This window comes from Mesorhizobium sp. B2-9-1 (assembly GCF_006439455.1).
GTDB lineage: Bacteria > Pseudomonadota > Alphaproteobacteria > Rhizobiales > Rhizobiaceae > Mesorhizobium.
Map to the genome: position 1 here is coordinate 281,741 of NZ_VFTP01000003.1, position 115,343 is coordinate 397,083.

The following is a 115,343-nucleotide window of genomic DNA, read 5'->3' on the forward strand; positions in this document are numbered from 1 at the left end:
GCCCCGTATTGCGGGTGAGAAACAGCTCAAAGCGGATGCCCTTGACGGCAGGCGCTTTTGCAAGCTCCTCGGCGCGCAGGCGAAGGTACGATCCATGATCGAAGCTGCGATGGGCGTCCGGCTCGGATGTCGCCTCGATTGGCCAATCCACAAGGTCCGCGGCTTGTGTGTCCAGCCGGCATATCCGCACTCTTTCCACCGGCCGGCTGCAGGAGAGGGCAAGTTCCACCCGCTGGCCGGGCCTTACGCTCCAGGGCGTGGCATAACCGGCAGCGCTCATCGCTCCATGGTCAACCAAGCGGCGCATCGATCGTGCCTCTCAAATCCATGAATGACGGAGCGACTTCGCGGTCTTGGTTCCAGATCGACCGGTTGTCGCGCATGCCCCTCAACCACTACCGCAACCCAGTTGATTTGTATATGCTTGTATAGGTAAGTTCGATCCATTAGGCTCAAGGCGAGATCGTCAAACCAGCCGTGCCAAGGAGGATCGCATGCGCAACGCTCCGCTCTTCGACCTGTCGGGTCGGAAAGCGCTTGTCACCGGCGCAAGCCGCGGCATCGGGCGTTCCATTTCCGAGGCGCTGAGCGCGGCCGGCGCCGATGTCGCCGTCACGGCACGCAGCCTTGCCTCGCTTGGGGAGACGACGGCAGCCATCCGCGCCGCCGGCGGGGTGGCGCATGCCATCGCCCTGGATGTCACCGATGTCGGCCGCTGCAGGGCGGCGACGGCCGAGGCCGCCGGCCTGCTCGGCGGTCTCGATATTCTCGTCAACAATGCCGGGATGGAGGAAGTCCGCCCCTCGCTCGATGTCGACGAGGCACTTTGGGACCGTATCGTCGACACGAACCTCAAAGGCGCATTCTTCTGCGCCCAGGCTGCCGCGCAGCACATGAAGGACGCCGGCCGGCCGGGCGTCATCATCAATCTTTGCTCGCTCACCTCCGAAGTCGGGATTCCGACGGCTGTGCCCTATGGCTCGTCGAAATCGGGTCTGCTCGGCATGACGCGCGCTCTGGCAGCCGAGTGGGCGGATCTGGGGATCAGGGTCAACGCCATCGCCCCCGGCTATTTCAGGACGGCAATGACGGAAGTGTTCTACGGCAATGAGGCATGGCGGCAATCGATGCTCGCCAAGATCCCGCAGCACCGCTTCGGCGACCTGTCGGACCTGCACGGGATCGCTGTATTCCTCGCCTCCGATGCCTCGGCCTATATCACCGGTCAGTCCATCCCGGTCGATGGCGGCTTTCTCGCGTCGATCTGAGTGGCCTCCGATCAGCTATGCTCGAGTTGGCAGGATCCAGAAAATGCTGGCAGCCATTATACGTACATGTATATACTTTTACAGGCTGGCACTACCTGCGGTCCTTGCCCATGTTGCCGGTCTCACGGTCTTCCAGGCGTGTGACCGGCCATCGCCAGCCGCCACCGCGTTCCAGGAGAAGGAGCAGCCATGTCCGATATCAGCTTCCACGACCTGTCGACCCTCGATGCCGACCGGCGGGCCAGCCTGTTGGGGCGCGCCGAAGCCGATCTTTCGGTCTTCGTCGAAAAAGCCCGTCCGATCATCGAGGCGGTTAGGACCGAAGGTGACGCCGCCCTGCTTCGGTTCGCGCGCCAGTTCGACAAGGCCGATATGGCCGATGGCGGGCTCAAAGTCTCGGAAGCGGAGTTCGACGCGGCATTCGACAAGGTCGAGAAGGATGTCGTGGAGAGCATCCGGTTCGGTATCGAGAACATCAGGCATTTCCACGAGGAGCAGCGTCCGGAAACGATGTGGCTGAAGGAAATTCGGCCGGGCGCCTATGCGGGTGACAGATACACCCCGATCGCCTCCGTGGCGCTTTACGTTCCGCGCGGCAAGGGCGCGTTCCCGTCGGTGACGATGATGACCTCGGTTCCGGCTGTGATTGCCGGCGTGCCCCAGATCGCGATCGTGACGCCGCCGACTTCCGATGGGTCCGTCGATGCCGCGACCCTGGTCGCCGCACGCCTCGCCGGCGTCGAGACCGTGTACAAATGCGGTGGCGCCCAGGCGGTCGCCGCCGTCGCCTACGGCACCGAGACGGTGAAGCCCGCCGTCAAGATCGTCGGGCCGGGCAGTCCCTGGGTGGTGGCGGCAAAGAGCCTGCTGTCCTCGGTCATCAACACCGGGCTTCCGGCCGGCCCGTCCGAAGCCATCATCTTTGCCGATGACAGCGTCGATGGCGGCCTTGCCGCGCTGGACCTTTTGATCGAAGCCGAGCACGGGCCGGATTCCTCGGCCTATCTGGTGACGCACAGCCGCAAGGTCGCCGAGGCCGCGCTTGCCGCGCTGCCGCAGCATTGGTCCCGCATGAGCGAACAGCGCGTCGAATTCTCGCGCGCTGTGCTGACCGGAACGCGCGGCGGCATCGTGCTGACCGCGTCCCTTGAAGACAGCTACCGCTTCATCAACGACTATGCCCCGGAGCATCTCGAGATCCTGTCGAGGGAGCCGTTCGCGCATCTCGGGTACATCACCGAAGCGGCCGAGATCCTCATGGGTCCGCATACGCCGGTGACGCTCGCCAACTTTGTCCTCGGGCCCAATGCCGTGTTGCCGACCAGCCGGTGGGCGCGAACGTATGGGCCGCTGGCGGTCACGGATTTCGTCAAGCGCTCGTCAGTCGGTTATGTGACGTCGGCGGCCTATCCGGAACTCGCCCGGCATGCGCGCACGCTCGCCCGCTACGAAGGCTTCAGCTCGCATGAAAATGCGGTGTCGGAAATCCGTAGCCGCTATCTCTCGGTCTGAGGGAAGCGATGACGATGAAGGCCGCGCGACTTTACGGACCCGGCGACTTGCGCGTTGAGGATATCGCCGCCCCGGGCGTCCCCGATGCGGGCTGGGTGAAGCTCAAGGTGGACGCCGCGGGCATCTGCGGTTCCGACCTGCACAATTTCCGCACGGGCCAATGGATAAGCCGCTCGCCTTCGACGGCCGGCCATGAATTGACGGGCACGGTGGTCGCCGTCGGCGAGGGCGTCGACACCATCGCCATTGGCGACCGGGTGGTCGCCGATTCCCGCTTCTGGTGCGGAGAGTGCGCGCAATGCCGTGCCGGCAGGCGCCATCTCTGCACGTCGCTAGGCTTCGTCGGCGAAATATGCGACGGCGGATTTGCCGAACAGGTCGTGCTCCCCGCGCGACTGTTGCATAGCGTCGATGCCGCGCTTGATGCACGGGTGGCGGCAATGGCCGAGCCGCTCGCCGTTGCGCTGCACGCGGTGCGACGTCTGCCGAAAGCAGCGGCCTCGGTGCTTGTTCTCGGCTGCGGGACCATTGGCGGCCTTGCCGCGTTGCTGCTGTCGCGGACGTTCGCGGGCACCGTGCTGATCGCCGACCGCAACCAAGGCCGCTGCGCTCGCGTCGCGCGCGTGACCGGCGCCACGATCGTCGATCTAGACCCGCACGCCATCGCCTCAGCGACTGCGAATACCCCCTTGCTCGCGGCCGTCGAGGCGACAGGCAGCGTCGCCGCGCTCAGTCAGTTGCTGGGTGTTCTCGGCCCGGGCGGTACCATTGCGATGGTCGGCATCTTCCACGGCCGGCTCGACATCGACCCCAACATGCTGGTCGAGCGGGAGATCGCGTTGCTGGGCTGCCACGCCTTCGCCGACGAGCTTCCCGATGCCATCCGGATGCTGGGTGAGCTGAGCGAGCCGCTGATCAGCCTGATCGACCGCGAGATCGGCCTGGATGACGTCCCCGCGGCCTATCGGCGGCTGCTGGAAGGCCAGGGCGACGGCTTGAAAACAATCATCCGAATGCGGCAACCCCTTGAGCATTCCTGATTTCCGATGCTTGCCGGAAAGGACATCTGAAATGAACACTCTGCCCGATACGGCCAGCCCCCTCTACGAGAAGGTCAAGGACTACATCCTGACGAACATCGGAACTGGCCGGTGGAGCAAGGACCGCAAGCTGCCGTCCGAAAATGAATTCGTGGCAGCGCTTGGCGTCTCCAGGATGACGATCCACCGTGCCTTGCGGGAACTGACCTCGGCGGGATTTCTGATCCGGCTGCAGGGCGTGGGAACATTCATCGCGCCGCCGCGGCCGCAATCGGCCCTGATCGAGATCAACAATATCGCGGCCGAGATCCTGGCACGCGGCAACAAGCATCGTTCCGAGGTTCTCGTCCTCGAAAAAATCATGCCGGAAAAGGAGCTTGCGCTGTCCTTCGAGTTCGCCAGGCGCTCGTCGGTCTACCACTCCGTCGTCGTCAATTTCGAGAACGATCTGCCCGTGCAACTGGAAGAGCGCTTCGTCAATCCGAGCCTGATACCCGACTACGACAAGCAGGATTTTTCCAAGACCGCGACCTACGACTATCTGATGCAGAAGACACCGGTGACCGAGGTCGAGCACATCATCTCGGCAATCCCGGCCGATGCCGAGACGGCGCGGCATCTGGGCATCGATGCCGGCAGCTGCTGCCTGCTTCTGCACCGCCGGACGTGGACGGGAGCCATCGTCGCCACCATCAGCAAGCTGACCTATGTCGGCAGCCGCTATTCGCTCGGCAGCCGGTACTCTCCTTCCAAAAACGGCTGATCGCGGCAAGGCGAGCCTTGTTCCGGGCGCAAATCGCGTGACGGACTTCCTGGAGGCGATCGATCGAACGCCTTGCGGCGAACGGATGCGGCTTGATGCCCTGGAAGCCGCGGATTTCGAGCGCTCCAGCTTGTATATGCATGTATGTATTTTCGCCTTGACATTCACCGCCGCTGACGTTGAGTATCCTTGCGCTTCCGTTGAAGCGGCAGGTAAGACGCCGAGCCACAGTGCCGCAAGAGCATAAGCCCGCATTCTCATCCAGGCCGGATATGCAGTTCAAAGAGCGGCGCGATCATAAAGGGGAACAGAGATGATGCGTAACCTAGCAGGACAATTTCGTGCACTCGCCGTGGCCGCCGCCATCGTGTTCGCCCCGGCGGCCTATGCCGCCGACACGGCCATTCCCGCGACGCCTGAAGCGGGAACCTTCAAGATCGGCATCGAGCCATGGCTCGGCTATGGCCAGTGGCACGTCGCCGAGGCCAAGGGCCTGTTCAAGGCAAGCGGGTTGTCGGACGTCCAAATCGTCAACTTCGCGGAAGACAAGGACATCAACGCCGCGCTCGCGAGCGGCCAGCTCGATGCCGCCAACATCGCGACCCATACCGCGATGGGTATGGTTGCGGCGGGCCTGCCGGTGAAAATCGTGCTGCTGCTCGATGTCAGCATGACGGCCGACGCCATGATCGCCGGCAAGGATATTTCCTCCATCGCCGATCTCAAGGGCAAGCAGGTCGCCTTCGAGGAGGGCACGACCAGCGACATCCTACTCAAATACGCCCTTGCCAAGAACGGCCTGTCTATCGCCGATGTGCAGCCGGTGCCGATGCCGGCGGCCGACGCCGGCAGCGCGCTGATTGCCGGACAGGTCCCGGTCGCGGTCACCTACGAACCTTATCTCACTGCCGCCAGGGCGCAGAACAAGGACGTCAAGCTGCTCTTCACCGCCGGCGAGGATCCCGGCCTGATCAGCGACGTGCTTGTGGTGCGCGACGAGGTGATCAAGTCGCGACCCGGCCAGGTGCTTGCCATGATCAAGACCTGGGATGCGGCCCTGAAGAACTACAACGGCGATACCGCTGGCGGCCGCGCCATCATTTCCAAGGCGGTCGGTTCCAGTGTCGAGGACCTCAACACGGCCTTCGACGGCGTGCGCTATTATTCTCTCGCCGAGAACAAGAGCGCTTTGACCGGCGAGTTCTCCACCAAGACATTCGCCGATGTCGAAGCCGCCGCCAAGAATGCCGGGCTGCTCCAGGCCGACGTGACGCCGGAGCAGATGATAGACCCGTCATTCGTCAAGGCCGCGGAATGACGAAGGCCGCGTCGCGGTGGTAGCGCGGATGTCCGAGCAGCGTGCCGCCAAAACGAGCCAGTCCGGCCCCGCGCAAGGACCGGCTGCGCGACCGGTGCCGCGCCGCCGATCCTCCGGAATCGGCGCGCCCATCACGCGGTCGCGTTTCCTGATGATCGCCGTGGCCGTTTTTGCCGGCCTCGGCCTTGCCTGGTGGGCGGCAACAGGCCTGGAGCTGGTGAAGCCCATCTTCCTGCCCTCGCCGGAAAGCGTGGCGGGGCAGCTCGGCAAGCTCTGGAGCGACGGCACGCTGTGGCTGGACCTCAAGGCCTCGATATACCGCATCTCCATCGGCTTCCTGATCGCCTCGGCGCTGGCGATACCGATCGGCGTGCTGATCGGCAGCTTCAGGGTCTGGGAAGCTGCTGTCGAGCCGCTGGTGGATTTCATCCGCTATATGCCGGTGGTCGCCTTCGTGCCGCTTTCGATCCTCTGGTCGGGCACCGGCGACGCCCAAAAGTTCCTGATCATCTTCATCGGCACCTTCTTCCAGCAGGTCCTGATGATCATGGACAATGTGAAGCGGGTTCCGACGGATTTCGTCGGCCTCGGCAGGACGCTCGGCCTGCCGGACCGCAAGATCCTGACGCGCATCGTGGTGCCCAGTGCCCTGCCGGGCATCTGGGACACGCTGCGCATCAGCCTGGGCTGGGCGTGGACCTGGCTCGTGCTGGCTGAGCTCGTCGCGGCGACGTCCGGCCTCGGCTACCGCATCACCGTGTCCCAGCGTTATTTCCAGACGAACACCATCATCGGCTACATCCTGCTCTTGGGCGTGCTCGGTCTCATCACCGACCAGGTGATGAAGGCGCTGGGAAAGGTGCTGTTCCGGCAGGAAGGGCACGCGCAATGAGGTTCGGCCGATGAGCTTGCCCAAACTGCGCATCGAAGGCCTGCACAAGAGCTTTGGCACCGGGGAGCGGCGCACCCAGGTGCTGCGCGACATCAATCTCGATCTTGCCGACAACGAGTTCGTCTCGCTGGTGGGCACGTCGGGTTGCGGCAAGAGCACGCTGCTGTCGATCGTTGCCGGGCTGCAGGATTTCGACGCGGGCGAGCTCGACATCGACGGCTCGCCGATCCTCAAGCCCGGCCTCGACCGCGGCGTCGTCTTCCAATCCTACACGCTGCTGCCTTGGCTGACGGCGCAGCAGAACATAGAATTTGCCCTCAAGGCCGCCGGCTATGATCGCTCGACCTGCCGCAGGATCGCGCGCGAGCATCTCGACCTCGTCAAGCTTCCGCATTGCGCCGATCTCTATCCGTCTGAACTGTCGGGCGGCATGAAGCAGCGCGTCGCCATCGCGCGCGCGCTGTCCTATCGGCCCAAGATGCTGCTCATGGACGAGCCCTTCGGCGCGCTCGACGCCTTGACCAGGCACCAGATGCAGGAGCTGCTGACGCAGATATGGGAGGAGCACCGGCTGACCGTGCTCTTCGTCACCCACGACGTGGAGGAGGCCGTCTACCTGTCCGACCGCATCGTCGTGATGGGGATCGGCCCGGGACGCATCATGCGAACCTTCAACGTCGACATAGAGCGGCCGCGCCGGGAAGAGATCATGGAAAGCGCCGAGTTCATGGACCTGCAGCGCAATGTCCACAAGGCGATCCGCGAAGCTTCAAGACGTCCAGAGATGGCATGAGGCGAGCCAGCCTTGCCGGGCCGCCTGCGGAGTTGCCCCTCTGCGAGTAGTGGCACTGCAAGGGGATTTTGACCGATCGGCTCTGTTTGCGTTGGCAGGTGGCCTGCGTTGGAGATTGGCCGAAACGCCGACCCCGTCGTCATTCCAGGGCGGAGCAGGAGCGAAGCTCCGTCGCGAAGACCCTGGAATCCATGCCGTCACCTTCGCCAAGGCGTGCGGCGGAGCAAAATTCTGCGCCGTGGCGGCGCTCCCAAGTCACGGAATGGATTCTATGGTCTGCGCGCGTCGCTTCGCTCCTTGCTCCGCCATAGAATGACGAGGTTGGGGCGGCTTCAACCAATCTCCGGCGTTTGCGCTGATTTCACGGAAGTGAATGGGGAATCTTGCACCTAGACAAACCGAAACCTTTCAAAATCCCTGTGTCGGGGAACTAACATAATCCTTGTCCGCCAATAGCTTACGAAGCCGTCCGCCAAGGTTGACAAGAGCCCGCGAGCGGCGGTGTCGCAGCTTCCGATTGGGCGGAATACACCAAGCAATTTCCAAGAGCGAAGCAAGCCAAATGACGGGGCGAGCCTTTGCGCGTTCTTAAGCGCTTGCTGGCGTGCGGATAAGATTCGATCTGCACATCGGAACAAATTGGCGCCTACCACGTTTTGGAGCTTGCGGTGAATTGTATACCTAGCCGCGAGGGCGGGACTTCATCTGATCATCAGTTTCTTCACAAACAGGTGGACTGGGGAGTGGCACTGTGAGCGTGCAGGCATCAAGGGCGCAATTAGATCGTCGTCAGATTCTCAATTCCTTAAAGGCCTTCAGGCGAGGCGACTTTTCCATCCGGATCGACAACATCTATGAGGGGATAGATTCCGATATTGCCGATGCCTTCAACCAGATCGTCGAACTCAACGATCAGGTGACGAAAGAGTTTGAGCGGCTGAGCAGGGTCGTCGGCAAGGACGGCAGAATTGGCGAGCGGGGTCATGTCCGCAATGCTACCGGCAGCTGGGAATCAAGCGTCAGGTCGGTCAACGACCTGATCGAAGACATGGTTCAACCGACCGCCGAAGTGGCCCGCGTCATCGGGGCAGTGGCGAAAGGCGACCTATCCCAGACAATGATGGTCGAAATCGACGGCCGCCCGCTGCGCGGGGAGTTCCTGCGCATAGGCAAGATCGTCAACACGATGGTGGGGCAACTGGCTTCCTTTGCCTCCGAAGTGACACGTGTCGCTCGTGAGGTTGGAACGGAGGGAAAGCTCGGCGGACAAGCGCGGGTGAAGGGCGTGGCCGGCACGTGGAAGGACCTGACCGACAACGTCAACGCCATGGCCACCAACCTTACCGGCCAGGTGCGCAACATCGCCGAGGTGACCACTGCGGTGGCGTCAGGCGATTTGTCAAAGAAGATCACCGTCGACGTGAAAGGCGAGATCCTCGAGCTCAAGAACACCATCAACACGATGGTCGATCAGTTGAACTCGTTCGCATCGGAGGTGACGCGCGTCGCGCGTGAGGTCGGCACGGAAGGCAAGCTCGGGGGCCAGGCGCGGGTCGAAGGCGTCGGCGGCACGTGGAAGGACCTCACCGACAATGTGAACTCCATGGCCGAAAATCTGACCGGCCAGGTTCGCAACATCGCCGAGGTCACGACGGCGGTCGCGCTGGGCGATCTCTCCAAGAAGATCACCGTCGACGTGAAGGGGGAGATCCTCGAGCTCAAGAACACCATCAACACGATGGTCGATCAGTTGAACTCGTTCGCATCGGAAGTGACGCGCGTCGCGCGCGAGGTCGGCACCGAGGGCAAGCTCGGCGGCCAGGCCCAGGTTCGCGGCGTCGCCGGCACATGGAAAGACCTGACCGACAACGTCAATTCCATGGCCGAGAACCTCACCGGCCAGGTGCGCAACATTGCCGAGGTCACGACGGCGGTTGCTTCGGGCGACCTGTCGAAAAAGATCACGGTGGCCGTGCAGGGGGAGATACTCGAGCTCAAGGATACCATCAACACGATGGTCGATCAGCTGAACTCCTTCGCTTCCGAAGTCACGCGCGTTGCGCGCGAAGTGGGCACGGAAGGCAAGCTCGGCGGGCAGGCAGAGGTGAGGGGCGTCGGGGGCACCTGGAAAGACCTGACTGACAACGTCAACCTGATGGCGGCCAACCTGACGGGTCAGGTCCGAAACATCGCCGAGGTGACGACAGCCGTCGCCCGCGGCGACCTTTCCAAGAAGATCACCGTGGACGTCAAAGGCGAGATCCTCGAGCTCAAGGACACCGTCAATACGATGGTCGACCAGCTGAACTCTTTCGCCTCCGAAGTCACGCGCGTGGCGCGCGAGGTCGGTTCGGAAGGCAAGCTCGGCGGCCAGGCCCATGTGGAAGGCGTCGGCGGCACGTGGAAAGACCTGACCGACAATGTCAACGCCATGGCCGGCAATCTGACCGTGCAGTTGCGCGACGTGTCCAAAGTCGCAACCGCGATCGCGACCGGCGACCTGACGCAGAAGATCACCGTCGATGCCTTGGGAGAGATCCTGCAGATCAAGGACGTGATCAACACGATGGTTGATCAGCTGAATTCCTTTGCCTCGGAGGTGACGCGCGTGGCGCGCGAGGTCGGTTCGGACGGCAAGCTCGGCGGCCAAGCGCAGGTCAGAGGCGTGGGCGGCACCTGGAAGGACCTGACCGACAATGTGAACGCGATGGCGGCCAACCTGACGGGCCAGGTGCGTAACATCGCGGAAGTGACCACGGCCGTGGCACTCGGCGACCTTTCCAAGAAGATCACCGTGGACGTCAAGGGCGAGATCCTTGAGCTCAAGTCGACCATCAACACCATGGTCGATCAGCTGAACTCGTTCGCCGGCGAGGTGACGCGTGTGGCGCGCGAAGTCGGCACCGAAGGAAAGCTTGGCGGCCAAGCCCAGGTGCGAGGCGTGGCCGGCACATGGAAGGATTTGACCGACAACGTGAACTCCATGGCCGAGAATCTGACCGGCCAGGTTCGCAACATCGCCGAAGTGACGACCGCCGTCGCGCGAGGCGATCTCTCGAAGAAGATCACCGTCGACGTGAAGGGCGAAATCCTCGAGCTCAAGTCGACCATCAACACCATGGTCGACCAGCTGAACTCCTTCGCCGGCGAGGTGACACGCGTCGCACGTGAAGTCGGCACGGAAGGAAAGCTTGGCGGTCAGGCCGAAGTGCGCGGCGTGGCCGGCACCTGGAAGGATCTGACCGACAACGTCAACCTGATGGCCACCAATCTGACCAACCAGGTGCGCGGCATCGCCGACGTCGTGACTGCGGTTGCGCAAGGCAATCTCAGACGCAAGCTGACTGTGGACGCGAAGGGCGAAATCGCCTCCCTCGCGGACACCATCAACGGGATGATCGAAACGCTGGCCACCTTTGCCGACCAGGTGACCAATGTCGCGCGCGAAGTCGGCATCGAAGGCAAGCTTGGAGGCCAGGCACGCGTGCCTGGCGCCGCCGGTCTGTGGCGCGATCTTACGGACAACGTCAATCAGTTGGCGGCCAATCTGACCACGCAGGTCCGCGCAATCGCCGAGGTCTCGACGGCGGTGACGAAGGGCGATCTGACGCGCTCGATCAGCGTCGAGGCTTCCGGCGAGGTCGCCGCGCTCAAGGACAACATCAACGAGATGATCCGCAATCTCAAGGATCAGACGTTGAAAAACGCCGAGCAAGATTGGCTGAAGACAAATCTCGCGCGTTTCTCCCGCATGCTGCAGGGAGAGCGCGATCTCGCCACGGTGTCGCGTCTCATCATGTCCGAGCTCGCTCCGCTCGTGAACGCGCAATACGGCGTCTTCTACGTGACCAATCGGGACGAGGAGGAGTCCTATCTGGAGCTGGCGGCGTCCTATGGCGCCGAGAGCAAGGCGGCAATCAAGCAACGCCTCGATCTGCGTGAGGGCCTTGTCGGACAAAGCGCTGCCGACAAGCGAGCCATTATGCTCGACAATGTTCCGCCGGACTTCTTGCGCGTCACATCGGGCCTTGGCAGCGCCTCGCCGGCCAACGTCATCATTCTACCTGCCTTGTTCGAAGATGAGGTCAAGGCCGTCATCGAGCTCGCGTCCTTCGGCGAGTTCCGCGATACGCACCAATCGTTTCTCAATCAGCTGATGGAATCGGTCGGCATCGTCCTCAACACGATCGCCGCGACGATGCGCACCGAGGGCCTGCTCAAGCAATCGCAACTGCTGACGTCCGAGCTGCAGGCGCGTCAGACCGAACTGACGAAAAAGCAGGAGGAACTGCACGCCACTAATGAGGAACTCCAGGAGAAGGCTCAACTTCTGGAGAATGAGAAGAAACAGGTCGAAAACAAAAATCTCGAAATCGAGATGGCGCGCCGGGCGCTTGAGGAGAAAGCCGAGCAGCTGGCGCTTACCTCCAAGTACAAATCCGAGTTCCTCGCCAACATGAGCCATGAGCTCAGAACTCCGCTCAACTCGCTCCTCATCCTTTCAAATCTGCTTGCTACGAACCAGCAGGGCAACCTCAACGAAAAGCAGGTCGAGTTTGCTCGCACCATCAATTCGGCCGGTACGGACCTTCTCAGCCTGATCAACGACATCCTCGATTTGTCGAAGATCGAGTCCGGCACGGTCTCGATCGACATCAACGATATGCCGGTCGCCCATTTGCGCCAGCATATGGAGCGCACGTTCCGCCAGCTTGCAGCCGACAAGGGTCTGGGCTTTACCATCAATGTCGATCCCGCTCTTCCGGAAACCGTGCGTACGGACGAGAAGCGGTTGCAGCAGATCGTGCTCAACCTGCTGTCGAACGCCTTCAAGTTTACCTCCGAAGGCAAGGTCAGCCTGAATTTCAAGATGGAAAAGGCGGGACGCCGCAACGGCGCCAAGCTGCCCAGGAAAGCGCTTGCGATAGCGGTGACCGACACCGGTATCGGCATCCCGGAAGACAAACAGAAACTGATTTTCGAGGCGTTCCAGCAGGCCGACGGCACGACCAGCCGCAAATATGGAGGAACCGGTCTTGGGCTCTCGATCAGCCGTGAGATCGCCCGTTTGCTCGGCGGTGAGCTAAGAGTTGAAAGCATTCCCGGCAAAGGATCGACGTTTACGCTGGTCATTCCGATCGATGGTCCCAGGGTTGCCGCCGCCAGCCAGCCGGAACTGCTTCCGGCCACCGAGGCAATCGCGACGACAGCGGCGCCCAGCGGTTTGCCGTCGGCGGAATTGATGGACGATCGCGACGCCATATCGGCGCAAGACAGGGTCGTTTTGATCGTCGAGGACGACCCAACCTTTGGCGGTCTGCTGCTGGGCTTGGCACGGTCTGCCGGGTTGAAAGGCGTCCTGTCGACCGCGGGCTCCGGAACCTTGGCACTGGCGCGCAAGCTGGTGCCGGACGCGATCACGCTGGACCTCGGCCTGGCGGACATCGATGGATGGGTGCTCTTCGACCTGCTGCGCCATGATCCGAAGACCGCCGGCATTCCCATTCATGTGATTTCCGGAGCGGAAGACATCGATAGCCTGGCTCGCAAGGGGGCATCGAGCATCTCGACCAAGCCGGTGTCATCCGAGGAACTGGTGAAGGTGTTCCAGGAAATTCATTCGAGGAACCTGCGCGTCCAGCGCCGGGTGCTCCTGGCTGACTCCGATCCCGAGCGCCGCCTTTCCCTTGTCGAGACGATCCGCGACGGCGTCACCTCGGTCACCGCAATCAGCCGCGCGGCAACGGCAGAGGACATCGATCTCGCCTCATACGATGCGGTTGTCCTTGGGCTTGGAAAGTCTGCCAGGGACAATGCGCGGGCCCTCGACGAACTCACCAATCAGTTTTCAGACGGCCTTCCCCCACTTCTGTTTTTTGCCCCTCATTCGGAGGCAGTTGAACAGGTGCTGGCGTTGAATCCCGCTTTGTCCGCAGTACCGCGAGCTGAGAATTTTGCTCAATTGGCTCTCCATGTATCTGCGACGCTTCCGGGAGGACTGCGCGAGGAAAGCGGGGCAGGTGTCGAACGAGCTGACAACAGGTCGAATCTTGCGGGCGCGAAAGTCCTGATCGTCGATGACGATATTCGAAACATCTATTCGCTGACGAGCGTCCTTGAGACCTACGATATCGAAGTCCTTCACGCTGAGCGCGGCCGCGATGGGATAGCGTTGCTGGAGGAGAATGCCGACGTCGACGCAGCCTTGATCGACATCATGATGCCGGAGATGGACGGCTACGAGACGATGAGGAGTATCCGCAACACACCCTCCATCGCGCATATTCCATTGATATCGGTGACAGCAAAGGCGATGAAAGGCGACCGGCAGAAATGCCTGGAAGCCGGGGCTTCCGACTATATTGCCAAGCCTGTCGACCTCGACCTGCTGTTGGCACTGCTGCGGGTCTGGATCGGCCGCTCTCGGGATCGGGTCGAGACATCCCAAAATCTGCTTAGGTCAGTCAACTGACGGGATGCCCGATGCAAAGGCTGTCGCGGATCCGTTCGAAGAAACTGGAGATTGTGCAGTTGGCGGACAATCAGTCAAAGGCACGCATCCTGGCAGTCGATGATGACGAACGAAACCTGTTGGCGATCGAAGAAGTTCTCACTCCACTCGCGGAAGTCGTCGCTGTGCAATCCGGCGAGGAGGCGCTGCGCTGCCTCCTAAAGGAGGACTTCGCCGTTATCTTGCTGGATGTTTTGATGCCGGGCCTCGACGGCTACGAAACAGCCTCGTTGATCCGCCAGCGCGAACAGTCCAGACGAACCCCTCTCATCTTCCTCACGGCCATCAACAAGGAAGATGCGCATATGCTGCGCGGCTACGACGCCGGCGCAGTGGACTATATGTTCAAGCCCTTCGACCCCGCCATGCTGCGATCCAAAGTGGCTGTATTCGTCGAGCTTCACGAAAAGACGCTCGAGATCCAGCGCAATGCGGTCGCAGAACAGGCACTGCTGGCGAAAGCCTTGCAGGCCGAAAAACAAAAGCTCGAGGCCGAACGATCGCTGCGCGGCGCCGAAGAACGGCAGGAGGCCATACTTGGATCCTTGCCCGTCTGTTTTCACGCCAGGGTCGCCGAGCCGCCCTTTGCAGCCCGTTTTGTTTCAAAAGGCGTCGAACGTCTGACGGGATTCCCACCTGAGCGACTGACGTCCGAGCCGTGGTTTGGGCTGAGCCGGGTGCATCCGGAAGATCTATCCAGGGTGCGGGAAGCTTTGCTGGCGGCAAAGGTGACAGGCTCCTACACATGCGAGTTCCGCTGGCAGTGCGCCGATGGCAAATACCGTATCTTTCTCGACCAAGGGATCCTGTCGAAAGGTGTCGACGGACGCCGACCCGAAATCCTCGGCACGTTGCTTGACGTGACCGAGCGGCGTGAACTCGAAAATCAACTTCTTCAGTCACAGCGCCTCGAAGCGGTCGGGAAACTCACCGGAGGGCTGGCACACGATTTCAACAATCTGCTTGCCGCGGTTCTGAGCGGACTGGGATTGCTCGAGAGGCAGCTTACGCTTGACGAGCAAGCAAAGAAGATCGTTGAACTCACTCGCCGCTCCGCGAAGCAAGGCGCCGAACTTGTCAACCGCATGCTTGCCTTTTCGCGGCGTCAGAATCTGAAGCCGACGGCAGTGCGGCTGGCTGCGCTGGAAGATACGATGAATGGCTTGGTGGCTCCCGTGCTCGGCGGCCTGATCCGCTTTGAGTGGGAGGTCGACGACTCCGTTTGGCCCGCGCATGTCGACGTCGTTCAATTGGAGTTGGCGTTGATGAATCTGGTGTTCAACGCGCGTGACGCGATGCCCTCCGGCGGGACAATTGCCGTGCAGGCGCAAAATCGGGTCATCAAAATACCTTCCGAAGACCTGGCAGCCGGAGAGTATGCAGTCCTCACCGTCAAGGACACCGGTGCCGGCATCCCGAAGGAGATTCTGACCAAGGTCGTCGAACCGTTTTTCACGACGAAGCCCGTCGGGAAAGGCACCGGGCTGGGTCTCAGCACGGTATACGGTTTCATGAAGCAATCGGGCGGGGCGCTTCGCATAGACAGCCTCGTCGGGCGCGGAACATCCATGGAGCTGTGGCTGCCGCGTTCAGCGGAGCAGCCATCCGATAATGTGGCAGATCCGGATGGAGAGAGAGTCCTGGTCGAGGCCGCAGGGAAGGCTTTCCCTTCGCTTCTGTTGATTGACGACAGCAGCGGATTGCGGCAGCTAACCGCGGAATCGCTTCGGCAACACGGGTTTACAGTGACATGCGCAGCAGGCGGTGCCGAGGCGCTGGCAATTATTGAAGGGACACCGCATGAGTTCGACGTCATTGTCACCGATTTCGCAATGCCGCTCGTGTCCGGAGTCGAGGTAATCCGCTTCGCGCGCAACCTCCGCTCCGATTGGCCAGCGGTCATGATAACCGGCTATGCCGATGCTGAGGCAATTTCAAACCGCCCATCGGACGTGCCATTGGTCAACAAGCCGTTCCGGGAAAAAGATCTCATCGAGAGCATCTTGCGGGTCAGCGCCTTGAAGGCAGTCGGCGGCCGGCCGACAGCCGGCTCCGGTTAGATCAAGACTTGGCAGTGGCCAACCGGTCTTTCGCGCCAACGGATTGAATCCGAGAACAGCCGCTGACCACCATGCTGCCCGGCGTTGTTGCAACGTTCATTGCAGCCGGACCCTCCTTGTGCCGCAACGTATGGATCGGGAGGGGGAAGCGAACGGCAACCCGCGGAAGACGCCGCTACGAAGGTACGCGCAAGCACCATTGCGGGCACATGAGCCGGAATGTACCAACAGACGCCTGCGCCGTCGCGCGGACGACTCGGCGGTATGAAAATAGACGACGGATCGATTGACGCGAAATTGAACGTACATCAACAGGCAGATCTCTCCACCGATGACTGCAGAGCCCAGCTGGCGCGTATTCTGAGCAGCGCGGACTTTCAGGCAACCGATCGCGAGCGTCGGTTCCTCAGCTATGTCGTGGACGAAACCTTGGCGGGGCGCAGCGATCGCATCAAGGCCTATTCAATAGCGGTGGAGGTATTCGATCGCGGCCCTTCGTTCGACCCGCAGACCGATCCGATCGTGCGCATCGCAGCCAGCCACCTTCGCAGGTCGCTTGAACGCTATTACCTGACAGCCGGTCTGGCCGATCCCATTCTCATTGGCCTTCCCAAGGGAGGATATGTTGCCGCATTCTCATCGCGCGCCAACGTAGCTCCCGGCGCAGATGAACCTGAGCCCGCGATTGTAGGCGAGCCCCCGCAACAACCGCGCCGACTGGACAAGCCTGTTCCCATCGCGGCGATGGCCGTGCTGGCTGCTGCCGCCTTGGCCCTCGTCTTGTGGCTCGGTTCTTCCCGGCTGTCTCCAAGCGAGCCGGAAATCCCGCATTTGCTGGTTGAGTGGTTCGACGACATGAACGGCTCGAGCGCGACTACGGCTTTGGCCCGCGGGCTTACGCAGGAGGTCATAAGTCAGCTCTCCAAATTCAGCGACATCGTCGTGGTCCAGTCGCTCGGCCAGGTGGGTCCGGATGTACGGTACGCGCTGGCGGGAAGCGTGGACATGTCCGCCGGGACCTTTCGGGTTCGGGTTCGCATGCTCAACCGTGCAGATGGATCGGTTCTCTGGGCGCACAGCTACGATGGCTCGACGACAGTTCCCGAACTTCTGAAAATCCAAGCCGATATCGCCGCCAATGTCGCCACGAGCCTGGCACAACCATATGGCGCTCTATTCGAGGCGGATGCCAAGCGTGCCGTTCCCGATGCTCCCGACGACCAGGCTGCCTATTTCTGCACGCTTTCCTATTACTCGTATCGAGCCGGTTTCAACCCTGAGAGCCGCCCCGCTGTCCGTTCCTGTCTCGAAAGCGCCGTGGAGCGATTTCCTCGATACGCGACGGCCTGGGCGCTTCTGTCGTTGATCTACATCGATGAATTCCGGTTCTATTATCCGTTCGAATCCCAGAAATCGGCACCATTGATCGATCGCGCCCTTGCCGCGGCGGATCGCGCCGTGCAGCTGGAGCCAAACAACGTCCGGGCCCTTCAGGCACAGATGATGGCACTTTATTTCAGGGGGGAGACCGAGGCGGCCATCAGAGTGGGGCGCCGCGGCATCATCATCAATCCCAATGACACGGTATTCGTAGGTGAGTACGGGTATCGGCTGGCGTTGTCCGGAAATTGGAAAGAGGGATGCCCGCTGGTCGCGGAAGCGCGAAATCGCAATCCGGGGCCACTCGCCTATTACGAGGTGGCGTTGGCTATCTGCGCTTATTTCAACCGCGACATCGAGCAGGCGGTCATGTGGATCAGAAAAGCGAATGTTCCCGACAATGCGCTCTATCGTGTGATTGCCGCCGCGATTTTTGCCGAAGGGGGCTACGCTGCCGATGCCGAGCGCGAGCGTTCCTGGCTGATGCTCCATGAGCCCGGACTGGTAGCAAATGTTCGACAGGAGGCATTACTGCGGTTCGGCAATTCCGATGATGCCGAAACGTTTCTCGGCTCCCTCAGGAAGGCAGGCCTGATGCCCAACTAACGGCCTTTGCAAGGCCTTTCGCCGATGTTCGATACCGTAAGTTACGTTCCATTGCCGTTGCCCATCCTCAAAGTCGGCTTGGCGGTATGGTTTTGATAAATTTTCCCCGACTACCATCGCGCCAAGGCACGGTGCGAGGCAGCATGCGGCAGGACTCGGCTACCCAATCTTGTGGCTCGCGAGCGTTTCGCGGCGGACGCATGACCAAATGGAAGGGCCAAGCGGCCAGCTACGCCCCACAAGTCGTCGGTTTGTCGGCATTCGTCGTCCATACGATGAAGGGCACGCTTCTGCCGTTGGCGCTCCTTGCAGGGCTTGCGGCGACAACACCGGCTGCGGCAGCCAACCTCTACTGGGACGTCAACAACACATCGCTCAACCGCGGCGGCACCGGCATCTGGGATCTGAGCACGTCAGTCTGGAGCGCCAGCAATGACGGTGTGAGCGGCCCCTACAGTGCCTGGAACAACGGCGCGCTCGACGACGCCTTCTTTGGCGGCACGGCGGGCACCGTCACCCTCGGCGTGCCGATCACCGTCCACAACATGACGTTCGAGGTCAGTGGCTACACCGTAACGGGCAGCACACTCACTCTCGGCGGGGTCAACCCCACGCTTTCGGTCACGACCGGCACCGCGACGATCAGCTCGACGATCAACGGCACGGGCGCAGTGGTCAAGGCCGGCGCGGGAACGCTGACACTGACGGGCAACAACAGCTTCACCGGCGGCCTGACCGTGAACGCCGGCACCTTGTCCCTCACCGGCAACAACAGCTTCGGCAGCAGCCCGGTGATCACCGGCGGGGCCGCGCTCTCGCTGACGGGCACCAACAGCTTCGTGGGCGATATCAACGTCAACGGTTCGTTGACCGCCAGCGGCGCTGCGGCTCTAGGCGATGTCGGCAACAACATCATCATCTCGGGTGGGGCACTGAACATCGGCACGACCGGCGGAAGCCTGACCGGACGCACCGTCACACTCAGCGGCACGGCGGTCAGCCTCTTTGGGGCGGGTATCGGCGGCGCCCATTTCACCGGCACCGGCGGTCTTTCCGTCAATCCCGGAGTGAACCTGACCGACGATACCAACAACTACACCGGTGCAACCAGCTTCGTTGGCGCTGGCACCTCCACCTTCACCTCGATCGGCAATCTGGGTCAGGCCAGTTCCCTAGGAGCGCCCACCACAGTTGCGAACGGCACCATCAGTATATCGAATCCGAGTGGAACTGCCGGAACTCGCATCGCCATCTATGCCGGCGATGGCGATGTATCGAACCGCAATTGGGGTCTATTCTCCAACGGTTATCGTGGCACGGGCCTCAGCAATAGCGGCACTGGCACCCTGACGCTGACAGGCTCAATCTCGGTGGGCAATGCCGGTACCGCCCAGGCGCCTTCCTTCACCGCGGCAACTGCCGACCTGGAACTGCTCGGTGTCATCAGCGGCGGCAGCGCTACATTTAGCGCGAACGCCGGGCAGGTTTTAAGGCTTGGCGATGCCAACACCCTAACGGGCACCGGCATCGTCGGCGCGGGCAAGGTTGTCGCGGCGACCCTGGCGAATACCGGCGTCGCCAGCTCGCTGGGCGCGGGAACTACAACCAGCATTAGCGGCACCTTGAGCTATGTCGGGGCGGGCGCCAGCACCAACCGCAACTGGGTAATCAGCGGCACGCTCAGCAACGACGGCAGCGGCGCGCTGGCGTTGAGCGGAAGCACGACCCTCAGCGGCACCGGCACGCTGGGCGGCAGCTTCACCGGCGCCGACAATGTGGCTTCGGGCGTGATCTCGGGCGCCGGCAACCTGCGCGGCGCAGGTGCTGGAACCTGGGTCGTCTCGGGCGCGAACACCTATACCGGCCAGACCATCGTCGACAGCGGCACGCTGCGCGCGGGATCGGCCACGGCCTTCGCCGGCTCGAAGACGTTCCAGGTCAATGGCGGCACGCTGGATCTCAACGGTTTCGACCAGACGCTGACCACCCTGACCGGCACCGGCGGTACGCTCAACCTTGGCAGCGCGAAGCTGACGATAGACGGGCCGACCGGCACCACCGCAAGCTTCGGTGGCAGCATCTCCGGCAGCGGCGGGCTCAGCAAAACGGGCAACAGCATCCAGACGCTGACCGGCGCCAGCACCTATACCGGCGACACGACCATCGGCGGAGGCACGCTTGCCCTCGACTTCAGCGCGGCCGGCGGTCCGACGAGCAATATCGTCGGCAGCGATTCTACCCTGGTCATGACCGGCGGCACGCTGAAGGTGACCGGTGCCGCGAATGAGGGCGACACGCAGACCTTCGACGGCCTGACGATCACCGCCGGCAACAACACGATCAATGCGGTATCCGGCACCGGCGGCGGCAGCCTGACCGTCAATCTCGGCGCCATCACCCGCACCGGCGGGCTGATGAACTTCAACCTGCCGACCAGCGGCAACATCACCACCAGCAACACGTCGCTCGGCGGCTGGGCCACCGTCAACGGCACCGACTATGCCAAGGTCGTGGGCGGCAACATCCTCGCCTTCACCGACGCCGACTACACCGACAAGGACAATGCCGCCAACTGGCTGGACAACGAGTTCATCACCGATGTGACCGGCTTCTTCGGCACGGTGAGCGGTACCAAGCAGCTTGGCGGCCTGCGCTATACCCAGGCGGTTTCCACCACCGTGACCGTCAGCCCCGGCGAGACGCTGGGCGTGGACGGCACGATCATCGTCGCCCCGACAGTGCTGGGCAACAACCAGCTGATCACCGGCGGCAAGATGACCGGCGCCAATGGCGGCGTGCTGGGGGTCCAGCAGAACAGCACCGGCAATTTCACCATCGCTTCGCAGATCGTCGACAACGGTCCGGGCATGGGGTTCACCAAGGCGGGCACGGGACTGGTCACGCTCACCAACACGGCCAACAGCTATACCGGCGCCACCCGCGTCGTGCAGGGCACGCTGGCGGTGGCCAGCATCGGCAATGGCGGCGCGGCGAGCAGCATCGGCGCGTCCTCGGCGAATTCGTCCAATCTGGTGCTGGAAGGCAGCACGCTGCGCTATACCGGCACGGGCGATACCAGCGACCGCGGTTTTACCTTCGGCAAGTCGGGCGCCATCCTGGGTGCCGGGGTCGAGGTCACCAACGCGAACGCCAATCTCGTCTTTTCAGGTCTCGTCACCAGCGCCGATGGAGCCGACTTCACCAAGAGCGGTGCCGGCACGCTGACGCTCGCCAACTCCAATAACGACTTTACCGGCGCCGTCGCCGTCACCGGCGGCCTGTTGGCGGTAAGCACGCTGCCCAATGGCGGACAGGTCAGCCCGATCGGCCAGAGCAGCAGCGCTCCGGCCAACCTGACGCTGAGCGGCGGCGGCGGATTACGCTATACCGGCGTCACGACCACCACCAATCGCGGCTTCACCCTGGGGACCGGCGGCGGCGTCGTCGATGTCAGTGCGGGCGGCACGACGCTGACGGTCGGCGGCCAGGTGGTGGGCGGCGGCGCCCTGACGAAGAACGGTGCGGGCACTCTGGTCCTGACCGCGGCCAATACCTATACCGGCGGCAATACGGTCAATGCCGGCATCCTGCGCGCGGGCGCCGCGAATGCCCTGGGGAGTGGACCGATGACGCTCGCCAATGTGGCCGGCGCGCAGCTCGATCTCAACAATTTCAACACTGTCATCGGCGCTCTCAATGGCGGCGGTGCCAATGGCGGCAATGTCGCGCTGGGTTCGGCCACGCTGCAGATCAATGGCGGCAACGGCAGCTATTCGGGCACGATCAGCGGCACCGGTGGCATCCTGCGCACGGGCGGCGGCACCCAGACCTTCACCGGCTGCAACAACAGCTATACCGGTGCGACCAACTTGCAAGGCGCGAACATCAGCACCGATTGCATCCGCAACGGAGGCGTGGCCAGCGGCATCGGCGCCTCGAGCAGCGCTGCGACCAATCTGGTCTTCAACAATGCCTCGCTGATCTACACCGGCGGCAGCGTCACCACCGACCGCGGTTTCCAGCTGTCGGCGAATATCGGCGCCATCAATGTGTCCAACGCCGCCACCACCCTGACCTTCACCGGCAATGTCGTCGGCGCCGGCAGCTTCCGCAAGGACGGCCCGGGCACGCTGATCCTGTCCGGCACGAACACATCGACCGGCAACACCCAGGTTTCGGGCGGCGTGCTGCGCGCGGGGGCGACCAACGCCTTTGGTCCGCAGGGACACATGACGCTCGACAACACCGCCGGCGTCGTGCTCGACCTCGCGGGCTTCGACACGGTGGTGACCTCCCTGATCGGCGGCGGCGCCAATGGCGGGAACATCAGCCTGGGCAATGCGACGCTGACGATCAATGGCGTCGACACCCGTTCCTATGCGGGCGCCATCAGCGGCACCGGCGGGCTGATCAAGAACGGCGCCAACATCCAGGCGCTCACCGGCTGCAACAGCAGCTATACCGGCAGCACGGTTATCAATGCCGGGACGCTCCAGGTCACCTGCCTGGCGAACGGCGGCATCAACAGTTCGATCGGCGCCTCGTCTTCCAATCCGGCGAATCTGGTGATCGGCAACGGCGCTACCCTGCAATATGTCGGCGCGGCCACCACGACCGACCGGCAGTTCACGCTGGGCGCGGGCGGCGCCACGCTCGATTCTTCCGGCACCGGCCCCATACAGTTCACCTATGGCGGCCCGGTAACGCTGGCCGGCAACGGCCCGCGCACCTTGACGTTGGCCGGCACCAATACCGGCACCAATATCCTGGCCGCCCGACTGGACGACAATGTCGCCGGCGTCACTTCGCTCGCCAAGACCGGCACCGGCACCTGGCGCCTGACCAATCAGGCCAGCAGCTATACCGGCGCGACCACCATCGGCGGCGGGATACTGATCGTCGACAAGCTGGCTGATGGCGGCATGGCCAGCAGCGTCGGTGCGTCCTCCAACGCGGCCGGCAACCTGGTGATCGGCAAGGATTCGACGCTGCGTTACGTCGGCGCGGGAGACACGACTAACCGTCAGTTCACGCTCGATACCGGTGTAACCTATATCCAGTCTTCGGGAACCGGCGCGCTCGTCTTCGCCAACACCGGGACGGTCGGCCTGACCGGCACCAACGCGACGCGAACGATTGCCCTGGGCGGCACCAACACCGGCCTTAACACGATGGGCGGTGCCATCGGCGACAACGGCACCGGCGCCACGACGCTCGCCAAGAACGACGGCGGCACCTGGGTTCTCACCGGCAACAACACCTATTCGGGCAACACCGTCATCAATGACGGCAATCTGATGATCGGCAATGGCGGCACCACCGGCAATGCCGGTGTCGGCAACGTCATCGTCAATTCGCCAACGTCCACCCTGTCCCTCAATCGCAGCGACACTTTTACGTTCGGCGGCACGCTGAGCGGGCCTGGCACCCTGGCGCAGATCGGCACGGGCACCAGCGTGCTGACATCGCTGAACAATGCGATTGCCAAGACGACCATCAGCGCCGGCACGTTGCAGGTGAATGGCAGCCTGGAAACGCCGACCATCGCCATGACAGGCAGTTCAACCCTGGCCGTCGGCGGCACGGTTCAGGCCGCCGGCCCTACCCAGACCGCCATCACCGGCGATGCCGGCAACAACACCATCAACGTCAACGCCGGCGGCGTTCTCCGGGCGACGGGCGATCTGGACGGCGGCAGCGACACCGTCAATCTGGCCGGCACGCTGAATACAGGCGCCGGGGCGCTCGACCTCGCCGCCGGCAACGACACGCTGGCGCTCCAGGATGGCGGAGCCGTCATTGGAGCAATCAATGCCGGCACCGGCGGCGAAACCGGCGAGGGCGACACGCTGCAGGTGAATACCGTTGCGGGCCGCACCCTCGACGGCAGCAACGTGGCGAGCTTCGAAACCCTGGACAAGCAGGGCTCCGGTACGCTGGTCCTGACCGGCAATCACAGCTACAGCGCCGGCACGACGATCGAGACGGGGGTGCTGCAGGTCGGCTTCGGCACCACCGCCGGCGCGCTCGACACGCCGAGCGTGCTTAACAACGGCAGGCTCGCCTTCAATCTGAACAACAATTACACATTCGGCGGCACGATCTCCGGCACGGGCGGCCTGACCAAGTCCGGCCTCGGCACGACGACGCTGACCGGCAACAACAGCTATGCCGGATCCACCGTCATCACTGCCGGCACGCTGCTCGTCAACGGCGATCAGTCCGCCGCGACGGGCCAGACCACCGCCGGAAATGCCACGACGCTCGGCGGTATCGGCATTATCGGCGGCAACGTCACGATCCAGGCAGGCGGTACGCTCAGCCCTGGCGACGCCGGCAATGCACCTGGCGCGCTCACCATCGGCGGCAACCTCACGCTCAACAACACGTCGGCCGTCAACGTCAATTTCGGCCAGGCGAACGTGCCGGGCGGACCGCTCAACGATCTCATCAATGTCGGCGGCAACCTGACGCTCGACGGCACGCTCAACATCACGCAGACGCCGGGCGGCACCTTCGGGCCGGGCGTCTATCGCATCCTCAACTATGGCGGTTCGCTGACGAATAACGGACTGAACGTCACGTCACCTGATTATTTCGTCCAGACCGCGGTCGCCAACCAGGTCAACCTCGTCAATTCCGCGGGGCTGACGCTCAGCTTTTGGGACGGCAATGCCGGCCCCCATTCCAACGGTGCGGTGGATGGCGGCAGCGGCACCTGGCGGGCGGCCAGCGACCAGAACTGGACCGATGCCAGCGGCACCTTCGCCGCGCCCTTCGCCAACGCCAGCTTCGCCGTCTTCCAGGGTGCCGCCGGGACGGTCACGGTCGACAACACCAACGGGCAGGTGCAGGCGGCGGGCATGCAGTTCGCCACCGGCGGCTATCTGATCCAGGGCGGCGACGTCGCTTTGGTCGGGCCGCAATCGACCATCCGCGTCGGCGACGGCACCGCAGCCGGTGCGGCCTATGTGGCGACAATCACCTCAAACCTCACCGGCAGCAGCCAGCTACTGAAGACGGAGCTCGGCACGCTGGTGCTGTCCGGCACCAACAGCTACAGCAGCGGCACCGCGATCAATGGCGGCACGGTTCAGGTCGCAACCGACAGCAATCTCGGCGACGCGTCCGGCGGCCTTTCGCTGAACGGCGGCACGCTGCACACGTCGGCCGATATCACTTCTGCCCGCGCCGTGACGCTCAATGCCGGCGGCGGTACCTTCGACACCGACAGCGCGACCAGCCTGGCGCTGACCAACGCCGTGAGCGGCGCCGGGACTTTGACCAAGGAAGGCGGCGGCACGCTCGTGCTCAGCGGCGCCAACAGCTACCAGGGCGGCACCGTCATCAATGGCGGCACTGTCGAAATCACGGCCGACAACAATCTCGGCGATGCTGCCGGCAAGGTGACCTTTGACGGCGGCACGCTGCATCAGAGCCTGTCGAGCATTGTAACCGGACGCGATGCCACGCTTCAGGCGGGCGGCGGAACATTCCAGGTCGACAGCGCCCTACAGTGGGAGGGCGCCGTCAACGGAGCAGGGGCGCTCACCAAGACGGGCACCGGGGCGCTGTTCCTCGGCGCCGACAACACCTACGCCGGCGGCACGACGATTGCGAGCGGCACCTTGTTGCTGGGTACCGGAGGCACCACGGGCTCCATCTTGGGCGATGTGGTCGATAACGGCACCCTCAGCTTCAACCGCTCCGACCTCTATACCTTTGACGGCACGATCTCCGGCAGCGGCGGCGTCAGCGAGGACGGCACGGGCAACACCGTGCTCACGGCCGACAACAGCTACGGCGGCACCGCGCTGATCGCCGGGGGTGGCGGGCTCTACATCAATGGCAACCAGGCGGCCGCGACCGGACTGACCGACGTCAATTTCGGCACGCTTGGCGGCAACGGCACCATCGGCGGCGATGTTTTCGTCGACGCGGCCGGCAGGCTGGCCCCCGGTGGCCTGGATTCAACGCCCGGCACGCTCACCATCAACGGCAACCTCGAACTGGCCGACGGCTCGAACCTCGATTACTCGTTCGGCCAGGCCGGCGTGGTTGGCGGCGCCTACAATGACCTCGCGGTCGTGCACGGCAATCTGGCGCTCGACGGCACGATCAACGTGACGGAGGCGCCCGGCGGCAATTTCGGGCCGGGCATCTATCGCGTCATCAGCTTTGACGGAACGCTCAACGACCAGGGTCTCGACTCAACATCGAGCGACTACAGCGTGCAGACCTCGATCGCGCATCAGGTCAATCTCGTAAACACTTCCGGCGTGCTGCTCAACTTCTGGGATGGCGCAGCCGGGCCGAAAGGCGACGGAACGATCAACGGGGGCGACGGCGTCTGGCAGAACTCCGCCGGCAACGACAACTGGACCAACAATGACGGGACGCTCAACGCTCCCTACCAGGATGGCGTCTTCGCCATCTTCGCCGGCGCTGCCGGTACGGTCGATGTCGACGACAGCCTGGGTGACATTCACTCCGCCGGCATGCAGTTTGCGACCGGCGGCTACACGATCCAGGGCGACGGCATCGCGCTCGACGGACCGCAGGCGACTATCCGCGTCGGTGACGGCACGCTGGTCGGCGCCGCCTACACGGCAACCATCGCTTCGAACCTCACCGGCGCCAGCCAACTGGCGAAGACCGACCTCGGCACGCTCGTGCTCGGCGGTGCCAACAGCTACACCGGCGGCACCGCCATCCATGGCGGCACGCTGCAGGTTTCGGCCGACGCCAACCTTGGCGACGCATCCGGCGGCTTGAGCCTGGACGACGGTACGACGCTGAGGACCACTGCGGTATTCAGCTCGACGCGCGGTATTGACCTTACCGTGGGCACCGGCACCTTCCAGACCGATGCGGATCTCACTTTGTCGGGCGTGATCACGGGCGCCGGCGGCCTCAACAAGACCGGCGCCGGCGCGCTGACCCTCACCGGTGCGAACAGCTATGCAGGGTCAACCACAGTCACGGCCGGCGGCCTCTATGTCGATGGCGACAACAGCGCGGTCGCCGGTTCGGTCTCTGTCGGAAGCGGCGCGACCATCGGCGGCAAGGGCTCGATCGGCGGCGATGTCACGGTTGCCGACGGCGCAACCCTGTCGCCGGGTTCGGCCGACGGCACGCCAGGCACGCTGGCGATCGCCGGCAATCTCAATTTGTCTAGCGGCTCGGTCCTCAACTACTCCCTCGGGCAGGCCGACGTCGTCGGCGGGGCGCTCAACGACCTGACCACGATCGGCGGCAATCTGGTGCTCGACGGCATTTTGAACGTCAGCGTCAGCGCTGGCGGCACCTTCGGGCCAGGCGTCTACCGCATCTTCAGCTACAGCGGCACGCTGACCAACAATGGCCTGGTGGTCGGCTCGATCCCGTCATCGGGCTATATCCAGACCTCGATCGATCACCAGGTCAACATCGTCAACACGCAAGGGCTCACCTTCAACTATTGGGATGGCAAGGTCGGCCCCAAGAACAATGGCGCGGTCAATGGCGGTGATGGCGTCTGGGAGGCAGCGGCCGGCAACGACAACTGGACCGATGAGGCAGGAACGGCCAATGCCGGCTTCGCCGACGCATCCTTCGCGATCTTCGCGGGCCACGCGGGAACGGTGACGGTGGACAACGGTCTCGGCCAGGTGACCGCATCGGGCATGCAGTTCATGACCGACGGCTACGTTGTCCAGGGCGACGGGATCGAGCTCACCGGACCGTCGAGCAGCATCGTCGTCGGCGACGGCACGGCGGCGGGCGCGGGGATGACCGCAACGATCGCCTCGGCTCTCTCTGGCGACGTGCAATTGGTGAAGTCGGATCGCGGCACACTGGTCCTGACCGCCATCAACAGCTACACCGGCGGCACCGCGATCAATGGCGGCACGCTCAGGGTCTCGCAGGACGCCAATCTGGGCGATGCCGCCGGCGCGCTCTCCTTCGACGGCGGCACGCTCGACACGACCGGCAGCTTTGCCACCTCACGTGCTGTCAGCGTGATGAGCTCCGGCACCATCTCGACAGCGGCCGCCACGACCTTGACCCTGAACGGGGCTGTGACCGGGTCGGGTGCGTTCACCAAGGCAGGACAGGGAACGCTTGTTCTGACGGCGGCAGGCTCGACCTTCGCCGGACCGACCTCTATCCAGCAGGGCACGCTCGCGGCGCGCGCGGCGGACGCGCTGGGCTCCGGCTCCGCATTCACCGTCGCTTCCGGCGCGACTCTCGATCTCGGCGGCTTCAACCAGGCCGTCGCCTCGCTCAACAACAGCGGCTCGGTCCGTCTCGGCGTCGCGCCCGGCACGACGCTGACCATCAACGGCGACTACACCGGCGCCGGCGGCACCATCTTCCTCAATGCCGCGCTCGATGGCGATACTTCGACCACCGACAAGCTGGTGGTGCACGGCAGCACCTCAGGCACCTCCGTGCTTTCCGTCACCAATGTCGGAGGGGCAGGAGTCCAGACAGTGGAAGGGATCAAGATCGTGGACGTCGATGGCAGCTCGGCGGGTTCGTTCACACTTGCCGGCGACTATGTCTTCCAGGGCGACCAGGCCGTGGTCAGCGGCGCCTATGCCTATCGGCTCTATCAGAACGGCGTGAGCACGCCGGCCGACGGCGACTGGTATCTCCGCTCGGCGTTGATCAACAATCCGCTCTATTCGCCGGCCGTGCCGATCTATGAGGCCTATCCCGGCGTGCTGCAGAGCCTGAACGAGCTCGGCACCCTGCAGCAGCGCGTCGGCAACCGCTCGTGGACTGGAGCAGGCCAGGGCGCCGACGAGATCGGCAGCGTCCCGACCCAGAGCGCCATCTGGGCCCGCATCGAGGCGGCGCATACAAGGCAGAGCCCTGAGAGCGCCACCACCGTCTCGGACTACGACGTGACCACCTGGAAGCTGCAGTCCGGCATCGACGGGCTGCTTTACGAGGATGCCACCGGCGTTCTTCTCGGCGGCCTCACCTTCCACTACGGGACGGCGTCGTCGGACATATCATCGATCTACGGCGTCGGCTCCATCCGGGCCACCGGCTACGGCTTCGGCGGCACGCTGACCTGGTATGGCGACAACGGCTTTTACACCGACGCTCAGGGCGAGGTGACGTGGTATGACAGCGATCTCAAGTCCGCCACGCTGGGCAGCGATCTCGCCAAGGGCAACAACGGATTTGGCTATGCGCTGAGCATCGAAGCCGGCCAGAAGCTTGCGCTGCAGGGAAAATGGACGCTGACGCCGCAGGCTCAGCTCGCCTATTCCTCGGTTCGCTTCAACAGCTTCACCGATCCGTTCGATGCGGCGGTATCGCTGAGCGGCAGCGATGTTCTGATCGGCCGCGCCGGCCTATCGCTGGACTATGAGGATGCCTGGACGGGCGCGCAAGGCAAGATCAGCCGCTCGCACCTTTACGGCATCGCCAACCTCTATTACGATTTCTTGGACGGCAACGACGTGGATGTGTCGGGCACGGCGCTGCATGAGCACGACCAGCCGCTCTGGGGCGGTGTGGGTGTCGGCGGATCGCTCTCCTGGGCGGACGACCGCTACACGGTCTACGGCGAAGCCTTCGCCAAATCGAGCCTGAAAAACTTCGGCGACAGCCGGGCAATCGGCGCAAAGCTCGGCTTCAGCGTGCGCTGGTAGGAGCTGAGCATCGGCAACCGGTCGGAGAATTCCCGGTCTGAGAATTCAGTGAGTGTCTACTGCAGATCATGCCACGATGCCGACATCGGATGACCGCACCCACTGATGCGACTGAGTATTCGAGGGGCGGCTGCTCATCCGTTGCCGGCAGCACTTTGGCCGGCATGTGCCGGGCGAGATGAGCGATGCGTCAGCGCCAGAAATCCAGAACCTCCTCCGCAGCGGCGACTTCGACATGATGCGAATATCGCGTCGTGAACAGCTTGAGTATATTTTCGTAGGCTTCGTCCGATGTGCTGCAGATCGCATCCTCGACCAGGATCGTTCTGTAACCGAAGTCGATCGCTCCGAGCAGCGTCGCCAAGACGCACATGTCGGCCTCGCCACCGCTGACGATGAGCTCGGTCACACCTTCCGCCTGAAGGCTCCGGTGGAGCTCGCCCGTCAGCCAAGGTGAGTAAACGGGCTTATCGAAAACGCGAGCCGGCGGCACGAAATCACGCAGTTCGGGCAGCAGTTCGAGGCTGCCCGGGCCGGCACATTCGATAGTCATCTGCGACCAGCGCTCATAGTATTGACGCCAATGGCCCTGGCCTTCGCCAGGTCTTCTCGCCGTCATGAACCTGGTGAAAATCGTTCGCTCCGGTCTGCCATCGACAAGCGAAAGCACCTTCGGCAGGATGGCGGGCAGCCACTCAACCGCCCATGGCCCAGGCGGCAAGAACATCATCTGCATGTCGACGCAAATGTGGACGGCTCGTGTTGAGATTGGCGTCATCGCGATCCACAACTTCCCTGCCGTGAAAGCTAAGCCTTTGTGTCGCCCAATGCTTGCGCCGTCGGAGCGGTGTCGACGCTCGTTTCGCGGCCGGCCTCGGCGAGGACCGTGTCAGCGAGGTACTCTTTCAAATCGCCGACCTCATCGCTGATTTCTTCCGCGAGGATGCCTTCCCGCTCCGCGTCCGCGATGCAAGCTCTCGCCAGTCTTTCTGCCGCGGCTTCCGGGGATGCTTCGGCGGCCGGTCTAATCGCATGCCCCTCGATCCACTCCTCGACGAAGTGTCCCGGTTTGTTGACGAGGATATCGACCTGGGCTGGGTTGGCTGTAGGCGCAGGAAGAGTGTCGACCTTCATGACTTGAACTCCGGATTTGTGAATCACAAACGCGGACGCTTGAGCAAGGATGCATAGTCTCTGCCCCTCCCGGAGGGCTGTGATCGTAATGTGAAGGAGAGCTGATGGCGCGTTCGTCCGAACGGCAAGAGCATGGCCCGCGCCTTTGTTGGATTGAGCGTAAGCGTAGCGCGGTTGGTTTCACTTACGCTTGCGGTCGAGACGCTTGAGCGATTCGCGCAGTTTGTCAGGAAGCCAGCGGTTTACGTGAAACAAGGGCAAGCTGCGTAGATATCGGCGCATGGTTTCATTCGAGAATTGCCGCCTAAGAAGAGCGGCTGTGGACTTGTTGTCGCGTTTCTCGGCCATGGTTGCAGGTCAAACAGAGGCGGCTTGCTTAATCAAAAACTTGTTCCACAGTCCGTTGTTCCCCCAAGTCACAAACAGTGAAGGGTCCACTGCCGATTTGCGGCCCCTGATTTTTGAAGGGCCATGTGTAGCGATCCCACGGCCTTCTGATGTGGCGCCGCGACGGCCTTGCTCTGCTGCGATGCCTTCTCGCGCAGCCCGCGGAGCGTTGCAGGCAATAGAAGGCGGGAAAATCCCATCGCTGCTCTTACCGATGTGGCGATGCCAAAATGTCGGGACGCGAACTGGCCGACAAAAGTGAAGCTGGTCCAGCCGTCCTCAAAGGTGCTCTACACCGCCGGCCATACAACAACGGCAGGCTAGCTTTCGCTATGCTTCGTCAAAACGACTGCCTTCCTTGGAAGGATCCCGCGACAGCACACGTTCTTCCTCATCGTCGGGCAAGGCTTCGTCGCTCTCCTGATAGGGGTTGTCGTCATCCTCTTCGGGGAGGACGCCTTGTGCTTCGGCATCGTCCTCCGGATCGCCGTTTATGGCGACGCTGCCAGGCGGCACCCGACCATTATCAAGAGCGTCCCAGTCCTGTTGTTCGATGCCGGGAGCTTCGGTTTCATCCCGCCTTGCGGCTCGCTGCTTGTCGCGCGGATCCATTTTCCTGTCTCCAAGATAGGTGCGTTCGTGACGCGGGGCTGTTCTAAAGACAAACCGTTTGAGGGGGTCGGTTGTTCCGGATGGGCGCTGCTACGAGATCTGCTCGAACGTGCATTGTCGCGGCGCTTTTTCGGGCCGCCAGCGAATGAATCGAGTGCCATGCCGGAAACGCTCGCCGGTGACGTGGTCGAAGCGGACTTCCACGACCAGTTCCGGCCGCAACGGCTCCCATTCGCCACTGCGCTCCGTGCTCCACCGGCTCGGCCCACCCGGCGCCTTGCCGGTGAAGCCGGGCCCGCCACGCAGCGCCTCCAACTTCTTCGTGAGCGTGGCTCGTTCCTCGTTGGCGATTGTCGAGGTAAAACCGACATGGTCAAGCAAGCCCCGCTCATTGTAGAGGCCGAGCAATAGCGATCCGACCTGTGATTTGCCGTTCAGATAACGGAAGCCGCCGACCACGCAGTCGGCAGTACGCAGCCGCTTGACCTTGATCATCGCGCGCTCGCCCGGGTGATAAGGATCGTTCAGCCGTTTGGCGACGACGCCGTCGGTAGAGCCATGCCCGGCGCCTTCCAGCCATCGCCTGGCGGTCGCGAAACTCGTGGTGCGGGGCGAGAGCTGAAGAGCGTCGGTGTTTGCTTGCGCGACGAAGTCTTCAATTGCCGTGCGCCTTTGCGTCAATGCGGCTTCGAGCAGCGATTTGCCGCCCGGCGCGACCAGCATATCAAACAGGATCAGTCGCGCCGGCGTTTCCGCGCTCAGCTTGCGAATGCGGCTCTCGGCCGGATGAAGCCGCATCTGCAGGGCGTCGAAGGACGCGGCGCCGCCGATCTCGATGACGATTTCGCCGTCGACCACGAAATCCTTGGCTTCGAGGTTTTGCATCATTGCCGTCAGTTCGGGAAAGTAACGCCCAAGCGGCTTGCCCGACTTCGCCCTGAGATCGACCGCATTGCGATTCTTGAAAGCGAGGCAGCGAAACCCATCCCATTTCGGTTCGAACTGCCAGATGCCTTTGTCCTGCGGCAGTGCTTCGTCGATCCGAGCCTCCATTGGGGATGTATCGAGGGGGAGAGGAAACGCGTCGGTCGCGGCCGCTGCCATCGTCCGCCCTCAGGCGTCGAGGTCGATCAAGGCGATGCCAAGGCCGGGGCGTTTGGTGCGCCGCAGGTGAACGGGCGATTCCGTCACCGTGACTTCGAGCGTAGGCTTGACGATGCCTTCAACAAGGTGGCCGCCGCGCGTCGACCCGTCGCTTAGACCCAGGACGGCATGGATATGCAGGCTCGGTCTGCTGCTGTCGTCGACCGCGATGTCGCCAATGGCGCTCAGAACCTCGCATTGTTGGCCGACCGGGATCTTGCGGTAAGATTTCGAGCCAAAGTCGAACCAGGCGACGGTTGCCTTCTCGAATGCGCCGATCGCGGTCAGCGAGGCGCCGGCAATTCCTTGCTCGCCGGCGAAGTCGGACAGGGCAGCAAATGCTTCCTCGCCTGGATCCAGCACGACCACGAATGTCCTTTGTCCAGACGTCTGCGCGACCAGTTTCGATTTCATATCGGCCCGCCATCAGCGTTGGTGTTGGCCGTAGAACTCGAAGCCGGCATGCATGTTCCCGCATGGTGAACATCTTCGAAGGATCACACTTCTGTGAGGCCTAGGATCCCGCGCGGACTAGGTCGGAACAATGGCCTGCATGAGTGGTTAGGCCCCGATGAGCAGCCAGCCAGGAGCGAGCCATGTCCCAGCCTTCCCTCCCATCCACGCTTGGCCTCAGCCGGCGAAACTTCATGACAGGCACGGTCTCGGCCGCCGCGGCACCATTGCTCGTTTCATCGGCCAAAGCCGAAGCGCCTGCCGCCGCTGGCGCAGAACTTCGCGAGCCAGTGGTGACGTCGATGCGGATCAACAAGCAGGCTTATGAGCTGTCGCTCGACACCAGAACCAGCCTGCTTGACGCGTTGCGAGATCATGTCGGGTTAACCGGCACCAAGAAGGGTTGCGACCATGGACAGTGCGGGGCGTGCACGGTTCTCGTCGACGGCAAACGTGTGCTCTCCTGTCTCAGTTTCGCGGTGATGAATGCCGGCAAGGATGTGACGACCGTCGAGGGGCTGGCATCCAGCGACGGTAAGCTGCATCCGATGCAGCAGGCCTTCATCGACCACGATGCGTTCCAGTGCGGCTACTGCACGCCGGGCCAAATCCTGTCGGCCATTGGTTGCATCAATGAAGGGCACGCAAAATCCGAAGACGACATCCGCGACTATATGAGCGGCAATATCTGCCGTTGCGCCGCCTATCCAAACATTGTCGCTGCCGTCCTGCAGGCACGCGATCAGATGAAGGGAGCCTGATATGCGTCCCTTCGTCTACGAACAGCCGACCGACATCTCCGCGGCCGTCGCGATCGCATCCCGCTTCACGACCGAGGACGACCAGCCGACGCGAGCGAATGCGCAGTTCATCGCCGGGGGCACCAACCTTGCCGATTATATGAAGCTCGGCGTTGCCGAGCCGAACCGGCTGGTCGACCTCAACCGGCTCAAGGATCCAGGCCTCAGGCAAATCCGGGTGACCGACGAGGGCATCCGCTTCGGCGCCCTGGTGCGTATGGGCGAGGCTGCAGATCACGCCGAGCTCAAGCATGGCTATCCCGTTATTGCCGACAGCTTGCGGCTGGCCGCAAGCGGCCAGATCCGCAACATGGCAAGTCTCGCCGGCAATGTCCTGCAACGCACGCGCTGCGAATATTTTCGCGAGACATCCTGGCACTGCAACAAGCGCGTGCCAGGATCGGGCTGCGCTGCGATGGAGGGTTTCAACCGGCAGCATGCGGTGCTGGGCGGCAGCGATGCCTGCATCGCGACCTATCACGGCGACTTTGCCCAGGCGCTGATCGCGCTCGACGCTGTCGTGCGTGCCGAGGGCTCGCGTGGGGCGCGAAAGATACCGCTCGCCAAGCTGCATCGCCAGCCGCGCGATACGCCTGAGATCGAGACCGATCTCGCTGCTGACGAGATCATCACCGCCATAGAAGTGCCGGCTGTGCCATGGGCCCGGCGCTCGCTTTATCTGAAGATCCGAGACCGCGAATCCTACGCGTTCGCGCTGGCTTCGGCGGCCGTTGCGCTCGACCTGGACGGCGACAACGTTCGCGAGGCGCGCATTGCCCTGGGCGGCGTGGCGACCGTGCCCTGGCGCGCCAAAGCGGCGGAGGAAGCCCTGCAAGGAAAGACGCTCGACGAGGCTTCGGCGGGAACGGCGGCGGATGCCGCCTTCGCCGGGGCCGAGCCGCGCCAGCACAACGCATTCAAGATCGAGCTCGGCAAGCGAACGCTGGTGCGCGCGCTGCTCGAAACCCGCGACATGAAGGTGTGACCATGGACACTGCCGCTCCGAGACCGAAAGAGAACCAGGGCCAACCGCTGCCGCGCGTCGATGCACGGCTTAAGGTCACCGGGCAGGCGCACTACCCCGCCGACCTGCCGACCGCCAACATCGCCTACGGCGCGCTGGCCACCAGCAGTATTGCCAAGGGCAAGGTGGCCAAGCTTCATCTCGACGACGCCCGTGCCGTGCCCGGGTTGCTCGACATCGTCACGTATGGCGACATGGACAACGTCGAGAAGCCGAAATTCGGCAATTCCGGCGCCACCTCGATCGGGCCGCTGCATGACCGGACGATCTTCCACGACGGCCAGATCATCGCGCTCGCGGTTGCCGAGACATTCGAGGCGGCCGAAGAGGCGGCGCAGTTGATCCGCGCCGAGTATGATGCGGAGACGCCCACGGCGAGCTTCGACAGTCCGGGCACGGCGACCATTCCCGCCGCCGGCAAGAGTCCCCTGTTCAAGGAAGACGTGAAGGCCGGCGACTTCGATGCCGCCTATAGAGAGGCCGCGGTGAAGATCGACGCGCGCTATTCGACGCCCACGCAGCACCATAATCCGATCGAGCTGTTCTCGACCACCGCCTTCTGGCAGGGCGACCAACTGATCGTCCACGAGCCCTCGCAAAACGTGACCGGCTGGAAGGTCGAGCTTGCCAGGCAATTGAAGATCGATCCCGCAAAGGTGCGCATCGTCAGCCCCTTCATCGGCGGCGCCTTCGGATCCAAGGGACCGATGACGCCGCGCACCGCCATCGTCGCGGTTGCCGCCAGGCGGCTCGGCCGACCGGTGCGTTGCGTGACCAGCCGGATGCAGGCCTTCGGCACCCAGACCTACAGGGCGGAGACAAGGCACCGCATCCGGATCGGCGCCGGCAAGGACGGCCGCATCACTGCCTTCGCGCATGAGGGCTGGGAGGTCACCTCGCGGCCGGACTCCTATGTCGTGGGCGGCACGTCGGCCACCGGCCGCATGTATGGCTATGGCTCGGTGCTGACACATGTCTCGCTGGTGCAAGCGGACCGCAATACTCCCGGCTACATGCGCTCGCCGCCCGAGACCCCTTATGTCTATGCGTTGGAAAACGCCATGGACGAAATGGCGGTGGCGCTTGGCATGGACCCGGTGGAATTCCGCCGGATAAATGAACCGAAAACAGAGCCGATCGGCAAAAAGCCGTTCTCCAGCCGCTCGCTGATCCAGTGCTATGACCAGGCGGCCGAGGCTTTTGGCTGGGCGAAGCGGGACGCGAAAGTAGGAGCGATGCGCGACGGCGACTGGCTGGTCGGCATGGGCTGCGCGACGGCGATCTATCCAACCGCGGTCGCGCCATGCGCGGCGCGGGTGCGCCTGACCGTCGATGGCGATGTGCGGCTGCAATGCGGTTCGCACGAGATCGGAACCGGCGTGCGCACCGTAGCCGGTCAGATGGCGTCGGAACGTCTCGGCGTCAGCATCGATCGGATCAGCGTCGAGATGGGCGACAGCAGCCTGCCTCCCGCTCCTGTCTCGGGGGGCTCGATCTCCACCGCGAGCGTCTGCTCGGCAGTGCTGAAGGCCTGCGATGCCATCCGCGCCAAGCTCTATGCCGGCGCGACCGCCGAGGGCGGTCCGCTGGCGGGCTCTCATAACGAGGAACTCGACCTCGCCGACGGAAAGATCGTGGCCAAGGGCGGCGCTTCGGCAAAGGTCGAAGATGTCCTGAAGACCATGCAGGTTGGAGCAATCGAGGAATACGCCGAGTTCGCGCCCAAGGGTGCGACGCCCGAAGCGCTGAAGAAGCTCTATGCCGGCATGCCGGAATTCCACGGTGGCGAGCAGGATGAGGATTCGGTGAAATACGCCTTCGGCGCCGAGTTCGTCGAAGCCCGCATCAACCGCTACACGAGGGAAATCCGGGTGCCGCGCATCGTCGGCGCGTTCGCGGCCGGGCGCATCATGAACACGCGCACCGCGCGCAGCCAGCTGATGGGCGGCATGATCTGGGGCATCGGCCAGGCGCTGCATGAAGCGACGGAAGTCGACAGCCGCTATGCCCGCTATGTCAACCGCGACCTGCAGGACTATCTCGTGCCGGTGAATGCCGACATCAGGGACCTGCAGGTGATCCTGGTTCCGGAAGTCGACCACGCGGTCAACCCTGCCGGCGTGAAGGGCTTGGGCGAACTGGGCAATGTCGGCACGGCCGCGGCTGTTGCCAGCGCAGTCTACCATGCCACCGGCAAACGCATCCGCGATTTGCCGATCAGGATCGAGCAACTTCTCGTTTGAGGTCTATTCCTTCAATCCGGCCACGCGCTCGAGCAAAGGCCTTTGCAGGAAGGGAACGGCGCCAATCGTCAACATGACGAGGTTCCTGAATGTCTGGACGAAGCTGTTGGTCGACTGCGCCGTGGACAAAATACGTTCGCTCAACTCGATCCAGCGACGCCCTACCGGTCGACGCTCATCCGTGTAGCCCGCAAGCGTGCCGTCGTCGAAACGCCGGGCGAAGCAAGCCGCGTCCTCGATACCGAGATTCATGCCGCGCGCGCCAAGCGGCGAATGGACATGCGCGGCATCGCCGCCCAAGAAGACGCGGGCGGCCTGATAGCGGACCGCCTGCTTTGCCGGAATGTGAAAATGGTCGGTCCGCAGCACCTTCGCTACGCGATAATCGCCAGGCACACGCGCCAACGCATCGGGCGTGTTGGATACCGAGCGAAAGCGATTGTCGCCGACCGGTATGATGAAGCCGACGTCGCCGTCACGATGCAGGAATGCCTGCGCCGCGCCCGGCTCATAAGGCCAGGATGCTATCTCGGCGTCGGTGATGCTCCATTGCCGCCTGTGCGTGTAGCCTTCGAATGCGATGCCCGACAATTTGCGGACCGAGCTGTCGGCGCCGTCGGCCCCAAAGACGATGTCGAAGCTTCGCCTTTCCTCCTCTTCACCGTTTCGCCTGGTCCGAACCTCCATTTTGTCGGCCTGCTGGGTGAGGCCGACCAGCTCAGTGTGCCATTCCACGTCGACGCCGAATGCCGCGACCGTCTCCGCCATGATCTTTTCGGTGTCGCGCTGCGGCAACGACAGCAGGAAATTATAGCGGTGCGGCAGCAGCGAGAAGTCGATTGTGAGGAGTTCACGGGCTTCTGCATGGAAATGCGCATGGCGGACCTTGAGTCCCTCGGCGAGCAGCTTCCTGCTCACCCCCGACGCTTCGAGGACATCGAGGCTGTGCGAACTGATGCCCACGGCTTTGCTGAGCGGCGTGGGCCCATCCTTCTTGTCTATGACGCGGGGACGGGCGCCTCGTCGCGCAAGCTCCAGCGCGGCGGTCAGTCCCGTCGGGCCGGCGCCGACGATGAGGATGGAAGCTTCTTCTCGGGGCACGACCGTGACCTTTCCCAATTGTCTACACGGGTGCGGCACTTGTCGACGATATAATCAGGACGGAACGCTTTGCGCGATGAGAGGTTGCGCGCCGATCAGGCTTTGCGACCATCTGCCTTTAGCGAAAGGACGCTTTTCGCCCGGTCGTGCCTGGAACTGTTTTATCCCACGCCGGTTTGAGTGTGGGCCGACCTGACTGCAACAGGGCAGAGTGACGTTCATGTTTCACCTTGGCGTGTGGATGCTGCCCATGGCGGGCATCCCTCTGATCCTCATTCTGATCTGGATGTATTTCCTCGCCCGGCGCCGAAACCGGCGACCGGCGGAGCGGAAGGATGGTCCGTCACAGCCGACGGGGCAGGGTTGCGACGACTTGGAGCGCTGAAGCCTTTAGCCTAGCTGACCGATCTCCGTCACCCGGCCGGCAACGCATAGGCAATGACTTCGTCGCCGACCTTGGTTTCCATGAAGTGGTGGCCGCCGGGCGCGATGACGACATACTGCCTACCGTCGACCTCATAGGTCATCGGCGTCGTCTGGCCGCCGGCAGGAAGATCGGCCTGCCACACCTCCTTGCCGGTCTTGATGTCGATGGCGCGCAGCTTGTTGTCGGTGGTCGCGGCAATGAAGATCAGGCCGCCGGCCGTCACCAGCGGACCGCCATTGTTCGGCGTCCCGATGGTGAGCGGCAGCATCGAGGGAATGCCGAACGGGCCGTTGTTGTTGGCGCTGCCGAGCGGCTCGTCCCATAGGGTCCGGCCCGTCTTGAGGTCGATGGCGCGGATATGACCATAGGGCGGCTTTGAGCAGAGAAGGCCCGTAGACAGGCGCCAGCCCGCATTGACCGCGATCGCGTATGGCGATCCGGCCTGCGGGTCGCCGATGTCCTTCACCTTTTTCGGACTGCCGCCCTTGTCGATCGGTTTGAAGCCCATCTCGTCCGCCTTCTTGCGCGGAATGAGCTGGTCGTAGTTCGGCATGTCGTTGTAGTTGGCGATCAGCATGCCGCTGTCGGTGTCGACGGCGATGCTGCCCCAGTCCGAGCCGCCATTGTAGCCGGGATATTGGATGAACGGCCGGTCGACCGTCGGCGGCGTGTACTCGCCCTGATAGGAGGCGCGATGGAACTGGATGCGGCAATAGAGCTGATCCAGCGGGCTCATACCCCACATGTCCTTTTCGGTGAGCACGGGCTGGTCGAGATGCGCGTAGCCGGAATAGGGCTGCGTCTTGGAAAGCTTGTCCGGCTCGACCCCGCCCGAGGGCACCTTGCGCTCCTCGACAGGGAAGAGCGGCTTTCCGGTCTTGCGGTCGAGCACGTAGATCTGGCCTTGCTTGCTGGGCACGATGATGGCCGGGACCTTGCCGGTGACGGTCGGGAAATCGACCAGCGTCGGCTGCGAGCCTAAGTCGTAGTCCCAAAGATCGTGATGCACGGTCTGGAAATGCCACACCGGCTTGCCTGTTGTCACATCGACGGCGACGATCGAGGAGTTGTATTGGTTTTCGAAATCCTTGCGGTCGACGCCGTAATAGTCGACTGCGGCATTGCCGAGCGGCAGGTAGACATAGCCGAGCTGCGGATCGGCGGCGGCGACGGTCCACATGTTCGGCGTGCCGCGGAAGTAGGTGTCTCCGGCGGGCGGCGCGCCGGTGCGATCGGGATGGCCCATATCCCAGGCCCAGGCGAGCTTGCCGGTGATGGCGTCATAGCCGCGGATGACGCCTGAGGGCGCATTCTCGGCCTGGCCGTCCTTGACCTGCGCGCCCACCACGGCGATGCCGCGCACGATCGTCGGCGGCGCGGTGATAGAGTACCAGCCGGGCACCGTTTCGCCGATGCCCTGGTTGAGATCGACGCTGCCTTGCTGGCCGAAATCCGAGCAGGGTTTTCCCGTCCTGGCATCGATGGCGATTAGCCGGGCGTCCAGCGTTCCGAAGATGATCCTCGTGGCACAGGCCTGATCGGCATTCGCACCCGGAACCGCGAAATAAGCGACGCTCCGGCAACTCGCGCCGTAGGGTATGGCGTTATCGGGCACTTTTGGGTCGTAGCGCCATTCTTCCTTGCCGTTGCGTGCATCGGCGGAGATGACGATGTCCTTGGCCGAGCAGGCATAGAGATGGCCGCCAACTTCCAACGGCGTGTTCTCTGGCGAATAGAGGTCCTTGGTTGCGCCATTCGGCATGTCGCCGGTGTGGAACGACCAGGCGCGGGTGAGCTTGGAGACATTCGCCGCCGTTATCTGGTTCAGCGGCGAATAGCGCGTCCCCAGTTCCGAGCCGCCATAGACGGGCCAGTCATTGCCGGCCTGGTGGATCGCTGTGTCTTGCGAGGCGGGCGCGCTGGCCGTTGCAGGTGGCGCTGGGGCCGCCGGTGCGGCCGGCTGTGACTGAGCCGCGGCATTGAAGTGGGAAAAGCTGAAGGCGCCTAGGGCAATGAGCGGCAGGAGCAAGCTTGTCGCATAGGCGGCATTCCGGCTGCCTCGGCTGCCCATATCGCGGAACGCCGGAAGGGCAAGCAGGACAAAGACGAGGATGACAGTCGGGGCGAGCACACGCGGCATCAGGGCCCAGCCGTCGAAACCCACCTCCCAATAGGCCCAGGCGAGCGTGGCGAGCCAGGTCAGCACGTATAGCCAGACGCCGGCCATGTTTCCCGCCAACAGCAGGATGCCCGCGAGCAGCAACGCGATGCCGGCCGGCAGATAATACCACGAGCCCCCAAGCGCGACCAACCATGCGCCGCCGCCGCCGATTAGCAGGCCGAGGATGACCAACAGGATGCCGACCAGCGCTCTCCACCAGAAAGCGACACCGCGACGGCGCACAGGGCGATGAGAGTTGTTTGCAGCGGTGTTGGTCATGGCATTTTCCAGCGTGAAACAGATCGTGATATCTGGCGAACGCATGGGAGCGGCCGTGGTTGCGGATTAAATCCGCGACCCGTTTCCGGTTGCAGTCACCATTCTGTGATTCCGCCACGGGTTCGGAACCTTGGCGGCGAAAGCACCGTTAGGTGTCGTCAACTCTGGGTGCCTTCAGCAGAATCGGCGAGGGGATGCCGCAAATCTTCTCGAAACACGCCAATGGCGTTGCGCGCTTTGTCATCTGGGGAAGTTTTGCCGTTCTGCTGATCGCCGCCGCGATCGGGACAATCCTTCCCCGTTCGGACCTGGTTACGGGAGTAGGTGAGCCATTGGCGCAGCCGGTGCCGTTCAGTCACAAGCACCATGTCGGCCAGCTCGGCATCGACTGCCGCTATTGCCACAATGGCGTCGAGACCTCGTCTTCGGCGGGTTTGCCGGCGACCGAAGTTTGCATGACCTGCCATTCGCAGCTTTTCACCAATGCCGACATGCTGGCACCGGTCCGCGCAAGCCTGGCTGGCGGCAAGCCGATCGAATGGCAGCGCGTCAACAGCGTGCCCGATTTCGTCTTCTTCAATCATGCGATCCACATCAACAAAGGTGTCGCCTGCGAGACCTGTCATGGCGAGGTCGACGAGATGCCGCTGACGATGCGGGCGCGCACACTGAGCATGGAGTGGTGCCTCGGCTGCCATCGCAATCCGGAGCCGAATTTACGTCCCCCGCAGGACGTGTTCCTGATGCACTGGCAGCCGCCTGCCGACATCGATGAGATCAGGCGGCAGCTGATCGGCATGCTCGACATCCACCCCGAGACGATGACGGATTGCTATGTCTGCCATCGCTGACAAGCCTGGTTCCGCCATCGACATCGAGGCTCTGCGCAAGCGGCTGGCGCATGGCGGCGAAATATGGCGCAGCCTCGACGAGGTCGCCGGCACCGCCGAATTCCGTCGCTTTGTCGAGGCCGAGTTCCCGGCGATCGCGGAACGCCTGCCGGCGAAGCCGAACCGGCGGACGCTGCTGAAGCTGATGGGCGCCTCGCTGTCGCTTGCCGGGCTGGCCGCCTGCAGCAGGGCGGAAAAAATCGTGCCCTATGTGCGCCAGCCGGAAATCCTGGTCCCAGGCAAGCCTGTCTACTATGCGACGACGCTGTCGAGTGACGGCTTCGGTATCGGCGCCATCGTCGAAAGCCATGAAGGGCGGCCGACCAAGATCGAGGGCAATCCGGATCATCCGGCCTCGCGCGGCGCCGCCGACGCCGTGATGCAGGCAGCCGTGCTGACGCTGTTCGATCCCGACCGTTCACGCGCGCCACTCAAGGATGGCCAGCCGGCATCGTATGGCGATTTCCTGAAGGCAATGGCGGGGCTCGTTTCGCGATGGACGGTATCGCAAGGGCAGGGCGGAGCCTTGCTGGTTGAAGCGACCACCTCGCCGACGCTCGCGGCGCAGCTGGATGCGCTGCGGACACGCTATCCGCGGCTGAAACTCTATCGTCATGATTCGTTGGCGACGCCGGCCGCGGGGGAGGCGTCGCGTGCCCTGTTCGGGTCGGCGCTGACGCCGGTCTATCGCTTTGACCGCGCCGATACGATCGTCAGCCTCGACGCCGATTTCCTCGGCGAAGGACCAGGACGGCTCGCCTATGCGCGCGACTTTGCTGCGCGGCGACGTGTACGCGATCCATCCGACCGGATGAGCCGGCTTTATGCGGTGGAGTCGACGCCGACAATCACTGGGGCCGCCGCCGATCACCGGGTTGCGATCAAGCCAAGCGACGTCGAAGCCGTGGCTGCCGGATTGAACGCGGCGTTGACCGGCCAAACCGGAGCTTCCGGCTCGCCGGTCGACCCGGCGTGGATGGCGGCGCTGGTCGACGACTTGAGCGCGGCGGGCCGCAATGCGCTGGCCATCGCAGGGACGCAGCAGAGCGCCTTCATTCAAGCGGTCGCACTTGCCGCCAATGCGAAGCTTGGCGCGTTTGGCAACACAGTCGAGCTGATCGAGCCGCCGGATGCGCTGCATGTCGATGGCGACCTGGAGGCGATGTGCCAAGCGATTGGCCACGAGGCGATAGACACCGTCGTGGCGCTGGGCGCAAACCCGCTGCACACCGCGCCTGCAGGCCTCGATGTGCGCGAGGCGTTCTCCAGCCTGAAGCTGCTGGTCCATCACGGCCTCTATCGCGACGAGACGGCGTTCCTGGCGCATTGGCATTTATCGGCTGCGCACGAGCTCGAAAGCTGGAGCGACATCCGCGCCCATGACGGCAGCACCTCGCTGGTCCAGCCGCTGATCAAACCGCTTTACGACGGCAAGACCGTACACGAGCTTCTTGCCGCGCTTGGCGGCGAGTTCGAGGCCGATCCGTTTTTGCTTATCCGGCAGCATTGGGCGCAGCTCGATGATGATGCCTGGCGAAAGGCCCTGCGCGACGGAGTCATGGCGGACAGTGCTGCCAAGCCGGTATCCGTCACAGTGCCGCCGGACCTGGCAGGACTGAAGCCGGCAGCAATGGCAGGCAACGGCATCGATGTCCGCTTCGTCGCGGATCCCTGGCTGCGCGATGGGCGTTACGCCAACGCCTCATGGCTGCAGGAACTGCCGCGACCCTTGACGAAGATTGTGTGGGGCAACGCCGCGCTCGTCTCGCCCGCCACCGCCGAGCGACTGAAGGTCGGAAATGGCGAGGTCGTCAATGTCGCTTCCAATGGGGCGGCCATCGATGCACCTGCCTGGATCATGCCCGGTCATCCGGACGAAACGATAACGCTATCCTTCGGCTTCGGGCGAAAGCTAGGTTCCGTTGCTGCGCTATCGCAAGGCTACGACGCCTTCCAATTACGTCGTGGTTCGGAATGGTTTGCCACCGGCGCGGCCATCGCGCCCCGCAAGAACAGCGTGCGCGTCATCACCACGCAGCATCACCAGGCGATGGAAGGCCGAGCCATCGTGCGCCATGCGTCTCTCAATGCATTCCGACAGAACCCGGATTTCGTGCGCATGAATGCGCCGCCGGCGCCAACGGAATCGCTCTATCCCGACTGGCCTTACGATCAGGAAGCCTGGGCGATGGCGATCGACCTCTCGGCCTGCATCGGCTGCATGGCTTGCGTCTCGGCCTGCCAGGCGGAGAACAACATCGCGCCGGTCGGGCCGGAGGAATGCGAGCGCGGCCACGAGATGCACTGGCTGCGGGTCGACCGCTACTATGCCGGACCGGTCGATGCGCCCGACACTTTCTTCCAGCCGGTGCCCTGCATGCATTGCGAGAAGGCGCCGTGCGAAGTGGTGTGCCCGGTCAACGCCACCGTGCACACGCATGACGGGCTGAATGCGCAGGTCTACAACCGCTGCATCGGCACGCGCTACTGCTCGCAGAATTGCCCCTACAAGGTGCGGCGCTTCAACTTCCTCGATCATCAATCCTTCGACAAGGAGGAGGCAGGTCCGGAGCAGGGCGTGCACAATCCGAATGTCAGCGTGCGCTCGCGCGGGGTGATGGAGAAATGCACCTATTGCGTCCAGCGCATCAGCGCCAAGCGCATCCAGGCGCAGATCGAGAACCGCGACATCGCCGATGGCGAAGTGGTCACCGCCTGTCAGCAGGCCTGCCCGACCCAGGCCATCACCTTCGGCGATCGCAACAAGAAAGATGCAAAGGTCGTTCGCGAGAAAAGCGCGCCGCAGAATTACGCGCTGCTGGAGGAGCTGAATACACGGCCGCGCACCACCTATCTCGGCAAGATTTCCAATCCGAACGGCAAGCTTGCCAAGCCGGGCGAGGCGACTGATGGCTGAAGCGAGCGCGAACAGCCCGGCCGTCCTGCGCGGCCGTCACGATTTTCCCGAGATCAGCGGGCGCATCGGTTCGATCGTGCTCAGCGGCCGCCTGCCGCGCCATTTCTGGACTGCGTTCTTGCTCTGCTTCCTGCTGGTTTTGCTGCTGCTCTATTCGATCACCTATCTCATTGCGGTCGGCGTTGGCGGCCTCGGCATCAACATGCCGGTGGTCTGGGGCACGATGATCTCCAATTTCGTCTGGTGGATCGGCATCGGTCACGCCGGCACGCTGATCTCGGCGGTGCTGTTGCTGCTGCGCCAACCCTGGCGCGCCTCGATCAACCGCTTTGCCGAGGCCATGACGCTGTTTGCCGTCGCCATGGCCGGCCTGTTTCCCATCCTGCATCTTGGGCGACCGTGGTTCTTCTACTGGCTGCTGCCGCTGCCCAATGTGCATATGCACTGGCCGCAATGGCGCAGCCCGCTGGTCTGGGACTTCGCGGCGATCGCCACTTACGCGACCGTCTCGCTGCTGTTCTGGTATATGGGGCTGCTGCCCGACCTGGCAGTGCTGCGCGACCGCGCTAGGTCGAGACCGGCGCAGCTCTTCTATGGCATATTGGCGCTCGGCTGGCGCGGCTCGGCCTATCATTGGGCGCGCTACCAGGTCGTCTATTTCCTGCTCGCGGCGCTCGCCACGCCGCTGGTCGTTTCGGTGCATTCGATCGTTTCGCTCGATTTCACCTTCGCGATCACGCCCGGCTATCACTCGACGATCTTCCCGCCCTATTTCGTCGCCGGCGCGCTGCTCTCCGGTTTCGCCATGGTGCTCACCATCGCCATCCCATTGCGGTGGGCCTTCTCGGTCAAGGACCTGATCACGCTCCGGCACATGGACAATGCCGCCAAGTTGATGATCGCCGCCGGCATGGTCGTCGCCTATGGCTATGTCTCGGAAGCGTTCTTCGCCTGGTATTCGGGCGAGCCTTACGAACGCACCATGATGGCGCAGCGCGCGCTGGGTCCCTATGCGCCGCTGTTCTGGATCATGCTGAGCCTGAACTGCGGCGTGCTGCAATTGCTGTGGTTCAGACGCATCCGCCGCAACATGCCGCTGCTGTTCGCGATCGCCGTCGCCATCAATGTCGGCATGTGGATCGAGCGCTACATCATCGTCGTGACGGGGCCGAGCCGCGACTACCTGCCGTCTGACTGGGGCGAGCAGTCGCTGGCCTGGCTGGATTTCGGCATCCTGTTCGGCTCGATCGGCACCTTCTTCGCGCTCGTCTTTCTGTTCATCCGCATCCTGCCGGCGATCACCATCTTCGAGGTCGAGGAACTGGCCGAAGAGGAGGGCAAGATCCGATGAGCCTCTACGGCCTCATGGCGGTGTTTGCCGGTCCCGAAGCGCTCATCGCGGCGGCGCGCGGCATGCGCGAGCGCGGCTATCGGCGCATGGATGCGTTCTCGCCGTTTCCGATGAAGGAACTGGAACGGATATTGGAGATCCCGAAGACGCGCCTGCCCTGGGCCGTGCTCGCCGGCGGCATTGCCGGCGCGGCTCTCGTTTATGCTCTGATCTGGTACTCTGTCGAAATCGATTATCCCATCAATGTCGGCGGCCGGCCGCTGCATTCCTGGCCGCCTTTCGTCATCATCGCCTTCGAGGCCGGCATTCTCGGCGCCGCTTTCGCGGGCTTCCTGGGTGTGCTCGCGGCCAATGGGCTGCCCCGCTATCACCATCCGGTCTTCAACGCCGAGAGCTTCAGCTACACGCGCGGCGGCAAGTTCTATCTGCTGATCGAAGCGGCCGATCCCAAATACCGCAAAGGCGTGACCAGGGGCCAGCTGACGCGGCTCGGCGCCGAGCTGGTCGAGGAGGTCGAGGCGTGAGCCGCCTCGGCCTCACGCTAATGTCGGGTGCGCTGGCCGTGGCCGGCTGCCGGCAGGATATGGAGGACCAGCCGCGCTATGATCCGCTGGAGGCGAGCAACCAGTTCGCCGACGGCATGTCGGCACGGACGCCCGTTACAGGAACGGTGGCGCGCGACGCCGATCTGACGCCGGTGCCGGACAGAATCCCTTATCCGATCACGATCGAGCTGCTGCAGCGCGGACGACAGCGTTTCGACATCTTCTGCTCACCCTGCCACGGCCGCACCGGCGATGGTCACGGCATGATCGTCCAGCGCGGCTTTCCGGCGCCGCCGAGCTACCACCAGGAAGCGCTGCGCAAGGCCTCGGACCGTCACTTCTACGACGTCATCACCAACGGCTACGGCGCCATGTATTCTTATGCGGCCAGGGTGCCGCCGCAGGACCGCTGGGCGATCGTCGCCTATATCCGCGCTCTGCAATATTCGCGCGACGCTCCAGTCGCCGAACTTCCGCAAAGCATGCGCGCGCGGCTCGAAGCGGAGGCCTCGCCATGAGCCGCCTCGAGCAGGGTTTTGCGGTCACAGGTATCGCGGGATTTGTTCTCTGCGGTCTAGGCGCATCGCTCGATGCCAAAGCGATGCTGGGCGCCTGGCTCGCGGCAGCTCTCTTCGCGCTCAGCCTGCCGCTCGGCGCGCTGACCATATTGATGGTGCACGGGCTGACCGGCGGGCGCTGGGGAGAAGCGGTCCGCCAGCCGCTCCGCACCATGACGGCCCTGCTGCCGCTGGCGTTGGTGTCCCTCGTGCCTGTCCTGATAAGGCTCGACCTCGTCTTTCCGTGGGCCGCCGCCGACACAGCGAAGCTGCCGGAGACCGTCCGTGAAAAGCTTGCCTATCTCAACCTGCCGTTCTTCTTGCTGCGCTTTGCGGTTTGCGCGGCGATCTGGCTCGTCCTTACCTGGATAGTGCTCGGCACGACCGAGGCCAATTCGAATGAACTCAACGGCAAGAAATTCGCCCTTGGCCTTGTTCTCCATGCGCTTGCCGTCAGCGTCTTTGCCATCGACTGGATGCTTTCGATCGAGCCGGAATTCACCTCGACCATCTACGCGCTTTGTGAAGCCGCCGCCGAGGTTGTCGGAGCTTTCGCCTTGGCGATCCTGGTGCTGGCGGCAAGGCGGGCGGTGGAGGTCATGCCCGGCGGCGAGGAAGATGTCGCGCTCAGCGAGGATCTTGCCAACATGCTGCTCGGGTTCGTGCTGACCTGGATCTACCTCATGTTCATGCAGTGGGTCGTCGTCTGGGGCGGCGACTTGCCCGACGAAATCCGCTGGTACGGCGTGCGCTCCACGGGCAGCTGGCTTTATCTTCTTTGGCTGCTGATTGCCTTGCACGTCTCGGCTTTCGCAGGCCTGCTCAGCCGAAGGATGAAGCGCAGCCATCGCGGCCTTGTCTGGCTCGCCACTGTCGCCCTGGCCGGCCATTTCATCGACGTTTTCTGGCGAACCCGGCCACCGCTCTTTGCCGGCGGCCCGCTGGTGTTGTGGCATGATGCGGTCGCCTGGATGGGATTGGGCGGGCTGTGGCTCGCGCTGTTCCTTTTCCTGCTCCGCCGGCCAGACAGGATCGTCTGGTGGAAACGGGAGGTCGCCCATGGCTAAGGCGCGCCGTCACCCCGAAACGCGCGATGTCCAGCCGCGGGTGCTGCTCGCCTTCGGCGGCGGGCTGTTGCTGTTCATCGCCTTAGCCGCGATCGGCGTGAAGCTCGTCTTCAACACCGCGCCGACCTGGCTGCAGCTGCCAGCCAACGTCAGTCCGAAAAGCCCTGATCTGCAGACCGCACCAAAGCATGATCTGGCCGCTTTCCGCGCCGAAGAGGATCGCCAGCTCAAGACGCTTGGCTGGGTCGATCGCAATGCCGGCATCGCGCGCATCCCGATCGATGATGCCATGTGGGCGGTGGTCAGCCACGGCCTGCCGGATTGGTCGCGACCGACGGCAGCGGCCACGGAGCCTGATTGCGCCCTGCTCACGGCGGCGGTTCCCCGTGCGCCGCAGGCCCGGAATTGCCAACAGCAGCGTGGGGCAGGGCGATGAAAAGCTTGTTGGCCGCGCTTTGCCTGCTCGTTGCCGGCGCGGCCCTTGCCGCCGAGCGACCGAGCTTCGATCCGAAGCTCGGCGTGCAGCTCAGCCTTGAGCGAGAATTGGTCGATACAAGCGGCCGGAAGCTGACGCTTGGCGAGACGCTCGGCGGGCGTCCGGCGCTTGTCATCTTCGGCTACGATAAATGCCCGAACCTTTGTGGCGTCACCCAGCAGGCCGTCGCGTCCGACCTGAAGAAGACATCGCTTCGCCCTGCAGATTATCGCGCGCTGTTCATCTCGATCAACCCCGATGAGACCTCCGCCGATGCCGCAGCGGCGCGGGATGACATCGCTTCCGCCGCTGGCCCGGCGGGATTGTCCGCCTGGCGTTTTCTGACCAGCAGCGAGAGCGCCGGCGCGGCGCTCGCCAACGAGGCCGGGATCACTTTCGACCGGCGCAAAGACATCGATCAGTTCGTGCATCCGATCGCGGTTATCGCGCTCACACCGTCGGGCCGAATTTCGCAGGTATTGCCGGCGCTGACCTTTACGCCGCGCGATCTTGAGCTTGCACTGGTCGAGGCATCGGCCAACAAACTTGGCTCGATCGCGGATCACATCTTCCTGCTCTGCGCAGGATTCGACAGTTCGAAGGGCCAGTACACGCCAGCTATCTGGGCGGCGCTGAAAGTGGCCGGCCTGGCAACGGTGCTGGGCCTGGGAGCGACGGTGATCTGGCAAATGCGCGGGAGGGCAAGGTGAGCTTCGGCGTTCCCTTCTTCCCACAGGAAGCCTCGTCGGAAGCCGGCCATGTCGATGCGCTGTTCTACACGCTGCTCATTTTCTCAGCCGTGCTCGGGCTGGCGCTCACCGGCCTCGTCGTCGGCTACGCGGTGAAATACCGCGTCGGGTCGCCGGCGGATCGCACCGGACAGCGTTCCCGCAACATATGGCTGGAAACAAGTTGGACCATCGCCAGCCTGATCATTGCCTTCATCTTCTTCGGCTGGGGCGCGACGCTTTTCGTTCGCCGCGATCATCCGCCGGCGGACGCGCTGGAGATCACGGGGCTGGGCAAACAATGGATGTGGGAGTTCAGGCAACCCGGCGGCCAGCGCGAGATCAACGAGTTGCACGTTCCGGTCGGCAAACCGGTTGTCGTGTCGCTTGCCTCGCAGGACGTCATCCACTCCTTCTACGTGCCGGCGTTCCGCATCAAGCAGGACGCGGTGCCTGGACGCACGACCCATATCTGGTTCACTGCCACCGAGCCTGGCCGCTACCACCTGTTCTGCGCCCAATATTGCGGCACTCAGCATTCCGAAATGGGCGGCTGGGTGACCGTGATGGCGCCCGAGCAATATGCCGCGTGGCTGAACAGCCAGGGCGAAGGCGAGACGCTTGCCGCAAGCGGCGAGAAATTGTTTCGTGCGCTTGGCTGCTCCGGCTGCCATGGCGCGAGCAGCAAGGTGAGGGCGCCGTCGCTCGACGGCATCTTCGGCCGGCCGGTGGCGCTCGACAATCAGCAGACGGTGACCGCCGACGAGCGTTACCTGCGCGACTCCATTCTCAACCCGAAGAAGGAAATCGCGGCGGGCTACGAGCCGGTCATGCCGAGCTTCGATGGCCTGATCGATGAAGGCGAGCTGCAGATGCTGCTCGCCTATCTGAAATCGCTTTCGCCACAACCAACGGCTGGAGCCAAGCCATGAGCAACGCGGCGATGCAGGGTACATATCTCGGCGAAGGCAGCGGCCTGCGGGCATGGCTTCTCACCACCGACCATAAGCGCGTCGCATGGCTCTATCTCGTCTCGCTGACGGCGTTCTTCTTCCTGGGCGGCGCGATGGCGGTGCTGATGCGGATCGAGCTGGCGACGCCAGCCGGCGATCTCGTCTCCGACGATGTCTACAACCGGCTGTTCTCGCTGCACGGCATCATCATGGTCTGGTTCTTCCTGGTGCCGTCGATCCCGGCGACCATGGGCAATTTCCTTTTGCCGCTGATGATCGGCGCGCGCGATCTCGCTTTCCCGCGGCTTAACCTCGCCAGCTGGTACGTCTTCATTTTCGGCAGCCTGTTCGCGCTGTTTGCAGTGGCGGCCGGCGGCGTCGATACCGGCTGGACCTTCTACACGCCGCTGTCGACGCTCTATGCCAACGGCTTCGTCTCGACCGCCGCGTTCGGCGTCTTCATCGTCGGCTTCTCGACGATCATGACCGGCATCAACTTCATCGTCAGCGTGCACACGCTGCGCGCGCCGGGGCTCACCTGGTTCCGACTGCCGATTTTCGTCTGGACGCTCTACGCCACCAGCCTGGTGATGGTGCTGGCAACCCCGGTGCTCGCCGCATCGCTGATCCTGATCGTGCTGGAGCGCGTGTTCGGCATCGGCATCTTCAATCCCGATCTCGGCGGCGATCCGCTGCTCTTCCAGCATCTCTTCTGGTTCTACTCGCACCCTGCGGTCTACATCATGATCCTGCCCGGCATGGGTGTGGTGTCGGAGGTGCTGCCCTGTTTCAGCCGCCGGCCGCTGTTCGGCTACAAGGCGGTGGCGATGTCGTCGATGGCGATCGCGGTCTTCGGCTTCCTGGTCTGGGGCCACCACATGTTCGTCAGCGGGCAGTCGGCCTATGCCGGCGTGGTGTTCTCGTTCCTGTCCTTCTGCGTCGCGATCCCGTCGGCGATCAAGGTCTTCAACTGGAGCCTGACGCTGCGCAAGGGCGAGATCAGCTTCGAGACACCGATGCTTTACGCGCTGTTCTTCCTGGCGCTGTTCACCTTCGGCGGGCTGGCGGGGCTGTTCCTTGCGGCGTTGGCGGTCGATGTCCATGTCCACGACACCTACTTCGTCATCGCGCATTTCCACTACATCATGGTCGGCGGCATGGTGACGGCGTACATGGCGGGCCTGCATTTCTGGTGGCCGAAATTGACCGGCCGCATGTATTCGGAAATCGCAGGGCGTATAGCGGCGACCGTCACTTTCGTCGGCTTCAACCTGACCTTCTTTCCGCAATATGTGCTGGGCTTCGACGGCATGCCCCGGCGCTATCATACCTATCCGCCGGAGTTCCAGTTCTGGAACGTATTGTCCTCGGGCGGCGCGGTGGTGCTGGCGATCGGCTATTTGATGCCCTTGTTCTACCTCGGCTGGTCGCTGTTTCGCGGCGCTCGCGCGCCCGACAATCCGTGGAACGCCACCGGGCTCGAATGGCAGACGAGCTCGCCGCCGCCGCCGCATAATTTCGAGACCATGCCGATCGTGACGCGACCGGCCTATGCCTACGACATGAAGGGGCTCGAGCACGAGCGCTTCAGCCCACACCGGGAGGAAGCGGCGCGATGAGCGGTACCGAAAGCATCGCATTCGACACGCCCCAGCGCGAACGGCGCGCCGACAATTTTGCCATGTGGGTGTTCATCGGATCCGAAGCGATGCTGTTCGGCGCGATTTTCCTTGTCTTTCTGGTCGCCCATATCGATTTCGGCCCTGCTTTCGCGGCGGCTTCCAAGCATCTTTCGCTGCCGCTCGGCACCTTCAACACGGCCGTGCTGATCACCAGCAGCTTCACCATGGCGCTGGCGCACAGGTTCACGCTGCAGAGACGTTGGCACGCTACCGTTTGGGCGTTGGCCGCGACCTCGGCGCTGGGTGTCTGCTTCCTGGTTGTGAAGGGGATCGAATACGGCAAGGAGATCAGCGAAGGACTGGCGCCGGTCCTGGACCTGCCGTTCCGCTATGCAGGACCAGATCCCGTCCACGCCCAGCTTTTCTTCGGCCTTTATTTCGCGATGACCTCGCTGCATGCGCTGCACCTGATCGGCGGCATCGTCGTCATCGCCGGCATGATCGCGTTATGGCGGCGATGCAGCCCTGCCAACCGATTGCGCCGGGTGGTTGCCGTCGGCCTCTACTGGCACTTCGTCGACGTCATCTGGGTGTTCATGTTCCCTGTCCTTTACCTGATCAACCGATGAGCGAACTGCGCAAACTCACCTTCGGCTATCTCGGGCTGCTCGCGCTGCTGGCGCTGACGGTGGCTTCCTCCTTCCTCGATCTCGGCGGCTTCAATGTCGCCCTCAACCTGGCGATCGCGGCCGCGAAGGCGGTGCTGATCGCCCTGCTGTTCATGCATCTGACAGGCACCTTGCCGCGGCTCGCCGTCGCGGCAGCCGGGCTTTGGCTCGTCATCCTTTTCGGGCTGACGCTGATCGGGCGATAGGAGAGCGGGATCAATCGCCAGCGGGCACGCCGAATTTGCCCGCCGATGATTGGGACTGAGGTCCTGTCATCAAGGCGCAACAGGCCCAGCATTAACATGTGATCTTGCTCATAGTCTTCGGGCAGCATGATTGCGAATGAGGGACACGTCATTGGAGGTGAGCGATGCCCCTGTCCGCGGCGCTGAATGATGCCGACTTGGAATTCAAGTGCTTGGAATGTGACCATGCCTTCAAAAGGAAAGGGTCGTGGTTCAAGGTGATCTCGACCTTCAAATGTGAGGGCTGCGGAGCTGCGAACCGCATCGGGTATGCCGACAAATTGGCGTTGTTCGAAAAGCACTCAGCACCGTTTGGCTGATCGCAAGCCCGACCGCGAAAGGCGGCTCGACAACTCGCCCGCTGGAGTGGCGTTGGTTGAACCGCCGCGCCTAGTCGACCTCCGGAGAAATCGGCCCGGTATTTTCGTATTCGCTGTTCAATAAGCGAGCGGCCCGGCACGAGAACGGGGGAGCCCACGGGCCGAGCCTGACCGGCGGGGGCACAGACTAGATACAGGGCACCGGCTGATGCTGTTGTAACAGATCTCAATGGAGCCTCCGCCGTGCGAACGAAGGACCACTCTCAATGACACCGCCCCTGAATCACGGCCAAGCAAAGTGCCATACGGATTGTCGCGACTTCTGTAGAGCGGCCCGGCCGCGCTGAGCATCACCCCTGACCCAATTATTGCGTATTGCATGGTGACGGCATCATAACTGTGCGAAAAATTGCAACTTATCCCTCGCTTGAATGAAACATTTGTCGCCGATACCCCGTATGCAAAGGAAGCAGGGGGGTGAAATATGCTGCACGAAGCCAACGGAGACTGCGCGCTAAATCTGAGCGAAGACGAAGCGCGCCTTGCTGAGCGCTACCGCTTTCTTTGCGGCCAGCACGATGGGCTTTCCAAATGCGGCATAGCAGCCTGGGTCGGCGCGCTCGCAGGCGGTGTGTTTATCGTCTCGGCGATATTCTTTGGTGGCGGAGAACAGGGCGATCCTCTCTTCATATTCGGCATTGGCGTATGTTGTCTTCTTGCTGGCGGTGTCCTTTGGTTCCATGGGCGCCAAGCTGAGAAGCGCCGCTGGCAAGAGAAGAGATCAATCGTCCATAAGTTTCGCAGCCGAGGACTCGGCATACAGTTGAACGGCCAAGTTCATCGTCTGTTCGGCTAGCTGTTGAATGGCTTATGCGCAGCAATGAGGATCTGCGTTCTGCACGGCTGGGATACCTTCGGTAAAATGATCGCGGCGGTTGCTACTGCGCCGTGTTGTGCGCTTTGAACGCCAAGCGAAGTTCGAGCGCCTCAGGGCTGGCGCTGCCTAGCTTGGTGTCTCCGTTCTGCGAACCCCAGGCATAGGCAAAGTCGAATACAGGAGCCGGAGAGTAGGTGGCCCAGCGCGCGAATATCTGCTTCGCCTGGTCCGGTGTCGGCAGTACATAGACGTCCGCAGCCGCTCCGGTACGGGTCTTCCAATTGCCGCCGCCGAAGGCCTGGTATACAGGCACAATCCTGTCGAGAGGGATGCCAGCGGCAGCGGCTGCCTCGACCGTTCGATCGATGAAATCCAAATCAAAAGTCTTGCCGCGGACCGGATATGGGTCCAGGCCGAAAAGATCAATCCCCGTGTTGGCGGGATTAAAGGTATTCATGAAGGCGGGGGCTTCGAAAGACCCCATGTCCATCAAAGTAACAAATGTAACTGCCCCGGGGACATTGGCTCTGATCCACTCGGCCTCGGCCTTCAGGGCCGCCGGACTAACTGCTGGAGAATGGTATTTGCCGCTGACGTCCGGCTCATCGCAGAGGCGAAAACCGAACAGCCGCGGATTGCCGATAAATGGCTTCACCTTGGCAATGAAGCGTGGCGTCACGCCGCTGGATTCATTTAGCCATATCAGCCCCTTCATCCCTGGCGGCAAGGCATTGAGCTGCTCTACGGATTGTACATCGGCGAGGTCGAAGCCCGCGCTCGCGATAGCAATGCCCGAGCCGCCGGAGGTGTAGTGAAGCGTCTTGCCGTTTCCACCCGCAGGCAGCACCGATTGGCTGCAGATCAGCATCATGAGCAACGCCGATATGCGCAGATTGCTGATGCGTGTGAACTTTGGCGACCTAGCTGTTGGCGCGACGGGCTCCGACTTGATGGGTTGCGCGGCTCGAACCGCTGCGCCATACCCGCACGTTGAACTCGTCGGCATACCCCAACTATCCACCAAATCGCCCCGCACCGATCCCTTTTAGGCTGTACGGAAAAATTCGGCTTCATCTGTTCGATCGATGGACCAGCTTCGAGGCGGAGCTGGTGCCAAGCCAGCATAGTGGTGGCATCCATGCAGCCCTGTCATCTATGCGCTGCCGATCCGGATGCTGGCTATTTCAGCGCCGTCTTCATGGGCGCCGACATCGACCAGCCGCGCAATCTGACGAAGTCGGTGACGGTGGAGTAGGCATTACCGGCGAATATTGTCGCCGGTAATGCCCTGCTTTGCGGAGCTTGGAGGCTCCTATCGACGGCGATCTTATGGCAGGTAAGGGTCTGCGCTAGACCGCCACGAAGAGTATGCCCGCCTTAGACCACGGCGAACGAACTCGCCGTAATCGCAAGATGCGGGGAAAGGGCGGCGAATTGAATCTGAGCTGCGCCGCCTGCGCCATCACTGTCAAAGTAGAGCGCTCCGGTCGTGCTGTTGTAGACGATATGATCGGTGCTGTCGTGAGCGGCGGTACCGGTATGGAAAGCACTGCTTGCGAGCGCCCCAACGCTGAGCCCTTTGAAGATAGCGTCATCCAGCTGGATCTTGTCCACAGACGGGCTGAAGTCGGTAACCGTGGCAACATTGCTCTTGCCGAGGGCGCTATTGAAAACGAAGGTATCGTGGCCGCCATTGCCGGTCAGCCAATCGCCGCCGCCACCGCCCTTTATGACGTTGTCGCCGGCATTCCCGATGATGTGCTGACGCAATTCGTTGCCGGTCAAGTTGATTGCCGTTGTGCCCGCGTCCTTCTGGGTGCCGAGGACCTCAATCGACGAGCCGGCAGCAAGCGCATAACTCACCGACGTCCACACTCTGTCCTGGCCCTGGCCAGCGGCCTCGACCACCTTGCTGGCGGCATTGTTGACATAGTAGTCGTCATTGCCCCCATAGCCCGCCATCGTGTGGACGGCGTTGTCGGCCGGGTGTAAAACATTGTTGCCGCTGGTGCCTTTTATGTCGGCGGTCGGGGCCGCGACGGGAGGGGTTGTGGTACTGGTGCCAGTGCCAGTGCCACTACCAGTACTGGTGCCAGTGTTGGTGCTGGTGCTGGTATGGGTGTTGTGATCCAGGAAAAACGCCCGCATTGACGATGTGTTGCCAAGCGAGGTCTCGCCATTCTGCGAGGACCACTTATAGGCCATGTCAAAGGCCGGCGACGGAACGAGCTTTGCCCAATGGTCCAAGATGGTCTGTTCCTGGGCGGTGGTAGGCATCACATAAGACCCGCCCGTATTGGTCGACCACCCGCCGCCGCCAAACGTCTGGAACACAGGAATGATCGCACTCTGCGGAATGCCCGCCTTCTCGGCTGCAGCGACGGCTCTGTCGATGTAGTTGAAGTCGACCGCGGACGAGCGCACGGGGTAGGGATCGAGCCCGTAATAGTCGATTCCCGTGTTGGCGGGATTGTACGTGTTGGTGTAATCGGAGGCCGTGAACGACCCCATGTCCATCAGCGTAATGAAGGTTTTCGCGCCCGGGAAATGGGAGTGAATCCAGTCGGATTCGGCCTTCAGATTCGCAGCGCTGACCTGTGTATGATATTTGCCCGTGGGGTCGGGCTCGTCAGTGAGATAAAAGCCAAAAACCTTGGAATTGCCGAGGAGGGGCGTCACCTTGTCTATGAAAGACTGGGTCACCCCGCTGCTTTCGTTGAGATATATCAAGGCCTTGGTGCCGTTAGGCAGCGCGTTGACCGACGACGCGTACTGAAGGTCGATCAAGTTGAAGCCATCAGCTATGGCGCCGGAGGCGGGGGCGCCATAGGCGTAATGCATGGTAGCCATGCGAACATCCTTCTTCTGATTGATAAGCGCCCCACTCCCTGCCTAACCGAGAGGGTACATTAGCGCCAAATCAAATACGGAAATACGTTGATAGAATGATTGATCGACGAGTTTACCAGCACCGAAAACGCCTAATCTTACAGTGATTTGCATCGAATTTCGGTGTTTGATGATGCATCAAATTAGCCGGGGATATCACGATTCCGTTGTTCAACCTTCAGGCCACAAAGACCGATGATGCGGTGATCGAAACGCTGCTGGAACCAAAACAACCCGATACCGATAGAATCATTGATGCTGGGCGCAGAACACAGCAGTAAGGAAACGGTTGTCAGGATCAATTCCCGGATTTTTGGGAAAACTTGAAATTTTCTCGGGTGTGACCAGTGCGAGGCACTCCCTTTTTCTAAGCAAAGGAAACTTCGCTTGAGTGCTCTCTTCGTTTAGGCATTTTGCGGGGAACGTATCTTCGTCGATAGCTCGTCAGATCCAGGGTTTCTGCGATCAGCCGCGTTCGCCGAACTTGGACTTGAGGAACGGTTGAACCGACGCAGCTCAAGCTGAGACCTTGTCACCGGCTCAGAGGCAGCCGAGCCTCGAATCCCCCTCGCCGAAATGGACATTCAATTCGCGCTCCGACGCAGCCGCGCGCACCCTGAGATCGGTCCGCTCATTCAAACGGACGAGGACATTGGGCAAGCCTGCCCGTACCGTGAACCTTGGCGCAAAACATGTATCTGAGTAGCGAACCAGGATCATGGAAGCACGAAGAAATGCTGACCAGTGCACGCAACCCAAGTCAGACGGGCGGTCGGGGGAGACAGCATGAATCCGCATCTTGTGTGTGTTGGAGGCGAGGACCACGCCTTCAGGATTCCGTTTCTGCTGTCGCTGCGTCAGAAGGGCTTCCAAGTCACTGCGGTGTCGAGCGGTCCGGATGCAGCATTTTCGCAGCACGACATTCCGCATCGACGCTACGGCTTCGACCGATTTTCCAGCGGGAGTGGAGGCGCCGTAAGGACGATCAGAAAACTGATCTCGGACCTGCGCCCGGACATTGTACAGAGCTTTGATACCAAGCCAAATCTCTTGACGCCGTTGGCGATAAGGGGGGCGGTTCCGGTCATCCGCACCATCAATGGTCTTGGCTGGACGTTTTCTTCTCGTGAGCCGAGGGCTATGGCGCTGCGCCCGATCTTCTCTGGGCTGCAGTGGCTTTCGTCGCGCTGGACGGCTGCCACGGTTTTCCAAAATCGTGATGACAAGGCGTTCTTCGAGCGCTACCGGCTCATCGGGCGCGGGACTGGTTGCCTGATCTGCAGTTCCGGCATCGACATCGACGGCTTTACCAGGGCAAGACAGAGCGCTCCGCCATCGCAGGCGATGCGCGAGCAGCTTGGGCTGTCATCGGCTGAAGTGATCATTTTCGTCGGCCGGCTGACGCGCGAGAAGGGCATCCCAACGCTGCTTAAGGCAGTACCCCGCGTTCTTGAAAAAAGGCCGAATGCGCGTTTCGTGCTTGTCGGTCCATGGGAATCCGAGGGGCCGTTCGCCGTCAACAAATCGCAAATCGAACGCCATTCCCCTCATGTCATTGCGCTGGGTCCACGGCACGATGTTCCTGCCCTTCTTGGCATGGCGGATTTGTTTGCCTTTCCGACACAATATCGGGAGGGAGTGCCGCGCGTCCTGCTCGAGGCGGGATTGGCTGGACTGCCTATCGTGGCGTCAGATATGCCGGGCTGCAACGAAGTGGTCCAGCCCGGCTGGAACGGATACCTGGTTCCGCCTGGCGATGCCGAGGCATTTGCTTCCAGGATAAATCAAGTCTTGGGCGACCGCCCCGCCGGGGCGGCCATGGGCGCTCGTTCCATCGAATTCGTCAAGCAGCATTTCGCGCTGCCGCTGGTGGTCGCCCAGTATTGCGATCTTTACCGGCATATTCTTGATGCCAAAGCCTTTGGCGCCTCAGTTCAGGCCTCGCAGACCGAAAAGAATGCCGCATTTGGTCCGTTGGGCGAGGTGCGCCAATGATCCGAGACGTTCTGTTGGCCGGCGGCGTTGCAATGGCTTATGCATCGCAACTCGAAATTCCAGGGGCGCCGTTCGGAATCAGCGAATTGTTGCTGGCGGTTTGGATACTGATTTCGATTGGCCGCGTACTTGCCGGTGGTCGACTTGAAGCCGCGCCGGCCCTTTTGATTTTTGCCGCCTTCTGGGGGATCATGGCATTCGCTCTCGGGCTAGGCCTGATTGTCGGCATGCTTACGAGCGTTCAGTACATGGACGCGCCGGTTCACGACATGATTGCCTATCTATTGCTGGCATTCGTTACATGTCTGCTTGCGGCTGATCCTCAGGCGGATCGTCATCTGCGTCGCACCGCGTGGTGGGTGATCGTCATTGCGAACGCGTGTTTTGTTTTCCAACTAGCGCTTGGATTCGGCTTGCTCCATCAGTCCGGAGTGAACCCTTGGTTTTGGGACAGGTTCACAGGATGGTCGGACAACCCAAACCAACTGGCCCTTTATTGCGCGCTGTTCGGTCCTCTTGCGCTATACCTTTCAATGACAACAAGTAATGTTGTAGCCAGGATATTTGGAATAATAAGCATTATTCTTATAGTATACATCGGAAGATTGACTAAAAGCGATACTTATCTATTGACAATAGTGATAACCGGTTTGGTTTTCCTGATGTTGCGCGTCCGGAGATGGGTCGCGGTTGGCGGAAGGGTCACTCTTGGTCGTCAAATCAGCCTTTTGCTGTTGCTTGCTTTGATCCCCCTCGCAATCTCCGCAACACCCTATGTGCTTGCGGAAACGAGCAATGTTGAAAACTTCGCCAAGAGCTTGACCAAAGGCGAGGGTGGTGAGGCGACGGCCGAGACAGCCAATCTGCGCATCAATATCTGGACCAATGCTCTGGGCAAGGGATTGGGGTCTGCTTCGCTGGGCCTCGGCCCAGGACCACATGTCGACAGATCTGTTGTGACCAAGGAGTTTATCGACCTGCCTTTCGAGGCTCACAGCACATTACTGGATTTGTATACTCAAGGAGGCATTCTGGCGGTTCTCGCCCTGTTGTGGATCCTTGGCATCGCGGCCATCTCTGCCTGGCGTGCAAGGCTCGACGCTCTGGTGGCACTCGTTTTGTCGATCGGCATCTTCGGCTTCCCGCATTTGGTCATTCGCCACCCGATCGTTTGGTTCTCAATCACACTTTGCCTCGTAGCCGGGCAGCGCAAGCCTATCGCGGCAACTGCAGGAGCGAGGAGCCGTTGATATGTGCGGAATCGCCGGGATCCTTCTTGCGCCAGACTCGCCCAGCACAAGGCCGCTCGCCGCTATAGCACCGATGACAACAGCTCTCCGTCACAGAGGGCCCGACGGCGAAAGCTTCTGGAAAGATGTGGAGGCTGGTGTCGCTTTCGGCCACAGCCGCCTGGCAGTCGTGGATTTGTCGGAAACCGGCGCCCAGCCCATGTGTTCGGACAGCGGCCGGTACATAGTCACCTTCAATGGTGAGATATACAATTTTCGGGACTTGCGCCGAGAGCTTGAGAACGCCGGCCACACCTTTCGCGGGACATGCGATACGGAAGTTGTGCTTGGGGCCGTGGAGCAGTGGGGGCTCGAAGCTGCGCTTACGCGATTTGTCGGCATGTTCGCGTTCGGATTGTGGGACGCAAAAACGAGAACTCTTCATCTGGCCCGCGACCGGATGGGAGAAAAACCGATCTACGTCGCCCCGACCCGCCATGCCCTGGTTTTTGGCTCCGAACTCAAGGCCATTCGGTGTTTCCCGGATTTCCGTCCAGAACTCAATCCCAGCGCCGTAAGGGCTATGCTGTCGCAGGGTTGGGTGCCGGACGACAGTTGTATCTGGCGCGGCGTTTTCAAATTGCCGCCGGGATCGGCTCTGTCCTTAACTGCAGCGGATTTCGCAAAAGCGCGCCGTACGGGAACCGTTCGAAACAAAGTTCGATTCTGGTGGTCGTTGGCAGACGTCGCCGCGAAAGGCCGGCAAGACCCGATCGTCGGCAGCGATGAAGATTTGACGAATGAACTCGATCGGCTGCTTCGGCTTTCTGTTCGAGAGCGCATGTGCGCGGATGTGCCGCTCGGCGCCTTCCTGTCGGGCGGCGTAGATAGCTCGACCGTAGCCGCGCTAATGCAGGTCCAATCCCGAAAATCCATTCGCACTTTCACGATCGCCTTCGGGGAGCACGGTTTCGATGAAGCTCCTCATGCTGCAGCGGTCGCTCAGTACATAGGCAGCGATCATACAGAGCTGCACCTTTCCCCTGCTTCCGCACGCGATGTCATTCCGGAATTGCCCAGTGCCTGGGACGAGCCGTTCGCCGACGAATCGCAAATCCCCACCCTGCTGGTGGCGCGACTTGCTCGGCAGCACGTCACTGTGGCGCTGACGGGCGACGGAGGCGATGAATGTTTCGCCGGTTACGCTCGCCATCTGATGGCGGCGCGAGCAAATCGGCGTCGTCGTTTGCCTTCTTCGCTGCGTGGTTCAGTTGCCGCAAGCATTGGGCTTGTGGCGCGCGCCACCCGTTACGATTTTTTTGGCAGGCTGCCACTTTCAGCGCTCTTCGGCCATGCGTTGCGCGGTGATCGGCTGGAGCGATTGGCTCAATTGCTCGCCGCTTCGGACCAGGAAGAACTGTACCAGCGCCTGGCAGGGTCATCGACGACAAGCCTGACCCGATTTGGCCACCGGGCGTCAACTCGCCGAACACCGCGACTCGACGATTTGCTGTCCCGGCTCCTCTACAACGATATGGCAGGATATTTGCCGGGCGACATCCTGGTGAAGCTGGACCGAGCCAGCATGGCGAACGGGCTGGAAGGCCGCTGCCCGCTGCTCGACCATCGCGTCGTTGAATTCGCCTGGCGGCTGCCATCGGATGCAATGGTTCGCCATGGACGAGGCAAGTGGCTGCTTCGACAGTTGTTGCACCGCTACGTTCCCCGGCGGCTGATAGATAGGCCTAAGCAGGGCTTCGATGTTCCGATTGCGGTCTGGTTGACAGGACCGTTGCGCGCATGGGCGAGTGACCTGTTTGCCGACATGCGCCAGTCAAGAGATGGGCTCCTGGACATCGATAGAGTCCAGACGTGCTGGCGCGATCATGTCAACGGAAAGCGGGATCATTCCCGAGATCTTTGGGCAACATTGATGTTCCTGGCATGGCGCGCCGACGCCAACCGGCTTCCAGTGCCCGCGAGACAGTCGCGCATGCTTGAAATGACGGGAGTTTAAAATGGAAGGTTCGATAGCTAGGCGAACGAAGCTACCGCGCGCCACAGAGATGCGCGTCGAAGTGCGAGAGCCCAATCCGCGCATGCGGCGTCCGCTACGTGACCCTCGAGAAGACCTGACCCCTTTCGGCCAATTGTTGGTTACCTTGGCGGCGCGCAAATGGTTTTTGGTCGCAATGGCCGTTTTGGGCGGTGCGGTTGCGGGTCTAGCTGGCTTCGCCCGGCCGGCGCTGTATGAGGCCACCACGCAAATCATCGTCGACGGTCCGACCAGAAGCGCTCCTCAGCCGACGGGCGGTCAGGATATGCTCGATACCAGCATTGACAACCATCTGACGATGCTGGCCTCACAATCTCATCTGCGTCGGGTAATTGACGCAATTTATAAGGCAACGCCCGATCGGCAGGCCAACCTCAATGGCGCCGCGGCGCAAAACGCCGCTTCCCCAGCCAAATCGCAATCCTTTGCAGGTGCATTCTTGGCCGGGATTTGGCCGGATCACGCTGACATGACCCCAGAGGGCAGGGAGGCTGCGAGGCTGAAGGCGTTGAGGCGCTACGTCAGGGTCGGGCAGGAACTGCGATCGCGAGTCATTACCATCGGCTATACCGATCCGGATCCCGTCCGGGCCGCATTCGTGGCCAACACATTCGCGCAAGTGTATGTCCAGGATCTCGCGCGGACTGCTCAGGCCGCTGATAGGTTGGAGCTCGCATCCGTCGTCGCTGCGCTGCCTGGCGTGCAGTCCGATCTCGCGCAAGCGACCGACCGCCTTGAAAAATACCGGCTAAGTCACGGGACTGTCGACCAGGGTGCCGTTGATAATGCTGTCCGCGACACGGCCGACCTTAATCAGCAACTGTCATTGTCTCGCGCAAACCTCTCCACCGCCGAGGCCCGTGTTCAGCATATTCAAGAATTGCAACGGTCCGGTGCCACGAACGCCACGCTTGCGAGTGCAATCGGATCGCCGACGCTGAGCGATCTGATAGCCCGGCAGGGTGGCGCCGCGGCCGATGCGGATCTGAATGTTGCCGTCAAGCGCGAAATCGAACAGAGCATCGAACGCATCAAGTCGGAAGCCGACATCTATCGCGCGCAGGTTTCCGCTCTGGAGGCGCGCAAGAATGTGCTCGACGCGGTCGTAGCCGACACAGCAGGCAGGCTTTCCGGGCTTCACGCATTGGAGCCGGCAGTCACCATATTGACGCAGCGGTACAATGATCTTCTGAACAGGCAACAGGATTTGAGGAACCGCATCGCGGTTCCGTCTGCGGGAGTTTCAATAATTTCGGCGGCATGGCCACCGAGTAACCCGAAAAGCCTTTCACCGATCTTCCTTATCCCACCGGGTATGGTCGTATTCGGCCTCATCGGGGGCGTCTTGGTTCTCTTGAAAAGTCGCATGAGCCGCACAATGCGCGGTGAGGCTGAGACAGAAGCAGCGCTCGGCTTCCCTTCCGTTGGGCTATTGCCCAGGACATCAAGAGCGAGTGCCAAGCGCTTGCAGACCCTCACTCTAAGCCAGAAAAATTCCGCCTACGGCCGCGCTGCATTGTCCCTATTGATCAATGTGGCCCCCGAACCGGCCCCCGGACGATCGTCGCAGATGATGCTCGTCACTTCCAGCGATAAGGGTGATGGGAAAACAGAGCTGGCATGGAGCCTGGCGCTCTCGGCCACACGCCTGGGCAGCAATGTCCTGTTCATCGATCTTGACCCGCAGGACAAGCAACTGACCAACGACTTTGTGCGCGAATTCAGCATTTCCAAACCGCATAAGTCGTTTGCGGATTATGTGAAGGGCCGCTGCGAGCTAGACGAGGCTGTCGTGAGCATGCCCGGTATCGGCATCGATTTCATGGCCGCACCCATAGTTTCGGACGATCTTTTGAAGCTATTGGTTGACGTCGATGTGCCGCGACACTTCGCGGACAAGCTGGGCGCCGTGTACAATCTTGTCATTCTCAACGGGCCGCCAGGGTTGCACGGTCCGGAATCCCGACTGCTCAGTAGTTGGGCAGATGCCGTTATCTTTGCTGTCCGGTGGGCCAAGACACCGCGCAGTGTCGCACGCGGCATTCTGGAATCACTGCAGCCTAATGGTTCGAGATCCGCTCCGGTAGGGATTGCTCTCACTGGAGTAAATCTCAAGCAGCACGCCAAATATCATTTTGGGGACAGTGGCGATCTTCTGCTGTTCGGAAAACGATAAGGCACTCAAGCCCCTGGGTCGCAAGAAATGATTATCGAACTCTTTGGACCGCCTGGAGCTGGCAAAGCAGTCTTTGCCCATGCGCTTGCCAAATCGCTGCGCGGGCAGGGCTACGCTACGAAAGTGGTCTTCAGTCACAAAGCAAGTAGAAGGTCAAGGAGTGTAGATCTCGGGATATTTACGTTTATTTATAGAGTATTATTGGCAATATTTTCAACTGCAAAACTGTTTATATACACGTCGGATTTGATAAAATATCTGTCGATCTCGTCGTCGATGCTAAAGGCGATTGAGCCAAGGAAATTTATTTGGCGAGCTCGGGTCTGGCAAAAAATCATAAACCTTTCCAATCGTTGGGACCAAGCGCGACAGTGCAGAGAGATCACAATATTCGACCAGGGGTACGTGCAAGCTGTTGCTTCACTGTCGATTTTTCACGGGTGCGTCGACAACGTTGCGATTGCAAGAGCGCTAAAGGTCACTCCTACCGCGGATTTTACCTTGCGAGTGGTATTGCCTCGTGCAGCAGCCGAGGCGCGGTTGCGGGAGCGGATGATGCAGGCGGCTCCGGCCGAACGCATTCTCGATGCGGATTTCGAAGCGAGCATGCGGGCTTTCGGAGTGTTTCAAAATATCAATGACATCCTTGTGGCAACCGACAGGAAAACAATTTCCGTTGAAACTCTCGACGACCGATCGTTGTCGAAAAGCGTCGAGCTCGTCAGCCGCAAGATTGCCTTCAAGATGGCCCGCGATCAGGTCACTCCCATGTACCGACATCAAGTTGTCCACTCATCGCAACCGCTGACGGTAGACAATGCCTACCTTGATGACGGCGTGGATACCATCACAATACAGAACCCGCTAAATTCCGCTGCTGGAAACGACGCGGTAACGCTCGGGAAGGAAGAAATAAACCGTAGCCTGGGCTATGCCACTGTTTTTGCACTCATGATCTATGTGGCTGGGGCGGGTCTAACCAGCCTGGCGCAATTGCTGATTGCTCGTATCGTAGGCTCTACCAGCTATGGTATCTACTCCTACGTCCTTTCAACCACATCGGTGCTCGCATATCTCGCGACCCTTGGCTTCAACGTATCGTTGTTGCGCTTTGTATCTGCCTACAGGGCCCAGGGGCGCCTGGACCTGGCCCACGGCATAATCAGATTTGCCTTTCAACGCTCGTTGGCAGTGGCGTCTCTATTCGGCTTGGCAGGGGCGACCTACATCTTTCTGTCTTCGTCCTCACACAACAGGGAACTTGAGATCAGCCAGCTCTTGGGTATGGCCGCCGTTCCGCTGGTCACGACTTCAGCCTTGGGCGCGGCTCTCATCCGTGCCTTCGGCGGCGGTGTTTCTGCCCTTCTGCCAGAACGCATTGTGCGTGATGGACTGCTGCTCACATTGTTAAGTGCCGCCGCCTTGTCCGGTTCGTGGACTCTGAATGCACCATTGGTCATGCAAGCGGTGCTGACGAGTTCGGCCGTAACAGTCGCATTCGTCTTTGTCCTGTTAGCAAGATTTCAGCCGCCGGGTTTACGACATGCCGAACCTGCCGATGCGTCCAAGGATTGGTGGTCGGCGGTCCCCCCTATCATGCTGATGGCGGGTCTTGACGTCTTCATCAACAGAGCGGGGGTAATGGTGCTCGGCTGGACCGGCCACATACGCGACGCAGGCATTTTCGCCCTGGGGCTCAATGTCGCGTTGCTTGTTGGTCTCTCGTTGGTGGCCGTCTCTACAATGTTTTCGCCGACGGCAGCTACGCTTTACGCAAAAAACGACCGAAGAGGTTTACAAGAGCTGTTTTCACGAGCTGCCCTGCTTTCTTCCGGTGCCGCAATAGCAATGGCAATCCCATTGCTCTTGATTGTTCGGCCGCTTTTAAGCTGGTTCGGTGAGGATTTCGGAACTGGAGCACCGATCGCGCGGGTGCTGATGCTCGGCTACGTATTCGTGGCCCTGTGCGGACCGCAGCTCAATCTCTTGACCATGACCGGAAACGAATGGGCGGCCGCTGTGACGATGATCCTCGGGGCAGCTTTTGGTGTCGTCGGCTGTGCTATCGGAGTAGAGATCTACGGTCCGCTGGGCGCAGCAATAGGGCTCGCGCTTGCCCTGGTCGTATGGAACGTCGCCATGGCGATTTATATTCGCAAGCGACTGAAGATCACGCCCGGACTGATCTACGCGATTACGTCCTTTAACAGCCGCACGGTCGAAAGCACCCAGCGGACTTGGTTCTTGCGCTGACTTGATGCTCTGGGATTGGTGACCGGGATACCCGTCAACTTAAGCTTTCATAACCTTTGTTGCACCCACGGTCATCGGTCGAGGCGCGACAGACCCCGGCTGGCGCGATGTGATCCATTCTAATGCAGGCATCAAGGTGCGTACGGATAGGCGGGCTTGCGTATCGGCGTCTCGATGAAGCGCCAAACGAAAAAGACGCAGAGAATGCCTCGTTCTTGCCGATCAGCGAGCCGAGCGCGTTGAGAGAGATCGCCGACGGAGCCGCACCTTCAGGCGACGCCAGTGAGCTGACCGCGCGAGTCTGAGTGAGCAGCGCGAACTGCCGGCAGTCTACGCTGACACGAGCGTTTGTTGCTCCGCTTCGGAGGCCGTCGCGCTTCCATGAAAGTGTCGATACCATTCGACGAAACGGGCAACGCCATCCTGGAGCGTGGTCGCCGGCGCGAAGTCTACGGCCCGGCGAAGATCGCCTACATCGGCGCGTGTCTCGAGAACATCACCTGGAGGCAAAGGCACATCCCTCCTGAGAGCTCTGCGACCTACGGCTGTCTCTATAATCGCGATTAGCCTATTGATCTCTTCTGGCTGGTCATTGCCAATGTTGTACAGGCGATATGGGGCTGAGCTGGTAGCTGGATCAGCTGCGCGACCGTCCCAATTCCGGTCCGCACACGGTGGCGTTGCGAGTATTCGAACCACCCCTTCGACGATATCGTCGATGTAGGTAAAATCTCGCCAGACACGGCCGGCATTGGACACCTCGATCACGCGTCCTTCGGCGATGGCGCGGGTAAACGCGTAGACAGCCATGTCGGGCCTGCCCCATGGACCGTAGACGGTGAAGAACCGCAACCCTGTGACCGGCAAGCCAAATAGATGACTGTACGAATGCGCCATGGCTTCATTCGAGCGCTTGGTGGCGGCATAGAAGCTTATTGGATGGTTAGCGCCGCCATGTTCGGAAAAAGGTATGGTTTGGTTGGCGCCGTAAACCGAACTGGATGAAGCGTAGACCAGATGCTTGATGTCGAAGTGCCGACAACCCTCAAGAACATTGAGAAACGCCACGATGTTGGAATGAACATAGGCATGCGGGTCGACAAGAGAGTAACGCACGCCCGCCTGGGCAGCCAGGTGGACGACATACGATGGTTGAAAGTCGGAGAACAAAGCTTGCACCAACAATCGATCCGCCAGATCCATACGCATCGGAGTGAAACCTAGCTCGGCGCAGAGGTGCGCAAAACGCGCTTCCTTGAGCTTTAGATCGTAGTAGGGCGTGAAATTATCCACGCCTATGACCCGCGCACCGTGACGCAAAAGCCGCGACGCCACATGAAACCCGATAAATCCTGCGGCGCCGGTGACTACAACAGGACCTTTTCGTGCCAGCTGCATAACCGCCATGTCCGAACTGGATCGACCGGATTTCGTTCGTGTTGAACGGGATTTGTCAGGTTGTGCGTCAAGCACGCCCGTGGTCTTGGAATTATGTCCGGCCATGACGAATTGCCCCGCTTCGAAATTTTTGCATCGAGATCGTCGGCTATATCTGGATCAGGCAGGAATGCGCTCGCACAGACGCAATGCCAAACCAACATAGCGGACACGCGCCGCCTCGCGGTCGAGGCGGCATTATCACGGCAATACGGAAATTCGTCCGAGCAGAGCTACCAGTTCACCCTGGCGCTTGGTTTCAGTTTTGGCAAACAGCGAGGCAAGCTGGGACCGGATCGTGGTGCGGCTGAGATGCCAGCTGCGGGCGATTTCCAATGGTGCGTCCCCTTGAGCTAACCTCATGGCAAGCTGAGTTTCAGCGCTCGTGAGGCCGAACATCTTTTGCAATGTCTGAGGATTAGCCGAGGACCGGGTCTCCCGGTCCAACAATGCTACGATACTCGTTCCGTCGGGCGCAATCACCCCGCCCTCATTGAGTATCACCGGCCGATCGTCAGTGGTGCGGATCACCACCCACGACAACGAACCTGGCAGGAAGTTGGTTGGAACGTTCGCGACCAGCCGCCTCAGCGCAGCCGTAAGCTCCGGAGCCGTGCCGGCCGTCTCACCCTGTCGTTCAAAGGTGCTTTGAGCGGCAGTGTTCCACTCCACCACCTTTTTCTCGCGATTGAGGACCAGGAAGCCACAGCCAATCCGGTCCAGCATGCCGGTGACGGATTCCAGGCTCCGGCGCTTTGACGCGCATGCTGTACCCTGCCTGTCCGACGTGTAGCGTGACAGGCGAGCAACACTGCCGTAAGCAGTGCTCAATTCAATATGACGCTTATTCGCAACGGTGTCGTTGTGCCTATCGATGAAAGACATTGCCTTCCCACCCCTGTTGGCCGAAAACCGCTAAGATCTCCAATCGTTACGCTTGACTCTCAAAACAGATGCCTCTGCCAAAAACCTTTGATCCCAGAGGTTTGCAGCGGCTTCTTCATGCACTCTTACAATGAGTCCAGCGAACCGGACGCTCTTCGTAAATGATAGTAAGCTTGGATTTGAGGGCCGCAATCCGGCTGTGGTATTAGATCAGGCGGTGGAGTTCTAGGCTCGACGGACTAATCCGAAAGTTGTAGTCTGCGGGGTATGGGGCTGCATCTGCGTAGATTGGTTTCGGCCTTGAAGGGCATCTCGCTAGCTCACATGGCTTCCATGTTGGTGCTAGTTGTCACACTAATATTCGTAATAACAAACTTAATTCATACGGAAACTGAAGCAACCTTCATATCATCTATTCCAGCTATAATTGTCGCTGCATATCTTGTTGGGCGTTGCGGAGCAATCATTGCGACCGTCGTGACAGTCGCCGCCAGCCTCGGGGCCGAACGACTTCTGCGCGGTTCAATTCCCGCAGAGGACTGGCCGCGAGCAATCTTTCTCCTGGTTTCCGGCTTTATGATCGCCTTCATGTTCCACCGCTTGCGGCAGGACCTTAGCGAGGCCCTGGAGGTCGCCGAAATTCGATTGGCCGCCGTCGAGGCAACTGAAAGCCGCTTCCGTTCGGTGTTCGAGCGTGCGGCCCTGGGCTTTGCGAACACGAATGAAAGAGGCGAGCTTCTGCAATCCAACAAACGTCTTAGTGAACTGACGGGATATACCGAAGCCGACCTTGCTCAATTTCCGCTTGCGCAACTTGTTCATCCCGATGATCGCGACAGCGTTGTTGAAGCGCTTGCCGATCAAGGCAAGTCCGCGATGCCATTCGATATGGAAGTCCGATTGAAGAAGAAGGACGGTTCCACATTCTGGGCTCGCCTGAACCTATCGTCGTACCGTTCCGACGGCCTCCTTTCAGAGAGCGCGATCATCGTTGTCGATGACATCTCGGAACGACGGACGGCGCGCGAAGCGATCCGGGTTCAGAAGGAACGGCTTGATCTGGCGCTTTCGGCGGGGCGGTTGGGAACCTGGCAAGTCGACCTCAAAAGCGGCGTTGTCACGGGTTCCGACAAATTTTGGGAAATCTTAGGCCTGCCGCGCGCCACCAGTCGTCCGATAGACGAGCTAGCTGCCGTCGTCTATTCCGCGGACTGGCCAAAGCTTGCACTTCCCAAAGAATCCGGCGCGACCACGAATTACGACGTTGAGATAAGGGTGCGACGTTCGGATGGACCTGTTCGTTGGGTCGCTCTGCGCGGACGGGAGGAGCGGTATCATGATCAGCAGCTGCTGATCGGGATAGCAGCTGATCTGACTGAACGTCGGCAGACCACGCTTTTGCGCGCCACGGTCAGGAGACGGGACCGTATTTTGATCGAACAGCGCCATCGATTCAGCAATCTTTTCGCGGTCGTGATAGCGCTGGTCAAAATGGTTAGTGCTCCGGAAAACAATGTCATGAAGTTCAAGGAGGACCTAATCGATCGGATACGAGCGCTTGAGGTCACGCATATGATGATCTCCGGCCGCACCGCCAGTTCGGTATTGCTCCGGGACCTCGTGGTCCAAGAACTGTTGCCCTACATGGAAACGCGAAAGATAAAGGCCCATGGCCCTGACGTCATGATGTCAAGCGGCGCTGCCGAAAGCTTCGCAATGGTTGTTCACGAGCTTACGACGAACTCCGTCAAATACGGCGCGCTTGGCGGTTCCCGAGGGCGTCTTGAGGTTAGATGGGCTGACAGTGGAGAAAGCGATGACGTCGTCTTCGATTGGATAGAATCGGGAAGACGCAGGAAAGCCAAGAACATCGGCCATGGGATTGGTTCGATGATATTGGGCGTCAATACCGCGCCGCTTATCGGCCATGCCTCGAAGCTGGAAATATTTGAAGGCGGTCTACGATATTCGCTGCGGTTGTCTCGACGTGAAATCGCGCCCTAGTCAGTATATTTCGAACGCCAGTTTTGTAGCGCGACGGCTGCCTCGGTGCGGTTGCGTACTCCCAGCTCACGCATTACCGCAGCGGCGTGGATTTTTGTCGTTGCTTCGGAAATGTCCAAATCGCGAGCTATCTCCTTGTTTGAGAAGCCTTCCGCCATCAGCTTGAGCACGTCACGTTGCCTTGAAGTCAACTTGCTAAGGCTGGCCGCTCCCATCCGCCGTTGGGTCCATGCCCTTGCCGATTGGGGTGCGTGTGACCCGGGACCCCCGGAAGGCCGGGACAACAGCGCCGGAACATAGATGCGGCCTGCCAGAATCTCGCGCACTGCCGACACCACTTCCTGGTCCGTCTGAGATTTCACGATATAGCCGTGCAGTCCGATCGATAGGGCTTTCAATATTTCCGCTCGTGAATCATTCCCGGAAACGATTGCAAAACGGGTGTCCGGATACGCTGACAAAAAGTCGCCGAGCACTTGCTGGTTGAACAGTCCCGGCATGTTCAGATCCAGAATGGCAAGATGGATGTCCCGCTCAGCCAGGACACTGGCAGCGGCATCAAAACATCCAGCTTCGAATATCTCCAGTTCCGGGAGCTCGGCCTTGAGCGCCAAACTTAGCCCACGACGATACAAACCGTGATCGTCCGCAATGACGACTCGATACATTTGCATTCCACCCCAACGCAGGCCCTACAAAGCGGGCCCTGAAACGCCTAATGCGGCTAAACGATCAATCGGGGAACGGCCTTGGCGGTGGCCAACCACTCGTCGAACGCCCAGAAATCCGCATCACTTGCGCGCCGTACCGCTAATATATTCCTCTATGGCGGAAAAATCTCTTTCTTTTTTCCGAGGACCGTTCAATCGGCCAGAATCGCACCGTCTCTGCCTTTGTCAGAACGCTAATGTCGCGATCATGCGTGTCTATGGCCAATTACCAAAATTCCATGTGGCATCAGCTGTTTGAGCGGTAGCGAGACGTAAATTCCAGCAGGTGGATTCTGAGGTCCGCACTGGGGCATTTGAAGGTCTCGTGGCTAAGCAATTTTGCAGATGCAGGTCGGCATATTCGGCGCCATCGTGCCTCGCGGCGGACGGGGGCGGACCGGCCTAGTCGCTGAACCTGCGGAGGCAATGGATTGGTGCCATTCGATTGCACGACGACATCCTTCGAACGCTCACATACCGTTCCCCATAAGATGCTCGGGACGGACACGTAGCGACTTTTCTATCCGACCCACCCTGGTCGAAAGAGGTCTGAACGCGTCTACCCAGGCACCAACCATTGACGCGGCGATGAACTATGGAGGATCGGATGAAAGCGGTTATTCAATGCGGTGGAATGGGAACACGACTTCGTCCCTTTACGTCGGTGTTGCCGAAGCCGCTGATGCCAATTGGTGCCCGGCCCGTGCTCGAGCTGCTTCTCAAGTGGCTGCGACGCAATGGCATTGAAGAGGTCTACATCACGACCGGGTATCTCGGCCATCTCATCCGCAGCGTGTGCGGTGATGGTTCGCAATGGAACCTGAAAATACGGTACACTCAGGAGATGGAGCCGCTGGGCACCATCGGGCCACTGTCGCTCATCCGAGATGAACTGACCGAACCCTTTATCGTGCTGAACGGCGACGTTCTCACCGATCTTAGCCTCAGCCGATTCACAGCTGCCCACCGCAAGCACAAGGATCCGGTGACCATCGCTACCGCCAACCGTCTTATCAAGATGGATTTCGGCGTCATCGACGAAGTCGACGATGCAGTGCAGATGTTCCGCGAGAAGCCGACGCTTTCTCATCTCGTTAGCATGGGCATCTACTGCATGAATCCGGATGTTCTGAGTTTTATTCCCTCCGGCATTCCATTCGGATTCGACGACTTGATGCTGCAGATGATGCAGCAAGGCACGGTCGTCCATGTCTACAAGCATGACGGACTCTGGCTCGATATCGGCCGCGTCGACGATTTCCAGAATGCTCAAGCCATTTCCTGGGAAGAGCAGTCGGCTTCGATCGAAGTCGCGGCAGCGGCTGCCTGACAAACAGCGAGAAACTCAAACACGAATGATGATTTGGGAGTGAGGTCCACCATGCTCTTGGTCAGTGCCCCGATTTTGGGTGTTCCGGAGAAGGCGGCTCTATCAAAGGTCATTGATAGCAGCTGGTTGACCATGGGCGAGCAGGTTCGATTGTTTGAAGAGTCGTTTGCCCGCATGCATGGCGCGGACGATTGCGTTGCGGTGAGCTCCTGTACTGCGGCGCTTCATCTCATTTTGCACGGACTTGGCATTGGCCCGGGCGATGAGGTCCTGGTTCCGTCGCTAACTTTCGTGGCAACCGCGAACTCAGTGCTCTATGTCGGTGCAACTCCCGTCTTTGTCGATATTGAATCAGCCGACTTGCCGTTGATGTCGCTTGCGGAAGCCGAGGCCCGATGCACGCCGCGAACGAAGGCCATTATTCTCGTTCACTTCGCCGGGTATCTGGCCAATCGAGAACAATGGCAAAGGTTCGCTCGTGTACGGGGACTGCACATCATTGAAGACGCGGCGCATGCTCCTGGCTTGAGAGAAGTAGGGACCTTCGGCGTTGCCGCGGCCTTCAGCTTCTACGGCAACAAGAACATGACAACCGCCGAGGGCGGCGCCGTAATCGCCCAAGACCATGAACTGCTCGAAAGGATTCGCCAAGCGCGCGGGCACGGGATGACCACCGGCACACACCAGCGGCTAAACAGCCGCACGCCGCAGTATGACGTCACCATGCTTGGGTTCAATTACCGTATGGACGAGATGCGGGCCGCAATCGGACTTGTCCAGTTAGGAAACCTGCAAGAATGGAACGAAGTAAGGCGTATCCTCGTCGTCCTTTATCGGCGACTCATTGCAACACACTGCCCGGCAATAGCCGTTCCATTCAGTGAATCGCGGAGGTCGGCGCACCACATCATGCCGATACTTTTGCCGCGATACGCCGACAGGCAAGCCGTTATCGACGAACTGCGCAACCAGGGAATCCAAACAACGATCCACTATCCGCCCGTGCACCGGATGACGTTGTACCGCGAGCTTTTTCCCGGGACCCAATTGCCGCGAACAGAAGACTTTGCCCAGCGGGAATTGACGATTCCACTTCACCCGCAGATGACCTCAGCGGTGGTCGAAGCGGTTGTGGAGGCTCTGGCAACTGCGGTGAGCGGCTGTACTAAAGCGGGAACGGCCGCATGAATGCGACAGATCAATCCCTCCACCGACGCTTCGTTGCAGTCTCGGCCCATGGGTCTGCGCGGCGTTTGATCGACATCGCTATTGCGAGCGTTGCTGCGGTCTTGTTTGCGCCACTGATGCTGCTGATCGCCATCGCCCTTCTGGCCGAGGGCGGTAGGCCCGTTTTGTTTGCACAAACCCGCTTGGGCGCCGGGGCTCAGCCTTTTCGCATGTACAAGTTCCGCAAGTTCGACGTGCGATGCGATCCCCACGGCCTCGCGCTGACGGTCGCCGACGACAAGCGCATGACAACGATAGGACGCGTGCTCGCCGCGACAAAGTTCGATGAACTGCCGCAACTGTGGAATGTGATCATAGGCGACATGGCAATCATTGGACCGCGACCGGAGAGCCTGGCGTTCGCCGATTGTTTCCACGGCGGCGCCGAGGCTGTTTTGCAGTACAAGCCTGGCTTACTCGGTCCGAGCCAGGTTCTCTTCCGCAACGAAGCGAGTTTCTATCCGAAGTTCACGGATCCGGTGCTGTACTATCGCGAGACCCTGTTTCCCGCCAAGGCCAGGATCGACCTTTCCTATTATCCGCAGCGAACTCTGGCGGCTGACGCCGTCTGGATGGCCCGCGGTTTTCTAGCCGTTCTCGGCCGGGTACCGCAGTCGCCGATCGCGACTTAAGCGCAGTCGGGCTGACACTCCGGTGAGTGTCACCGTCAGAGTGGACATGGCAAGAGGGACGATTGGTCATGGACTACAAAGGCAAAAAGGTACTGGTCACAGGCGCCGATGGATTTATCGGATCGCATCTCACCGAGGCGCTGGTCCGCAACGGAGCGGATGTCACAGCATTGGCGCTCTACAATTCGTTCGACAGTCACGGCTGGCTTGACGATTTGCCGGACAACATTCGAGGCCACCTGAAATCCGTGCGTGGCGACGTGCGCGACAGCGCGTTCCTGAACAGGATCATGCGCGGCCAAGCTGTGGTTTTTCACCTGGCTGCTCTCATCGCGATTCCATATTCGTATGCGGCTGCCCAGTCATACGTAGAAACCAATGTGATGGGTACGATGAATGTTCTCGAGGCAGCGCGTCAGTGGGACACGGAACGCGTCGTGCACACCTCGACCAGCGAGGTTTACGGCACGGCGCTGACCATGCCTATCAAGGAATCTCATCCGCTGCAGGGCCAGTCTCCCTATTCGGCATCCAAGATCGGGGCCGACATGATGGCCGAAGCCTACGCCAGGTCATTTGACGTTCCCGTCGTAACTCTGCGCCCATTCAATACCTACGGCCCACGCCAGAGCGAGAGGGCGATAGTGCCGACCATAATCAGGCAGGCCCTCGACAAGAACTGCTCGGCCATCATGGTCGGGGATACGAGCCCTATCCGCGATCTAACCTTTGTCGAAGACACGGCCGCGGCATTCCTGACCGCAGGCGTGGCGGAACTCAAATTCGGCCATGCCTACAATGCCGGAAGCCAGCGTGCCGCGACGATCGCGGAAGTCCTGGACCTGGTGGTCGAGTTGAGCGGATCGAAGAAGCCTGTCTATCGAGATGAAAGCCGCTTGCGCCCACAGAACTCCGAGGTTCGCGCGCTGCTTGCAGACTCGACGCAATTCGAAACGCAGACCGGATGGCGAGCCCGTACCAATCTGCGAGATGGGTTGGAGCGCACCATATCATGGTGGAAAGCGCGTCTCAGCGAGGGGCGGGTGCGCCGGGAAATGGGCTACATGACATGACTTGTCGTCGCCGACATGCGTTGGTGTTGATCTTCGCTGTCGCGTGCCTTGGTCCGCATGCTGCCGCAAGCCAGGCGAGCAATACGTCAACGCACTTTGTTGCGACGTCGGCGATGCAGTTGCCGGACTATCTGCGTCCTACGGTCGATCCCGCGTTCGGGGAAACATTCACCCGGATCACAAAATCCGGGCCGCTTGGAAATGGGGTCGCGTGCATAAAAGATTATTGCAGCCACCGTTATTCCAGCGCCCAAGCCTGGAATGCCGACCAGAGCCTGCTCGTTATAACCAACGGCTGCAACGGGATGTGCTTTTTCGACGGACACACATTCCTACCGCTGCTGATGCGCGATCGATCGGGCGAATGTGAGTGGCATCCCCAAAATGCGGATCTGATGATTTGCGTTCGAGGCCGACGGATATCGACCTGGGCGCCGCGGACCAATCACGAGGATGTGCTGTTCGATTCAAAGGACTATCGGGATCTGCACTTCGGACCAGGCAAAGGCAACCCGAGCCGAGACGGTAATCGCCTGGCAGTGCGTGCACTTCGATCGGACGGTGCCGAGGTCGTCTTCGCGTATGATCTCAAGCAGCATAGCAAGTTTGCCGATATCGCACTTGGGCGGCTTGCTGGGGTCAATGAGAACTGTTCGATCTCTCCTCTGGGCGAAAATATTCTCTGCATCCAGGCACTGGCGGACGGCACCGAACAGGCGTTTATTTTTTCGATCGACGGCGCTCCAGGCCAGCAGTGGACAGAACATCATCGGCCGGGGCATGGCGACATGACGGTCGACGCCGATGGGAGCGAGATCTACGTCGGCATCAGCAAGTCCTATCCGGACAGCTATCAGGTGATCAAACGCCGGCTGTCTGACGGGAAAGTAACTGCGCTTATGAAATACGGCGAGGCCTCGCATGCTTCTCTGCGTGCTTTGAACAAACCTGGCTGGGTGTTCCTGAGCTACGGCGGCGACCCGAATGAGGTTTCGGCCCGTCCGGAAATGGCGCCCTACGCACGAGAGGTTATCGCGCTGCGCCTCGATGGCAGCGGAGAGGTTCGGCGCATAGCGCAAACGCGCAGCGTTGATTTCGACTACCGCAGCGAGACCCATGCCTCGCCGTCGCCCGATGGCTCGCAGGTAATCTGGTCCAGCAACTGGGGTGTGCCTGGCGGACCTGTTTATGACTTCGTCACCCGCGTCGACTGGTCGGAAGAGGCGAAGTCGAACTGAATGGAGATTTCACCGATGGCATTCATGAACCGAAATCTTCTTGCAGCGATAGGTGTGCTGGCTGCGGTTGATGCTGCCTCCGCGGCGGATGTACGGCCAGCCTACCATCTCTCTCCCGGCGACATCGTCGAAATAGGAATCTCTTCGATACCGGAACGAACTCAACGTGCGGTAATCCAGATGGACGGTACGATCGCGCTTCCCCAAGTCGGGAAGATATCAATCGGCGGTCTGACACCTGCCGAACTGCAGACCCGCATGGAAACGATCTTGCCTACCAAGATATTTCACCAGCGTTTGCCCGATGGGCGAGAACAGATGATCGTTGTCCAACCCGGCGACGTGACCGCGATAGTCGCGGAATATCGTCCGATCTACGTGACTGGCGAGGTGCTCACTCCCGGCCAGCAGGCATATCGGCCTCTCATGACGGTGAGACAGGCGATTGCGGTGTCTGGCGGTCTCAGCCTTTTGCGCTCACGCGTAAATCAGACTGGTCCCGACCCGGTTGATCTGCAGCGCGACTATGAATCGCTTTGGGGGGAATACACCCGCGACTATTACCACAGTGCTCGCATTCGCGCCGAACTGCAGGATCAGCCAAGTTTCGATACCAAGCCCCCCCAAGGGTCACCATTGTCTGCCGCCTTCAGCTCGGCCATTGCCGACGCCGAGGGAGAGGCGCTGAAGATCTCTCTCGATAACTTCCAGCAGGAGCAAAGCTACGTTGATCAGGGCGCAAAGGATGCCGCGGCGCAGATCGACGTTCTGACCAAGCGCCAGCAGGTCGAGAGCGACGGGGTCAAGGCGGATGAGGATGACCTGGCTCGGGTGACGAAATTGTTTCAAGCGGGCAATCTGACCAACGCCAGGCTGTCTGACGTCAGGCGCTCCGCGCTTCTCTCTTCCAATGGGCAGCTTCAGACATCGGTCGAGCTCATGCGGGCGCGACGCCAGCAGGAAGATTATCTCAGGCAACGCGAGCGCAATGAAAACCTGCGAAGGATCGGTTTGCTGACCGAGTTGAAGGATACCGATGTCCGTCTTGCCGACACCACCGCAAGGCTCCACGCCACTAGCCAGAAATTACAGCCCGCTGGCGCGACCGCTCTGCCGTTGCCGGTAAGCGGAGAAGCCATTCAGACCCAGATCACCATCGTGCGCAAGACTGGTGAAGAATGGCGCAAGCAACTCGTCGAAGAAGATTCAGAAGTGCTTCCGGGAGATACGATCGAGGTGAGGTTCAGCAGCGATCTAGGACGTGCAGCAAGCCAGTAGGGCGTCAGCCGCGGGGGCCGCATTTGCGGTCCCGCTATTGCTTGAAGGCCCGGGAAATCTGATCGGTCAATGGCTTAAGCAAATACGACCAGACGCTGCGCTCGTTGGTGCTTATGTGAACTTCGGCAGGCATGCCTGGTTTCAGGATTTTCTCACCCTTCAGGCAGGTGGCCTGGTTGTCGACGTGGATGCGAGCCGAAAAATAGGAAAGCTGGCGTTCCTGATCCTTGATCAAATCTGCGGAGATACGCTTCACCGAACCCTCGCAGACAGGTGTCGTTCCGACGTCGAAGGAGGGAAAGCGGATTGATACCCGCTGCCCGGGCTGGACATCATCCATCCGGGTCGGCGGAATGAGCGCATCCACAACAAGGTTGTCGGTATCGGGTACAACCACCATGAGCACCTCTCCCGGTCCAATTACGCCTCCGACGGTATGGATAGAGGATTCTTGTACCGTCCCGGTCTGGGGAGATCGGATGTCCGTCCTTGCGAGCTCGTCGTCCGCCACTATCTTGCGCTCTTCGAGCTCTGTGCGCTTCGCTTCGTTTTCGCGGAGCTCGCTTGTCACATCGCTGCGCATCTGCTCGTCGAGCTGAAGCACCTGCAAGTCGGTTTCACTGATGTGGGCTTGCACCTCAGCGATTGCTGCAACAAGTCGCCCCGACTCACCGCGAGAACGAGCCTCTTCCAGGCTGACATTGCTCAGTCGCTCCTTGGACACCAATTTCTTGGAGTAAAGAGCTTGGACGTCGGCAAGGCTGCGGGTTAGGAGATCCAGGGAGTCATTCGTCGCGGCAAGCTGAGCCTTGAGACCGTCAATCTGATGTCGGAGTTGCATCGAGCGGCTCTGCAACTGCGCCTTTTGGCCAGCCAATGCCGTAGCCCGGCTTTCAAACAAGGCACGTTCTCCGTTGACAAGAGCAGCCACTCGCGGGTCGCTCATCCTCACGCGCAGACTGGGTGGAACCTGCATTTCCGGCAGCCCTTGCCGCTCTGCCTCGAGCCTGGCCAGACGGATGGTGACCCGATCGAGATCTTCACTGACGATCTGCAGGTTTGAGCGTGTGAGCGTGTCGTCAAGCCTGACCAACACGGCGCCGGCACGCACATGATCACCATCCTGGGCGAAGATCCCGCCGATGGTGCCGCCGGTCCGATGTTGGACCTTCTTTACACTGCTTTCGACCACAACGGTCGCTGGCGCGATCACAGCGCCGGCGATCTTGGTTAATCCCAACCAGGTCCCTCCGCCAACGAGCAGAAAGGCGGTGGTGGCCAAGCCCAGAAACAGGTTGGCACGGATGCCATCCGGATCATTGGTAAGCCTGGTTCCGAGCCAACGACTTGCGTCGTCGACACGAGCATAGGAAATCGTCGCGTCAGACACGGAATAAGACCTCAAGCGTTGCCGGCATTTTTTTGCAGCGGAACGACTGCCGGCTGGGGGAAGGGGCGGACGACATTTGAGAGAACATCTTCTCGCGGGCCAAATGCGTGGACCATCCCGTTCGACATGACCAATACCTGGTCAATATTGACGAGCGCAGAGGGGCGATGCGCCACGACGATCACGATACCGCCACGCTGACGCACCGCCAGGATTGCCCCCGCCAACGCAACATCGCCGTCTGAATCCAAGTTGGAATTCGGTTCGTCGAGCACGACAAGAAACGGATCGCCATAAAGTGCCCTGGCCAGTCCGACCAGTTGCCTCTGCCCGGCCGACAGGGCCGTCCCGCCTTCGCCGATTCGTGTTTGGAACCCTTGAGGCAATCGCATGATCATCTTGTCGACACCCGCCGCTCGAGCGGCTGCCATGACGCCTTTTGGGTCGCTCTGGCCACCAAATCTCGAAATGTTGTCGGCAACCGTTCCGTCGAACAGTTCGACATCCTGCGGCAAATAGCCGATATGAGCACCGAGCAGTTCCGAACTCCATTGATCGAGAGCAGCCTCGTCCAATCGAACGGTTCCCCGAATTGGCTTCCATACTCCGACCAGGGCACGCACCAGCGTTGTCTTCCCGGAACCGCTAGGGCCGACGACCGCCATCCCAGTGCCGCTCGCCAGGCGAAAGCTTACATTTAGAACCGTCGGCCGTTGTGCGCCTGGAGGGGCTATCGTCAACTCCTCGACGGAGAGCTGCCCCCGCGGGTTGGGAAGCTCCATGGGAGCGCTTTGGCTATCGAAAGCATCCAGCGCTGCGGTCAAGTCGGAATAGCTTCGGCGCGCGGCCAGAAATCCTCTCCAGTTTGCGATCGCGGCGTCGACCGGCGCCAAAGAGCGGCCAAGCAATATCGAAGATGCGATGATCACACCCGGGGAAGCGTCCCCCCCGATCACCAGATAAGCGCCCAGCCCGAGTACACTCGATTGCAAGGCCATCCTGAGTGTCTTCGACAATGATCCAGTTCCGCCCACGATGTCGGAGAGCCGTTCCTGGTTCTTGAGATAGGCATGGCTGACTTCTCCCCAGCGTCGGCCAAGCCTGGCGGAGAGACCCATCGCCTGAACGACTTCCGCGTTGCGGCGGCCTGCATCGGCAAGGATGCGTTGCGCGACCAGTGTTTCGGAAGTTCGGGCCGCGGGGCCGCGGCCGGCAATTTCTGCGACCACGGTCAAAAGCACGACAACAACGGCGCCGACGGTTGCCAGTAGCCCAAGGGAAGGGTGCAACAGGTAGATGACCACCATGTAAAACGGCATCCACGGGGCGTCGAAAAAAACGGTCGGCCCCAGGCCGGAGAGAAAGCCGCGCAACTGGTCCAAGTCGCGAAGCGGCTGCACCCGGTTCGCCTCCTGCCCGGCGACCAGGGGTACCGACAGCGATATGGTGAAGGCCTTGTGCTGCAGATTTCTGTAAAGGCGGTTGCCGATTCGAACCAGCAAGCGAAGCCGCACGAAATCGAGCAGCCCGTATATGGCATAGAGGCCCAGCATGCCGACCGTAAATCCCACGAGCGTCGGAACGCTCTGTGAGGGAAGCACACGGTCATACACCTGCAGCATGTAGACGGAGCCGGTCAGGGCTAGAATGTTTATCACCGCCGAAAAGAGACCAATGCCAACCAGCCCGGACCAACAACCCGACATGGCTGAGAGCAAATGTTGCGTACGATGTTCCCTCACGACGCGCGATCTCTCAGTCGAGATTGTCGCACGGCCTCGTGGACGCTGTCAGCGTAGGACAAGATCTTACCTTTCGTTGTGACCCGCCCACCCCGAACATTACATCAAGCTAACATTCGTCAAATTTTATCAAAATGCAGCAAAATCGTGACGCTCGGACGCTAAATCGTGAATCGCCACGAACAAGCTGGGGATAACCGACCCTGGAAAGCGAGCGTTTATTGACCATTTGAAGGTTGACGGGCTTTGCCCTTTGTCGAATCACGTTTTGATGTCTGTTGGATGAGGAAAGTGACCCGATCAGACATTCGACGCGCGTGGTTCATCGGGGTTCTTCATATGGGCGACAACCACACGGCCCTCGCCAGCTTCGTTCGAGATCGTGCCAATATTCTCGTAGGCCTTTGCGCGGTTGAGCAGGCTCACGACTTGCCGGTCCTGGCCAAGGCCGACCTCGAACAGCAGCATGCCACCTGGCCGCAGGTATTGCGGCGCGTCTCTTATCACCCGCATGTGGATGCTCAGGCCGTAAGGGCCAGCCGCAAACGCCTCGCGCGGCTCGAGCTCGGTCAAGTGAGAGCGGTCGCCCTCGAGCCGCTTTTCCGAGATGTATGGCGGGTTGCAGACGATCATGTCGATCCTGCCGACAAGTTCCGGGCCGGAGAGAGGCTCAAACAGGTCGCCCTGCAGCACCGAAACGCGCCCTGCCAGTCCATGATGGTCGACGTTGCGGCGTGCGGCTTTGACGCACCCATCAGTTAAGTCGCTCGCCCAGATCCGAGCGGTGGGGGCATAGTGCGCTATGGCGCATGCCAGATTGCCGGCGCCGCAGCACATGTCGATAACGCGGGGTTCGGCAGTCCTCAACTGATCCAAGGCGCCGAGGGCGGCTGTGCCCAGCAGTTCCGTCTCCGGGCGTGGCACAAGCGCGCCAGGTGCCACGAGCAACTCCAGCCCCATGAAGATGGTGCGCCCTTTGCTGTAGGCATCCTCGACGCTGATTTCTTGGCTCACGACAACCCCGCTTTTCCCAACGCTGTCGTTCGGGAGACAGCTATGATCAGTTCTTTTTTCGGATGACGTATTGTGCAATCCCTTGGATGGAATCGAGGTTCTCAGGCAGAAGCTCGCTGTCTTCGACGACAATGCCAAAGGTTTCCTCAATGAATCCGATGACCTCCAGGACTCCCGTCGAGTCGACGATACCTTGGTCGAGCAGGGACGTATTGTTTTCCAAGGCCTCAGCGTCTGCAACATAGAAGTTGGACGCTAGGAACCCCCGAATTTTCTCGCTGTAAGTCTCTATCCTGTCTTCGCTGGACAACATTTTGCTTCCCCGATTAAAACAAGAAAATTGACATCAAGTCTCGTGGAAAACGGCTCATGCTAAAGCCGTCTTCTTAAGTTTTCCCGTATCTGTCATTGGCAGGCTGGATACAATAACAATTGATTTTGGCACCATGAAATTTTCCAGCCGCCTCTGACATTCCTTCTGCAGTTGTTTCTCGTCGATGGACCTCCCTTGCTCCATCACGACGAACGCCTTCACCGCCTGCCCAAGAAGTTCGTCCGGAACGCCTATCACTGCGGCCTCCCGCACCCCTGGAATGCCAACAAGCGCGTTCTCAACCTCTTTGGGCGCGACCTTCTCGCCACGAGATTTGATGATCTCATCGCCACGACCTACGAAATAAAGGTACCCTTCCGCGTCGATCCGGCAGTAGTCGCCGGTGTAGAGGACCTGTTCACCGGGCAGAGGACCAGGTTTAAGCTTCCTTGCGGTCGCCTCCGGCTTGCCCCAGTAGCCCTTCATCACGGTCGCGCCCCGGATGACGAGCTGGCCGACGACGTCGGGGCCGACCCGCTTGTCGTCGTCGTCGACGATCCACATTTCCGTGTTCGGGATGGCTATCCCGACGCTCGACGGCTTTCGCTCAAGGTCCTCTGGCGGCAGGTAGGTGCAGCGCTTGCACTCGGTGAGCCCGTACATTGAATAGATGCGCGCGCTCGGAAAAAGGTCCTGGAGCATGAGAATATGCTTCAACGGCAGGGCGGCCGCGGTATTCGTAACATAGCGAATGCTCGAAAAATCTTGGTCCTTCAGCGATTTGAGCTCCGAGAGCGCCGCAAAAATGGTAGGCACGCCGGGGAAACCCGTGACCCGCTCTTGCTTGACCAGTCCAAGGATCTGCGCTGCAAAAGCAAACGAGCGTTCAAGCACCAGACGGGCGCCAGTGCGGAACGCCATGATCATCTGATACAGGCCGTAGTCGAATGCCAAGGGCAGGACATTTAGGATCACTTCGTCTTCGCCGAGCTCAAGGTACGATGCGATCGAAGTGCAAGCCGCCATCATGTTTGTGTGCGTCAGCATCACGCCCTTGGGCTCGCCGGTAGAACCTGACGTGTAGATTATGGCGGCGAGATCAATGTCGATGCATCTGCGCGCCGGTGCCGCCCTGTTGCCGGCAATCGCAACGTCCCAGCGAACCGCATTGGGCAGTTGCATCAACTCTGCGTCATCTACAGGCCCGGAGACAATCATCCGGCGCAGTGACGGGCAGTTGCGGGCCGGCTCGCCGAAGACCGAGGTCAGATGGTTGTCCGTTATCAGCGCGGCTGGCAGGCAGTCGTTGAGCAGGTAATGAAGCTTGTCGCTCTTGGTGAGCGGGTTGACGATGCACACCACGGCGTTCGCTTTGAGCACGGCCCAGAAGCTGACGACCGTCTCGACGGTGTTGTCGGCGAAGATCATCACGCGATCGCCGCGCGTCACTCCGGCGTCCGCCAGGTGTTGCGCAACGCTGTTGGCACGGGTCTCGATCTCGGCATAGGTCACGCGTTGCCCGCCGCAGACCAGCGCCACCTTGTCACCCAGCCGGTCGGCCGAGTGCCTGAGATAGTCGTGCAACAGCGGTATGGCTCCATGCATCATGCCAACACCTCTTCCTTAATCTCATGGTCAACGTCGACGCTGAGCTCGATCTTCTGCCTGCCGATGGGGCGGCTTGCGATAAACTGCTGGTGAAGAAGCTGCGTGGAGAGCACGCCCACCAGCGCCATGTTGTCGGAATTGGAAAGATCTTGGTCCACGGTCCTGGCTCGGCACTTGCCCAGCAGGCGCGCGACCGACTCCGCATCGAAGACGTTTGCCTCGCGCAACGCTCTTTCCGAAAGTGCCTCGCGCACATAGGCTGGTGCATTGTCGGCAACGAAGCATTGGGCGTTCGGCGCCCTGTAGGGCTGTTTCTTGCGGGCGATGACTTCCGGTGGCAGGATCGGCTCGGCCACCCGCTTCAGCACGTGCTTCTCGTCCAGAACGCGCAGCTTGTATTTGGCTGGAAGCGAGTTCGCGAGTTTTACAACGTCATCGTCGAGGAACGGGAAGCGCCCTTCGACAGAGTTGCCCATCAGCATTCGGTCTCCCTGCGAGGAGAGCAGATAACCGGACATCAAAGTCTGGATTTCGATATACTGGTCTTGTGCGAGAGAGTCCCAGCGCGAAAATTCGGCGGGCAGGCGCGCAAGGAACTCGGCGGCCGCGTTGTTCGGTTCGGTCTCGGCTTTCATGTCGGCAGAAAACAACCGCTTGAGAGCGCTGGTCGTGCGCCAACGGGTGCCATGTGCGAAACCTGGCGCATCATGGGCGTGGATATCATATCCGAAGAACTGACGCGCCATTGCTTGCTGATGCACCGGAGAACGAGTGAGATAGGGGTACAGGCGCTCCAGCAATCGCGCGCGTCTCGTCGAGGATGGTTGATGCCCCCAGAAGCGGCGCACCTTGCCTTCCCGGAACAGGTCGTAGCCGGCGAACATTTCATCCGCGCCTTCGCCCGTCAGCACGACCTTGATTCCGTGCTCGCGTACCAATCTTGAAAGCAGAAGCAGTGGCGCCGGCGCGGTCCTCAGGATCGGACGTTCGGTGTGGTAGATCACCTCTGGAAAGACATCGGCGATATCGCTGCGAGAAACCGTCACCTCGTGGTGCTCGCTGCCGGTCGCGCCTGCCACCAATCGCTGGTAGCTGGTCTCGTCATATTCAGCATCGGCAAACCGCAGCGAAAACGTCTGGAAGCGGTCGCCGGCGATGCGGCTTGCCATGATGGCGACAAGCGAGCTGTCGAGTCCGCCAGACAGGTAGCAGCCAACAGGCACATCGGCCTGGTCGATCCGCAGCGCCGTCGCCGACTGCAGAGCCTCGCGCACTTTGTCCACGGCATCATCGAGCGACCCTGGGAATTCATGGCGTTCGTCGAACGCCTCGGGATAGCTGGGTTTCCAGAATGCCTGCTCACGAACGGTTCCGTTCTCATAGACGCGAATGTGGCCAGGCTTGAGTTCCCGAACCCCCTTGAATACGCTTTGCGGCGGGACCACCGTCCAGAGAGTGAACGTCTGATCAATGCCGACTGGATCGAAGGCTCGCGGCAAAGCCGCGTCGGCTGCGAAAATGGCCTTCACTTCGCTGGAAAAATAGAGGCGCCCGGCGTGCTCGCAAAAATGCAGGGGGCATATGCCGAACCGATCGCGCGATAGGACGAGGCGGCCGGCCAGCGAATCCCAGATCGCGATTGCCCATTGCCCGTTCATGCGCTCAAAAGCGGAGTCACCCCATTCGCGATATGCATGAACCGCCACTTCGGTGTCGCTGCGGGTGCGGAAGCGATGACCGAGCGCGACCAGCTTTTCGCGAAGCTCAACGTAATTGAAAATCTCGCCGTTGAAGACAATCCAGGTCTTGCCGCCCGTGTCGGCAAGCGGCTGTTGCCCACTCGAAAGGTCGACAATTGAAAGGCGTGCGTGGGCCAGCCCCGCGCGATTGTCGCGGTAGAGGCCGTGTTCGTCCGGACCGCGATGCACGAGCGACCCCGCCATGCGCAGGAGCGCCTCGCGTGAAGGCCGCGCCGCGGTAGCGTCCAGTGCCACGATTCCGGCTATGCCGCACACGCTCAGCCCTCGTCCATCTCGACGGCGGGCAGGGGTCTCGCGTGAAGATAACGCGCTGCGCGCCGCTTGCTTTCAAAGTCCTTGAAGACTTTCTGAACCTGGTCGGGAGTGAGGCCGGCGACCGCTGCGATCTCGTTGGCAGAAATGCCGTGGTTCAGGCCATAGAGACACAAGTCCGTCAGGTGATATGGCAATGCGAAATAGAACTCCTCCTGGCTTTGCGCCATGGAGAACGTATCCGTGGTTGGTGGCCTGCGCCGCACCTCAGGGTCTATCCCGAGATACTCCGCTAGTTGATAGACTTGCGTCTTGTAGAGGTGGACGATCGGCAGCACGTCGGCGATTCCGTCGCCCTGTTTGACGAAAAAGCCCTGGTCGTGCTCCAGCCGGTTTGGCGTACCTGCCACCGCGTAGTTGAGACGGTCCGCGTGGTAATACTCCGTCATCTTTCGCACGCGTTGCTTGTAGTTGGTCGCGGCGACGATCTGCAGATAGGTTGCGGGTGGCAGTCTGACCGTGTCGACTTTGCCATCCGGATCCTCGACCGTCAGCCTGGTAATGTTGATGCCGTTGCTTTCCAGAACCGACGCCATCACCAGCTTGCACTTCCAGCCTTGACCGTAGGCGGGAACGACGGTCCGGATCGCCTCGATCTGACGTGAATAGGCACCGATGCCCTCCAAGGCAGGCGTGATGTCCTCAACGATCGAGTCGATACCAAGTTGCGATGCAACCGTTCGGCCAAGCCGCAGCGAGTCGCCGGAAGAATGGGATTCCGGCATGAATAGGCCGAGGACCTTATCTTTCCCGAACGCGCCGACGCACAGCGCTGCGACAACGGAGCTGTCGATGCCCCCAGAGAGGCCGACAACGACGCCTCGGCGCCGGAGCGTACCAAAGACCTGTCGGCGCAAGGCTTCTACGATGCGATCGACCTCGGCACGAGCGTCGAGCACCAGGGCATCCTTGCCAAACCCCGAGATCACGTCGATGACCGTTCCTCCCCCTGGCGAGATTCTTCTGGCAGATAGGTTCGGGCCACGGCCGCCTCGATGAGCGGTCGGTTGGAGGCCACGTTAGGCTCTGAGACCATGTCGATGTGGGTGCCAATGATTGGGATCACATCCAGGTCTGCGAAAGCATTGTCCCACCCGATGGCGCGAGGCATTCCAGGACGGGCGCAGCGAAATAGGGTACCGGTGATCGGCAGTTGGGGTCTTGGCGTCTGGAGCCACTGAAAAAACGCCTTTGCCCTCAAAACTTCCTGAAGCTCCAGCTTGGCCCTAAAGCTGGTCGCGTTGAATTTCTCCTGGGCATAGCGATCAAGCAAGCGGGCCAGTTGCATCTCGTAGCCCATTCGGACCACGACTTTTGCAAGGGCGCGGCAAGCCATTCTGTAGGCGGTAATGCGATTGGTTCGGATTCGATGAATTGTGCGGACGACCGTCTCTCGGTAAGTGCTCCGTTCACCGAGCAGGCTTGTGTCGAGGATGCCCAGAAATTTCACATTTCGCCCGACAGCCAGCAGCCTTGAGGCAACTTCAAAAGCAACGACGCCGCCAAGCGAATGGCCGAGAAGTCGTACGTTACCTTCAGGCTGGGCGCGGCGTATTTGGTCGAGCGCGGCCTCGGCCATATCTGCGACCGAGTTTTTTCCCTGCAGTATCATTGCCAGGGCTGGATACCTGATCGGGACAACCCGGGCGGTTCTACCCATGGAGGCCGCGAAGGCGGCAAGGCTAGGGCCATAGCCGACGGACCCAGGGAGCAGGAAGAGAATTGGCGGATGCTCTTTGCGCGAGCTGGCCTGCTCGTTACCTGCTTTCGCGGCCGCGACGGCTTTCACCATTTCGTCGAAATTCATTCCGACGGTGAAAGGTTCAAGGTCGATCTCCAGGCCGAGGACGCTTTCGATCTCCATGACACAATGCAGCAGCTTCAGCGAATCGCCGCCGGCGTCATCCCAACGTCCCGAGGCAACGCGCGTGTTCAGAATCTTGGTCCAGGCGCGTTGCACGATCTGCTGGATAGTCCGTTCCGGTCCTGTATTCGGAGCCTGGACAATGCGGTCCTGCCTCACGCTTGCGCCGTCCAACTCGGCGAGCCTCGCCATGTCGACCTTCCCGCCCGGCAGGCGTGGAATTTCGGCAATGGCGTGCAGTCTCAATGGACACAGAGGCGGCGGCAGTGTCGTACGGGCAAGATGGCGGAGATCGTCAGCGAAGTTGGAAGTGGCCGGCCCGCGAGGTACGGCGAAGGCGATGAGTTCCGTTGACGCCGTCACAATCGCCACAGCGTCCTCGACGGAAGGCGCGCCACGCAAAACCCGCTCCAGTTCCGCGGGTTCAACGCGTCGGCCATTGATTTTTATCTGACGTCCCTTGCGACCCATGATCTGTAGCAGGCCATGGTTGTCCAGTTGAACGAGGTCACCCGTTTCAAAGATGCGGACAGACGGGTTTTCGGGGTCTGCAGCCACGGGCACGACGACGCCGTTCTCCCAATGGCCAAGCAAGACATACGGACTTTTTATGACAAGCTCTCCAGTCCCGCCGGGCGGCACCGGGCGTCCTTGCTCGTCGATGATCGCGAAACTAATCCCTGGAAGGAGCCATCCAACGGGAACGGAGGCAGCCTGCTCCGGCCAATCGGTCGGTACAAACCATTGTGATCCTGTCGTCTCGGTTGACGAGTAGCCGATCTGCACCAGGCAGTTGCTTGAAACGGCGTCGCGTAGCAGCTTGATGTCAGACCGTGAAACCTTTTCGCCTCCGATACGAGCCACCCTGAGACTGCGGAATGCGTCTTCTGATTTGTTCGCCATAAGCGCACGCAGGAGAGCCGGCACCAGGTAAGTGACGGTCACTCCCTCGGCTTGCATCCGGTGTAAAACCGCGCGCAAGCCTACGGCTTCGACCTCAAGAAGATGCAATGTGGCGCCGGTAAGAAGGGCGGCCAGCACCTCTCGACACCCGGCGATGGTGGCCGGTCCCGTGAGAGGCAGGAATACGTCCTGCTCATTGATGTGACAGGCGTTTACATATTGCTGAACACGCCATAGCAGGCTGCGTTGACTGTTAACGATGCCTTTTGGCCGACCTGTACTGCCCGAAGTGTATAGGACGATAGCGGGGGCATCCACGGATACCGGATGGAGCTGGGGAACGCGATCGCTCTTCGGTTCGCCGCGGGGCGAGACATTTATCCAGCCGACAGCTCGCGGCAGGCCAGTGGGTCGGACATCTCCATCCCCTATGACGGTCGATAACCGCGCCTCGGACACGATCGCATTGATCCTGGTGTCCGGATCCCTCGTGTTCAGGGGTACCAAAGGCCGCCCTGCGGCCATGCTCGCCAGCATCGCCAACGGAAAGAAGGCCGTATTCGCAAGAAGAATACCGACGGCGTTGCCGGCGGGAGTGATGGCGAGGATGCGGCTAGCCAGCGCTTCGACAGCCGAGACGAGTTCCGAATAAGTGAAGCGGTTGGTTGCGTCGGTAATCGCCAGCTTTTCGGGATACTGAGTGGCCACATTTTTCAAATGATCGACAATGGCGACATCGGCATAATCAGCGTCCATCCGCTGATAGGGGCGCAAGACAGGGCCGCCTTGGTCGAGAGCGTATTCCGGGACGTTCGTCCATTTGCTATATGCCGCCGATTGAGAATCCGTCCGCGGATATTCAATCGCGAGTTCCGATCCTGAGTAGGCTGGTGACATGACGGGCTCACGCTATGGATAGCGTCAGTTATCGCCGCCCGCACAAACCATTTCATCGATCATTCTGATGATGCTGGCGACGCTAGAGGTGTACATCGAAAAATTTCGCGCCCGCCTCGTGACGACGGGCCGTCAGACTTAAAGAACAGCCGTACGACATGGAGAGCTGATGCCGCGGCGCGGGGCGGGGCAGATTTGCATTCTGAATGGCTCGTCTAGCGCCACGGTCTATGTTGCCAAAAGGCACGTCGCGCTCAGCGGTTCGGTACACGATATCCACTGAAAAAAGTTTTGAAGATAGTTACAGCGCGCAACGCGCGATCAACTCGGTTGCTGTCCTTCGGACGGTCTTTTGGAAATACCGCAGTCTATATGACCGGCTATACGACCGGTTTTGCATCGACGGCACTTAGCGAGTTCCGCCGGCAGCGGACCCGATCATCCGCATGTGAAGAGGTTCACCTAGCCAGGCGTTTAGTTGAGCTATGTTCGAGAGGAGAGTCGCAACGGTTTGGGGAACACGGCGTCTGGAGCAGCTGGTGGCAGCGGCTAGCCGCCGGGCCTAGCCAGCAAGGTTTTCGCAATCTCGCCAGAACGAACATATCCGTTCGGACCAATTGTGGGTGAAACATGCGAACGAACCATGTGGGTATCTGAATTTGCGAACGACGGCATCTGCTACCCCGTGCGTGCTCTCGGGGTGGCAGGTGTGCAAGCTGGCGCGGAGATATTTGTGGAAGAAACGGCTGTCGACAATCACTTCACCCTACCAGGGGACTGTCACTTGGAACGAGGAAGCCGCCTTCTAGCAGGTCCAGAGCGTCCAGCGCTTCTTCGACCCGCAAATGCGCCAAAGGAATTCCGTCAACGAGCAAAACTTTTTGGTCGCCTACGTCGTAGACTTCCCAAAGCCTGTCCATTCCCCGTCGGATGGCGTGCCGTCTTTCCATGCGCGGACAATATGAGCCATATGCGAGTTTGAATAGGGAACGATCCCCGCGGTGACAAATTATAGCGTGGATAAACTGGTCAAGCTTGATTGCACTTAATCATGGATACAACCCTGGAATGGTTTTACAGTGAGTGAACGAGGCCTGAAATTCCTTCAGGAGTGGGTGGATAGCAATCTGCCGCATCATTCATCATCTGACACAATCTTAGCACAAGAGCTTGCAAGGCGATTAACCAGCGACGCAAAAAACGCTGGAATTCGATCAGAAGAGATTTCGGAGGAGGTCGGCAGCATCTTCTCAACGATGCTCGAGGCGCTTGGAAATAGGGATCCCGTGCCGGATTGAGAGCAGAACGCGGGCTGCGCAACCGAAGAAGCGCTCCGGCTCACAACGATAGGAACTACAGCTGCCCTGTCGGACATGTTGAAGTAAGATGCCTGGTTGGCGCCCTCATGCCGCCATCCTGCCGATCGAGAAGTATTCGATGCCGTAGCGCGCGATCACCTTGGGATCGTAGAGATTGCGGCCGTCGAAGATGACCGGCGTGGTCAGCGCGTCCTTGAGCGCGTCGAAGGACGGCGCGCGGAAGCTCTTCCATTCGGTGCAGATCAAAAGCGCGTCGGCGCCGCGCAGCGCCGCCTCCTTGGTGCCGCACAAAAGCAGATCCTCGCGCAGGCCGTAGATCGCCTGGCACTCCTGCATCGCCTCGGGATCGTAGGCCTGCACCTTGGCGCCGGCCGCCCACAACGCTTCCATCAGCGTGCGCGCCGGCGCCTCGCGCATGTCGTCGGTGTTGGGCTTGAAGGCCAGCCCCCAGACGGCGAAGGTCTTGTCCCTGAGCGCGCCCTTGAAATAGTGGTTGACCTTGTCGAACAGGACCGACTTCTGCGCATTGTTGCGCTCCTCGACGGCGCGCAGCAATTTGGCGTCGAACTTGACGCCCTCGGCGGTCTTGATCAGCGCGCGCACATCCTTCGGGAAGCACGAGCCGCCATAGCCGAGGCCGGGATAGATGAAGTGGTAGCCGATGCGCGGATCCGAGCCGATGCCCTTGCGCACCTCCTCGATGTCGGCGCCCAGCTGCTCGGCCAGATTGGCCATCTCGTTCATGAAGCTGATCTTGGTCGCCAGCATGCAGTTGGCGGCGTATTTGGTGAATTCGGCGCTGCGCACGTCCATCACGATCATCTTCTCGTGGTTGCGGTTGAACGGCGCGTAGAGCTCGCGCATCACCGTCTCGGTGTCCTCGCTGGAGGTGCCGACGATGATGCGGTCCGGCTTCATGCAATCGGCGACCGCCGAGCCCTCCTTGAGGAATTCGGGGTTCGAGGCGACGTCGAAGGCGAGATCCTCGCGGCCGCGCTTCTTCAGCGTTTCGGCGATCCTGGCCTTCACCTTCTCGCAAGTGCCGACCGGCACGGTCGACTTGCCGACGACGATCTTGGCGCTGTCCATTTCACGGCCGATGGTCTCGGCGACGGCCAGCACATATTTCAGGTCGGCCGAGCCATCCTCGCCGGGCGGCGTGCCGACCGCGATCATCTGGATCTGGCCATGCCTGACCGCCGCTGCCGCGTCGGTGGTGAAGCGGATGCGGCCGGCCGCGTGGTTTTCCCTGACGAGGGCCTCCAGGCCCGGTTCGAAAATCGGGACCAAGCCCTGGTTGAGCCGCTCCACCTTCTTCTCGTCGATATCGACGCACACCACCTCATGGCCGACCTCGGCCAGCACAGCGGCCTGCACGAGACCGGCATAGCCAATCCCAAACACCGTCAAATTCATTTGGTTCTATTCCTGTCAAAGGCCGGGCCGCAGTCCGGTAAGCTGGATATGCCGAAAAGGTGGGCTGTTCGACAACACTCCCGCGTCATATCCGCTCTTAAGACGCTGCCGACCAGAGCGGCCCGACAGTCCGCCGTTTTGGGGTGGATCGGGATGAACCGCCGGGCCTAACCGACTTTAAAAAAGTCGGCTGGCGGCCTCTATATCAACTCTGGCTAATGGTTACGCCCTTTGAACGAAGGACGTCGGGCAGCTCTTCTACTGCTGGGAGTGCCGCACCATCAGGAGAGGCAATGCTTCCCATGATTAAAATTCGGCGTAACAAGAGCCCGTGACCGAAGCCGACGGGCAGCTACTGGGGTGCCCAGGAATGCGCAAACTGGCAACGTGTGCGGCAGGCGATTTGGCACCGAGGGAGAGCCTGCGCTGTTGCGCGAACAGCTGTGCCTTGTCCGTCAGTCGGACCCTGCGTGAGACCAACGTCTTACCCGGGAACTCATAGGTCCCGGCCACGAAACATCTTCCAGAGAAGTCCATTGGTGGGTGCTGGCGAGCATAGTCTCTTCATTGCCAGTTCGTGGATGCCCACCATCACCTGAGATGGGGATCTGCATCAATCGGGGGTGTTTTGATTGCCGATCCCAGAGAGCCTAAATCACGAATATCTCAGATTTGATTGTCCAAGATGCCAGCATCCAATCATCCGGAAGGGCTCATGGTTCAAGGTCATTGCCACTTTCAGATGCCCCCAATGCAACACGACGCTGCGGCTGGGATATCCTGAAAAGTTACGCATTTTCGAGACTCACAGGCATCTAACGGACGGATCGCCAAATTAGTGATTTAAAAAACCGCCGGCCGGAGCCAGCGGGTGAAGTCGGTTGGCATCGGGCCGACGGCGCCGACTCGCGGCCTGATCCGACAGTCGGGGTGCAGCAACAGCAACGCTGACGCGCCACGGCGTGGCAACGTCGTCGACTAGATCGGCGACGTGCGCATAGAGCCGGGAACGCTCCTCTTTGGCGCGACTCCCGGTAAAGCCAAGCCCGATCTTCATGGTCATTTCACGCCGATGCCGGCAGTCAAGCCGCCGTCTATCTTGTAGTCCGCGCCGGTGCAGAAGCCGGCCTTGGAAGAGCACAGAAAGGCGATCAGCTCCGCCACTTCCTCGGGCTCGCCGATGCGGCCGAGGGGATGCGCCGCGCCGAAGCGCCTGTAGGCTTCCTCGACATCGGCATCGCTGCCGTTGTCGCCGCGCGCGGCCTTCTCGAGGATCGGCGTCCGGATCGAGCCGGGGCTGACCGAATTGACCCGGATGCCTGCGGCCGCATAATCGAGCGCCAGCGAACGCGTCAGCGTATGGATGGCGCCCTTGGTCGTGGCATAGGCGGCGACGTTCCGCTGGCAGGCGAAACCCTGCACCGAGGCGACATTGACGATCGCGCCGCCACCGCGCTTGATCATTTCCGGAATGCCGAAATGGGCGGTCAGATAGATCGAGCCGACATTGACCGTCATCGCCTTGTTCCAGGTTTCCCAGTCGGTCGTCGTCGCGGTTCCATAGGGATGGACCGCCGCCGAATTGACGATCACGTCGAGGCCGCCGAAACGCTCGACGCCGGCCGCGACGGCGTCTCGGACCTGGTCCGGCACGGAGACGTCGGTGTCCACGACCAGCGCGCCGGCCCCGGAGCTTTCCAACTGCGCTCGCATCGCGGCATTGGCCGAACGGTCGATGCCGCAGGCGACGATCGCAGCGCCCCCGGCGGCCAGGCGCCTGGCGGTTGCGAGACCGATCCCGGTCGTTCCGGTCACCAGCGCGACCTTGCCGTCAAAATCCTTCATTGTTGAACTCCTTTGGTCACGGCTCGGAAGCCAGCTCTTCCGGCAGGAGGCGCAGGGCGAAATCGAGATGGCGGCTCATCGGATAGGCGCGGGCCAGCCTGTCGCGCGCGTATTTGACTCTCGTTGTGGTCCAACAATAAGTTGCCCACCTCACAGAGGAAAGCGGCAATGGAACAGTGCTGGCGCTGGTATGGCCCGGACGATCCGGTAACACTCGATCATGTCAAGCAGGCGGGTGCGACAGGCGTGGTCTCGGCTCTGCACGACATCTATGACGGGCGTGTCTGGCCTCTGGAAAACATCCTCGAGCGCAAGCGCATCATCGAGGCGGCGGGGCTGACCTGGTCGGTGGTCGAGAGCATTCCGGTCCACAACTCGATCAAGATCGGTTCGCCGGAGCGGCTCCGCTATGTCGGTTTCTACAAGGACACGATCCGCGCCCTGGCGAAGGCCGGCATCGCGACGATCTGCTACAATTTCATGCCGGTCGTCGACTGGACCCGCACGGATTTGGCCTACCGCCTGCCGACGACGGGTTACGCGCTGCGCTTCGACGCAATCGATTTCGCTGCCTACGACCTGTTCGTGCTGAAGCGCCGGAATGCCGAGGCCGGCTACACGCCTGCCCGCATCGCCGAGGCGGAAGCGCGGCTGAACGAGCTCGGCGACGAGAAGATCGACAGGATCGAGCGCAATCTCATCGCCGGCCTGCCGGCCACCGAGCGCGCCTACAACCGCGACAGCTTTCGCGAGGCCTTGGCCGAGTACGATACGATCGGGCCGAAGGAGTTGCGCGAGAACCTGGCCTGGTTCCTGCGCGAGATCATTCCGGCGGCCGAAGAGGCAGGGGTGCGCATGTGCATCCACCCCGACGATCCGCCATTCTCGCTCTACGGCCTGCCGCGCATCGTCTCGACCGCCGAGGATGCGCGCTTCATCCTCAAAGTCGTCGACAGCCCGGCCAATGGCCTGACCTTCTGCACCGGCTCCTACGGCACGCGCGCCGACAACGACATCGTCGCCATGGTCAAGGAGTTCGCCGAGCGCATCCATTTCGTCCATTTGCGCAACGTCACCATCGAGGATGACGGCTCGTTCCACGAGGCCGAGCATCTCGAAGGCGGCACCGACATGGCGCACGTCATCCTCGCGCTGATGCAGGAGGAGGCGCGCCGTCGCAGGGAAGGCCGCGCCGACTGGCGCATTCCGATGCGGCCTGACCATGGGCATCTGCTCGCCGACGACATCGGCAAGACAAGGATCAATCCGGGCTATTCGCTGATCGGCCGGCTCAAGGGCCTCGCCGAACTGCGCGGCATCATGCGCGCCGTCGAGCGGTTCGGACTGGCTTGACTTCCAGACGGGCTGGCCTTCGCTGCCGAGGGCTCGCTGCAGACCCATGCTACGAGCCGAGCCGCATCTGTCGCTGGCGAAAGGGCAGAGGTCTCGAGGTGCCGATCGGAGATCCGGCGACTACGCTGGCAAAAAACATAATGGCGCCGCCAAGGGGCGATGGGTATCCTTCGGGCCCATCGGCAGGCAGGCTCAAGCGCGCGCGTCAGGCCGGGGTTGCGGCGCCGATCCGCCGGAACATGAAACAGGCCGATAGTCGCGGCGGACGGGGAGAAAGCAATGCGCACCAGAACCAGCATCCGCGTCGTCGGCTGCCACGCCGAGGGCGAGATCGGCGACGTTATCGTGGGAGGCGTGCTGCCGCCCGCAGGTCGCACGATGATGGAAAAGATGATCACGATGGAACGCGATCACGACCATATAAGGCGCATGCTGATCTGTGAGCCGCGCGGCAGCGTTGCCCGCCATGTCAATCTGCTGTTGCCATCGACGCGCGAGGATTGCGCCGCAGGCGCCATTATCATGGAACCGACGGAATATCCGCCGATGTCCGGCTCCAACACGATCTGCGTGGCCACGGTGCTGCTCGAGACCGGCATGGTGCCGATGCAGGAACCCGTGACGCGCTTCAAGCTCGATATGCCCGGAGGCGTCATCGAGGTGCGCGCCGAATGCAGCGACGGCAAATGCCTGTCGATCACGCTGCGCAATGCTCCCGCCTTCGCCGAGCGCCTCGACGCCGATATCGAGGTGGAAGGGCTCGGCACGATCAAGGCCGATATCGCCTATGGCGGCATGTTCTACGCGATTGTCGATGCGCCGGCGCTCGGCTTCTCGGTCACGCCCGACGAGGCGCGCGACTTGGCCGTCGTCGGCGAGAAAGTCCGCCGCGCGGCGCGCGAGCAGCTCGATGTCGTGCATCCGCAGTTCGACAATGTGCGCGGCGTGTCCATCGTGCAGTTCGCCATGCCGTTCCAAGGACCGGGCAACGTCACGCGCAACACCTGCATCGTCTCGCCAGGTCGCTCGGACCGCAGCCCGACGGGAACCGGCACCTCGGCCCGCATGGCTGTGCTGCAGGCGCGGGGCCAGATGAATGAAGGCGAGGTGCTGATCCATGAATCGATCATCGGCTCGCGCTTCACCGGCAAGATCCTCGAACTCACCGAAGTCGCGGGGCGCAAGGCGATCGTGCCGCAGATAACGGGCAGGGCCTGGATCACAGGAGAGCACAATTATTACCTCGATCCGACCGATCCCTATCCGCAAGGCTACGTGCTGTCGGACACCTGGGGCACCTCCACTTCGGTGACGCAATAGAATTTTCTGCAGCGACGCCGGCTCGGATCATCCGAGCGTCTGGACGCTTTTCCGGCTCCTGGCCGGGGCGTTTGCGCTTGCAGAATGTCAGCGGACCTTGCAGGGAGGCGCCTGCTCTGATTCCCTACGGTTGGTGGGGATCGCCTGATTCGTGTGCTCGTTGCTCCGGTTCCGCATGATCGTGCGGCGGAGCCACGGGCGCCTCGGTAGAAAGATGAGAAAATGACCGCCAAGCCGGAAATCCTGGAGATGAGACCCAAGATCACCGTTGTCGGGGTCGGCGGCGCCGGCGGCAACGCCGTCAACAACATGATCGCCGAAGGGCTGCAGGGCGTCGAGTTCGTCGTCGCCAACACCGACGCGCAGGCGCTCACCATGTCGAAGTCGTCGCGGCTGATCCAGCTGGGCGCGCACGTGACCGAGGGCCTCGGCGCAGGATCGCTGCCCCAGGTCGGCAGTGCCGCCGCGGAGGAATCCATCGACGAGATCATGGATCACCTGGCGGGAACGCATATGTGCTTCATCACCGCCGGCATGGGCGGCGGCACGGGGACCGGTGCTGCGCCGGTGATTGCGCGTGCCGCGCGCGATGCCGGCATTTTGACGGTGGCCGTGGTCACCAAGCCTTTCGTGTTCGAAGGCAAGCGCAGGACCCAGGCGGCCGAGGAAGGCATAGAACGGCTGCGCGAGAGCGCCGACACGGTGATCGTCATCCCGAATCAGAACCTCTTCAGGGTCGCCGACGCCAGGACCACATTCGCCGACGCCTTCGCCATGGCGGACCGCGTTCTCTACGCGGGTGTCGGCTGCATCACGGACCTGATCGTCAAGGAAGGCCTGATCAATCTCGATTTCGCCGACGTGAAGTCGGTGATGCGCGACATGGGCCGGGCGATGATGGGAACCGGCGAGGCCTCCGGGGAGGGGCGCGCCAAGATCGCGGCCGAGGCGGCGATCGCCAATCCGCTGCTCGATGAAGCCTCCATGTCCGGCGCCAGGGGCCTGCTCGTATCGATCTGCGGCGGCATGGACATGACGCTGTTCGAGGTCGATGAAGCCGCGACACGGATAAGGGAAGAAGTCGACGCCGATGCCGACATCATCGTCGGCGCCATCTTCGACCACGCACTGGCGGGAAAGTTCCGCGTATCCGTCGTCGCGACCGGTCTGCGCAAGAGCGCGGACATCGCACAGTTCGAGCAGCGGATCGCCTGAGACCACGGCGATCTCGCGGCTGCGCTTGTTCCCGACGGCACGACGCAATCGGTCGATATCCGCTTCCGGCCGCGAACAATCCCGGACCGTGCACGCTGTAGGTGCGCGCCTCTTCGTCGCAAGCCGTCACGACGGCATCCGGCTGGCGTCTGTCCATATTGGACACTAATTGACCGATCCGTTCAATGCCGCCAATGTCTGGCAAAGCGTCGGCATCAATCCCTTCCTGCTGCGTGTTGACAATCGCGGCTGACGGAGGAGAGGCTCGATGAAAAGCTTCGTCTATAACGGCCAGCCGGCACGCGTCGTCTTCGGATCTGGCACCATCGCAAGATTGCCGGAGGAGATCGACCGGCTGGGGCTGAAACGCGTGCTCGTGCTGGCAACGCCGCCGCGCGAGGCCGATGTCCGGCGTCTTGCCGGATCGCTGGGCGGCACCGCGGCCGGCGTCTATGCCAAGGCGACGATGCATACGCCGGTGTCGGTGACCGAGGACGCGCTGCGGGTCGTGAAGGAACTCCAGGCCGACGGGCTGGTTGCGGTCGGCGGCGGCTCCACGACGGGCCTCGCCAAGGCGATCGCCTTGCGCACCGACCTGCCGCAGATCGTGATACCCACGACCTATGCCGGCTCGGAAATGACGCCGATTCTCGGCGAGACGAAGGATGGCGTGAAAATCACCCAATCGAGCCCGAAGGTGCTGCCGGAAGTGGTCATCTACGACGTCGACCTGACGATGACGCTTCCTGCTTCCTTGTCGGGAACGAGCGGCATGAACGCCATCGCCCATGCGGTCGAGGCGCTCTATGCCAGGGAAAGCAACCCGCTGATAAACCTGATGGCCGTTGAGGCCATCGGCGCGTTGGTGAGCGCCTTGCCGGTCATCGCCGGGAGCCCGCATGACCGTGGTGCGCGCTCCGAGGCGCTCTACGGCGTCTGGCTCTGCGGCATCTGCCTTGGCTCGGTCGGCATGGCGCTGCACCACAAGCTCTGCCACACGCTCGGCGGCAGTTTCGACCTGCCGCATGCGGAGACCCATGCGATCGTGCTGCCGCATGCGCTGGCCTATAACGCGCCCGCCGTTCCGGCCGTCATGGAAACCCTGCGGGCCGTGCTGAAGGCGGACGATCCTGCCATGGCTCTCTACGATTTTGCGGGCAGGATCGGCGCCAGGCGCGCTCTATCTGAGATAGGCATGCCGCCCGACGGGATCGACATCGCGACGGACCGCGCGCTGGCCAATCCCTACTGGAACCCGCGGGCGCTGGAGCGGGAACCGATCCGGGCTCTTATCGCGCGCGCCTATGCCGGCGAGCCGCCGCAGGCCTGAGAAACCGAGCGTCGCAGGCCGGTCGCACCTGAATATCAGTCGGTCTGGATCCAAATCGCCTTCGTCTCCAGATATTCGTGCAGGTGCTCGACGCCGCCTTCGCGGCCGTAACCGGACATCTTCATGCCGCCGAACGGCACCGCCGGGTCGATGGCGTGATACATGTTGACCCAGACCGAGCCGGCCTTGACTCGACGTGCGAGCTTGTGCGCGGCGCCGAGACTGGTGGTGAAAATCCCAGCCGCCAAACCGTAAGGCGTCGCGTTGGCACGCGCGACAACCTCGTCCAGCGTGTCGAAGGGCATGGCCGAGATGACCGGCCCGAAAATCTCTTCCCGCGCGATGGTCATCTTGTCAGACACCGCACCGAAGACGGTCGGGGCGATGAAGTTGCCGCCGTCATAGAGCTCGCCCGTCAGCCGCGAGCCGCCGGAGACCAGTTTGGCGCCTTCGTCGCTGCCCGCCTTGATGTAGCCTTCCACCTTGCCGGCCTGCCTTGCATTGATCAGCGGCCCGATTTCCGTCTCCGCCTCGATGCCGTGGCCGACGCGCAGCTTGCCGGCGAACTCGGCGACCCGGCGCACGAACTCGTCATGGATCTCGCGCGCCACGAACAGGCGCGAGCCGGCGATGCAGATCTGACCGGAATGCACGAACACCGCCATCGCCGCGACCGGCACGGCCTTGTCGATATCGGCGTCGCGGCAGACGATGATCGGCGATTTGCCGCCGAGCTCCAGCGAGACGCGCTTGAGGTTGGCGACGCCGGCGCGGGCGATCGCCTGGCCGGTCAGCGTCGAGCCGGTGAAGACAATCTTGTTGACGTCCGGGTGCTCGGCAAGCCGCGCGCCGGCCTCGGCGCCGGTCCCGGTGACGATGTTGACGACGCCGTCTGGAACGCCGGCCTCCTGCATCAGCCGCGCGATCAAGAGCGGCGTCAGCGAGGCATCCTCCGACGGTTTCAGCACGATGGTGCAGCCGGTAGCCAGAGCCGGCGCGATCTTCCAGATCGAGGCGGCGGTGGGCGTATTCCAGGGAATGATCGCGCCGACGACGCCGACCGGCTCGCGCCGGGTGAAGGTGACGATCTCGCCGGGGATGGAATTGTCGATCGTCTCGCCATGCAGCGCGGTCGCCATGCCGCCATAGAAGCGCAGCATGCCGATGACCCGGCGCCGGTTGGCCAGCGTGCGGGTGATCGGCAACCCCATGTCGAGCGTGTCGGAGACGCTGAGCTCTTCCCAATGCTTCTCGAACAGGTCGGCGATCCGCAGAAGCACGCATTGCCGTTCGTAAGGCGAGAATTTCGACCATGGGCCCTCGAAGGCCGCGCGCGCCGCGGCCACCGCAGCGTCGATATCGGCGGCTCCACAGCGCGGCACGGTGGCCAGCACTTCGCCCGTCGCCGGGTTCAGCGCCTGCATCTGCTGGCCGGATTGCGCCGCGACCCACTTGCCGCCGATGAACATCGGCCGGAATTCGCCATGGTAGAGCGTCGCGGCCTTCGCCCTCGGGTCGAAGTTCAGCGTCATTGTCTCCTCCTCATGAATTCCGACGCGACTATTACTCCCGCTGGCGGCGACCTCAAACAAGGAAAGCCAAAAGGGCGTTCAGATAATCGGACGTGCAACGCGCGTCTTTCCCGATGTTTCCGGCAACGGAGGAACAGATATGCAAGGCGCAAGGTTGCGCGAGCCCCCAGGTGGCGGTTATGCCAGATCGAGATTTGCTGACGAAAGGCAGAACCGATGAAGGTCGTTTCCATCTCCAAATCGCATGGCGGAATCCAGGGCGTCTATTCGCACGCTTCCGAAGTCTGTGCCTGCGACATGACCTTTGCGGTGTTTGTGCCGCCGCAAGCCAAGGACAGGCGGCTCCCGGTCCTGTGGTACCTGTCGGGCCTTACCTGCACGCACGCAAATGTCATGGACAAGGGCGAGTACCGGAGGATGGCGTCCGAGCTCGGGCTGGTCGTCGTGTGCCCCGACACCAGCCCGCGCGGACCCGACGTTCCGGACGAAAAGGACAATTGGCAGTTCGGCTGCGGCGCCGGCTTCTACCTCGATGCTACGCAAGAGCCTTATGCGAAGAACTACCGCATGTATTCCTATATCGCCGAGGAACTGCCGGCGCTCGTTGCCGCCAATTTTCCGGTCGACATGTCACGCCAGGCCATCTTCGGCCATTCGATGGGCGGACACGGCACGCTGACGATCGCGCTCAAGAATCCCGAGCGCTACCGGAGCTGCTCGGCCTTCGCACCGATCGTGCAGCCGTCGACGGCCGGCTGGTCGCGGCCGGCCTTCGAGAAGTATCTCGGAGCGGACGAAAAGAGCTGGCGCGCCTATGATGCGACACTGCTGATCGAGGACGGCAAGCGGTTTCCGGAATTCCTCGTCGACCAGGGCACCGCTGACGGCTTCCTGCCGGATGGCCTGCGCCCATGGCTGCTCGAAGAGGCCTGCAAGAAGGCAGGGATCGACCTCACCCTTCGCATGCAGGAAGGCTACGACCATTCCTACAACTTCATCTCGACCTTCATGGACGATCACCTGAAGTGGCATGCCCGCCGCCTCGGGTGATTTCAGGCATCAAGATGCGCGCCACATGGTCGGCGATCGCCAGGCTGGAGGTCAGGCCGGGACTTTCGATGCCGAACAGGTTGACCAGCCCGTCGATGCCATGCGTCGCGGCATTCTGGATCACGAAGTCGCTGTTGGCGTCGCCCGGGCCGGACAGTTTCGGCCGGATGCCGCTATAGGCTGCCTGCAGGCTGTCGCCGGCCAGATCGGGCCAGTATTTGCGGATTTCGGCATAGAAGCGCTCGCCGCGCGCCGGATCGACGCGATAGTCGATTGTGTCCGTCCATTCGACATCAGGCCCGAAACGGGCGGTGCCGGCAAGGTCGAGGGTCAGATGGACGCCGAGGCCGCCAGGCTCGGGCACGGGATAGACAAGATGTGAAAACGGCGCCCGCGCGGCAATCGAGAAATAATTGCCCTTGGCATAGCGAAGCGCCGGCAGGAATTGCCGGCCGAAGCCTTCGATCGAGCCCGCAAGCGCGACCGCGCCGAGACCGGCCGCGTTGATGAGACGCGGTGCGGCGATCTCGAACTCTGCGCCGCTCGCGCAATCCATCGTCCGCAGAACGATGCGGCCGGCCTCGACGCGGCCGGAAACGATGCGGGTGTTGAGCGAGAGCATTGCGCCGCTCTCCTCGGCATCGCCGAGCAGGGCAAGCATCAGCCCGTGGCTGTCGATAATGCCGGTCGAGGGCGAGAGTAGTGCTGCGGTGCAATGCAGCGCCGGCTCCAGCGCTTGTGCCTCCTGGGCGGTCAGGAAGCGCAGGTCATCGACACCGCAGGCGTCGGCGTTGGCGCGAATGGCGGCCAGCACCGGCTCCTGCGTCTCGTCGGTCGCAACAATCAGCTTGCCGCAGCGGCGATGAGCGACCGAATGGTCGGCGCAGTAGCGATAGAGCATATCGCGTCCCGCGACGCAGAGCCGGGCTTTCAGCGAACCTTGCGGGTAATAGATGCCGGCGTGGATGACTTCGGAATTGCGCGAGCTCGTTTCGGTGCCGATGGCGTCTGCCGCTTCGACGATCAGGGTATCGAGGCCAAGTGCCGCCAATTTGCGCGCGATCGCCAGACCGATCACGCCGGCGCCCGCGATGATGCAATCGACCTGTTCCATGTCCTGATCCCTGCTGCGCCCATTGCCGAGACAGGCCGAGGCGTATTGGCGCTATCGATCCCGACATCGCGGCTCTTGCGATCAGCCAGCGCGATGAGGCATCAACCGCCACAATGCAAGGCGGAATCTTCGGACTTCTCGATCAGAGGAGCTGTCCTATTTCCGTTTTTGCACGCCTGCACACAGGAGCTACCACGATGGACGCCACACCGAATTCGCCTGAAGCCCGCGACATCCGCTATCACATGCATGGCTATACCAACGCTCGCAGGCACCAGGAAACCGGTCCGCTGATCATCGAAAAGGGCGACGGCATCTATGTCGAGGACATTGCCGGCAACCGCTACATCGAGGCGATGGCGGGCCTGTGGAGCGTCGCAGTCGGCTTTTCGGAAAAGCGGCTGGTCGAAGCGGCGACAAGACAAATGTCGAAGCTGCCCTTTTATCACGACTTCGGCTCTAAGGCGCATTCGCCGCTGATCGATCTCGCGGAGAAGCTGGTGCAGATGGCGCCGGTGCCGATGAGCAAGGCCTATTTCACCAATTCCGGCTCGGAGGCCAACGACACCGCGATCAAGATGATCTGGTATCGATCGAACGCGCTTGGACAGCCGGCGCGCAAGAAGATCATCAGCCGCAAGCGCGGCTATCATGGCGTCACCATCGCGTCGGCAAGCCTGACCGGCCTGCCCAACAACCATCTCTCCTTCGACCTGCCGATCGCCAATGTCCTGCATACCTCGACGCCGCATCACTGGCGCGACGCCGAGCCCGGCGAGAGCGAGGGGCAGTTCTCCGCACGGCTCGCCGACGACCTTGAAAAGCTCATCCTCGGCGAGGGACCCGAAACGATCGCCGCCTTCATCGGCGAGCCGATCATGGGCGCCGGCGGGGTCGTCGTTCCGCCCGCCGGCTATTGGGAAAAGATCCAGGCGGTGCTGTCGAAATACGACATCCTGCTGGTGGCCGACGAGGTGATCTGCGGCTTCGGCCGCACCGGCGAGATGTTCGGCTCGCAGAGCTTCGGCATCAAGCCAGACATCATGGTGCTGTCGAAGCAGATTTCGTCGTCGTACCTGCCGATCTCGGCGCTGCTGATCAACGATCGTGTGTTCGAGCCGATCGCCGACGAGAGCAACCGCATCGGCACCTTCGGCCACGGCTTCACCGGCGGCGGTCATCCGGTCGCAGCCGCCGTGGCGCTGGAGAACATCAAGCTGATCGAGGAGCGCGACCTGGTCGGCAATGCGCGCAAGGTCGGCGCGCATCTGCAGGCGCGACTGCGCCAACTCGCCTCGCATCCGCTGGTGGGCGAGGTGCGCGGCGTCGGTCTCATCGCCGCCGTCGAGCTCGTCGCCGACAAGGCAACCAAGGCTCCTTGGGGCAAGCCGGCAGCGCTCGGCGCGCTGGTCAACGGCTTCTTACAGCAGAACGGCGTCATCTCGCGCAATATGGGCGACGCGATCGCCTTCTGTCCGCCGCTGATCATCACCGAGGCGCAGGTCGACGCCTTGGTCGATGCGTTCGAGCGCTCGCTCGACGAGGCGATACCGCAGGTCCACCCGCGGAGTTGACGAGGCCGCGAGGGCCTGGCCGGCAGTAGCCTCGGCTGACAAACGGACGTTCACCTTCCGGTGAGCGCGAGAAATTCCGGCGGAACATTCGCCTTTTTGCGCTGTTACATCAAAGCTGCAGCGCGGAAAGGAGCTTCCGCATGGAAAATCCGCAATCCACGGCAAGCATTGCCGGCCATCCCATCCACCCCATGCTTGTCACCATCCCGATCGCCTGTTTCGTCGGGACCTTGCTCACCGATATCGCCTACTGGCGGACTGCGGAAATGACTTGGGCCAATTTCTCGGCCTGGCTCCTGACCGTGGGTGTCATTGTCGCCATCTTGGCCGCCATTGCAGGGCTTACCGACTTTCTTGGAGACCGCAGGATACGCGCTCAGCCGACTGCATGGCTGCACATGGGGGGTAACGCCGCCGTGCTCGTGCTGTCCTTCTTCAACATGCTCGTCCACACGCGCGACGCCTGGACATCCGTGGTGCCGACCGGGCTGATCTTGTCGGCGCTGGTGGTGATCATCCTGATCTTCACCGGCTGGCTCGGCTGGGCTCTGGTCTATCGCCATCATGTAGGAGTGGCCGATGAGGCGACTTGACAGCGCAATTAAATGGACGACTGCGGCGCTTTGCTGCGCAATGGCCCTGGGCGTTGCCGGCTGCAGCGACGACAACACCGACCCGAACGCGCAGATCGGCCCGAATCCGAAGCTGCCGGAGATAAACCAATACCTTTTCCCGCCGATGCATCTGGCCTCGGTGGTCGGCTGGAAAAACGATGAAAAGCCAACGGTCGCGCAAGGCCTGCAGATCGAGGCGATGGCCAAGGGGCTTCAGCATCCGCGTTCGCTTTACATGCTGCCCAATGGCGACATCCTGGTGGTGGAGTCCAAGGCGCCGAAAGAAGCGTCGGTCAAGCGGCCGAAGGACATCGTCATGGGTTTGGTCGAAAGCTGGGTCACCTCCGGCGGCGACACCGGCCCGAGCAACCGCATCACGCTCTTGCGCGACACCAATGGCGACGGCAAGCCGGATTACCAGGGCGTGTTCCTCGACCATCTCAACGCGCCTTTCGGCGTGGCGCTGGTCGGCAACGACTTCTATGTCGCCAACACCGATGCCATCATGCGCTATCCCTATCAGCCGGGCGACACCAAGATCACGGCACCAGGCAAGGTGCTGACGGAACTGCCGGGCGGGCCGATCGATCACCACTGGACGAAGAGCCTGGTGGCGAGCCCAGACGGTTCGCTGCTCTACGTCGGCATAGGCTCGAACTCCAACATCACCGAGAACGGCATCCAGGCCGAGAAGGACCGCGCTGCGATCTGGGAGGTCGATCGCGCCACCGGCCGCTCGCGCATTTTCGCCAGCGGGCTGCGCAATCCCAACGGCCTGACGTTCGAACCTGAAAGCAAGGCGCTTTGGACGGTGGTCAACGAGCGCGACGAGCTCGGGCCTAACCTAGTGCCGGACTACATGACCTCGGTGAAGGACGGCGCCTTCTATGGCTGGCCCTACAGCTACTATGGCCAGCATGTCGATCCGCGCGTGATGCCGCAGCGGCCGGACATGGTGGCGAAGGCCATCCCGCCGGACTACGCGCTGAGCTCGCATGTCGCGCCGCTTGGGCTTGCCTTCTACACCGCGAACAACCTGCCGCAATCCTATCGCGGCGGCGCCTTTGTCGGCGAGCATGGCAGCTGGAACCGCTCCCGCTTCAACGGCTACAAGGTGGTCTTCGTGCCGTTCAGCGGCGGGCATCCCAACGGCATGGCGCAGGATGTCGTCACCGGCTTCCTCAACGACAAGGGCGAGGCGAGAGGCCGTCCGGTCGGTGTTGCCGTCGATAAATCCGGCGCGCTGCTGATCGCCGACGATGTCGGCAACACGGTGTGGCGGGTGACCGCTGCGGGACCCGGTTCCTCGTAGAAACCTGGCTCAACGCCAGCGTATCAGCCCACCGGCTTCTGCAGCACGTCGAATTGCGGGTTGGTTTCCGAGAAGATCGGCAGGGCCGCGGCGCCGAGGACGGATGTGTCCTTTCCCGCGGCGCCGACCACGACGCGCGGCGTGGTACGGGCGCTGGTCGAGCTCACCGAGAGATGGAGCGGTTCCAGCCGGCCGGCCAGTGCCTCGATCACCGGCAGCGGCATGAAGCCGCCGAGCACGACGGTCTCGGGATCGAGCGCCATTTCAAGGACGTCGATCGCCTGCCGCAATGGCTCGACCGCCTCGGCGAGCCATGCTTCGAAGCGGCTGTCGCCGCTTGCCAAAAGCTCTTCCAGCAGGTCGGGTGAGGCATGATCGGGGTCCGGCAGGTCGAGCCTGTCATAAGCGGCGCGCAGTGAGACGTAGCGCTCCAGGCAGCCGCGCTTGCCGCAGTCGCAGGGCAGGCCGCCCGGCCGCACGATAATGTGGCCGATCTCGCCGGCATTATGGCGGCTGCCCTTGTAGAGATGGCCGTCGAGGAAGAGGCCGGCGCCGAGGCCTGTTCCGATGAAGAGGTAGACGAAGCTGTCGAGCTTGCGGGCAACGCCATAAAGCCGCTCGCCTACTGCCGCCGCTGTGGCGTCGTTCTCGACGATCACGGCGATGCCGGTCAGGCGCTCCAGTTCTTCGGCCACCGGAAAGTCCTGCCAGCCGGGAAGGGCGGTCGGGCCGACCGAAGTCATGCCTTCGACGCCGAACGGCCCGGGCATCGCCATCCCTATGCCGAGCAGTCTCGTGCGGTTCAGCCGGCTCGTTGCGATCAGGTCGCTCGAGATCGCGGCTAGCAGCGGCATGGCCTGCGTGGGAGTCGGTCGGTCGACATCTCTCTCGATGCGCGCACGCACGGTGCCGGAGAGATCGGTCACGACGCCGACGGCCATCTGGTGGTCGAGCTGCAGGCCGACCGAATAACCGCCATCGGGGTTGATCGAGTAGGGGACGGCGGGTTGGCCGCGCGCGCCCTTCAGCGTTGCTTCAGGCTGCAGCAGCCCGGCCGCTTCCAATTCCTCGACGATGTTGGAAATGGTCTGCGACGACAGCGCCGTCAGCCTCGCGATCGCCGCCCGCGACAGCGCGCCGTTGATGCGGATCGCTTCGATCACCACACGCCGGTTGTGCGATTTCGCCTGCTCGAGATTGGTGCCGGAGATGGCTTTCTTGGGGATCATGAGATAGTTACCAGCCACGGCAACCCTAGAATGCCTCTTTTGAAAATCAAGTTGATTTAGTTACTTGCCGCCCCGGTATCGAGACCGGTGTGAGCGGCGAGGTTGAAAGCTGTGCGGCCTGTCTGGCCCGGTCGAGCGGATATCGACCGGGCCAGCGACCAATTGGGCAGGAACGATCTCGCGGCTGACGCATTTTGCCTCGCGTCAACAGCTGAGGGACCAGATGCGCATAGCCCATGTCGCGCCGCTTTATGAATCCGTGCCGCCGAAACTTTACGGCGGCACGGAGCGGATCGTCTTCTACATCACCCAAGCACTCGTCGAGCTAGGGCATGACGTCACGCTGTTCGCGAGCGGTGACAGCGAGACATCGGCGCGACTGGTGCCAGGCCGCGACCAGGCGATACGCCTCGACCCGCGGCCAAAGAAATCGGAAATCGCCGCGCATCTGGCGATGCTCGCCGATGTGCGCGAACGCGCCGGCGAATTCGACGTCATTCATTTCCACCTCAGCCATTTCCTGCATTTTCCGTTCTTCGAGCAGATCGCAGGTCGCACGGTGACGACGCCGCATGGCCGGCTCGACTATGTCGACCTGGCGCCGGCCTACAAACGCTTCCCGCGTTTCCCGATGATCTCGATCTCGCACAGCCAGAAGCGCGGTTTGCCGGATGCGAACTGGCTGGCCACGATCCATCACGGACTGCCGCTCGATGCCTACCGGCCGACCTATGAACCACGGGCGGAAGAGCCGTATCTCGCCTTCCTCGGCCGCCTGTCGCGCGACAAGCGGCCGGACCGCGCCATCGAGATCGCGCGTCGGTCCGGGTTGAAGCTGAAGCTGGCGGCCAAGATCGGCGACGACGATCGCGCCTATTTCCACGACAACATCGAGGCGCTCGTCGATGGCGACCGCATCGACTATGTCGGCGAGATCACGGAAGACAAGAAGGCCGAATTCCTGGGCAACGCGGGAGGCCTGCTGTTCCCGATCGACTGGCCCGAACCGTTCGGCCTCGTCGCGATCGAGGCCATGGCCTGCGGCACACCGGTGATCGCCTGGAACAACGGCGCCCTGCCGGAGATCGTCGACAATGGCGTCACCGGCTTCGTCGTGGACAATGTCGACGATGCGGTCGCATCGATGCCCGCGCTTCTCGAACTCGACCGGCAGCAGGTGAGGGCGGTCTTCGAGAAAAGGTTCTCGGCGACAAGAATGGCGCGCGACTACCTTTCTGCCTATATGCGTCTGACCGGCATGCCGGAGGCCAGGGCCTCCTGACCTTGACTGCCTAGAGCCGGATGATTTCAGGTCTGTTCGACCTGAAATCTGAATCCGGCACTAAATCAAAGAGATAGAGCATGATGTCGTCCGAAAACCGCTTCACACTTTTCGGCATCATGCTCTAGGGTGGGGCAACCGAAGAGGTGACGAATGACGGAGCTCGACGAGCGCAAGCTCGATCCTGCCGTGGCCCTTTCCTCGCTTGACGAGACGGCGCCGCGAGAACCGCACCGGCTTTTTGCCCTCAAGCAGGGCGACTGCTTCGCCGTCGCCGACGCCTATGGCGACATCAGGGGTTCGGGCGACGGGTTCTTCCGCGACGACACCCGCGTGCTGTCTGAATTCCGGCTGACCATCGGCGGCAGGCCGATGTCGCTGCTGGGTGCATCGCTCAGCCAGGACAATGTGCTGTTCACGTCCAACCTGACCAACCTGCCTATTCAAAGCGCTGCCGGCCGCGATATGCCGCAGGGCGCGATCCATATCGAGCGCGTCAGGCTGATCTGGCAGGACAGGCTGTTCGAGCGCATCACGCTTTCCAACTACAGCCGCGAGCATTCCACCATAACCGCGTCGCTGCATTTCGCCGCCGACTTTCGCGACATGTTCGAGGTGCGCGGCTCGACCCGGGTGAAGCGGGGCACCACGCATATCGCCAAGACCGACAAGACCACAGTCCTGCTCGGCTATGATGGCCTGGACGGCTTGCCGCGACTTTCGGCAATCTCCTTTTCGCAGGCGCCAGACCAGTTGAGCGACAATCGCGCCGATTTCCTCATCGCCGTGACCAAGCGCAGTCGAAAGGTGCTTTATGTCGAGGTCGGCCCCGCGATCGCCGACCCGCCCGATCGCGACCGCTTCCGCGCCGCGGCGGCGCGCGCGCGGTTCGGCATGCGCGCCAAGCGCAGGCACGGCGCCACGGTGCACAGCTCGGGGCGCGTGTTCAACGATTGGGTCGAGCGCGCCCGCGCCGATGTCGCGCTGCTCACCACCGAGCTTTCGACCGGACCTTATCCCTATGCCGGCATCCCGTGGTTTTCGACCGCGTTCGGCCGCGACGGCGTGATCTCGAGCCTGCAGATGCTTTGGCTCAATCCTGGATTGGCGCGCGGGGTGCTGGCTTTTCTGGCCGAGCACCAGGCGACCGAAACGTCGCCCTTTTCGGATTCGCAGCCCGGCAAGATCATGCATGAGACGCGCAAGGGCGAGATGGCGGCGCTGCGCGAGCTTCCTTTCGGCCGCTATTACGGAGGCGTCGACACCACGCCGCTCTATATCCATCTGGCTTCCGCCTATGCCGACCGTACCGGCGACATGGCCTTCATCGACAAATTGTGGCCCTCGCTGAAGGCCGCCGCCGAATGGACGGAGGAGGCGAGCCGCGCCACCGGTTTCGTCACCTATCAGCGCGCCGCCGAATCCGGCCTCGCCAACCAGGGGTGGAAGGACAGCTTCGATTCGGTCTTCCACGCCGACGGCCGCATCCCCAAGGGGCCGATCGCGCTTGTCGAGGTGCAAGGCTATGTCTTTGCCGCCTTCCGCGGCCTGGCGGCGCTCGCGCGCCGCCGCGGCGAATTCGCGGATGCCGAGCACTGGGAAAACCGCGCCGAGGAAATGCGGGTCGCGGTGGAACGCGATTTCTGGCTGGACGACCTGAATTTCTATGCTTTGGCCATCGATGGCGAGGGCCAGCCCTGCAAGGTTCGAACAACAAATGCCGGGCACCTGCTCTTCGTCGGGCTGCCGCAGCCCGACCGCGCCAAGCTGGTCGCCGAGCAGCTGCTGTCGGCCGCCTTCCATTCCGGCTGGGGACTGCGGACGCTCGCCGACGATGCGGTGTTCTTCAACCCGATGTCCTACCACAACGGCTCGATCTGGCCGCACGATACCGCGCTTTGTGGCGTGGGCCTCGCGCGCTACGGCGAGCGCGACAGCGTGGTGCGGCTGATGAGCGGTACTTTCGAATCGGCCGTGCATTTCAATATGCGGCTGCCTGAATTGTTCTGCGGTTTCGCCCGGGCGCCGGGCGAAGCGCCGATCGCCTATCCAGTAGCCTGCCTGCCGCAAGCCTGGTCGGCAGGCTCTACCTTCATGCTGATGCAGGCCTGTCTGGGCCTGGAAATCGATGGCTGGAAAGGCGAACTGCATGTCACGCGCCCGAGGCTGCCGATCGGTATCGACACCCTGATGCTCAGGCATCTGAGTGTCGGGGACAAGGTCGTCGATGTGACCTTCCAGCGGGTCGGCGACCGTGTCGCCGCCTTCCTTTCCGATCGTCATGAAGGCCAGGTGCCGCTTATCGTGCGGACTTAGAAGAAGGCGTCGCAAGCCCGCGTTCAACAATCGAAAAATGTCGGAACCCATGGCCGGCTTGTGCGTTGCACAGGTGGCCCGGTCTGCCGTCCGCAGCCGGCAAGAACGAAAACAATGAGCGGACAGCCGGAGGCAGCCTGGCATTTCAATGACACAATATAGCGTTCTGTTACTGGTCCTTATTCTCGCAAGCATTGGACTTTCCGCATTCGCGATTTTCATTTCGATATCCCGGTACCGTCGCAATCACCCGAGGGTACCGGCTATGGCAGGCTCCGGCGACGACTTCGCCACAGAGGCCGCGCGCAAGGTGCTGCGCGAATTCGAAAAGAACGGGCAGTCGGTCGACGCGGCGCTGGTTACATGGTCGCCGGAGACGTTGCGCAAGATCCTCGCGGACGAGTTACCGGATGCGCAGGTCATCATCGTCTCCAATCGCGAGCCTTATATCCACAACGAAACCAGGGACGGCAACGTCGAGCTTGTCGTGCCGGCGAGCGGACTGGTCTCGGCGCTGGAACCGATCACGCGCGCTTGCGCCGGCACCTGGATCGCCTATGGCGGCGGCACTGCCGATCGTACGGTGGTCGACAGGAACGACCGCGTGCAAGTGCCGCCCGGCAATCCTTCCTACACGCTGCGCCGCGTCTGGCTGAGCGACGACGAATATCAGGGCTATTATCTTGGCTTCGCCAATGAGGGCCTATGGCCGCTCTGCCATATCGCGTTCACGCGCCCGATCTTCCGCGAATCCGACTGGGAGGCCTATGAGGCCGTCAACCGCAAATTCGCCGAGACGGTGGTTGCCGAGGCGCGAAACGAGCGGCCGATCGTGCTGGTCCAGGACTACCACTTCGCGCTTCTGCCGCGCATGATCCGCGAGCGCCTGCCGGAGGCGATCGTCATCACCTTCTGGCACATACCGTGGCCGAACTCGGAAGTGTTCAGCATCTGCCCGTGGCGCGAGCGCATCCTCGACGGCCTGCTCGGCAGCTCGATCGTCGGCTTCCACACCCAGTTCCACGCCAACAACTTCACCGAAAGCGTCGACCGTTTCATGGAAAGCCGGATCGAGCGAGCCGACGCGGCCATTTCCTATGGCGGCCAGGTGACGCTGGTGCATTCCTATCCGATCTCGATCGAGTGGCCGGTCGAGCTGCTGAAAACGCTTCCGAGCGTCGAGGAGTGCCGAGCGCGCGTGCGCAAGCGGTTCAGAATTCCAGCTGGCGCCAAGCTTTGCGTCGGCGTCGAACGCCTCGACTACACCAAAGGCATCCTCGATCGCTTCCATGCGCTTGAGGAACTGTTCATCCGTCATCCAGAAACGATCGGCAACGTCGTATTCCTGCAGATCGCCGCACCAAGCCGGGGCACGCTGCCTGCCTACAAGCAGCTTCACGAAGAATGCCTGCGCTATGCCGACGAGCTCAACCAGCGCTACGGCAGCAAATTCTATCAGCCGGTCGTCATGGTGGCCGAGCACCATTCGCAAGCCGCGGTCTATGAGCTTTATCGCGCCGCCGACATCTGCCTCGTCACCAGCCTGCATGACGGCATGAATCTCGTCGCCAAGGAGTTCGTGGCGTCGCGCGACGATGAGCGGGGCGTGCTGCTGCTCAGCACCTTCGCGGGCGCCTCGCGCGAATTGCTGGAGGCGCTGATCGTCAATCCGTACGATGCGGCGATGATGAGCGAGGCGATGCTGCAGGCGATGACCATGGGGCCGGACGAGCAGCACGAGCGCATGCGGCGCATGCGCGACATCGTGCGCGACAACAATGTCTATCGCTGGGCCGGCAGCATGCTGCTCGACGCGGCGCGGCTCAGGAAGCGCGGCGACCTCGACCGGGTCACGGCTTTATACGATCGGCCTTCGGGCCCCACCGGCGACAACGTCGTTTCCATGTTCGAACGCAAACAGGCAGTCGGATTCCGATGAATAGTCAGGCAGACCTTACCCCGCCGCTTCCCGAAGGCCGGTGGGCGCTTTTCCTCGACATCGACGGCACCTTGCTGGAGCACGCGGCGCATCCCGACAGCGTGTCGGTCAGCGCCGAGTTGCGGCAATTGCTGCAGACGATCGAACGGCGGCTGGACGGGGCGCTCGCCTTCATCACCGGCCGCTCGATCGCGGCCGTGGACCATCTGTTCAATCCCTTGAAGCTCAGGATCGCCGGCCTCTATGGGTTGGAGCACAGGCTTGCGCCGGATGGCCGGATCGAGGCCGCCGACGAGCCGGCGGACATGGCGGCGCTCGCCGACGAGATCGAGCTGGAGCTGGCAAGCAAGGCCGTCTATGTCGAGCGCAAGGGACCTGTGCTCGCCATCCATACGCGAGCAGCGCCCCAGCTTCTGACACGGGCGACGGAACTGGTCGAGGCAGCGCTTGAGCGCCTGCCGAAAGGTTACCGTGTCATCGCCGGCAATGCCGGCGTCGAGTTGATGCCGCTCGAAGCAGCCAAGGGCGCCGCGATCCGGCGCTTCATGCAGACTGGTCCGTTCAACGGCAGGCGTCCTGTGTTCCTTGGCGACGA

At 61.6% G+C, this 115,343-nt stretch carries 78 protein-coding genes (2 of these 78 running past the window's edge); 51 read left to right on the plus strand and 27 right to left on the minus strand.

Going from position 1 to position 115,343, the window contains the following annotated elements; all coding sequences use genetic code 11:
* Positions 1-307 carry the beginning of a N,N-dimethylformamidase beta subunit family domain-containing protein gene (locus FJW05_RS08760; protein ID WP_140630441.1) on the minus strand. 1,775 nt of this gene lie to the left of the window's left edge, so 307 of the gene's 2,082 nt are visible here — the first part of the coding sequence; it begins with the start codon at positions 305-307; its stop codon lies off the left edge, out of view.
* A gap of 187 nt (positions 308-494) precedes the next feature.
* Here FJW05_RS08760 and FJW05_RS08765 point away from each other — a divergent pair, with 187 nt between their 5' ends.
* From FJW05_RS08765 to FJW05_RS08815, 11 genes are all read left to right on the plus strand, one after another.
* Positions 495-1,268: a glucose 1-dehydrogenase gene (locus tag FJW05_RS08765; protein ID WP_140630444.1), complete on the plus strand. Its 774-nt coding sequence runs from the start codon at positions 495-497 to the stop codon at positions 1,266-1,268.
* Positions 1,269-1,457: 189 nt separating this feature from the next.
* Positions 1,458-2,780: a histidinol dehydrogenase gene (gene hisD / locus FJW05_RS08770; RefSeq protein WP_140630447.1), complete on the plus strand. Its 1,323-nt coding sequence runs from the start codon at positions 1,458-1,460 to the stop codon at positions 2,778-2,780.
* A 14-nt stretch (positions 2,781-2,794) separates the two neighbouring features.
* On the plus strand, positions 2,795-3,820 hold the full coding sequence (locus tag FJW05_RS08775) for an alcohol dehydrogenase catalytic domain-containing protein (RefSeq protein ID WP_140630981.1): 1,026 nt from the start codon (positions 2,795-2,797) through the stop codon (positions 3,818-3,820).
* A 31-nt stretch (positions 3,821-3,851) separates the two neighbouring features.
* Positions 3,852-4,583: a histidine utilization repressor gene (gene hutC, locus FJW05_RS08780; protein WP_140630450.1), complete on the plus strand. Its 732-nt coding sequence runs from the start codon at positions 3,852-3,854 to the stop codon at positions 4,581-4,583.
* 316 nt (positions 4,584-4,899) lie between these two features.
* Positions 4,900-5,901: an ABC transporter substrate-binding protein gene (locus tag FJW05_RS08785; RefSeq protein WP_140630984.1), complete on the plus strand. Its 1,002-nt coding sequence runs from the start codon at positions 4,900-4,902 to the stop codon at positions 5,899-5,901.
* Between the two features lie 151 nt (positions 5,902-6,052).
* Positions 6,053-6,793, plus strand: coding sequence for an ABC transporter permease (locus tag FJW05_RS08790; protein ID WP_176477106.1), 741 nt, complete (start codon positions 6,053-6,055; stop codon positions 6,791-6,793).
* 10 nt (positions 6,794-6,803) lie between these two features.
* The gene (locus FJW05_RS08795; RefSeq protein ID WP_140542710.1) at positions 6,804-7,586 is read left to right on the plus strand and encodes an ABC transporter ATP-binding protein; all 783 of its coding nucleotides are present in this window, start codon (positions 6,804-6,806) and stop codon (positions 7,584-7,586) included.
* Positions 7,587-8,343: 757 nt separating this feature from the next.
* Positions 8,344-14,058, plus strand: coding sequence for a HAMP domain-containing protein (locus tag FJW05_RS08800; RefSeq protein WP_140630986.1), 5,715 nt, complete (start codon positions 8,344-8,346; stop codon positions 14,056-14,058).
* An 11-nt stretch (positions 14,059-14,069) separates the two neighbouring features.
* On the plus strand, positions 14,070-16,157 hold the full coding sequence (locus FJW05_RS08805; protein WP_140630453.1) for a response regulator: 2,088 nt from the start codon (positions 14,070-14,072) through the stop codon (positions 16,155-16,157).
* A gap of 219 nt (positions 16,158-16,376) precedes the next feature.
* The gene (locus tag FJW05_RS08810) at positions 16,377-18,143 is read left to right on the plus strand and encodes a hypothetical protein (protein ID WP_246673291.1); all 1,767 of its coding nucleotides are present in this window, start codon (positions 16,377-16,379) and stop codon (positions 18,141-18,143) included.
* A 200-nt stretch (positions 18,144-18,343) separates the two neighbouring features.
* A complete protein-coding gene (locus FJW05_RS08815; RefSeq protein WP_181164884.1) occupies positions 18,344-29,794 on the plus strand; it encodes an autotransporter-associated beta strand repeat-containing protein in 11,451 nt (3,816 codons plus the stop codon).
* A gap of 190 nt (positions 29,795-29,984) precedes the next feature.
* Here the strand turns inward: FJW05_RS08815 and FJW05_RS08820 are convergent, their stop codons facing one another.
* The 5 genes from FJW05_RS08820 to FJW05_RS08840 all read right to left on the minus strand — a co-directional run bounded on the left by FJW05_RS08820 (position 29,985) and on the right by FJW05_RS08840 (position 33,484).
* Complete coding sequence (locus FJW05_RS08820) at positions 29,985-30,572, minus strand: isochorismatase family cysteine hydrolase (RefSeq protein ID WP_140630458.1); 588 nt, start codon at positions 30,570-30,572, stop codon at positions 29,985-29,987.
* Positions 30,573-30,601: 29 nt separating this feature from the next.
* Complete coding sequence (locus tag FJW05_RS08825) at positions 30,602-30,928, minus strand: DUF768 domain-containing protein (RefSeq protein WP_140630460.1); 327 nt, start codon at positions 30,926-30,928, stop codon at positions 30,602-30,604.
* Positions 30,929-31,645: 717 nt separating this feature from the next.
* Positions 31,646-31,927, minus strand: coding sequence for a hypothetical protein (locus FJW05_RS08830; protein WP_140542987.1), 282 nt, complete (start codon positions 31,925-31,927; stop codon positions 31,646-31,648).
* 90 nt (positions 31,928-32,017) lie between these two features.
* Positions 32,018-33,031 carry an ATP-dependent DNA ligase gene (locus FJW05_RS08835; protein ID WP_140630463.1) on the minus strand — a complete coding sequence of 338 codons (1,014 nt, stop codon included), beginning with the start codon at positions 33,029-33,031 and terminating at the stop codon, positions 32,018-32,020.
* A gap of 9 nt (positions 33,032-33,040) precedes the next feature.
* Positions 33,041-33,484 carry a PPC domain-containing DNA-binding protein gene (locus tag FJW05_RS08840; RefSeq protein WP_140630465.1) on the minus strand — a complete coding sequence of 148 codons (444 nt, stop codon included), beginning with the start codon at positions 33,482-33,484 and terminating at the stop codon, positions 33,041-33,043.
* A 233-nt stretch (positions 33,485-33,717) separates the two neighbouring features.
* Here FJW05_RS08840 and FJW05_RS08845 point away from each other — a divergent pair, with 233 nt between their 5' ends.
* The 3 genes from FJW05_RS08845 to FJW05_RS08855 are packed head-to-tail and all read left to right on the plus strand — an operon-like array spanning position 33,718 to position 37,590.
* Positions 33,718-34,284, plus strand: coding sequence for a (2Fe-2S)-binding protein (locus FJW05_RS08845; protein WP_246673293.1), 567 nt, complete (start codon positions 33,718-33,720; stop codon positions 34,282-34,284).
* A 1-nt stretch (position 34,285) separates the two neighbouring features.
* Positions 34,286-35,308, plus strand: a complete 1,023-nt coding sequence (locus tag FJW05_RS08850; RefSeq protein ID WP_140630470.1) for a xanthine dehydrogenase family protein subunit M — start codon at positions 34,286-34,288, stop codon at positions 35,306-35,308.
* A gap of 2 nt (positions 35,309-35,310) precedes the next feature.
* Positions 35,311-37,590 (plus strand): xanthine dehydrogenase family protein molybdopterin-binding subunit, encoded by a 2,280-nt coding sequence (locus FJW05_RS08855; protein ID WP_140630473.1) that lies wholly within the window; start codon positions 35,311-35,313, stop codon positions 37,588-37,590.
* 3 nt (positions 37,591-37,593) lie between these two features.
* Here the strand turns inward: FJW05_RS08855 and FJW05_RS08860 are convergent, their stop codons facing one another.
* A complete protein-coding gene (locus FJW05_RS08860; RefSeq protein WP_140630475.1) occupies positions 37,594-38,691 on the minus strand; it encodes an FAD-dependent monooxygenase in 1,098 nt (365 codons plus the stop codon).
* 413 nt (positions 38,692-39,104) lie between these two features.
* On the minus strand, positions 39,105-41,558 hold the full coding sequence (locus FJW05_RS08865) for a membrane-bound PQQ-dependent dehydrogenase, glucose/quinate/shikimate family (protein WP_140630478.1): 2,454 nt from the start codon (positions 41,556-41,558) through the stop codon (positions 39,105-39,107).
* 194 nt (positions 41,559-41,752) lie between these two features.
* Here FJW05_RS08865 and FJW05_RS08870 point away from each other — a divergent pair, with 194 nt between their 5' ends.
* The 13 genes from FJW05_RS08870 (at position 41,753) to FJW05_RS08935 (ending at position 54,752) form a co-directional block, all read left to right on the plus strand.
* Positions 41,753-42,409 carry a cytochrome c3 family protein gene (locus FJW05_RS08870; protein WP_140542995.1) on the plus strand — a complete coding sequence of 219 codons (657 nt, stop codon included), beginning with the start codon at positions 41,753-41,755 and terminating at the stop codon, positions 42,407-42,409.
* Positions 42,393-45,365, plus strand: coding sequence for a TAT-variant-translocated molybdopterin oxidoreductase (locus FJW05_RS08875; protein WP_140630480.1), 2,973 nt, complete (start codon positions 42,393-42,395; stop codon positions 45,363-45,365). The genes FJW05_RS08870 and FJW05_RS08875 overlap by 17 nt, the downstream gene beginning before the upstream one ends.
* Positions 45,358-46,716: an NrfD/PsrC family molybdoenzyme membrane anchor subunit gene (gene nrfD / locus FJW05_RS08880; protein ID WP_140630483.1), complete on the plus strand. Its 1,359-nt coding sequence runs from the start codon at positions 45,358-45,360 to the stop codon at positions 46,714-46,716. Before FJW05_RS08875 ends, nrfD begins: the two co-directional genes overlap by 8 nt.
* Positions 46,713-47,240 (plus strand): DUF3341 domain-containing protein, encoded by a 528-nt coding sequence (locus FJW05_RS08885; protein ID WP_140630485.1) that lies wholly within the window; start codon positions 46,713-46,715, stop codon positions 47,238-47,240. Before nrfD ends, FJW05_RS08885 begins: the two co-directional genes overlap by 4 nt.
* The gene (locus FJW05_RS08890; RefSeq protein ID WP_140630488.1) at positions 47,237-47,779 is read left to right on the plus strand and encodes a cytochrome c; all 543 of its coding nucleotides are present in this window, start codon (positions 47,237-47,239) and stop codon (positions 47,777-47,779) included. The genes FJW05_RS08885 and FJW05_RS08890 overlap by 4 nt, the downstream gene beginning before the upstream one ends.
* Positions 47,776-48,885 (plus strand): hypothetical protein, encoded by a 1,110-nt coding sequence (locus FJW05_RS08895; protein WP_140630490.1) that lies wholly within the window; start codon positions 47,776-47,778, stop codon positions 48,883-48,885. Before FJW05_RS08890 ends, FJW05_RS08895 begins: the two co-directional genes overlap by 4 nt.
* Positions 48,878-49,321 carry a hypothetical protein gene (locus tag FJW05_RS08900; RefSeq protein WP_140630493.1) on the plus strand — a complete coding sequence of 148 codons (444 nt, stop codon included), beginning with the start codon at positions 48,878-48,880 and terminating at the stop codon, positions 49,319-49,321. The genes FJW05_RS08895 and FJW05_RS08900 overlap by 8 nt, the downstream gene beginning before the upstream one ends.
* Complete coding sequence (locus tag FJW05_RS08905) at positions 49,243-50,070, plus strand: SCO family protein (RefSeq protein ID WP_140630497.1); 828 nt, start codon at positions 49,243-49,245, stop codon at positions 50,068-50,070. Before FJW05_RS08900 ends, FJW05_RS08905 begins: the two co-directional genes overlap by 79 nt.
* Positions 50,067-51,020, plus strand: coding sequence for a cytochrome c oxidase subunit II (coxB, locus tag FJW05_RS08910; protein WP_140630500.1), 954 nt, complete (start codon positions 50,067-50,069; stop codon positions 51,018-51,020). The genes FJW05_RS08905 and coxB overlap by 4 nt, the downstream gene beginning before the upstream one ends.
* Positions 51,017-52,660, plus strand: coding sequence for a cytochrome c oxidase subunit I (ctaD, locus tag FJW05_RS08915; RefSeq protein ID WP_140630503.1), 1,644 nt, complete (start codon positions 51,017-51,019; stop codon positions 52,658-52,660). The genes coxB and ctaD overlap by 4 nt, the downstream gene beginning before the upstream one ends.
* Entirely contained in the window at positions 52,657-53,292 is a 636-nt protein-coding gene (locus tag FJW05_RS08920) for a cytochrome c oxidase subunit 3 (protein ID WP_140630505.1), read from the plus strand. Before ctaD ends, FJW05_RS08920 begins: the two co-directional genes overlap by 4 nt.
* On the plus strand, positions 53,289-53,537 hold the full coding sequence (locus tag FJW05_RS08925; protein WP_140691297.1) for a cytochrome C oxidase subunit IV family protein: 249 nt from the start codon (positions 53,289-53,291) through the stop codon (positions 53,535-53,537). Before FJW05_RS08920 ends, FJW05_RS08925 begins: the two co-directional genes overlap by 4 nt.
* Before the next feature lie 843 nt (positions 53,538-54,380).
* Positions 54,381-54,752, plus strand: a complete 372-nt coding sequence (locus FJW05_RS08935) for a hypothetical protein (protein WP_140630510.1) — start codon at positions 54,381-54,383, stop codon at positions 54,750-54,752.
* An 82-nt stretch (positions 54,753-54,834) separates the two neighbouring features.
* On the opposite strand, the gene FJW05_RS08940 is transcribed toward FJW05_RS08935, so the two are convergent.
* Positions 54,835-55,644: a hypothetical protein gene (locus tag FJW05_RS08940; protein ID WP_246673295.1), complete on the minus strand. Its 810-nt coding sequence runs from the start codon at positions 55,642-55,644 to the stop codon at positions 54,835-54,837.
* Between the two features lie 506 nt (positions 55,645-56,150).
* Positions 56,151-57,623 (minus strand): calcium-binding protein, encoded by a 1,473-nt coding sequence (locus FJW05_RS08945; protein ID WP_140630512.1) that lies wholly within the window; start codon positions 57,621-57,623, stop codon positions 56,151-56,153.
* An 825-nt stretch (positions 57,624-58,448) separates the two neighbouring features.
* On the opposite strand from FJW05_RS08945, the gene FJW05_RS08950 reads away from it, so the two are divergent.
* The 5 genes from FJW05_RS08950 to FJW05_RS08970 are packed head-to-tail and all read left to right on the plus strand — an operon-like array spanning position 58,449 to position 67,371.
* Positions 58,449-59,657 carry a glycosyltransferase family 4 protein gene (locus FJW05_RS08950; protein ID WP_140630515.1) on the plus strand — a complete coding sequence of 403 codons (1,209 nt, stop codon included), beginning with the start codon at positions 58,449-58,451 and terminating at the stop codon, positions 59,655-59,657.
* A complete protein-coding gene (locus tag FJW05_RS08955; protein WP_140630517.1) occupies positions 59,654-60,907 on the plus strand; it encodes a polymerase in 1,254 nt (417 codons plus the stop codon). The genes FJW05_RS08950 and FJW05_RS08955 overlap by 4 nt, the downstream gene beginning before the upstream one ends.
* A gap of 1 nt (position 60,908) precedes the next feature.
* Positions 60,909-62,903, plus strand: a complete 1,995-nt coding sequence (gene asnB, locus FJW05_RS08960; protein WP_140630519.1) for an asparagine synthase (glutamine-hydrolyzing) — start codon at positions 60,909-60,911, stop codon at positions 62,901-62,903.
* 1 nt (position 62,904) lies between these two features.
* Entirely contained in the window at positions 62,905-65,118 is a 2,214-nt protein-coding gene (locus tag FJW05_RS08965; protein WP_140630522.1) for an exopolysaccharide transport family protein, read from the plus strand.
* 27 nt (positions 65,119-65,145) lie between these two features.
* Complete coding sequence (locus FJW05_RS08970) at positions 65,146-67,371, plus strand: lipopolysaccharide biosynthesis protein (protein WP_140630525.1); 2,226 nt, start codon at positions 65,146-65,148, stop codon at positions 67,369-67,371.
* 330 nt (positions 67,372-67,701) lie between these two features.
* On the opposite strand, the gene FJW05_RS08975 is transcribed toward FJW05_RS08970, so the two are convergent.
* Together FJW05_RS08975 and FJW05_RS08980 are read right to left on the minus strand one after the other, a co-directional pair.
* Entirely contained in the window at positions 67,702-68,769 is a 1,068-nt protein-coding gene (locus tag FJW05_RS08975) for an NAD-dependent epimerase/dehydratase family protein (RefSeq protein WP_140630997.1), read from the minus strand.
* Between the two features lie 240 nt (positions 68,770-69,009).
* Entirely contained in the window at positions 69,010-69,693 is a 684-nt protein-coding gene (locus tag FJW05_RS08980; RefSeq protein ID WP_140630527.1) for a helix-turn-helix transcriptional regulator, read from the minus strand.
* A gap of 477 nt (positions 69,694-70,170) precedes the next feature.
* Between FJW05_RS08980 and FJW05_RS08985 the strand changes: the two genes are divergently transcribed.
* Complete coding sequence (locus tag FJW05_RS08985; protein ID WP_246673297.1) at positions 70,171-71,697, plus strand: sensor histidine kinase; 1,527 nt, start codon at positions 70,171-70,173, stop codon at positions 71,695-71,697.
* Here FJW05_RS08985 and FJW05_RS08990 read toward each other — a convergent pair.
* On the minus strand, positions 71,694-72,365 hold the full coding sequence (locus FJW05_RS08990; RefSeq protein WP_140630533.1) for a response regulator transcription factor: 672 nt from the start codon (positions 72,363-72,365) through the stop codon (positions 71,694-71,696). The genes FJW05_RS08985 and FJW05_RS08990 overlap by 4 nt on opposite strands.
* Positions 72,366-73,014: 649 nt before the next feature.
* Here FJW05_RS08990 and FJW05_RS08995 point away from each other — a divergent pair.
* The 6 genes from FJW05_RS08995 to FJW05_RS09020 all read left to right on the plus strand — a co-directional run bounded on the left by FJW05_RS08995 (position 73,015) and on the right by FJW05_RS09020 (position 79,185).
* A complete protein-coding gene (locus FJW05_RS08995; protein WP_140545352.1) occupies positions 73,015-73,737 on the plus strand; it encodes an NDP-sugar synthase in 723 nt (240 codons plus the stop codon).
* Between the two features lie 51 nt (positions 73,738-73,788).
* Positions 73,789-74,925, plus strand: a complete 1,137-nt coding sequence (locus FJW05_RS09000; protein ID WP_140545351.1) for a DegT/DnrJ/EryC1/StrS aminotransferase family protein — start codon at positions 73,789-73,791, stop codon at positions 74,923-74,925.
* Positions 74,922-75,596 (plus strand): sugar transferase, encoded by a 675-nt coding sequence (locus FJW05_RS09005; protein ID WP_140630536.1) that lies wholly within the window; start codon positions 74,922-74,924, stop codon positions 75,594-75,596. The genes FJW05_RS09000 and FJW05_RS09005 overlap by 4 nt, the downstream gene beginning before the upstream one ends.
* 68 nt (positions 75,597-75,664) lie before the next feature.
* A complete protein-coding gene (locus FJW05_RS09010) occupies positions 75,665-76,669 on the plus strand; it encodes an SDR family NAD(P)-dependent oxidoreductase (RefSeq protein ID WP_140545349.1) in 1,005 nt (334 codons plus the stop codon).
* The gene (locus FJW05_RS09015; RefSeq protein ID WP_140630539.1) at positions 76,666-77,907 is read left to right on the plus strand and encodes a hypothetical protein; all 1,242 of its coding nucleotides are present in this window, start codon (positions 76,666-76,668) and stop codon (positions 77,905-77,907) included. Before FJW05_RS09010 ends, FJW05_RS09015 begins: the two co-directional genes overlap by 4 nt.
* A 15-nt stretch (positions 77,908-77,922) precedes the next feature.
* Positions 77,923-79,185 carry a polysaccharide biosynthesis/export family protein gene (locus tag FJW05_RS09020; RefSeq protein ID WP_140630542.1) on the plus strand — a complete coding sequence of 421 codons (1,263 nt, stop codon included), beginning with the start codon at positions 77,923-77,925 and terminating at the stop codon, positions 79,183-79,185.
* Between the two features lie 34 nt (positions 79,186-79,219).
* Here FJW05_RS09020 and FJW05_RS09025 read toward each other — a convergent pair whose 3' ends face one another.
* The 11 genes from FJW05_RS09025 to FJW05_RS09085 all read right to left on the minus strand — a co-directional run bounded on the left by FJW05_RS09025 (position 79,220) and on the right by FJW05_RS09085 (position 95,568).
* Positions 79,220-80,575, minus strand: a complete 1,356-nt coding sequence (locus FJW05_RS09025) for an HlyD family type I secretion periplasmic adaptor subunit (protein ID WP_246673299.1) — start codon at positions 80,573-80,575, stop codon at positions 79,220-79,222.
* 11 nt (positions 80,576-80,586) lie between these two features.
* Entirely contained in the window at positions 80,587-82,281 is a 1,695-nt protein-coding gene (locus tag FJW05_RS09030; RefSeq protein ID WP_140631002.1) for a type I secretion system permease/ATPase, read from the minus strand.
* A gap of 336 nt (positions 82,282-82,617) precedes the next feature.
* Complete coding sequence (locus FJW05_RS09035; protein WP_140545345.1) at positions 82,618-83,331, minus strand: class I SAM-dependent methyltransferase; 714 nt, start codon at positions 83,329-83,331, stop codon at positions 82,618-82,620.
* A gap of 46 nt (positions 83,332-83,377) precedes the next feature.
* Positions 83,378-83,644: an acyl carrier protein gene (locus FJW05_RS09040; protein WP_095768673.1), complete on the minus strand. Its 267-nt coding sequence runs from the start codon at positions 83,642-83,644 to the stop codon at positions 83,378-83,380.
* Positions 83,645-83,698: 54 nt separating this feature from the next.
* On the minus strand, positions 83,699-85,252 hold the full coding sequence (locus tag FJW05_RS09045; RefSeq protein ID WP_181164885.1) for an AMP-binding protein: 1,554 nt from the start codon (positions 85,250-85,252) through the stop codon (positions 83,699-83,701).
* Complete coding sequence (gene asnB, locus FJW05_RS09050) at positions 85,249-87,267, minus strand: asparagine synthase (glutamine-hydrolyzing) (protein ID WP_140630545.1); 2,019 nt, start codon at positions 87,265-87,267, stop codon at positions 85,249-85,251. The genes FJW05_RS09045 and asnB (FJW05_RS09050) overlap by 4 nt, the downstream gene beginning before the upstream one ends.
* 2 nt (positions 87,268-87,269) lie before the next feature.
* Positions 87,270-88,253 (minus strand): NAD(+) synthase, encoded by a 984-nt coding sequence (gene nadE / locus FJW05_RS09055; RefSeq protein ID WP_181164886.1) that lies wholly within the window; start codon positions 88,251-88,253, stop codon positions 87,270-87,272.
* A complete protein-coding gene (locus FJW05_RS09060) occupies positions 88,250-90,988 on the minus strand; it encodes an AMP-binding protein (protein WP_181164887.1) in 2,739 nt (912 codons plus the stop codon). The genes nadE and FJW05_RS09060 overlap by 4 nt, the downstream gene beginning before the upstream one ends.
* Before the next feature lie 1,403 nt (positions 90,989-92,391).
* Complete coding sequence (locus tag FJW05_RS09075; protein WP_140630550.1) at positions 92,392-93,723, minus strand: UDP-glucose/GDP-mannose dehydrogenase family protein; 1,332 nt, start codon at positions 93,721-93,723, stop codon at positions 92,392-92,394.
* An 835-nt stretch (positions 93,724-94,558) separates the two neighbouring features.
* Positions 94,559-94,786, minus strand: a complete 228-nt coding sequence (locus FJW05_RS09080) for a hypothetical protein (RefSeq protein WP_140630553.1) — start codon at positions 94,784-94,786, stop codon at positions 94,559-94,561.
* Positions 94,783-95,568: an SDR family oxidoreductase gene (locus tag FJW05_RS09085; protein ID WP_140630555.1), complete on the minus strand. Its 786-nt coding sequence runs from the start codon at positions 95,566-95,568 to the stop codon at positions 94,783-94,785. Before FJW05_RS09085 ends, FJW05_RS09080 begins: the two co-directional genes overlap by 4 nt.
* Positions 95,569-95,736: 168 nt before the next feature.
* On the opposite strand from FJW05_RS09085, the gene uxuA reads away from it, so the two are divergent.
* The 4 genes from uxuA to FJW05_RS09110 all read left to right on the plus strand — a co-directional run bounded on the left by uxuA (position 95,737) and on the right by FJW05_RS09110 (position 100,786).
* On the plus strand, positions 95,737-96,921 hold the full coding sequence (uxuA, locus tag FJW05_RS09095) for a mannonate dehydratase (protein WP_140630558.1): 1,185 nt from the start codon (positions 95,737-95,739) through the stop codon (positions 96,919-96,921).
* Between the two features lie 279 nt (positions 96,922-97,200).
* On the plus strand, positions 97,201-98,241 hold the full coding sequence (locus FJW05_RS09100) for a proline racemase family protein (protein WP_140630561.1): 1,041 nt from the start codon (positions 97,201-97,203) through the stop codon (positions 98,239-98,241).
* Positions 98,242-98,463: 222 nt separating this feature from the next.
* A complete protein-coding gene (ftsZ, locus tag FJW05_RS09105; protein WP_095769817.1) occupies positions 98,464-99,456 on the plus strand; it encodes a cell division protein FtsZ in 993 nt (330 codons plus the stop codon).
* Positions 99,457-99,724: 268 nt separating this feature from the next.
* Positions 99,725-100,786: a maleylacetate reductase gene (locus tag FJW05_RS09110; RefSeq protein WP_140630563.1), complete on the plus strand. Its 1,062-nt coding sequence runs from the start codon at positions 99,725-99,727 to the stop codon at positions 100,784-100,786.
* A gap of 35 nt (positions 100,787-100,821) precedes the next feature.
* Here the strand turns inward: FJW05_RS09110 and FJW05_RS09115 are convergent, their stop codons facing one another.
* Positions 100,822-102,318, minus strand: a complete 1,497-nt coding sequence (locus FJW05_RS09115) for an aldehyde dehydrogenase family protein (protein ID WP_140630566.1) — start codon at positions 102,316-102,318, stop codon at positions 100,822-100,824.
* 216 nt (positions 102,319-102,534) lie between these two features.
* Between FJW05_RS09115 and fghA the strand changes: the two genes are divergently transcribed.
* The gene (gene fghA / locus FJW05_RS09120) at positions 102,535-103,368 is read left to right on the plus strand and encodes an S-formylglutathione hydrolase (protein WP_140630569.1); all 834 of its coding nucleotides are present in this window, start codon (positions 102,535-102,537) and stop codon (positions 103,366-103,368) included.
* On the opposite strand, the gene FJW05_RS09125 is transcribed toward fghA, so the two are convergent.
* Complete coding sequence (locus FJW05_RS09125; RefSeq protein WP_140630572.1) at positions 103,325-104,482, minus strand: NAD(P)/FAD-dependent oxidoreductase; 1,158 nt, start codon at positions 104,480-104,482, stop codon at positions 103,325-103,327. The two genes, fghA and FJW05_RS09125, sit on opposite strands and share 44 nt — an antisense overlap.
* A 197-nt stretch (positions 104,483-104,679) precedes the next feature.
* Between FJW05_RS09125 and FJW05_RS09130 the strand changes: the two genes are divergently transcribed.
* The 3 genes from FJW05_RS09130 (at position 104,680) to FJW05_RS09140 (ending at position 107,982) form a co-directional block, all read left to right on the plus strand.
* Positions 104,680-106,056, plus strand: a complete 1,377-nt coding sequence (locus tag FJW05_RS09130) for an aspartate aminotransferase family protein (protein ID WP_140630575.1) — start codon at positions 104,680-104,682, stop codon at positions 106,054-106,056.
* 140 nt (positions 106,057-106,196) lie between these two features.
* Positions 106,197-106,649, plus strand: coding sequence for a DUF2231 domain-containing protein (locus FJW05_RS09135; RefSeq protein ID WP_140630578.1), 453 nt, complete (start codon positions 106,197-106,199; stop codon positions 106,647-106,649).
* A gap of 40 nt (positions 106,650-106,689) precedes the next feature.
* Complete coding sequence (locus FJW05_RS09140; protein ID WP_246673301.1) at positions 106,690-107,982, plus strand: sorbosone dehydrogenase family protein; 1,293 nt, start codon at positions 106,690-106,692, stop codon at positions 107,980-107,982.
* 23 nt (positions 107,983-108,005) lie between these two features.
* Here the strand turns inward: FJW05_RS09140 and FJW05_RS09145 are convergent, their stop codons facing one another.
* Complete coding sequence (locus tag FJW05_RS09145) at positions 108,006-109,211, minus strand: ROK family transcriptional regulator (RefSeq protein WP_140546087.1); 1,206 nt, start codon at positions 109,209-109,211, stop codon at positions 108,006-108,008.
* Positions 109,212-109,434: 223 nt separating this feature from the next.
* Between FJW05_RS09145 and FJW05_RS09150 the strand changes: the two genes are divergently transcribed.
* The 4 genes from FJW05_RS09150 to otsB all read left to right on the plus strand — a co-directional run.
* Positions 109,435-110,493, plus strand: a complete 1,059-nt coding sequence (locus tag FJW05_RS09150) for a glycosyltransferase family 4 protein (RefSeq protein ID WP_140630584.1) — start codon at positions 109,435-109,437, stop codon at positions 110,491-110,493.
* Between the two features lie 153 nt (positions 110,494-110,646).
* Entirely contained in the window at positions 110,647-112,809 is a 2,163-nt protein-coding gene (locus tag FJW05_RS09155; RefSeq protein ID WP_140546085.1) for an amylo-alpha-1,6-glucosidase, read from the plus strand.
* 148 nt (positions 112,810-112,957) lie between these two features.
* Complete coding sequence (locus FJW05_RS09160) at positions 112,958-114,748, plus strand: trehalose-6-phosphate synthase (RefSeq protein ID WP_140630587.1); 1,791 nt, start codon at positions 112,958-112,960, stop codon at positions 114,746-114,748.
* Positions 114,745-115,343: the 5' portion of a trehalose-phosphatase gene (otsB, locus tag FJW05_RS09165; RefSeq protein WP_140630589.1), read on the plus strand. It continues 184 nt past the right edge of the window; only the first 599 of its 783 coding nucleotides appear in the window; it begins with the start codon at positions 114,745-114,747; its stop codon lies off the right edge, out of view. The genes FJW05_RS09160 and otsB overlap by 4 nt, the downstream gene beginning before the upstream one ends.

Excerpts from the sequence above, each read along its gene's own strand:
- FJW05_RS08945 (WP_140630512.1), bottom strand. The coding sequence starts at position 57,623 with ATGGCTACCATGCATTACGCCTATGGCGCCCCCGCCTCCGGCGCCATA.
- FJW05_RS08775 (WP_140630981.1), top strand. The coding sequence starts at position 2,795 with ATGAAGGCCGCGCGACTTTACGGACCCGGCGACTTGCGCGTTGAGGAT.
- hisD (WP_140630447.1), top strand. The coding sequence starts at position 1,458 with ATGTCCGATATCAGCTTCCACGACCTGTCGACCCTCGATGCCGACCGG.
- FJW05_RS08965 (WP_140630522.1), top strand. The coding sequence starts at position 62,905 with ATGGAAGGTTCGATAGCTAGGCGAACGAAGCTACCGCGCGCCACAGAG.
- FJW05_RS08805 (WP_140630453.1), top strand. The coding sequence starts at position 14,070 with ATGCAAAGGCTGTCGCGGATCCGTTCGAAGAAACTGGAGATTGTGCAG.
- FJW05_RS09155 (WP_140546085.1), top strand. The coding sequence starts at position 110,647 with ATGACGGAGCTCGACGAGCGCAAGCTCGATCCTGCCGTGGCCCTTTCC.
- FJW05_RS09140 (WP_246673301.1), top strand. The coding sequence starts at position 106,690 with ATGGCCCTGGGCGTTGCCGGCTGCAGCGACGACAACACCGACCCGAAC.
- FJW05_RS08845 (WP_246673293.1), top strand. The coding sequence starts at position 33,718 with ATGACAGGCACGGTCTCGGCCGCCGCGGCACCATTGCTCGTTTCATCG.
- FJW05_RS09000 (WP_140545351.1), top strand. The coding sequence starts at position 73,789 with ATGCTCTTGGTCAGTGCCCCGATTTTGGGTGTTCCGGAGAAGGCGGCT.
- FJW05_RS09030 (WP_140631002.1), bottom strand. The coding sequence starts at position 82,281 with ATGTCGGGTTGTTGGTCCGGGCTGGTTGGCATTGGTCTCTTTTCGGCG.
- ctaD (WP_140630503.1), top strand. The coding sequence starts at position 51,017 with ATGAGCAACGCGGCGATGCAGGGTACATATCTCGGCGAAGGCAGCGGC.
- FJW05_RS09060 (WP_181164887.1), bottom strand. The coding sequence starts at position 90,988 with ATGTCACCAGCCTACTCAGGATCGGAACTCGCGATTGAATATCCGCGG.
- FJW05_RS08855 (WP_140630473.1), top strand. The coding sequence starts at position 35,311 with ATGGACACTGCCGCTCCGAGACCGAAAGAGAACCAGGGCCAACCGCTG.
- FJW05_RS09010 (WP_140545349.1), top strand. The coding sequence starts at position 75,665 with ATGGACTACAAAGGCAAAAAGGTACTGGTCACAGGCGCCGATGGATTT.
- FJW05_RS08840 (WP_140630465.1), bottom strand. The coding sequence starts at position 33,484 with ATGAAATCGAAACTGGTCGCGCAGACGTCTGGACAAAGGACATTCGTG.
- FJW05_RS09005 (WP_140630536.1), top strand. The coding sequence starts at position 74,922 with ATGAATGCGACAGATCAATCCCTCCACCGACGCTTCGTTGCAGTCTCG.
- FJW05_RS08920 (WP_140630505.1), top strand. The coding sequence starts at position 52,657 with ATGAGCGGTACCGAAAGCATCGCATTCGACACGCCCCAGCGCGAACGG.
- FJW05_RS09125 (WP_140630572.1), bottom strand. The coding sequence starts at position 104,482 with ATGGAACAGGTCGATTGCATCATCGCGGGCGCCGGCGTGATCGGTCTG.
- FJW05_RS09100 (WP_140630561.1), top strand. The coding sequence starts at position 97,201 with ATGCGCACCAGAACCAGCATCCGCGTCGTCGGCTGCCACGCCGAGGGC.
- FJW05_RS09110 (WP_140630563.1), top strand. The coding sequence starts at position 99,725 with ATGAAAAGCTTCGTCTATAACGGCCAGCCGGCACGCGTCGTCTTCGGA.
- hutC (WP_140630450.1), top strand. The coding sequence starts at position 3,852 with ATGAACACTCTGCCCGATACGGCCAGCCCCCTCTACGAGAAGGTCAAG.
- FJW05_RS08850 (WP_140630470.1), top strand. The coding sequence starts at position 34,286 with ATGCGTCCCTTCGTCTACGAACAGCCGACCGACATCTCCGCGGCCGTC.
- nrfD (WP_140630483.1), top strand. The coding sequence starts at position 45,358 with ATGGCTGAAGCGAGCGCGAACAGCCCGGCCGTCCTGCGCGGCCGTCAC.
- FJW05_RS08865 (WP_140630478.1), bottom strand. The coding sequence starts at position 41,558 with ATGACCAACACCGCTGCAAACAACTCTCATCGCCCTGTGCGCCGTCGC.
- FJW05_RS08810 (WP_246673291.1), top strand. The coding sequence starts at position 16,377 with ATGTACCAACAGACGCCTGCGCCGTCGCGCGGACGACTCGGCGGTATG.
- FJW05_RS08990 (WP_140630533.1), bottom strand. The coding sequence starts at position 72,365 with ATGTATCGAGTCGTCATTGCGGACGATCACGGTTTGTATCGTCGTGGG.
- FJW05_RS09080 (WP_140630553.1), bottom strand. The coding sequence starts at position 94,786 with ATGACCATGAAGATCGGGCTTGGCTTTACCGGGAGTCGCGCCAAAGAG.
- FJW05_RS09145 (WP_140546087.1), bottom strand. The coding sequence starts at position 109,211 with ATGATCCCCAAGAAAGCCATCTCCGGCACCAATCTCGAGCAGGCGAAA.
- FJW05_RS08825 (WP_140630460.1), bottom strand. The coding sequence starts at position 30,928 with ATGAAGGTCGACACTCTTCCTGCGCCTACAGCCAACCCAGCCCAGGTC.
- FJW05_RS08795 (WP_140542710.1), top strand. The coding sequence starts at position 6,804 with ATGAGCTTGCCCAAACTGCGCATCGAAGGCCTGCACAAGAGCTTTGGC.
- uxuA (WP_140630558.1), top strand. The coding sequence starts at position 95,737 with ATGGAACAGTGCTGGCGCTGGTATGGCCCGGACGATCCGGTAACACTC.
- FJW05_RS08875 (WP_140630480.1), top strand. The coding sequence starts at position 42,393 with ATGTCTGCCATCGCTGACAAGCCTGGTTCCGCCATCGACATCGAGGCT.
- FJW05_RS09150 (WP_140630584.1), top strand. The coding sequence starts at position 109,435 with ATGCGCATAGCCCATGTCGCGCCGCTTTATGAATCCGTGCCGCCGAAA.
- FJW05_RS09160 (WP_140630587.1), top strand. The coding sequence starts at position 112,958 with ATGACACAATATAGCGTTCTGTTACTGGTCCTTATTCTCGCAAGCATT.
- FJW05_RS09040 (WP_095768673.1), bottom strand. The coding sequence starts at position 83,644 with ATGTTGTCCAGCGAAGACAGGATAGAGACTTACAGCGAGAAAATTCGG.
- FJW05_RS09075 (WP_140630550.1), bottom strand. The coding sequence starts at position 93,723 with ATGAATTTGACGGTGTTTGGGATTGGCTATGCCGGTCTCGTGCAGGCC.
- FJW05_RS08995 (WP_140545352.1), top strand. The coding sequence starts at position 73,015 with ATGAAAGCGGTTATTCAATGCGGTGGAATGGGAACACGACTTCGTCCC.
- FJW05_RS08870 (WP_140542995.1), top strand. The coding sequence starts at position 41,753 with ATGCCGCAAATCTTCTCGAAACACGCCAATGGCGTTGCGCGCTTTGTC.
- FJW05_RS08950 (WP_140630515.1), top strand. The coding sequence starts at position 58,449 with ATGAATCCGCATCTTGTGTGTGTTGGAGGCGAGGACCACGCCTTCAGG.
- FJW05_RS09020 (WP_140630542.1), top strand. The coding sequence starts at position 77,923 with ATGGCATTCATGAACCGAAATCTTCTTGCAGCGATAGGTGTGCTGGCT.
- FJW05_RS08975 (WP_140630997.1), bottom strand. The coding sequence starts at position 68,769 with ATGCAGCTGGCACGAAAAGGTCCTGTTGTAGTCACCGGCGCCGCAGGA.
- FJW05_RS08815 (WP_181164884.1), top strand. The coding sequence starts at position 18,344 with ATGACCAAATGGAAGGGCCAAGCGGCCAGCTACGCCCCACAAGTCGTC.
- FJW05_RS09115 (WP_140630566.1), bottom strand. The coding sequence starts at position 102,318 with ATGACGCTGAACTTCGACCCGAGGGCGAAGGCCGCGACGCTCTACCAT.
- FJW05_RS08940 (WP_246673295.1), bottom strand. The coding sequence starts at position 55,644 with ATGATGCTGATCTGCAGCCAATCGGTGCTGCCTGCGGGTGGAAACGGC.
- FJW05_RS08980 (WP_140630527.1), bottom strand. The coding sequence starts at position 69,693 with ATGTCTTTCATCGATAGGCACAACGACACCGTTGCGAATAAGCGTCAT.
- FJW05_RS08790 (WP_176477106.1), top strand. The coding sequence starts at position 6,053 with ATGATCGCCGTGGCCGTTTTTGCCGGCCTCGGCCTTGCCTGGTGGGCG.
- ftsZ (WP_095769817.1), top strand. The coding sequence starts at position 98,464 with ATGACCGCCAAGCCGGAAATCCTGGAGATGAGACCCAAGATCACCGTT.
- FJW05_RS09045 (WP_181164885.1), bottom strand. The coding sequence starts at position 85,252 with ATGATGCATGGAGCCATACCGCTGTTGCACGACTATCTCAGGCACTCG.
- FJW05_RS09130 (WP_140630575.1), top strand. The coding sequence starts at position 104,680 with ATGGACGCCACACCGAATTCGCCTGAAGCCCGCGACATCCGCTATCAC.
- FJW05_RS08765 (WP_140630444.1), top strand. The coding sequence starts at position 495 with ATGCGCAACGCTCCGCTCTTCGACCTGTCGGGTCGGAAAGCGCTTGTC.
- FJW05_RS09135 (WP_140630578.1), top strand. The coding sequence starts at position 106,197 with ATGGAAAATCCGCAATCCACGGCAAGCATTGCCGGCCATCCCATCCAC.
- FJW05_RS08955 (WP_140630517.1), top strand. The coding sequence starts at position 59,654 with ATGATCCGAGACGTTCTGTTGGCCGGCGGCGTTGCAATGGCTTATGCA.
- FJW05_RS08820 (WP_140630458.1), bottom strand. The coding sequence starts at position 30,572 with ATGACGCCAATCTCAACACGAGCCGTCCACATTTGCGTCGACATGCAG.
- FJW05_RS08835 (WP_140630463.1), bottom strand. The coding sequence starts at position 33,031 with ATGGCAGCGGCCGCGACCGACGCGTTTCCTCTCCCCCTCGATACATCC.
- FJW05_RS08900 (WP_140630493.1), top strand. The coding sequence starts at position 48,878 with ATGGCTAAGGCGCGCCGTCACCCCGAAACGCGCGATGTCCAGCCGCGG.
- fghA (WP_140630569.1), top strand. The coding sequence starts at position 102,535 with ATGAAGGTCGTTTCCATCTCCAAATCGCATGGCGGAATCCAGGGCGTC.
- asnB (WP_140630519.1), top strand. The coding sequence starts at position 60,909 with ATGTGCGGAATCGCCGGGATCCTTCTTGCGCCAGACTCGCCCAGCACA.
- FJW05_RS08935 (WP_140630510.1), top strand. The coding sequence starts at position 54,381 with ATGCTGCACGAAGCCAACGGAGACTGCGCGCTAAATCTGAGCGAAGAC.
- FJW05_RS08970 (WP_140630525.1), top strand. The coding sequence starts at position 65,146 with ATGATTATCGAACTCTTTGGACCGCCTGGAGCTGGCAAAGCAGTCTTT.
- FJW05_RS09085 (WP_140630555.1), bottom strand. The coding sequence starts at position 95,568 with ATGAAGGATTTTGACGGCAAGGTCGCGCTGGTGACCGGAACGACCGGG.
- FJW05_RS08895 (WP_140630490.1), top strand. The coding sequence starts at position 47,776 with ATGAGCCGCCTCGAGCAGGGTTTTGCGGTCACAGGTATCGCGGGATTT.
- FJW05_RS09015 (WP_140630539.1), top strand. The coding sequence starts at position 76,666 with ATGACTTGTCGTCGCCGACATGCGTTGGTGTTGATCTTCGCTGTCGCG.
- FJW05_RS08925 (WP_140691297.1), top strand. The coding sequence starts at position 53,289 with ATGAGCGAACTGCGCAAACTCACCTTCGGCTATCTCGGGCTGCTCGCG.
- FJW05_RS08785 (WP_140630984.1), top strand. The coding sequence starts at position 4,900 with ATGCGTAACCTAGCAGGACAATTTCGTGCACTCGCCGTGGCCGCCGCC.
- FJW05_RS08885 (WP_140630485.1), top strand. The coding sequence starts at position 46,713 with ATGAGCCTCTACGGCCTCATGGCGGTGTTTGCCGGTCCCGAAGCGCTC.
- FJW05_RS08830 (WP_140542987.1), bottom strand. The coding sequence starts at position 31,927 with ATGGATCCGCGCGACAAGCAGCGAGCCGCAAGGCGGGATGAAACCGAA.